This is a genomic window from Citrobacter freundii complex sp. CFNIH4 (assembly GCF_002934505.1).
Lineage (GTDB): Bacteria > Pseudomonadota > Gammaproteobacteria > Enterobacterales > Enterobacteriaceae > Citrobacter > Citrobacter freundii.
This window is the reverse complement of sequence record NZ_CP026231.1, coordinates 4,233,895-4,348,193: the sequence shown is the minus strand read 5'-3', so window position 1 is coordinate 4,348,193 and position 114,299 is coordinate 4,233,895. Positions and strand designations below refer to the sequence as shown.

Here is a 114,299-nt window from a genome sequence, read left to right as displayed (position 1 = left end):
CGCGGAGTACAGCGCCGGTATCGCGCAGGATATGGCGGATACCTGCCAGCAGTTTCTTCCCGAGTTTTCTCTCTCCTTCTCTTTCCAGCGCGGCTGGGAGAAAGAGACAGATTACGCCGAAGTGCTGGAACGTAGTTTTGAACGCGATCGCATGTTGACCTACACCGCGCACGGTCCGCATAAGGCGGATTTCCGCATTCGCGCCGACGGTGCGCCGGTGGAAGATACGTTGTCGCGTGGGCAGCTCAAGCTGCTGATGTGCGCCTTACGTCTGGCGCAAGGGGAGTTCCTGACCCGCGAAAGCGGACGGCGCTGCCTGTACCTGATAGATGATTTTGCCTCTGAACTGGATGATGCGCGTCGCGGGCTGCTGGCCAGCCGCTTAAAAGCCACGCAATCTCAGGTCTTTGTCAGCGCAATTAGCGCTGAACACGTTATAGACATGTCCGATGAAAATTCGAAGATGTTTACCGTGGAAAAGGGTAAAATAACGGATTAACCCAAGATAAAATGAGCGAGAAACGTTGATGTCGAATTCTTATGACTCCTCCAGTATCAAAGTCCTGAAAGGACTGGATGCGGTGCGTAAGCGCCCGGGTATGTATATCGGCGACACGGATGACGGCACCGGTCTGCACCACATGGTATTCGAGGTGGTAGATAACGCTATCGACGAAGCGCTCGCGGGTCACTGTAAAGATATCGTGGTAACGATTCACGCTGACAACTCCGTGTCCGTTACCGATGATGGCCGTGGTATCCCAACCGGTATTCACCCGGAAGAGGGCGTTTCGGCAGCGGAAGTTATCATGACCGTTTTGCACGCAGGCGGTAAATTCGATGATAACTCCTATAAAGTTTCCGGCGGTCTGCACGGTGTGGGTGTTTCCGTCGTTAACGCCCTGTCACAGAAGCTGGAACTGGTGATTCGTCGTGAAGGCAAAGTGCATCAGCAAACTTACGTGCACGGTGTGCCGCAGGCGCCGCTGGCAGTAACTGGCGAAACAGAAATGACGGGGACTCAGGTCCGTTTCTGGCCAAGCCACGAAACCTTTACCAACGTCGTTGAGTTCGAATACGACATTCTGGCGAAGCGTCTGCGTGAGCTGTCATTCCTGAACTCCGGCGTCTCTATTCGTCTGCGCGATAAGCGCGACGGCAAAGAAGACCATTTCCACTACGAAGGTGGCATCAAGGCGTTTGTTGAATACCTCAACAAAAACAAAACGCCGATCCACCCGAATATCTTCTACTTCTCCACCGAAAAAGACGGTATCGGCGTTGAAGTTGCGCTGCAGTGGAACGATGGTTTCCAGGAAAACATCTACTGCTTCACCAACAACATTCCGCAGCGTGACGGCGGTACTCACCTTGCAGGTTTCCGTGCGGCGATGACCCGTACCCTGAACGCCTACATGGACAAAGAAGGCTACAGCAAAAAAGCCAAAGTCAGTGCCACCGGTGACGATGCCCGTGAAGGCCTGATTGCCGTTGTTTCCGTGAAGGTACCGGATCCGAAGTTCTCCTCACAGACCAAAGACAAGCTGGTCTCCTCTGAGGTGAAATCGGCGGTAGAACAGCAGATGAACGAACTGCTGAGCGAATACCTGCTGGAAAACCCGTCTGACGCGAAAATCGTTGTCGGCAAAATTATTGATGCTGCGCGTGCCCGTGAAGCTGCACGTCGCGCGCGTGAAATGACCCGTCGTAAAGGCGCGCTGGACTTAGCGGGTCTGCCGGGCAAACTGGCGGACTGTCAGGAACGCGACCCGGCTCACTCTGAACTGTACCTGGTGGAAGGGGACTCAGCGGGCGGCTCTGCGAAGCAGGGTCGTAACCGTAAGAACCAGGCGATTCTGCCGCTCAAGGGTAAAATTCTTAACGTTGAGAAGGCGCGTTTCGACAAGATGCTCTCTTCTCAGGAAGTGGCGACGCTGATCACCGCGCTGGGCTGCGGCATCGGTCGCGACGAGTACAACCCGGACAAACTGCGTTATCACAGCATCATCATCATGACCGATGCGGACGTCGACGGCTCGCACATCCGTACGCTGCTGTTGACCTTCTTCTATCGTCAGATGCCGGAAATCGTTGAGCGCGGCCACGTTTACATTGCACAGCCGCCGCTGTACAAAGTGAAGAAAGGCAAGCAGGAACAGTACATCAAAGACGATGAAGCGATGGATCAGTACCAGATCTCTATCGCCCTTGATGGCGCCACGCTGCACACCAACGCCAGCGCACCAGCCCTGGCGGGTGAAGCGTTAGAAAAACTGGTTTCTGAATACAACGCGACGCAGAAAATGATTGGCCGTATGGAACGTCGTTTCCCGAAAGCGCTGCTGAAAGAACTGGTTTATCAGCCGACGCTGGCTGAAGCCGATCTGGCTGATGAAGCGAAAGTCACTGCCTGGGTGTCCCAGCTGGTTAACGTACTGAATGAAAACGAAGTTCACGGCAGCACCTGGAACAGCTTTGTGCGTAAAGACGCTGAACTGAACCTGTTCGAGCCGGTGATCCGCGTGCGTACCCACGGCGTTGATACCGATTATCCGCTGGAGCATGAATTTGTGACCGGTGGCGAATATCGTCGTATTTGTACGCTCGGCGAGAAGCTGCGTGGACTGATCGAGGACGATGCGTTTATCGAACGTGGCGAACGTCGCCAGCCGGTTGCCAGCTTCGAGCAGGCGCTGGAATGGCTGCAGAAAGAGTCACGTCGCGGCCTCGCTATCCAGCGTTATAAAGGTCTGGGCGAGATGAACCCGGAACAGCTGTGGGAAACCACCATGGATCCGGAAAGCCGTCGTATGCTGCGCGTTACCGTGAAGGATGCGATTGCTGCCGACCAGCTGTTCACCACGCTGATGGGTGATGCCGTTGAACCGCGTCGCGCGTTTATCGAAGAGAACGCCCTGAAAGCGGCGAACATCGATATCTAACATGTATCTCAGGCCTGCTCCTGTAGGCCTGATAAGCGAAGCGTCATCAGGCAGTTCGTTTACGTTTGCCGGCTCAGGCCTTATCCGGCCTACCATCGATTGTCAAAAGGGGAATCTCGATTCCCCTTTCTATCCCCCTTTTCGTAGCTGTTTTTTGAGCGGAATCGCGTTAGCATGAGGACGGACTCATTTAATCCGGGGAACTCATGGCTATCAAACTTATTGCTATCGACATGGATGGCACACTTCTGCTGCCCGATCACACCATTTCACCTGCGGTCAAAACGGCGATTGCCGCAGCGCGCGCGCGTGGCGTGAATGTGGTGCTGACCACGGGACGCCCGTATGCCGGCGTTCACAGCTATCTGAAAGAACTACATATGGAACAGCCCGGTGACTACTGCATTACCTACAACGGTGCGCTGGTGCAGAAAGCTGGAGATGGCAGTACCGTAGCGCAAACTGCGTTAAGCTATGATGATTATCGCTATCTGGAGCAGCTTTCCCGGGAAGTTGGCTCACATTTCCACGCCCTCGATCGCAACACGTTGTATACCGCGAACCGTGATATCAGCTACTACACGGTGCACGAATCGTTTGTCGCGACCATCCCGCTGGTGTTCTGTGAAGCCGAGAAAATGGATCCAGAAACCCAGTTCCTGAAAGTGATGATGATTGATGAACCGGAGATCCTCGATAAAGCCATCTCGCGCATCCCAGCAGAAGTAAAAGAGAAGTACACCGTATTGAAAAGTGCGCCGTATTTCCTCGAAATCCTCGATAAACGCGTCAATAAAGGCACTGGCGTAAAATCGCTGGCCGATGCGTTAGGTATTAAAGCCGAAGAGGTGATGGCGATAGGCGATCAGGAAAACGACATCGCGATGATTGAATACGCAGGCGTGGGTGTTGCCATGGACAACGCTATTCCATCAGTCAAAGAAATAGCCAACTTCGTGACCAAATCCAACCTCGAAGATGGCGTCGCGTATGCCATTGAGAAATTTGCGCTGAATTAAGAAATTATGGGCAAGTGCCTTGTTTCATTTGCCCTGTTTCAGCCATGATTTGTGGTGCTGAATGGTCTCCCTGGGGAATATGCGCCACGCCGCTGCGCATAATCCATTTACGGGAAAATGCCGACGTCAGGGCTCGGCTTTTCAGGATTTTGCCATACAGTTTGAGACGTAACCTGTGGGTGGCTTTACGGTAAGCGTGATTCATATCTGGCGTATCCCGCAGCAGTACTGATTTGAGGATCTCCGCGCTGTCCAGCGCATAGCTAATCCCTTCCAGCGAGCTGGCGCTGATAAAACCGGCCGCTTCGCCAATCAAAAACGCATTGTCTTCACCGCAGACGAAATCCTTCCAGCGTGAGGGGAACAGCACCGTACATTTTTCACTTTTCACCGGTTTGCCGAACTGGAAATGGAACGCTTTCAGCTTCTCCTTCAGCGCGTCAAAGCGTGCCTGTCCGTCCTTCATGGGGTAGGCGCCACCAAAGATAAAATAGCCATCTTTGCTGATACTCCATGAATAACAGTCAGTTGCATCGTTATCAAAAATACAGGAATAGAACGGCACAGGATGTTTCTCCGCAAACCATTGTTGAATAGCGACATATTTACGGATTTGGTGCTGGGGATAGAGATGACGGCGCACCAGTGAATTCGCACCGTCTGCCCCCACCAGATAACGCGCGGTGATCTGCTGCTCCCAACCGTCGGCGCGGAAGATAACATGCCATTTATCGCCCTCGCGCCAGATTTTCCGACACAGGCTGTCGTGGTACACCTGCACATCATCAGGGATGAGAGATTTAAGCCATAAATCAAAAGCATGGCGGTTGATATTAATGTAGCTGCGCTGGTAGTTACGCGTCAAAGAAGCGGCAACATCAATAGTTTTAACGCTAAAAATCTGCGGGTTGGCGATGACATCAACGGGTAAGGTTATACCATCGCGGATAAACGAACGCTGGGCGTCCGGGGCCAGCAGACCGCCGCAGGGTTTAGTGAAACCTTCGTTGCCGCACTGGCGTTTTTTATCCAACGCAATCACGCGCATTTTTCCGCTCAACTGCCGCGCCAGCGCTGCGCCTGCCGGACCTAATCCGATAATCGCCACGTCAAAATGTTCCATCTTTCTGTCCGCAAAAATGAAGATGGCGATACGCTAAAGCCTGAAAGTGAAGTGCTTGTGAAGTATGATTGCTTTAATCGTCTTGTATCAGGGCATCCCATGAAGCAAATCACCTTTACGCCGCGTAATCATCAGCTTACCAATATTAACACCTGGACACCGGACAGCCAGTGGCTGGTCTTTGATGTGCGTCCTTCTGGCGCCTCCTTTACCGGTGAAACAATTGAGCGCGTCAATATCCATACTGGCGAACTGGAGGTGATTTACCGGGCTACTCAGGGAGCGCACGTTGGCGTGGTGACCGTTCATCCAAAGTCGGAAAAATATGTATTCATTCATGGGCCTGAAAATCCTGATGAAACATGGCATTACGACTTCCATCATCGTCGTGGGGTGATTGTTACGCAGGCTGGGGTGGAGAATCTGGATGCGATGGATATTACCGCGCCGTACACGCCAGGCGCGCTGCGTGGCGGGAGTCATGTGCATGTCTTTAGCCCAAACGGTGAGTTTGTCAGTTTCACCTATAACGACCATGTTTTGCATGAGCGCTCGGCGGCGCTGGATTTACGCAACGTCGGCGTGGCTGCACCGTATGGGCCGGTGAAGGTCTTCGCGCAGCATCCGCGTGAATACAGTGGCAGCCATTGGTGCGTGCTGGTGAGCCAGACGACACCAACGCCAAAACCGGGTAGCGATGAGATTAACCGTGCCTATGAAGAGGGCTGGGTAGGAGAAAACAGGCTGGCGTTTATCGGCGATACGTTGTCAGTGAATGGCGAAAAAGTACCGGAATTGTTTATTGTCGATTTGCCACTGGATGAAAACGACTGGAAACAGCCGGGGGACGCGCCTCTGGAGGGGACTGACATGACCATGCCTGCGCCGCCATCCGGTATTTGTCAACGTCGCCTGACGTTTACCCATGAGCGCGTCTTCCCGGGGCTAGTGAATCAACCTCGCCATTGGGTACGCAGTAATCCAAAGGCGTCTGAGATTGCGTTTTTAATGCGTGATGACAGCGGTATTGTGCAGTTATGGCTGATTTCCCCACAGGGGGGAGCACCGCGTCAGCTTACCCAATGCACTACGAATATTCAGTCAGCCTTAAACTGGCACCCATCGGGGAAATGGCTGGGATTTGTACTGGAGAACAGAATTGCTTGTTGTGATGTTCAAACGGGCAAGATTGATTTTTTAACGGAACGGCATGGTAACCCGCCGTCGGCCGATGCGATCGTCTTCTCCCCTGATGGTCGACAGGTTGCGTGGATGGAAGACGTCGAGGGTTTCCGCCAGCTGTGGGTGACTGAAACCGGGCGTTAACTTATGGAGCGGACATTTCTGCCGGGGGAATAACGGCGTTCGTGGCCTGGGTTCTCTCCTCGCTCTTTTCTACGCGGGATCTCACCGAGTTGTCTTTGCGAAAGAGATCCCACGGTAGCAATACCGTATCGAGCACCGCGGTGAAAGGCATATCCAGAATCGCCAGTGACTTGGTTCCCCAGTTCGTATCACTTTCGCTAATCATTGTGGCACTGGCTCGCGTGCCAGGATATGTCCCTTCTTTGCCACCGGTATGCGACATGATGCTGGAACAGCCGCTTACAAACGCCATCCCACTACACATCGTCAGTGTTACCAACATTTTTTTAATCATCATTTATTCATCTGTATTTATCGTGTTTGCATGGTGAGTTAAAGCGATCCGTTGCGAAAATAACATCACCATTTCGTCGCACTGTGGCGGCCATCGCGATTTAACGAGAACAACTGCTCCCCCCAGTGTATGCAATAGACAACAAACTGCAAAAAAAGTCAGATGAATACGCTTGAAAAGTTTGTATTAAGACCCATTTTTAGAGTGTAGACAAATGAAGGGCATGCCTGATGGGTGTCCTGGCTACCTGACCTGTCCATGATGGAAGGTCAATTATTCTCGCTGATTTCAGGAGCTATTAATTATGCGTAACTTTGATTTATCCCCGCTGTACCGTTCTGCTATTGGTTTTGACCGTCTGTTTAACCTGCTGGAAAACAATCAGGGCCAAAGCAATGGCGGCTACCCTCCGTACAACGTTGAGCTGGTAGACGAAAACCATTACCGCATTGCAATTGCCGTTGCCGGTTTTGCCGAAAGCGAACTGGAAATTACTGCCCAGGATAATCTGCTGGTGGTGAAAGGCGCCCATGCGGACGATCAAAAAGAACGTACTTACCTGTATCAGGGTATTGCCGAGCGCAACTTCGAACGTAAGTTCCAGTTAGCGGAGAACATTCATGTTCGCGGCGCAAACCTGGTAAATGGTCTGCTGTATATCGATCTTGAGCGCGTGATTCCTGAAGCGAATAAGCCGCGCCGCATCGAAATCAACTAATTCTATAGGCCGCTTCAGGCGGCCTTGCTAAGTCATCGGCTTGCCGTCAGGGAGCCGAAAGGTACCTACTCGCTTCTTAGAAGGAGATTATTATGCGTAACTACGATTTATCCCCACTGCTGCGTCAATGGATCGGTTTTGACAAACTGGCCAATGCTTTGCAAAACACCGGTGAAAGCCAGAGCTTCCCGCCTTATAACATCGAAAAGAGCGATGATAACCACTACCGCATTACCCTTGCGTTAGCCGGTTTCCGCCAGGAAGATTTGGATATTCAACTGGAAGGTACGCGCCTGACCGTGAAAGGTACGCCGCAGCAGCCGGAAAAAGAGACCAAATGGTTGCACCAGGGGCTGGTCATTCAGCCGTTCAGCCTGAGCTTTACGCTGGCTGAAAATATGGAGGTCTCCGGCGCAAGCTTCACTAACGGCTTGCTGCATATCGATTTGACCCGGAATGAACCTGAAGCCATTGCTCCACAACGTATCGCTATCAGCGAACGTCCCGCATTAAATAGTTAAATAGCTCCTTGCCTTTGCCCCGCCAGAAATGACGGGGCTTTTTTGTGCTTTACCACCCATACATTGCGACTGTACTCTGCGAGAATCCATTTACTTAATGATGTTATTCACAGGGAACAGGATAATGAGTGATATAGCATTGACGGTCAGCGTTCTGGCATTAGTGGCGGTTGTCGGATTATGGATCGGCAACGTAAAAATACGTGGTGTGGGTTTTGGCATCGGAGGTGTACTGTTCGGCGGTATTATTGTCGGGCATTTTGTCGATCAGGCAGGGATGACCCTGAGCGGCGATATGCTGCATTTTATTCAGGAATTTGGCCTGATCCTGTTCGTCTACACCATCGGTATCCAGGTCGGACCGGGCTTTTTTGCGTCATTGCGCGTTTCGGGCCTGCGGCTGAATCTGTTTGCCGTGCTGATTGTCATCATGGGTGGCCTGGTCACCGCGATTCTGCATAAGCTTTTTGCCATTCCTCTTCCCGTGGTACTGGGTATATTCTCCGGGGCGGTCACCAATACCCCAGCGTTGGGTGCCGGGCAGCAAATTCTGCGCGATCTGGGTACCCCTGGCGATGTGGTAGACCAGATGGGGATGAGCTATGCCATGGCTTATCCTTTCGGCATTTGCGGAATTTTACTCACCATGTGGCTGATGCGCCTTATTTTCCGCGTTAACGTCGATGCTGAAGCCCAGCAGCATGAATCCACGCTAACCAACGGGCACGCACTGATTCAGACGATGAACATCCGTGTGGAAAACCCAAACATCAACAATATGGCAATTCAGGATGTCCCGATTCTGAACAGCGACAAAATCATCTGCTCGCGTCTGAAACGGGACGAGACATTGATGGTGCCGTCGCCAGGGACAGTTATCCAGATGGGCGACCTGCTACACCTGGTCGGGCAGCCAGCCGATCTGCACAACGCGCAGGTGGTGATTGGTCAGGAGGTGGACACATCGTTGTCGACGCGCGGGACTGATTTACGCGTTGAGCGCGTGGTGGTGACCAACGAACAAGTGCTGGGTAAACGTATCCGCGATCTGCACTTTAAAGAACGTTACGACGTGGTGATCTCCCGCCTGAACCGTGCGGGGGTTGAACTGGTAGCCAGCAGCGACGCTAGCCTGCAATTCGGGGACATCCTCAATCTGGTTGGGCGCCCTTCGTCGATTGACGCCGTTGCTAATGTTGTCGGTAACGCGCAGCAAAAACTGCAGCAGGTGCAGATGCTGCCGGTATTTATCGGTATCGGACTGGGTGTTCTGCTGGGGTCAATCCCGCTGTTTATCCCGGGTTTCCCGGTGGCGTTGAAGCTGGGGCTGGCCGGTGGGCCGCTGATTATGGCTTTGATTCTTGGACGTATTGGCAGCATCGGTAAGCTGTACTGGTTTATGCCTCCCAGCGCTAACCTGGCGCTGCGAGAGTTGGGTATCGTACTGTTTCTCGCGGTGGTTGGTCTGAAGTCAGGCGGTGATTTTGTTCATACCCTGACGCAAGGCGATGGCTTGAGCTGGGTGGGCTACGGTATTTTCATTACCGCGATTCCGCTCATTACCGTGGGCTTGCTGGCACGGATCTTCGCCAAAATGAACTATCTGACGCTGTGCGGCATGCTGGCCGGCTCAATGACCGATCCTCCTGCGCTGGCGTTTGCTAACAACCTGCATGCCACCAGCGGGGCGGCTGCGCTCTCCTACGCCACCGTTTATCCGCTGGTCATGTTCCTGAGGATTATCACCCCGCAATTGCTGGCGGTGCTCTTCTGGGGATTAGGTTAAAACTGACTTATCCGGCCTGCATCTCCTGTAGGCCGGATAAAACGCAACTCGCCATCCGGCATTACAAACACCCTCTCTCTTTTCCATTGTCTCATCACCAGACTCGCCCTTTCGTTTGAGAATCAGGTTCATACTCCTTAACTGTTCCGGTATAACGATCAGATAACAATATTTAAGGAGCTGTCATGAAGATTTCTCGCCTTGGGGAAGCACCGGACTATCGCTTCTCGTTGGCAAATGAACGTACCTTTCTGGCGTGGATCCGCACCGCGCTCGGATTTCTGGCGGCGGGGGTTGGCCTTGATCAACTTGCCCCGGATTTTGCCACGCCGGTCATCCGTGAGGCGCTTGCCTTGTTGCTGTGTCTGTTTGCCGGCGGTCTGGCGATCTACGGCTACCTGCGCTGGCTACGTAACGAAAAGGCAATGCGACTGAAAGAGGACTTGCCCTACACCCACAGCCTGCTGATTATCAGCGTTATGCTGACTATTGTGGCAGTGATTGTCATGACGCTGGTGCTGTATGCCGGATAGCCGCAAATCGCGACGTATCGCCGACCCGGGGTTACAACCGGAGCGAACATCGCTGGCCTGGTTTCGTACCCTGCTGGGTTATGGTGCGTTAATGGCGCTGGCGCTGAAGCACAACTGGCATCAGGCGGGCTTCCTGTTTTGGGTTTCAATTGTGGTGCTGGCGATGGTGGGAATCGTACTTTGGCGCTATACCCGCAGCCGTAATCTGATGGATGTTACACATAGCGATTTTTCTGAATCTCGTGCGGTGCGTGACAAATTTATGATCTCCCTCGCGGTGTTATCCCTCGCAATACTGTTTGCTGTAACGCATGTTCGCCAACTTATCGTATTTATCGGGAATTTTGCATGACAGGATGTGAGAACATGGATGTTAGTGATGATGTTTTAAACGTGGTGATTGACCACCAGAAGTGTTTACAACCAGTTGAAGTGTACCGTGGTTTGCAACAAGGAAATGTTCGCCTGGTACAGTTTATTCCGCTGGTTAAGCACGATGGCTCAGGTCATCTGACAGACGAATCGGTTACGTCTGAGGCGTGGGGCCGATTTTTAATTACGATATTTGATATCTGGGTACGTGAAGATATTAATCAGATATCTATCCAGCTTTTCGACAAAACGCTCCGCCAGTGGTGTGGTCTGGCAGCACAGATTGAACGACAGACCATGTCATCAATAAATACGCGTTGCCAGACATGCTCATTGTTTCAATATTACCATGGTGATTGTCCTGCGTACTGCGAGGAAAATGGAAAGGGCGTGCTGTGTGCAGGATATCAGGCTTTCTTCAATCATACCGCACCGCATATGCGCGTGATGCGTGACCTGCTTAAGCAGCATCGCTCACCGATAGAGCTGATGGCGATGCTGCGTTAAGCTCAGCGGTATTTAACGTCCTTTGGCCAGATACTGCGCCATTTCAGCTTCCGGCACCATGCCGCCGCCGGTCGCCCACACCAGGTGCGTGGCGTTATTGAGCTGATCCGCGCTGAAGCCATGCATCTGCTGGTAAGCCTTGGAGGCGCAAACGTGCTGAGGGCCAGCCATGCCTGCCAGCGCCGATGGCTCAAGACGAATGCTTTCTTCCTGCGCCAGCCAGCCCAGCATATCGTACATTGTCTGATCGTCCAGGGTGTACAGACCGTCGAGCAGACGTTCCATCGCCCGGCCAACAAAGCCCGATGCGCGACCCACCGCCAATCCATCCGCCGCCGTCAGGTTATCGATGCCGATATCTTGTACGGAAATGGTATCGTGCAGCCCGGTGTAAATCCCCAGCAGCATACACGGTGAATGAGTCGGTTCAGCGAAGAAGCAGTGCACGTTATCGCCGAATGCCAGCTTCAGGCCAAATGCCACGCCGCCAGGGCCGCCACCGACACCGCACGGTAGGTAGACAAACAGAGGATGATCGGCATCCACCACGCGCCCCTGCTGCGCAAACTGCGCTTTCAGACGCTGACCAGCCACCGCATAGCCTAAGAACAGCGTGCGGGAATTTTCATCATCGATAAAGAAGCAGTTCGGATCGGACTCTGCCGCTTTGCGACCCTGTTCAACCGCCACGCCGTAATCTTCTTCGTACTCCACCACCGTTACGCCGTGGCTGCGCAGTTTGGCTTTTTTCCACGCGCGGGCATCAGCAGACATATGGACCGTAACGTTGAAGCCGATACGGGCGCTCATGATGCCAATCGACATCCCCAGGTTGCCGGTGGAGCCAACCGCGATGCTGTACTGGCTGAAGAACTGTTTGAACTCCGGCGAAAGCAGAACACGGTAATCGTCTTTGGTGGTCAGCAGACCGGCTTCCAGCGCCAGTTTTTCCGCATGGGTCAGTACTTCATAAATGCCGCCACGCGCTTTAATCGAGCCTGAAATCGGCAAATGACTGTCTTTCTTCAGCAGGACTTCGCCGTTAATGTGTTGCCCGAACTCTTTTTCCAACCGTTTTTGCATGGCAGGGATTGCGGCCAGCTCAGATTCGATAATGCCCCCGGTGGCGGCGGTTTCCGGGAAGGCCTGCGCCAGATACGGTGCGAAGCGCGTCAGACGCGTGTGGGCGTCCTCAACGTCGTGTGCTGTCAGGCCAACATACGGTAAACCTTCCGCAAGAGAGGTGGTGCCAGGGTTAAACCAGGTTGTCTCTTTCAGAGCCACCAGATCTTCCACTAAAGGATGCTGGGCGATAAGTGTTTGAATGTTTTCCATAGTCAGTCTCTTCGCGCTTAGATAATAAAGGAAAGCAGGAATGTGCAAGCCAGTGCAATAACGGACGCGATAAATGTCGCGGTCGTATAGTATTTGAACGTTTCATTCAGGGTGGCGCCGCAATACTGCTTCACCAGCCAGAACAGGGAATCGGTGACGATCGTGCAGCCAATAGCGCCGGAACCGATGGCAATGGCGATGATCTCCGGGCTTACGTTAGGGTAGAGTGGCAGCATCGGTGCCACGATTGCCGTTGCGCCCATCATCGCCACCGTGGCAGAGCCTACCGCCGCATGCAGAATCAGAGCGACCAGCCACGCCAGTAGAATCGGGTGCATATGCATGTTTGAGAGGATCAGCGCCAGAGTATCCGCCAGCCCGCTGCTCTTGAGAATAGCGTTGAATGCGCCGCCTGCGCCGATAATCAGCAAAATGTTAGCAATCGAGCCAAAACCGTTTTCGGTGTGGGTCAGCAGCGCACCCATACCGATGTGCTGACGCAGACCGAGAATGTAATAGGCTACGAAAACGGCGATAAACATCGCGGTGATCGGGTTACCAATAAACTCCAACAGCGTATACAGCGTACTGCCTTTCGCCATGTTCAGCTCAGCGACGGTTTTGACCAGCATCAGGCCAATCGGCAGCAGTACGGTAAACAGCGTCGCGCCCAGCGATGGCAGCGTGCTTTCATCACGCACTTTCAGGTCGGAAAACTCAGCCGGTACTGGTTTAAATGGCAGACGGTTACCGAGGAATTTCAGGTACAGCGGCCCACCGACAAGCGAAGCCATTAAACCCACCAGTAAGCCGTAGACAATCACGGTGCCAATGTCTGCGCCCAGCTTATTCGCCACGAACAGAGCGGCCGGATGCGGAGGTACGACGCAGTGTACCGCCATCAGCGCCGTACACAGCGGAATCGCCAGCTTCAGTAATGAGGTATTGGTTTTTTTAGCAATCGAAAAGGCCAGTGGAATCAACAGCACCACGCCGACCTCAACGAACAGCGTGATCCCGCAAATTAGCCCGACCAGCACCATAATGACGTCGGCGGAAAGCCAGCGGCAGCGCTGCAGCGTCAGACCGATGCGTTCGGCCGCGCCGGACACTTCCATCATTTTGCCCAGAATGGTCCCAAGGCCGATAACCGCCGCGAGGAAGCCCAGCGTACCACCGATGCCGCTCTCAATGGCATTGACCATATCCAGCGGCCCCATCCCCATCATCGTACCCACGAAGAAACTGGCTAACAGCAGCGCCAGAAACGGGTGGAGTTTGAACTTCACGATGGTCAAAACGATTAACACGATGCTTATCAGCAGCGTGCTCACAACCCAGATTTGAGAGTGCATAGCTCACCTTGCCCTGTGATTAATATAAGGTTATTGGACAAAAATAAGGCACCGTCTGACAAACGATATAAATCTCCTTTCACATGAGCTAGATTGCATCAAGTGAGTGATTTATGTCTAATTACGCTATGTTTATGCGATATGGTTCACCTTGATTCATCTTTATGCTGATTTTTGCAGCGAAGTTTTTTACACTCCGGCGAATGAATCAGGAGGACAGGAGGTGAGTTTGGATCCCCTACGCGAGGTCAGAAACCGGCTGCTCAATGGCTGGCAGCTGTCAAAGCTGTATACTTTTGAAGTGGCGGCCCGGCATCAGTCGTTTGCGCTGGCGGCAGATGAGCTGTCGTTAAGCCCCAGCGCCGTCAGCCATCGCATTAATCAACTGGAAGATGAACTGGGCATTCAGCTGTTTGTCCGTTCGCACCGTAAAGTGGAACTCACCCACGAGGGTAAGCGGGTATTCTGGGCGCTGAAATCGTCGCTGGATACGCTGAATCAGGAAATCCTCGATATTAAAAATCAGGAGTTGTCCGGGACGCTCACCGTTTACTCTCGACCTTCTATCGCCCAGTGCTGGCTGGTTCCGGCGCTCGGTGACTTTACCCGTCGCTACCCGTCAATTTCACTGACCATCCTGACCGGAAACGACAACGTCAATCTGCAGCGTGCCGGGGTCGATCTGGCTATCTATTTTGACGATGCGCCCTCCGCGCAGCTTACGCACCACTTCCTGATGGATGAAGAGATCCTGCCGGTATGCAGCCCGGACTACGCTCGCCGCCATGACCTTACCGGTTCGTTAGTTAATTTGCCGCACTGCACCTTGCTGCACGACAGACAGGCATGGAGTAACGACTCAGGAACCGATGAATGGCACAGCTGGGCGCAGCATTTTTCGGCGAATTTGCCGACATCATCGGGGATTGGTTTCGATCGTTCTGATTTAGCGGTAATTGCCGCCATGAACCATATCGGCGTGGCGATGGGCCGAAAGCGTCTGGTGCAAAAACGTCTCGACAGCGGAGAACTGGTCGCGCCTTTTGGCGATATGGCGCTGAAATGCCATCAGCATTACTACATCACCACGCTGCCCGGCAGGCAGTGGCCGAAAATCGAGGCGTTTATTAGCTGGCTTCAGGAACAGGTAAAATAAGCGGACCGCGAATATTTTTTACGCTTTCTCTCTACACGGAAAGTGAAAAAGCGTGCTAAATACGTGATATCACTCCTGATGATTTGCGTAAGGACGACCGTGTTAAAGCCGATTATTTCCCTTTTACTGTTGGCCAGCGCCACCGTGTGTGCCGCGCAACCTGCGCTGACGGCGGCGCAGTATGCGCAGCAGCTTGGCGTTGGGATGGACGTAGATTGGGCGCGCACCGATCGGGGTATCCGTGAATTCGATCAGCTGGTAGTGCGGGACTACAAGGCGAAAGGGTTGGCCCACGTACGCATTCGCGTAGCGGGAGAGCCTACGGAGGCGCGGCTGATTCATCTGCGCAAGCTGGTGGAAGCCTGTGAGCAGTATGGCGTGATCCCGATCATTGCCTATCAGGCAGACGAATATAAAAAAGACCCCAGCGCCGGGAACGAAAAAGAGGTGGTTAACTGGTGGGTGGCGGTGGCGCATTACTTTGGTCAACGCTCGCCGTTGCTGGGTTTTGACCTGATCTACGACCCCTCTGATAAGCTCAACCATAATCAGGCGTCGCTCAATCGCGTGTATGACAAAACCATTCGAACTATCCATGCCATCGATCCACAGCGAATGATTTTTATCGCGCCGAAACTGCATGCCGCTCCGGAAGATTTGGCCAACCTAAAGCTGCCGCCGCAAAGTCAGAATACGGTGCTGGCCCAATGGCATATTTTTCCGTGGGGACCGCTGAAAAATAACGGCAAATATCCGTGGACCTCAGGGACTGCGGCAGAAAAGGCCGCCATTCGCGCCCGTATCAATACCGCCATTCATTGGCAGCAGAAAACCGGGCATGTCAGTTGGGTAGGGGGCTGGTCGCCGGGAGAAACCGTCAAAAACGCGCCTTCTGCCTCGCAAATGGCGTTTGCCCGCTTTATGGCGTGCGAGCTGAAAAAAGCGAAAATTCCCTATGCTATCAATGCGGATACGCAGTTCTATGATGGTGAGGAGGGGGCCTGGCGTCCGGCGCTGGAGCCGTTACTGACGACGATTATCGCGCCAGAATGCGAAAAGCCCGGCGATAAGCCGGGCCATCATACGCTTAAACCGCCTGTCCCTGATGCGACACGCGTGACGCCAGCGGAAGCCAGCAAACAAAAATCAACAGCCCCATAAGGGTCATCAGCAGGCCCAGACTGGCTTGCCCGGTCTGCGGCAGCATGGCAGAGAACCACGCCAGCACGCCGGAACCAATGTTCTGTAATCCCCCAACCAGCGCGCCAGCAGTGCCTGCCAGGAACGGGAAAGGCTCCATTGCACCGCTGGTTGCCAGCGGAAACAACATTCCGGCGCCGAAGAAAAATAGTGCGGCAGGAACCAGCAGCGTCCAGACGTTCATCACGTCAAACAGCCCTGGGATCCACATCATTAAACCCGCTACCAGACAGCAGGTCACCGACTGCCACATTAGCGTCGAGAAACGTTTATTCGGGCGACCGGCGAACCATGCGCCGAAAAACGCCGCCGGGATGGGCAGGATAAACAGGATACTGACCACCATGCTGCTTAGACCGAGACGTGCGCCCAATAATACTCCGGAGCAGGCCTCAAAGACCGCAACACCCGCCAGACCACCGATCAACATCAGCACGTAACAGGTGAAAGCGCTATTACCAAACAGGGTTTTGTAGCTGGCGATCAGCTGTGGACGCGGCGCACCTGCAGGGCGCGTTTCCGGCATCCAGCGTGCCATGCTAAACGTCACGCCCGCACACAGAATCAACAGAAAAATATAGCAGGCGCGCCAGTTCCACACTGTATCCAGCACACCGCCAATCAGCGGAGCTAACAGCGGACTGACCAGAATCCCCATGTTTAACAGACTATTGGCGTGGCGCAGTTGCGTGCCTTCGTACAGATCGCGCGGTAACGTTCGCGCCATCACTCCGCCGACGCCCGTTCCCATCCCCTGGATGGCACTGGCGATAATCAGTACCGTCAGGCTATGCGTGGTAATCGCGACCAGCGTGGCCAGCATAAAAATAGACATCCCGGCGAGGATAACCGGGCGGCGGCCAACGCGGTCTGAAAGGGGACCGTAAACCAGTTGTGATAGACCATAGGTCAACAGATAGGCGGCCATTACGCTTTGCACCGCCCCTTCGCGAACGTTCAGTTCACGCGCCATATCAGCAATCGCGGGGATATAAATGGTTTGCGCCATCTGACCTACCGCCACCAGTAATACCAACATCAACAACAAATTGACGCTTCTATGCCTTTTCATTTCGCTGATTACTTTTAAAAAAGAGAAAAAAGAAGAATAAGGTGCTGCACTTTCCCGTAAATGCGCGTGGAATCTACCACAACAGAAAAAGAAGGCCAGATAGTGGGCTGGAATGTCTATGTGATGGACGGCAGGAAATGTAAACAAAAAGCGGCAACAAATGTTGCCGGATTGCATCGGGTTTACAACGCGATCATGATAAGCGTAGTAAAACTGCGCCTACGGCAATACCTGCTGCCGCGACAAGACGTATTCCGGCAACCTTCTCTTTCAGTAGCAGCCACGCGAGCAGCGCGCCAAACAGGATAGAGGTTTCACGCAGCGCCGCGACTACCGCCAACGGAGCCTGGGTCATGGCCCACAGCGCCAGGCCGTAAGAACCCATTGTGCCAATGCCACCAAGAATACCTTTCTTCCACTGCTGTACCAGATAGCGCGACGCTTCCCGGCGTCTGGCGATCATCGCCCAGCCCAGCAGGCAGGAACCGTTCAGAAAGAAGGTCCACAGCGTATAACCCAGCGCGGTTTCTGATAAACGTACGCCGGTGCCATCAACCAGCGTATAACCGGCGATAAAGCAGGCGTTAATGAGCGCCAGGATAATCCCGCGTTGCGAACCGCTGCGTCCGTTAAATGCCATCCCGAGAATAGCCAGACAGATGGTGGCAATCCCCACCCAGGCGAGTAGCGAAAGGCTATCGCCAAGAAACAGGACGCTGATAATCGCGACCAGCAGTGGCGCTGTGCCGCGCATCAGAGGATAGGTCTGGCTCATATCCGAAACCTGATAGGTTTTGGCGACCAGGACGGTATAGACCACCTGTAATGCGGTTGAGACAGCTAAAAACGGCAGGCTGGAGGCAGAGGGGTGCGGCGCAAAGGGTAAACAAATCAGCGCCATAATTGCAGCGGTTCCGCTGACGCTGATCGCCGAGTACAGCTTGTCGTTTCCCGCTTTTACGATGGCATTCCAGCTGGCATGCAGCAGTGCGGCGAACAGCAAAATGCAGAAAACAGAAAGCGTCATGGCGGAATTCTTCCCTGAGGATGTCATAAAAACGTAACATATTGACGCGATACAAGCACCAGGGAGAAGGTGAAAGGGGAGCGGAGTGTTATCCGCCCCCCTTAGGTGCGACTTGAATCTGAATTACTTAATGTATTTCAGAACGGCATCAAGGAGTTGCAGTGCTGCAACAATGAGTTTGAGGATAAGAATAGCGATATCCACGAGGCTCATACGCTCTCCTTTTGGTACAAGGAGCACGGTGCTGACGTACCTCGCCGCTGCCTGTTGCCAGCACCTTTGTTGACATAACACAGTGTGCTCACGCGGGGGTTAAGGCGCTGACGGCACCACCCGTTTCAGCCAGGACTTTGATGCGCCGGTTTACGATGCGGCCCCCGCATAACACATTGCGTACCGAGACATTATAGATAAACACTGTATAAATTAACAGTATTTTATGGACGTTACACTATTCATGTTCCATACTCAAAAACATCAAAATTCGTGCCGAAATTGCGTGTTCTTCGTAGAACGCGTATACTTTTTTCGTTGACATAACACAGTGTGTTCGGCGGCTACCAACCGCACAACGCTGAAAAAACCTCGCTCCGGCGGGGTTTTTTGTTTTTGCACGACATACAATGAAATGTGATCGTTGAAGCATTTTTGTGCAGATGAAAATTTTTCCATTGTCACGCTGAAAAACCTGTGTTTGTATAAATCCAGTTAATCAACAAACAGACAGGTCCCTAATGAACCCTTCCATGCTGACTGCGACCCTACTAAAAACTGCGCCATCTCGCGCAGCGGTCGTCGTGCGTGTGGTGGTGGTCGTCGGCAATGCGCCGTAGGGTCCGAATCAACACACGATTCCAAAACCCCGCCGGCGCAAACCGGGCGGGGTTTTTCGTTTCAGAGACCTGCCCGGAGCAAAGGCCCAGAATAAAAGGACTGGAGCATGGCAAGTTCGGGCATAACATCCAAGCGTACGCGTTTTACGGGCGCAGAATTCATCGTTCATTTCCTGGAACGTCAGGGGATCCAGGTCGTCACCGGTATTCCAGGCGGCTCGATTCTTCCCGTCTATGACGCTTTAAGCCAAAGCACACAAATCCGTCATATCCTGGCGCGCCACGAGCAGGGCGCGGGGTTTATCGCGCAGGGAATGGCGAGAACCGATGGCAAACCCGCTGTCTGTATGGCCTGTAGCGGACCGGGCGCAACCAACCTGGTAACCGCCATTGCCGATGCGCGTCTGGATTCCATCCCGCTGGTGTGTATCACCGGGCAGGTTCCGGCCTCAATGATCGGCACCGACGCTTTCCAGGAAGTCGACACCTACGGCATCTCTATCCCCATCACTAAGCATAACTATCTGGTCCGCCATATCAGTGAATTACCGCAGGTCATGAGCGATGCGTTCCGCATTGCGCAGTCCGGACGTCCAGGCCCGGTGTGGATAGACATTCCTAAGGATATTCAAACCGCCGTTTTTGAAATTGAAGAGATGCCGGAACCCGCGCAGAAAATGGCGGCACCAGCGTTCGGCCAGGACAGCATTCGCGATGCTGCAGCTATGATTAACGCCGCCAAACGCCCGGTGCTGTATCTCGGCGGCGGCGTAATTAACGCGCCGGAACGTGTTCGTGAGCTGGCCGAAAAAGCAAAACTGCCGACCACTATGACCTTGATGGCGCTCGGCATGCTGCCAAAAGCGCATCCGCTGTCGTTAGGCATGCTGGGCATGCACGGCGCGCGCAGCACCAACTTTATTCTGCAAGAAGCGGATTTACTGATTGTTCTGGGCGCACGTTTTGATGACCGGGCGATTGGTAAAACCGAACAGTTCTGCCCGAATGCCAAAATCATCCACGTGGATATTGACCGCGCGGAGCTGGGTAAAATCAAACAGCCGCACGTGGCGATCCAGGCAGATGTCGATGAGGTTCTGGCACAATTGATCCCGCAGATTGAAGCGCAGCCGCGTGAAGAGTGGCATCAACTGGTGTCTGACCTGCAGCAAGAATTTCCGTGCACGATCCCCCAGGAAAAAAATCCGCTCAGCCACTATGGATTGATCAACGCCGTGGCTGCCCGCGTAGACGACAGCGCCATTATCACTACCGACGTAGGCCAGCATCAGATGTGGGCGGCACAGGCTTACCCGCTGAACCGTCCGCGCCAGTGGCTGACCTCCGGCGGTCTGGGAACCATGGGCTTTGGCCTGCCTGCGGCGATTGGTGCGGCCCTGGCCAACCCAGACAAAAAAGTGCTGTGCTTCTCCGGCGATGGCAGCCTGATGATGAATATTCAGGAAATGGCGACCGCCAGCGAAAATCAGCTGGATATTAAAATCATTCTGATGAATAACGAAGCGTTAGGTCTTGTATATCAGCAGCAGAGTCTGTTTTATAAGCAGGGCGTTTTTGCCGCGACCTATCCGGGGATGATTAACTTTATGCAGATAGCTGCCGGGTTTGGTCTCGAAACCTGCGATCTGAATAACGAAGCGGACCCACAGGCAGCGTTGCAGGAGATTATTAATCGCCCTGGACCTGCGCTAATCCACGTGCGCATCGATGCCGAAGAAAAAGTGTACCCGATGGTGCCGCCGGGTGCGGCAAACACAGAAATGGTGGGGGAATAAGCCATGCAACAGCAGACTCATGACAACGTAATCCTGGAACTCACCGTACGCAACCATCCGGGCGTAATGACTCACGTTTGCGGCCTGTTCGCCCGTCGTGCGTTCAACGTAGAAGGCATCCTCTGTCTACCGATTCAGGACAGCGATAAGAGCCGCATCTGGCTACTGGTCAACGACGATCAACGTCTTGAGCAGATGATAAGCCAGATCGACAAGCTTGAAGATGTAGTGAAAGTGGCCCGCAATCAGTCCGATCCGTCGATGTTTAACAAAATCACCGTGTTCTTTGAGTGAGTTAGTCGCCGTCTGAATCCGGGGTGATCACTTTGACAGAGCCGTTCCGGCAGTGGGTTGCGTAATCTGCTGGTAACGGACGGTCGCTTATCAGTACGTCAAAGGTCGAGAGTGGACCAATGCTGGCGGGGGCGACCTCATCGAACAGGGCGCGGCGCGTCAGCAGAATTTTGCGTAATCCGCGTTCCATCGCTTTGCGTTTTGTGGCTAGATCGTCCGGATTGAACCAGCTAACGCCGAAATGCTCATGGACGCCGCTGGCGGAGATGAATACTTTTCGTGGGTTGAGCGCATCCAGCGGAGAGGGGGTGCTGGTATCGTAAAAGGCGTCACTTTTCGCCCGATAGGTGCCTCCGCAAAGAATCACCGTGGCGTTGGGTTTTTCATTTAGCGCCACGAATACCCGGTGCGAGTAGCAAATCCCGGTAAAGGAAATATCGTCCGGGATCATGCTGACCACCAACGGCATTTCCGCACCATTATCAAAAAAGACCAGATCATTTTCACTTACCAGTCCCGCGGCCAGAATAGCAACCGGTAAGTCGTCGCGATGATACTGTTTTTGCGCGGGGAGTGGTGCGTTAACGATGGCGGCGGGCTTGTTCACCATCACAATGTAACCACCGAGCAGCGTAAGCGGTAACGGCTCGTCATCCTGACTGAGATCCCGACGAATAGTCATCACGGAAACTTCCAGCATTCGTGCCGCCTCTTTCAGATGGATTCGGTCGGTCTTCTTCAACAATTCCATCAAACGTCGAATACGTTCTTTTTGCTTAGTTTCCATGTGCTTCTCCACGAATCATGTTCCCATGTTCCTTCAGTAACATTTTTGTGTTTCTGAGAACATGGCATTGCCGCATTACTATACGTCTGACTATTCGGAAATAAAAGCGTGTTTTTTCACGTTTTATTGATTATATCCAGTTAACTTTCAGTCAATTGTAAGCAACTTCATTATTTGTAGTGTGATGGAGTCGCAACATTTAGCGTAATAAACAAACAATAAAATGATCTTCCAATCGCGATCCTAGTCACAAATGATACGAAAGTAACATGATAATGTTATTTTAATATCATTGTGGTGTGATTGTTTCTGAGAGGTAGTAAAATGGATATCGCGGTTATTGGCTCCAACATGGTGGATCTCATCACCTACATCAACCAGATGCCCAAAGAAGGGGAAACGCTGGAAGCGCCGGCGTTCAAAATTGGTTGTGGCGGTAAAGGGGCAAATCAGGCCGTTGCAGCCGCTAAGCTCAATTCCAAAGTACTGATGCTGACAAAAGTCGGTGATGATATTTTTGCGGATAACACTATTCGCAATCTCGAATCCTGGGGGATTAATACCACCTATGTCGAAAAGGTACCCTGCACCAGCAGCGGTGTCGCACCGATCTTTGTTAATGCGAACTCTAGCAACAGTATTCTGATTATTAAAGGAGCGAACAAATTTCTCTCCCCGGAAGATATCGATCGTGCGGCGGAAGATCTGAAAAAATGTCAGCTTATTGTCCTGCAACTGGAAGTGCAGCTGGAAACTGTTTATCACGCGATTGAATTTGGCAAAAAACACGGTATTGAAGTGTTACTAAATCCCGCTCCTGCATTACGGGAATTAGATATGTCTTATGCCTGTAAATGTGATTTTTTTGTGCCGAATGAAACCGAGCTGGAAATATTAACCGGTATGCCAGTGGATACTTATGACCATATTCGCGCAGCGGCACGTTCTCTGGTTGATAAAGGTTTGAACAATATTATCGTTACCATGGGTGAGAAAGGTGCGTTGTGGATGACGCGTGACCAGGAAGTCCATGTTCCGGCGTTTAAAGTGAACGCTGTCGATACCAGTGGTGCAGGCGACGCTTTCATCGGTTGTTTTGCCCATTATTACGTTCAAAGCGGTGATGTCGAAGCCGCCATGAAAAAAGCCGTTCTCTTCGCTGCATTTAGCGTTACCGGGAAAGGCACTCAATCATCTTATCCAAGCATCGAACAATTTAATGAGTTTCTTACCTTAAACGAATAATACTCCTGCATTGTAAAAGGTAGCACTATGAACGATAAAAACATCATTCAGATGCCCGACGGCTATCTGAATAAGACGCCTCTGTTCCAGTTTATTTTGTTATCCTGTTTATTCCCATTATGGGGATGCGCAGCCGCATTAAATGATATTCTGATTACGCAATTCAAAAGCGTATTTTCACTCAGCAACTTTGCCTCGGCATTAGTGCAGAGTGCCTTTTATGGCGGATATTTTTTAATTGCGATTCCTGCATCTTTGGTGATTAAAAAGACCAGCTATAAAATTGCCATCTTAATGGGGCTGACGCTATATATTGTTGGCTGTACGCTCTTTTTCCCGGCATCGCACATGGCCACCTACACCATGTTCCTCGCGGCAATTTTTGCGATTGCGATTGGCCTGAGCTTCCTGGAAACGGCAGCTAATACCTACAGCTCCATGATCGGCCCAAAAGCGTATGCCACTTTACGCCTGAACATCAGCCAGACCTTTTACCCCATTGGCGCCGCCGCCGGTATTCTGCTGGGCAAATATCTGGTCTTCTCTGAAGGTGAGAGTCTGGAAAAACAGATGGCTGGGATGAACGCGGAACAGATCCACAACTTTAAAGTGTTGATGCTGGAAAATACCCTTGAGCCTTACAAGTACATGATTATGGTACTGGTTGTGGTGATGGTGTTGTTCCTGCTGACCCGCTTCCCGACCTGCAAAGTCGCGCAAACGGCGAGTCATAAGCGTCCGTCAGCGATGGATACGCTGCGTTATCTGGCCAGCAATGCCCGTTTCCGCCGTGGGATTGTTGCGCAGTTCCTGTATGTGGGGATGCAGGTTGCGGTGTGGTCATTCACTATCCGTCTGGCACTGGAATTGGGTGATATCAACGAGCGTGATGCCTCAACCTTCATGGTCTATAGCTTTGCCTGCTTCTTTATCGGGAAGTTTATCGCCAACATATTGATGACGCGCTTCAATCCGGAAAAAGTGCTGATCCTATACTCCATCATTGGCGCGCTGTTCCTCGTCTATGTTGCGCTGGCGCCAAGCTTCAGCGCCGTGTACGTCGCCGTGCTGGTGAGCGTCCTGTTTGGACCCTGCTGGGCGACAATCTACGCCGGTACGCTGGATACCGTGGATAACGAGCATACTGAAATGGCGGGAGCTGTCATTGTCATGGCGATTGTCGGTGCGGCGGTGGTTCCGGCAATTCAGGGCTATGTGGCTGATATGTTCCACTCGCTGCAACTTTCGTTCCTGGTTTCTATGTTGTGCTTCGTGTACGTCGGAATCTACTTCTGGCGTGAGAGCAAAGTACGCAACAATCTGGCTGAAGCGACGGTTTCCTGAGGAGAACGATCATGACAACACGTATCACGCTGTGGCGGGAACTCTTTGCAGAGCATCCGCGAATCTTACTGAAAAATAGCGATTTCACGGTTACCGCGTTTCGTTACGCCAGCGGAGTGGAAGGGCTGAAGATAGAAAACAGTCGTGGACATCTGGTTATTCTGCCCTGGATGGGGCAGATGATCTGGGATGCGCAGTTTGACGGGCATGATCTGACCATGCGCAACATGTTCAGTCAGCCAAAACCGGCTGCAGAAGTGGTCGCGACCTACGGCTGCTTTGCTTTCCACTCGGGGCTATTGGCTAATGGCTGCCCGTCGCCGGAGGATTCTCACCCGCTGCATGGTGAAATGGCCTGTGCTGCGATGGATGAGGCCTGGCTGGAGTTGGAAGGCGAGAATTTACGCGTGAGCGGATGCTACGAGTATGTGATGGGGTTCGGTCATCATTATCAGGCGTATCCTGCGGTGGTTATGCGTAAGGCGAGCGCGCTGTTTGATATTCAGATGGCGGTCACTAACCTCGCCTCAGTGGCAATGCCTTTGCAGTACATGTGCCATATGAACTATGCCTACGTCCCGGAAGCGACCTTCAGCCAGAATATCCCGGATGAAGCCATAACGCTGCGTGAATCGGTACCCGTACATGTTAAGCCTACCGAGCAGTGGCTGGCGTTTAATCAGCGGATTATTCAGGGTGAGGCTTCGCTGGCGCGCCTTAATGAACCCGATTTTTACGATCCGGAAATCGTTTTCTTTGCTGACCAACTGGAAAGATACACAGATAAGCCTGAATTTAGCATGATCGCACCTGATGGCACCACGTTCGTGACGCGTTTCTCCAGCGCGGAGCTGAATTATGTCACCCGTTGGATCCTCTATAACGGCGATCAGCAGGTGGCAGCCTTCGCCCTACCCGCGACTTGTCGACCTGAAGGCTTCCTGGCGGCGGAACGAAACGGGACGTTGATTCAGATAGAACCGAAACACACCCGCACATTTACCGTCACAACGGGCATAGCCTGATCGCTCAAGGCTTGAACAGCAAAGCACTTATCGTTAAGGTAAGCGCTTTTGCCGGATGTCGGTATTAATGCCTTATCCGGCCTACAACGGCACCTGCCCGTAGGCCTGATAAGCGCAGCGCCATCAGGCATGTCTTAGCGCCAGGATGAACCCATGATTACCGTTGCCCTTATTGACGACCACCTTATAGTCCGCTCCGGCTTTGCCCAACTGCTGGGGCTGGAACCTGATTTGCAGGTGGTGGCTGAGTTTGGCTCAGGCAGTGAGGCGCTGGCGGGATTACCGGGACGCGGCGTGCAGGTCTGTATCTGTGATATCTCGATGCCAGATATCTCCGGTCTTGAACTGTTAAGCCAGTTACCAAAAGGAATGGCGATTATCATGCTCTCCGTCCACGACAGCCCGGCGCTGGTGGAGCAGGCGCTCAACGCGGGCGCGCGTGGTTTCCTTTCTAAACGCTGTAGCCCGGATGAGCTGATCGCAGCGGTGCATACCGTTGCGACCGGCGGCTGTTACCTGACGCCGGACATCGCCGTCAAACTGGCGGCTGGTCGTCAGGATCCGCTCACCAAACGCGAACGTCAGGTAGCGGAAAAACTGGCACAAGGTATGGCGGTCAAAGAGATTGCTGCTGAACTGGGTCTGTCGCCGAAAACGGTGCACGTGCATCGCGCCAACCTGATGGAAAAGCTGGGCGTCAGTAACGACGTCGAACTGGCCCGCCGGATGTTTGACGGCTGGCAATGAACACGCTCTGTTCCCGGTTAATCACCGTTGTTGCCTGCTTCTTTATCTTCTCTGCCGCGTGGTTTTGCCTGTGGAGCATCAGCCTGCATCTGGTTGAGCGCCCGGAGCTGGCGGTACTGTTGTTTCCGTTTGGCCTGCGTCTGGGGCTGATGCTGCAATGTCCACGTGACTACTGGCCGGTGCTGTTGGGCGCGGAATGGCTGCTTCTTTTCTGGTTGGCACAGGAAGTGGTGCTGGCCCATTTGCCACTTTTGATGATCGGCAGCTTCCTCACGTTACTCCCGGTGATGCTGATATCGCGATACCGCCACCAGCGTGACTGGCGTACGCTGCTGTTGCAGGGCGCGGCGCTTACGGCGGCGGCATTGCTGCAATCGCTGCCCTGGCTTGGGCAGGGTGAAGAGGCATGGAACGCGCTGCTGCTGACGCTCACCGGCGGATTAACGCTGGCGCCGATCTGCCTGGTGTTCTGGCACTATCTGACCAGCACCACCTGGCTGCCGCTGGGCCCTGCGGTGGTGTCGCAGCCGGTGAACTGGCGCGGGCGGCATCTGGTCTGGTACCTGCTGCTGTTTAGCGTCAGCCTGTGGCTACAGCTCGGTTTACCCGCCGAGCTTTCGCGCTTCACGCCGTTTTGCCTCGCGTTGCCGATCATTGCGCTGGCCTGGCACTACGGCTGGCAGGGGGCGCTGATTGCGACGCTGATGAACGCCATCGCGCTGATTGCCAGCCAGACCTGGCACGATCATCCCGTCGACCTGTTGCTCTCGCTGCTGGTGCAAAGCCTGACCGGGCTGCTGCTCGGCGCGGGTATTCAGCGTCTGCGTGAGCTTAACCAGTCGCTGCAAAACGAATTAGCGCGCAACCATCGTCTGGCTGAACGCCTGCTGGAGACCGAAGAGAGCGTGCGCCGGGACGTGGCGCGCGAACTGCATGATGATATCGGCCAAACCATCACCGCCATTCGTACCCAGGCGGGTATTGTCCAGCGCCTGGCGCCGGAAAACGCAGGGGTGAAGCGTAGCGGGGCACACATCGAACAACTTTCTCTCGGCGTGTACGATTCGGTGCGTCGCCTGTTAGGCCGCCTGCGACCACGCCAGTTGGACGATCTCACGCTGGAGCAGGCCATCCGCTCATTGATGCGCGAAATGGAGCTGGAAAGCCGCGGCATCGTCAGCCATCTGGACTGGCGAATTGACGAATCTGCACTCAGCGAAAGCCAGCGGGTGACGTTGTTTCGCGTCTGTCAGGAAGGACTGAACAACATCGTTAAGCACGCCAACGCCAGCGCGGTGACGCTTCAGGGCTGGCAACAGGATGAACGGCTGATGCTGGTGATTGAGGACGACGGCAGCGGCCTGCCGCCAGGGTCGAATCAGCATGGATTTGGCCTCACCGGGATGCGTGAACGGATTAGCGCCCTCGGAGGATCGCTGTCGATTTCCTGTACGCACGGCACGCGGGTCAGCGTGTCACTGCCTCAACGTTATGTGTAAGGAGCGGCCATGTTTGCGTTTTTAAAAGCCCCGGCCAATGCGCCGCTCATCACTGACAAGCAGGAAGTGGATGCCCGCTATCGCTATTGGCGGCGGCATATTCTGACCACTATCTGGCTCGGCTATGCACTGTTCTATTTCACACGCAAAAGCTTCAATGCCGCCGTACCGGATATTCTCACCAGCGGTGTGCTGACTCGCAGCGATATTGGGCTATTGGCGACGCTGTTTTACATCACCTACGGCCTGTCGAAGTTTGTTTCCGGTATCGTCAGCGACCGCTCCAACGCACGCTATTTTATGGGCATCGGGCTGATCGCCACCGGCGTGGTGAACATTCTGTTTGGATTCTCTACCTCACTGTGGGCCTTTGCGGTGCTGTGGGCGCTGAACGCCTTTTTCCAGGGCTGGGGGTCGCCGGTCTGCGCGCGTTTATTGACCGCGTGGTATTCGCGTACCGAGCGCGGCGGCTGGTGGGCGCTGTGGAATACCGCGCACAACGTCGGCGGAGCGCTGATCCCTATCGTGATGGCGGCGACAGCGCTGCACTACGGTTGGCGCGCCGGGATGATGATTGCCGGGTTGCTGGCGATTGTGGTGGGGGTTTTCCTCTGCTGGCGGCTGCGCGACAGACCGCAGGCGATTGGCCTGCCGCCGATTGGCGACTGGCGGCATGATGAGCTAGAAATTGCTCAGCAGCAGGAAGGTGCAGGGCTGAGCCGCAAAGAGATCCTCACCCGCTATGTGCTGCTGAATCCTTATATCTGGCTGCTGTCACTGTGTTATGTGCTGGTATACGTGGTCCGTGCAGCGATTAATGACTGGGGCAATCTGTACATGTCTGAGACGCTCGGTGTGGATCTGGTGACTGCCAATACCGCCGTGACCATGTTCGAACTGGGTGGATTTGTCGGTGCGCTGGTGGCGGGGTGGGGCTCGGACAAGCTGTTTAACGGCAACCGCGGTCCAATGAACCTGATTTTTGCCGCCGGAATTTTGCTCTCCGTTGGTTCGCTGTGGCTGATGCCGTTCGCCAGCTACGTGATGCAGGCAGCGTGCTTTTTCACCACCGGATTCTTCGTCTTCGGCCCGCAGATGCTGATCGGCATGGCGGCAGCGGAGTGTTCGCACAAAGAGGCAGCAGGTGCAGCAACCGGTTTTGTTGGGCTGTTTGCCTATCTGGGGGCATCGCTCTCCGGCTGGCCCCTGGCGAAGGTGATGGAGGTCTGGCACTGGACCGGGTTTTTTGTGGTGATCGCCATTGCGGCGGGGATTTCCGCGCTGCTGCTGCTGCCGTTTTTAAACGCCCAGGCTCCGCGCGATCTCAACGAAGCGTGATGCACCTCACCTTTTTGCCCTGAGTGGGGCAAAACTAAGAAATTTTCCCGGTTTCACCTGGACGCTGTCTCAGGCACGTCTCCCGGCTGATTTTTACAATGCCTGCTATTCGCAGGTATAAAAATTAGCTCGGGAGTGTCAAATGCTGGCCTTTCTCAACCAGGTGCGCAAGCCGACCCTGGATCTGCCGCTCGATGTGCGGCGCAAAATGTGGTTCAAACCGTTCATGCAGTCCTATCTGGTGGTCTTTATCGGCTACCTGACCATGTACCTGATCCGCAAAAACTTCAACATCGCGCAGAACGACATGATCTCCACCTACGGGCTGAGCATGACGCAACTGGGGATGATTGGCCTGGGCTTCTCCATCACCTACGGCGTGGGAAAAACGCTGGTTTCCTACTACGCGGACGGCAAAAACACCAAGCAGTTCCTGCCGTTTATGCTGATCCTCTCTGCCATCTGTATGCTCGGCTTCAGCGCCAGCATGGGTGCGGGTTCAACCAGCCTGTTCCTGATGATTGCCTTCTATGCGCTGAGTGGTTTCTTCCAGAGTACCGGCGGCTCGTGTAGCTATTCCACCATCACCAAATGGACGCCGCGTCGCAAGCGGGGTTCTTACCTCGGTATGTGGAACATCTCCCACAACCTCGGCGGTGCGGGTGCGGCAGGCGTGGCGCTGTTTGGCGCTAACTATCTGTTCGACGGTCACGTCATCGGGATGTTTATCTTCCCGTCGATTATCGCGCTGATTGTTGGTTTTATCGGCCTGCGCTACGGCAGTGACTCCCCGGAATCTTATGGTCTTGGTAAAGCTGAAGAGTTGTTCGGCGAGGAGATCAGCGAAGAAGACAAAGAGACCGAAGAAAACGAGATGACGAAATGGCAGATCTTTGTTGAGTACGTGCTGAAAAACAAAGTGATCTGGTTGTTATGTTTCTCGAACATCTTCCTGTACGTAGTGCGTATCGGTATTGACCAGTGGTCCACCGTCTACGCTTTCCAGGAGCTAAAGCTCTCCAAAGAAGTGGCGATTCAGGGCTTTACCCTGTTTGAAGTGGGCGCGCTGGTCGGCACGCTGCTGTGGGGCTGGCTCTCTGACCTGGCGAATGGCCGCCGTGCGCTGGTGGCCTGCGTGGCGCTGGCGTTGATTATCGCCACCCTGGGCGTTTATCAGCACGCCAGCAACCAGTACGTTTATCTGGCTTCGCTGTTTGCGCTGGGCTTCCTGGTGTTTGGTCCGCAGCTGTTAATCGGCGTTGCGGCAGTCGGATTTGTACCGAAAAAAGCGATCGGCGCAGCCGATGGGATTAAAGGCACCTTTGCTTATCTGATTGGTGACAGCTTCGCCAAGCTTGGTCTGGGGATGATTGCCGACGGCACGCCGATTTTCGGCCTCACCGGCTGGGCAGGAACCTTCGCCGCGCTGGACACCGCCGCCATCGGTTGTATCTGTCTGATGGCCATCGTGGCCGTGTTTGAAGAACGTAAAATTCGCCGCGAGAAAAAGATTCAACAATTGAAAGTCGCTTAAGTTAAGTGTGCATTGGTAACTTTTGCCCGCCTTAATGGCGGGCTTTTTTATGCCGTGGCGTTCATCCATCGACAGCGATAAATTTGCCGCTATGATGGGCATCCTGTCTGGTAATGGATGTGCGCATGATTTGGATAATGTTGGCCACCCTGGTGGTTGTTTTTGTGGTGGGATTTCGGGTGCTGACGTCCGGTTCACGGCGGGCAATTCGCCGTCTGAGCGAGCGACTGAACATTGATGTCGTGCCAGTAGAATCGATGATCGATCAGATGGGAAAAGTACAGGGTGAGGCTTTTTTACAGTACCTCCACCGCCCTGATGAATCACATCTGCAAAATGCGGCCCAGGTGCTGTTGATCTGGCAAATCGTGATTGTCGACGGCAGTGAGCCGAATCTGCTGCAGTGGCACCGTTGGCTGCAAAAAGCTCGGCTGGCCGCGCCGATTACCGACGCGCAGGTGCGTCTGGCGCTCGGTTTTTTGCGCGAAATGGAGCCGGACATGCAGGAGTTTAATGCGTTTCAAATGCGCTATAACGCCTTTTTCCAGCCCGAAGATGGCGTGCATTGGTTGCATTGATAGTCATGCCTGATGGCGTTACGGTTCTCAGGTCGACAAAACGTGTCGCTATCTGGCAGTGGCTAATTACATCAGAACGTCCAGGCCATGTTTTTGCACGATGCTGAGTAGTTTTAATGACATCCCACCAGGTCGTTTAGCTCCGCTCTCCCATTTTTGCACTGTCGATACGCTGGTGTTCAGATAACGGGCAAAAACGGGTTGGCTTACATTTAGCTTTTCACGCAATGCTTTAATCTCAGTCGGTTGAAGATCTTCCACGTGACTAAGACTGGCTTTGTCAAAATCGCGCATCGTTTCCTGTGGAATTGCACCAACGCTAAATAATCCAGAAGCTGCGCTATGGATGGCTTCAAAGGCAGGGCTTTTGAATTTATTCTTTGCTGTCATGACAGACCTCTACCAGTTCTTTACTCTGAATCAGTGCTGCTATTTTCATATCACCGAGGCTTGCATAATGCTTCGCCAGTTCACGAAAGCCGCTTAACTCGCTACTGTTAATATTTGCTATGTTCTGCTTGGCGTACAAGAACGTATAAAACCAATGCTCTCCGCCTTTCGCAAGGATGATGGCGCGATCGCGATTTTGATTAAGCCGCTTTTTATAAACTCCTCCGCCGAGATTGTCTGCTCTTCCCTGAAGAGTGGCGGCTATTGCTTCACATAATTCATTGTCATTAATCGCATGAGATTTCGCTTCCCTGGTAAACCATTTGGTTTTGAACACTCGCATCGGGTTGACATCCTGTAACCATAAATATAGCACCTGGTGATATACTATGCATTTAGTTAGCTGTAAAAAGGGGAAAAATCAGCCACGTTCGGAATGTGCGAGCCTCTACGCAAGTGACAATGCAAAACGGTAGAGTTGCTGAAACGTTAAATACGTCACAAATTTAATGTTACACTGCGTAACTTTTCTACAATAACCCCACGCAGGTAACAAAATGAGTGAAGCTGTTGAACAAAAATCCCGCGCTGAGGCAAATTCCCGACCTAACTGGTCGGCGGTATTTGCCGTGGCGTTCTGTGTTGCCTGCCTGATAACCGTTGAGTTTCTGCCCGTTAGCCTGTTAACGCCGATGGCGCAGGATCTGGGGATTTCTGAAGGTGTGGCGGGGCAATCGGTGACCGTGACGGCATTTGTCGCCATGTTCGCCAGCCTGTTTGTGACGCAAATTATTCAGGCGACCGATCGTCGCTATGTGGTGATCCTGTTTTCGGTGCTGCTGACGCTTTCCTGTCTGCTGGTTTCCTTTGCCAATTCTTTTTCGCTGCTGCTCGTTGGCCGCGCCTGTCTCGGTCTGGCGCTTGGTGGCTTCTGGGCGATGTCGGCGTCGCTGACCATGCGTCTGGTTCCCGCACGTACGGTACCGAAAGCGCTGTCGGTTATTTTTGGCGCAGTTTCCATCGCGCTGGTGATTGCCGCGCCGCTGGGGAGCTTTTTAGGCGGCATTATCGGCTGGCGTAATGTATTTAATGCGGCGGCGGTGATGGGCGTGCTGTGCACAATTTGGGTGGTGAGAGCGTTGCCTTCGCTGCCTGGCGAGCCTTCGCATCAGAAACAAAACATGTTCAGCCTGTTGCAGAGACCGGGGGTGATGGCCGGGATGATTGCCATCTTCATGTCCTTTGCCGGGCAGTTCGCCTTCTTTACCTATATTCGCCCGATCTATATGAATCTGGCGGGCTTTGACGTTGATGGCCTGACGCTGGTGCTGCTGAGCTTCGGTATTGCCAGTTTTGTTGGTACGTCGCTTTCGTCGATGATTTTGAAGCGTTCGGTCAAACTGGCGTTAGCCGGTGCGCCACTGGTGCTGGCGCTCAGTGCACTGGTCTTGATTCTGTGGGGCAGTGACAAAGTGGTGGCGGCGGGTATTGCGATTATCTGGGGACTGTTGTTTGCGCTGGTACCGGTCGGCTGGTCGACGTGGATCACGCGCTCGCTTGCCGATCAGGCAGAAAAAGCCGGATCGGTGCAGGTCGCCGTGATCCAGCTTGCCAATACCTGTGGGGCTGCGGTGGGAGGCTATGCGCTCGATACTCTCGGACTGCTGTCGCCCCTGATGCTTTCCGGCAGCCTGATGCTGCTGACGGCGCTTCTGGTGGCAGCAAAAGTTCGCATAAAGGGTATGCAATAAACTAAAGCTCGGTATGCCGGATCGCTATCCGGCATCCTGGTTATTTTTTTAATTAAAACCATTGTTTTCGGCAGTATGGGCAAACCATTCGCCGCTCTTTTTCACCGTACGTTTTTGCGTGTCTAAATCTAACTGGACAAAACCGTAGCGGTTTTTATATCCGTTGAGCCAGGACCAGTTATCAATAAAAGTCCACATATGGTAGCCAAGACAATTACAACCTTCGCTGATGCCTTTATGTAGCCATTTAAGATGCTCAGAAACAAATTCAATGCGGTAGCTGTCGTTGATCTGGTCATGCTCAACGAAACGCTGCTCATTTTCCACACCCATACCGTTTTCAGAAATAAAGCAGCGTGGGTTGCCGTAATTATCACGAAGATTAGTAATAATATCGTAAATACCAGGCTCATAAATTTCCCAGCCACGGTAAGGGTTCATTTTACGCCCCGGCATTTCGTAATAATCAAACAGCCACTCCGGCATAAACGGCGCGTTTGGATTGACCGCAGTATCACGACATTTCACGCGACGCGGCTGATAATAATTGATACCGAGCAGGTCGATTTTCCCCTCGGCGATGAGCTGACTGTCGCCTGGCTGACAGGTTGGTAGCTGATCGTACTCTTTCAGCAATTCGACCAGATCCGCCGGATATTCCCCTTTTAGTACCGGGTCAAGGAAGCTGCGGTTAAACAGCAGATCCGCATGGTGCGCGGCTTTCACATCCGCCGGGTGCTGAGAGCGTGGATAAGAGGGCGTCAGATTTAGGATCACACCGATCTCACCGCCGTAGTTTCCGGCGCGATACGCCCGCACCGCCGTGGAATGCGCCAGTACAGTGTGATACGCCACGGTGGCCGCGCGTTTGAAATCCACCACGTTCGGGTAATGGAAGTCATACAGATAGCCGCCTTCCACCGGGACAATAGGCTCGTTAAAGGTGAACCAGTGCTTCACCCGGTTGCCGAACAATGTAAAACACGTCTGCGCGTAGCGGCCAAACGCCTCAACCACCTCACGGTTTTCCCAGCCGCCTTTCTCCTGCATCACCATTGGCATATCGAAGTGGAACAGGGTGATAAAGGGCGTGATATCCTGGGCCAGCAGCTCGTCGATGACGTTGTTATAGAATTCGACGGCTTCCGGATTAACATCGCCGGTACCGTCCGGGATCAGGCGTGACCAGCTCAGAGACGTACGGAAGCTGTTGTGCTTCAGCTGCTTGAGCAGTGCGATGTCCTGTTTCCAGTGCTGATAAAAGGTTGAGGTGTTTGCCGGACCAACCCCCTGGTGGAAACGACCTGGCTGACGGTCGAACCACACGTCCCACGTGGTCTGGCTTTTGCCGCCGTTCAGGCTATCCCCTTCGGTTTGCAGTGCCGAGCAGGCACTGCCCCACCAGAAGTTTTCTGGAAAACGGTATCGCATTGTTATTGCTCCATTGCTATTTATACGTTCTGGCAACAATACGTGTTTTTGCGACACAGAAACCGGTTACAGTGCTCATTTTACAACAAGATGCTTATAAATCCGGGCATTCAACTTTGCCAAGTGCTTCCCAGTAGTTGTTCTGGTTATTTCTTTGTATTGCCAGAATAGCCTCGCGGATATGCTGCTGATTACGTGTATCAGACATAATCGTTTTTTCCCACACGTCATCGGATGGCGACCCCTGTGGGGTGCAAATCTTGCGTAAGTCCTTCAATACAGTATTTTTTTCATGAACGGACTGTAGAGAGCCGTAAGCCGAATCGGCCTGCGCTAAACCCGGCAGCGTGAAAAGAATGGCAATAAGCGGTAAAGCGGCTCGTTTCATGATAATAATCCTTGTTGTCGATGCGCATCATCTCAAGAGTAAGTGTAGACGGCATGCGTCTCACTCATCAGCCTGTGTTAATTTCTAAACAAATAATCAGCCAGAAGTTTTAGTTTTTCAGGAGGATAGGATGCAAATACAGATTACAGATACCATTACCGAAGACGATCAAAATGCCCTGCTTGCCGGATTGCGCGCCTACAACCGCCAGTTCCTGCGAACCAACAACTTTGGCGACCTGGCGGTGTACTGGCGCGATGAAAGCAATGAAATTCTGGGCGGGCTGATTGGCAAAATCAAAGGCGAATGGCTGTGCATTGATTTCCTGTGGATGCATGATTCGCTGCGCAAAGGCGGTTACGGCACAAAATTGATGCAGGCTGCCGAGCAGACAGCGCGTGAGAGAGGGTGCCTGCATGCGCTGGTGGATACCATGAGTTTCCAGGCGCTGCCGTTTTATCAGAAAAACGGCTATCAGCTGCAAATGACCCTCGATAACTTTCCGGAAACCGGCTCCGCGCGGCATTATTTGTCGAAAACGTTTTGATGACCGGAAGGTCTGGACGCCGCCTCACTTTCTTGCGCAGCAGAATAGTGTATGTTCTGAACAATCATTTATTTCTTAAGCGGTAAAGAGATGAGACGGATTGAGATAATACTGGGGGAGCTGGAACGGCTGACGCGTGGACTGAATCTTGCCCATCTGGCTCAGGAAACGGCGTTCACAGCAGAAGCTATCGGCTTTAACCTCGGACTGGCGCGCAACTCGGTCAGTAAAGATCTCAATCAGCTCTGGAACGACGGCCTGGCGATTAAAAGCCGCGGACGCCCGGTATTCTTTCTGCATCGTCAGGCGATTGAAACGCTGCTGGGACGCAAACTGGATGAGTCCGAGCGCGAAGTGCAAACCGTTGCCGACCTGTTACCTGTTCAGGAAAACCAGGCGACAGACGATCCCTTTTCTGGCCTGATTGGTTACGATCGCAGCCTGCGCGACGCGGTGGAAAAAGGCCGCGCGGCGGTGCTGTATCCCCACGGGCTGCACGTTCTGCTGACCGGTCCCTCCGGCGTCGGCAAAACCTTTTTTGCCGAACTGATGCACCGTTTTGCCTGCGAACGCGCAGTGGGAGCGTCGCCGCCGCTGGTTTACTTTAACTGCGCGGAATACGCCCATAACCCGGAGCTGCTTTCTTCGCACCTGTTTGGTCATCGACAGGGGGCATTTACCGGCGCAAATGAAAATAAACCCGGTCTGGTCGAGCAAGCCGACGGTGGCTATCTGCTGCTCGACGAAGTGCATCGTCTGCCGTATGAAGGTCAGGAAAAGCTATTTTCTATTCTCGACAAAGGCGAATACCGGCCGCTGGGTTCCAGCGCCGTGGCGCGGCCAATCTCGGTTCGTCTGATATGTGCGACCACCGAACCGGTAAGTTCGGCGTTGCTGCGCACTTTCCAGCGACGTATTCAGGTATGTATCGATCTCCCCGGCATCCGCCAGCGTTCGGTGGAAGAGCAGGTTGAACTGATCGTTGGCTTCTTACAGCGTGAGAGCCGCAAAATCGAGCGTACGATAAGCATCGACCGTACCTTGCTGCTCTGGCTGTTGAACAAGCCGCTGGAAGGCAACATTGGTCAGCTTAAGAGCGACATTCAGTTTCTCTGCGCCCAGGCCTGGGCCTCAGGGATGACCGAGCACAGCGACACGCTACAGCTGGATAAACGTCTGACCGAGATCCCCTTTAACGCCACGCCGGAACAACGTCTGTTGGTTGGAGCGCTGTTCGAAGGCAAAGAACACCTGAGCATCGATGCCCGCACGCTGCCTGCGCTGAAAAATTCGCTGGCCACCGGAGCCGAAATTGAAGAGAGCGATCTCTTCTACAGCTTCCTGACCCGCGAATATATCAACCTGCGTAACAGCAACGTGCCGCCAGCCGAAACGCTGGCAATCCTCAAAAACAAGCTCAGTTCGATATTTGAATATGGTCTCTACAGCCGCGACAGCGTGGCGCATCCTCCGCGCTATGGCGATCAGATTGAAGAGCGAGTCACGCTGTTGATCGGCTGTGTTGAGCAGGTGCTTGGTTTTACGCTGCCGGAAAATCTGGTTAACCCGCTGCGCAAACACTTCCTGGCGCTGATTGGCTATGTGCAGCGCGGCCTTATTCCGCAACTTTATTCTTCCAGCCTGATCCTCGATCGCTGCAAAGATGAATACGAAAACGCTACGCTGTTATGCCGAAAAATCAATGAACTGCTGCATATTCAGTGTCCGGCGACGGAGGTGGTCTGGCTGTGCCTGTTCCTCAAAGAGTGTCGCCATTACCGCCAACGGATTGACGCCAGTCCTGACTGCGGGGTGATTTTGATTGCCCACGGTGCGACGACCGCCACAAGTCAGGCGCAGTACGTGAATCGCGTGCTGGAGCGCGAGGTGTTCAGCGCTATCGATATGCCTTTCGAGCAGTCGGTGCATGACACGCTGGAAGCCCTGACGCAGATGATCCAGACCCGGCAATATCGCCGATTGATCCTGATGGTGGATATTGGCTCGCTGGTCCATTTTGGCAGCACGATCAGTAAGTTATTCCAGATAGACGTACTGCTAATGCCCAATATCACGCTCACCAGCCTGCTGGAGATTGGGCTGGATTTAAGCTACGAAACCAGCGACTTGCCGCAGCTGGCGGCGTTGATGCAGAGCAAAAATATTCCCTGTCAGCTGTGTACTCCGCAGCAGGAAAACAGCGGTAAAGTGCTGGTTATCTCCTGCATCACCGGGATGGGAACGGCAGAAAAAATCAAAAAGGTGCTGGAAGAGAGCTTCGGTGAGTTAATGTCGCAGGATACGCGGATGGTTATCCTCGATTACAACGAAGTTCGCAGCCTGGAGCGTGTTCAGCAGGGGATTAACGCCAGTGAACGCCTGGCGGGAATAGTGGGCACTTTCCAGCCAGGACTGCCGGATATTCCGTTTATCTCGCTCGAGGAGCTGTTCTCTGAGCAAGGCCCCGAGCTGGTACTCAGCCTGCTGACGCCAGATCTCTCCAGCAGCGAACGCCGTCTGGAGATGGAGCGCAGCGCGATGCGCTTTATCAGCGCGTTGACTATGGAGAGCATCATTAACCATATTTCGGTGCTCAACCCGCAGCGTATTCTCAAAGAGATGGAAGGCGTGCTGAATCATCTGACCACTGCGCTTTCGCTCAAACCGAGCCGTCAGGTGACACTGCGCTTCCTGATCCACTGCTGCTGTATGGTCGAGCGTATCGTGATTAACCGCAAACCGTTACAGATGGCGCTGGAGAACAAGCCGGATCTGGATAATCGCGCGTTTAGTGTCATTAAATCCGCTTTCCTGCCGATCGAAGAGGCCTATGCCATTCGCTTATCGGACGCGGAATATTTTTATATCTACGAACTGCTGTATAGCTAATCCCTTTACTGGCGCGGCTTTCTGCCTCGCCAGCGCTCCTCTCTTCCCCGCGTGACACAAATTCTGGCACAGCCTTTGCTCTTACTTTGATGAGTTTGCCGGATGGCGGCATAAAACGCCTTATCCGGCCTACAAAGCACTTGCCGTAGGCCTGATAAGCGAAGCGCCATCAGGCATTGCAAGTCTCATGTAATCGAGCCAGGAGGCCATTTTGACTACCACTGAATCCTTGCCCCAGATCCTGCTGCTGACCCATGGCGGCTGGGGGCAACAGCTTTGCAACAGCCTGCGCATGGTGATGGGTGAAATCAAAGGCGTGACGGAAATTGCGCTGATGCCCGTTGATACGCTCGGCGAGTTTTATCAGCGCGTTGAAGCCGTAGTGAAAACCATGCCGGAAGGCTCACTGATCCTGACTGATTTTATTGGCGGCACCACCTCCAACGTGGCGGCGCGGCTGAGCGCCGATTACCCGGTGGCTGTTATTTCCGGGCTCAACGCCTCTTTGCTGCTGGAGGCGCTCGACAAACGCGAGCATGGCCAGTTGACCACCTGCGTGGCTGAACTGGTCGACGCCGGGCGTAGCAGTTGCCTGGACGTTGTCGCCCACGTGCGTCAATTACAACAATCACAATAAGGAATAAACATCATGGCAAACATCGTCTTATGTCGTATCGATAGCCGTCTGATTCATGGACAAGTGGTGACCAAATGGGTTGGGCAATCTCAGGCCAACCGGATTGCGGTGGTTAGCGATGAGCTGGATGCCGATCCGTTTATGAAAAACATCTACCTGATGGCCGCGCCGCCAAACATCAAAGTGGATTGTTTCGGTAACCAAAGTTTTGCGGCCGCCTGGAAAGAAAACCAGCTTGGTGACGGCAAAGTGCTGGTGCTGTTCCCTTCTCTGGCGGCGGTTCAGGAAGCGGTCCAGTTGGGGTTTGACGTCACTACCATTCAGGTCGGTGGGCTGGGCGGTGGGCCAAACCGCAAAGCGGTATTCCAGAACATTACGCTGGATGAAAAAGACGTCGGCATTCTGAGCGACCTGAAAAATCGTGGGATTCAGGTGTTCTTCCAGACTATCCCGGAAGATAAGCCTCAGTCGCTGGACGATATCCTGAAAAAATTCTAATTCTTTGATAACAGGGTACTTAACTATGGATACTTTAGTCTTTGCAAGCCTGATGGGGTTGTATTACTGGTTTGCCCGATTACGCCTTGGCTACACCTTCTCCGCTATGCTGCTGCAACCGGTAGTGATTGCCGTATTCGTTGGCTTGCTGTTAGGCAACATGGAAACGGCGATGATCATCGGTGCCGGTATGCAGCTGGTTTATCTCGGCGTGACCTCTACGCCAGGCGGTAACGTCCCGTCGGATCCTGCGCTGGCCGCCTGTATTTCAATTCCTATCGCTGTGAAGGCCGGAATGGACCCGAACCTGGCTATCGCGCTGGCGATCCCGTTTGGCGTCATCGGCGTGTTCCTCGACCAGTTGCGCCGCACGTTAAACGCAGCGTGGGTGCATATGGCCGACAAGCATGCGGAAACGGCCAATATGGCGGGCATTATGCGCTGTGCATTCCTCTACCCGGCGTTGCTTGGCCTTGTACTGCGTTTCCCGGTGGTTTTCGCCGCCAACTATTTTGGTCAGGACGTGGTGGAAAGCTTCCTCAAGCTGATGCCGCACTGGCTGACGCACTCCTTTGAAATTATGGGCGGCATTCTGCCAGCGTTGGGCTTCGCCATTACCATTATGGTGATCGGTAAAAAGAGCCTTCTGCCGTGGTTTATCGGCGGTTTCTTTGCGGTGCTGTACCTGAAGGTAGACATCATGGCGATGGCAATCTTTGGTACCTGCGTGGCTTTCCTGATTAAAGGTCTGGCGAAAAATGAAGGAGCAGCATGATGAGCAGCGACGTAATGCAACATGAACTGGTGGAGCGTGCGCGTGAAAGCGGCACGCTGACCAAAGCCGATATCACCAAAGCCTGGTTTATCTACTGGCTGGGTGCAGAAGTTTCCAGCTCCTATGAGCGTTTGCAGAGCCTGATTTTCTGCGCCTCGATGACGCCGATCATCAAAAAGCTCTACCCGCAAAAAGAGGAACAGGTAGAAGCGCTGAAACGCCATCTGAACTTCTTCAACTCAGAGCAGACGTTCGGGGCGGTGATTCAGGGGATCTCCATTGCGATGGAGGAACAGAAAACCCGCGGCGAGCCGATCAGCGATGCCTCTATTACCGGGATTAAAACCGGGCTAATGGGACCGCTGGCTGGGATGGGGGACTCCATCATCTGGGCAGCCGTGATGCCGCTGTTAATTGCTATTTTTATCCCGTTCGCCGCCAATGGCAGCGCGATGGGCGGAATTGTACCGTTAATCCTCTACCCGGCCATTACGTTGGCAATCAGCTACGGTATGGTGCACAAAGGCTATACGCTGGGACGTGACTCGATTATCGGTCTGCTGCAGGGAGGGCGAATTAAGGAACTGATCTACGGCGCGAACGTGCTGGGCCTGATCATGATGGGCGCGCTTTCTGCGAGCTACGTCAAGATCACCACGCCGTTAAAACTCAGCGCCCTGAAAGGCTCTGAAGTGGTGGTTCAGCAAATCCTCGACTCTATTGCCCCCGGTCTGTTGCCGCTGGCGGCGGTGTTCGCCATTTATTTCTATCTGGTGAAGAAAGGGCCGCGTTACACCACGATTTTGCTGTCGATTGTCGCACTCAGCGTGGTCTGCTCACTGCTGGGAGTGCTGTAAGCCATGACACAGAATATCTACCAACAATTGGGGCTAAAACAGGTGATTAACGCCTGCGGCAAGATGACGATTCTGGGCGTTTCCAGCGTCGCGCCGGAGGTGATGCAAGCCACCACGCGGGCAGCTTCGGCCTTTGTTGAAATTGACCGGCTGGTGGACCGTACCGGTGAATTGGTTTCCCGCTACACCGGCGCGGAGGACAGCTATGTTACTTCGTGCGCCTCGGCGGGTATTGCGATTGCCGTTGCCGCCGCCATTACCCGCGGTGACCAGGCTAGTGTCACGCTGATGCCGGACAGCGCGGGTATGGCCAATGAAGTGGTCATGCTGCGCGGGCATAACGTTGACTACGGGGCGCCCATCACCAGCGCGATCCGCTTAGGGGGAGGACGGGTGGTGGAGGTTGGCTCAAGTAATCTGGCGGCCCGCTGGCAGTTGGAGAGCGCGATTACCGATAACACCGCCGCGCTGCTGTACGTGAAATCGCACCACTGCGTGCAGAAAGGCATGTTGAGCATTGCAGACTTCGTACAGGTTGCGCAGGTTCATAACCTGCCGCTGATTGTCGATGCCGCTGCCGAGGAAGACTTACACGCCTGGGTGGCGAGCGGGGCGGATATGGTGGTCTACAGCGGAGCAAAAGCCTTTAACGCGCCGACCTCCGGGTTTATCACCGGGAAGAAACAGTGGATTGCCGCGTGTAAAGCGCAGCACCACGGAATTGCCCGGGCGATGAAGATCGGCAAAGAGAATATGGTCGGGCTGGTGTATGCCCTGGAAAACTATCATCAGGGGCAAACCGTGGTCACCGCCGAAGAGCTTCGCCCCGTGGCGCAGGCGATTTCAGCGATTCGCGGACTGGATGCGGATATTGAGCAGGACGAAGCCGGGCGCGCCATCTGGCGGATTCGTATTCGGGTGAATGCACAAGAGCTGGGGATGGATGCTTACGCCGTAGAAGCGCAGCTGCGAGAGGGTGATATCGCGATTTACGCTCGCCGTTACAACCTTCATCAGGGCGTCTTTAGTCTTGACCCGCGTACGGTTGCAGAAGGGGAAATGGCACTGATCGTGGCCCGACTAAAGGAGATTGCAGACCATGCAGCACATTAATTTTTATCGCAATAAAGTGGCTATTAACGTGCTGGCGAAGGATATCGCCAACGCCCGGGAAATCTATGACGCTGCCGAAGGTCACGCGGTGATCGGCATTCTTTCGGCGCAGTTCTCCTCGGTTGAGGAAGGGGTTAAGGAAGTGAAACGCTGGATGGTCGACGTGCCGTCGATTTCCGTGGGGCTGGGGGCGGGCGACCCGGCGCAGTATTACAAAGCGGCGATGATTGCCTCACAGGTCCATCCGGCACACGTCAACCAGACCTTTACCGGTTGTGGTTTTGCGGCAGGCGCGCTGGCGGCAACAGGCGGTGAACAGACCCATATCAACGCGTTAGTCAGTCCCACGGGCACGCCGGGGGAAGTGTTGATCTCCACTGGCGTCAGCAGCAGCCAGGGCACGCCAGCCCGCGTTTCCTGTGATGCAGCGGTACGTATGATGCTGGACTCTGGCGCGCATGCGGCGAAGTTTTTCCCAATGGGCGGTGAGCAGTCCCTGCCTGAGTTGTACGCACTGGCGACGACAGCGGCGCGCAACGGCATGACGTTGATTGAGCCGACCGGCGGTATCGATCTCGATAACTTCGGCATTATCCTGCAATCCTGTCTGGAAGCAGGAGTACCGCGCGTCATGCCGCATGTTTACAGCTCGATTATCGACCCTCAGACCGGTAATACCCGACCTGAAGATGTCGCCAGGTTAATGGAGATAGCCAAAGCCCTGGTGTGATGCCGCCATCGTTGGAGAGCGAAAAGAGAATGCCCGGAGGTGCTCACGCCTACCGGGCATTTTTGCGAACATCATTCATGGAAAATGAATGCATTGCAGCAGCATCTATTTATCCTCGAAAACGCCTCGCAAAGGGGTAATTTCCCTGATGTCGTCTGTAGCATTGGCGAGTAATGTCCCGTCATCTTGTTCTTCCGGTGACGGACCGCCATGCAAAAACCAACAACATCTACACCGCATGATGCGGTGTTTAAAAAATTCTTAGGTCATCCAGATACGGCGCGGGATTTTCTTGATACCTATCTTCCTGCGTCATTACATGAGCTTTGCGATCTGGATACACTGAAACTGGAACCCGGGAGTTTTATTGAGGAGGATCTGCGTGCCAGTTATTCCGATGTTCTGTGGTCGCTAAAAACTAGAACCGGTAAAGGCTATATCTACGCGTTGATTGAACACCAGAGTTCATCGGATGTTCATATGGTATTTCGGATGATGCGTTACGCCATTGCCGCGATGCAAAATCACCTTTATGCAGGACACAAAACGCTGCCGCTGGTGGTGCCGATACTTTTTTATCATGGCGTTGACAGCCCGTATCCATACTCGCTGTGTTGGCTGGATGAATTTGATGATCCACAAACTGCGCGGCAGCTTTATGGTTCTGCCTTCCCGCTGGTAGACATCACGGTGGTGTCTGATGATGAGATTATGCAGCATCGGCGGATGGCGCTACTTGAACTTGTCCAGAAGCATATACGTGAACGTGACCTGATGGTGCTGGTGGATAACCTGGTTGCTCTGCTGGTTAAGGGATACGCTAATGACAGCCAGGTAGAAACGCTATTTAATTATCTGATGCAGTCTGGCAGCGCACCGCGTTTCGAGGCGTTTATTCGCGAGGTGGCTTTACGCGTTCCCCAACACAAGGAGAGATTAATGACTATTGCAGAATGTTTACGTGAATCAGGGCGAAGAACGGGTCATTACAGTGGCTTACAAGAGGGATTACAAAAGGGCAAGATTGAAGGCAAACAAGACGAAGCGTTGCGGATAGCCCATGCCATGCTGGAGAAGGGGATCGATCGTGAACTGGTGCTAATTATCACCGGGCTTTCAAGTGATGAACTAACGGCATCTTCCGACTAATGTATCTTTTTCCCGTTATGCCTTTTTCTTCTTGCTGATGCTTTTTCGTTTTTTAAACCGCAGCGACCTTGCCGCTATAGTCATTTCATTACTCATCAGGCGGTTATTGCAAAAGGATAGAACGTGAAGCTGAAGATACCTTTTTTTGGGGCCGGGGCGGCGGTATTACTGGCGGGGTTATTGCTGGCAGGATGCGATCAACAGAGCAGTGATGCAAAGCATATCAAAGTGGGTGTGATTAACGGTGCCGAGCAGGATGTGGCGGAGGTCGCGAAGAAAGTGGCCAAAGAGAAGTACGGCCTCGATGTTGAACTGGTGGGTTTTAGCGGTTCTCTGCTGCCCAACGATGCCACTAATCATGGTGAGCTGGATGCCAACGTCTTCCAGCATCGTCCGTTCCTCGAACAAGATAATAAAGCACACGACTATAAGCTGGTTGCGGTGGGCAATACCTTTGTGTTCCCGATGGCAGGGTATTCGAAGAAAATCAAAACCGTCGCTGAACTAAAAGACGGTGCAACGATTGCGATACCTAACGATCCAACCAACCTCGGGCGGGCGCTGTTGCTGCTGCAAAAAGAGAAGTTAATTACGCTGAAAGCGGATACCGGCCTGCTGCCAACAGCGTTGGATATCACTGATAACCCGCGGCATCTGATAATTATGGAACTGGAAGGCGCGCAGTTGCCGCGCGTATTGGACGATCAGAAAGTGGATGTAGCGATTATCAGTACCACCTACATCCAGCAAACCGGGCTTTCCCCGGTACATGACAGCGTATTTATCGAAGACAAAAACTCACCGTACGTGAACATCCTGGTGGCGCGAGAAGACAACAAAGATGCCGAGAATGTGAAAGAATTCCTGCAATCTTATCAGTCACCGGAAGTGGCAAAGGCGGCAGAAACTATCTTTAACGGCGGCGCGGTTCCGGGTTGGTAATCATGACCCGTTGCCGCGCCGGTTGGGGTTAAACCGCTCTGGCGCGGCGACGTGAGTCCATTGAGATCAGCACTACCGATGAGAGGATTAAAAGCGTGCCCAGCCAGTCTGGCAGGGTAAAGGTAATACCTAACAACAGTAGTGACAGCAACGCGCTGCTCAACGGTTCTGCGCAGCTTAAAATGCTCGCTTTCGGTCCGCCAATCATCTGCGCGCCTTTCAGGTACAGGCTAAACGTCAGCGACGTGCCGATGACCACCAGATAGAAAAACGCCAGAATCAAACTGCCATTCACCACGAAATTAGTGCCCTGTCCGGCATAAAACGGCAGCAGGATCATGCCGCCGATTAACATACTCCAGCCGACGACCGGCAGCGTGCCGTAGCGCGCGATAAGCGTTGAGGGGTAGGTGGTGTAGAACGCGGCGGCAAACGCCGAGGCAATTCCCCAGAACAGCGCGGCAGGTGAGATAGACAGCGACGTTGGGTTACCGTGGGTGACCAGTAAGAAGGTGCCGATGAGCGAGGTGAAGATTGCGGTCAGCACTAAAATCCCCGGTCGAGCTTTGCGCACCACGGAAAACCACGCCACGATAATGGTCGGTGACAAAAATTGCAGCACCGTCGCGGTAGCGGCGTTGGATTTTTCAATGGTCAGCAGAAAGGTGAGCTGTACGGTGAGCGCTCCAACTACGGAAAAAATCAGCAGGCTGATGGCGTCTTTGCGGTTTTTGAAGATGGAAAACACTTTGTCGCCGTGAACGAAAGAGAGCATCAGCAGAATCAGCCCGGCGAAAATCAGACGTGTCATGGTCAGAAACTGCGACGACATCTGACTTTGCTCCATGATGTACTGCGCGCAAACGCCTGAACTTCCCCACAATACGGCGGCAATCAGGACGTTCATCATCCCTCTTCTGGTGGAACTCATCTTTCCCTCGGCATGTTGTTTTGTTTTATTTGTGTGCAGGCATCATAGCAGAGATAGCGAAGCGAGTGAGACATGACTGGTGTAGCCCCCCACGCGGCAGGGGGCTTCGGTAGTTATTTTATGGCGCAATCGGCGTCAGATAATCCAGCCGTAGCGGTTCGGCTAGCAGATCGTTCATTTGTAGAATGAACGCCTGGAAATGTGGCAGAGCGATATGCTCGTCCAGACCGGCCTGACCGTGCCAGGATTCGCGCACGTAAAACACATCCGGCGTGTCGCGTAACTGGAACAGGGCATATTCAATATTGCCCGGCTCCCGGCGAGTAGGCAGTAACAGAGCCTGCAGTGCCTGTTTCAGTGCATCGATTTTCCCTGGTTTGGCTTTCAGTACCGCAATAATTGAAATCACTTCTGAATCTGACATGTTAAAACCCCTCCAGCACAATCTTGCCGACCGAACGACCGGTTTCAATTTGCGCGTGGGCTTTTTGCAGATTTGCCGCGGTGATCGCGCCAAAATGTTCGCCCAGCGTGGTGCGGATGGTGTTGCTGTCGATCAGCTGTGCCACGCGGGTCAGTAACTGATGCTGCGCAATGATGTCGTGGGTGGTAAACATCGAACGGGTAAACATAAACTCCCAGTGCAGCGAAATGCTTTTGGCCTTCAGCGGACGCGCATCGAGAGTGTGCGGATCGTCAATCAACGCCAGTTTTCCCTGCGGTGCCAGGGCGGCAATAATTTGCGAATAGTGCTGCTCGGTATTGTTCAGGCTGGCAACGTGCGTCACCTCTTTAATGCCTATCCGTGCCAGCTCTTCCGTCAACGGCTTGCTGTGGTCAATCACATGATGAGCGCCCGCTTCACGAACCCATTTCTGGCTCTGCGGACGTGATGCCGTACCGATGACGGTCATTTTGGTCAGCTTACTGGCCAGTTGCGTCAGAATAGAACCGACGCCGCCAGCCGCGCCAACGATCAATAACACATCATCTTCATTGCTATTTTCCTCAACGCCCAGACGGTCGAACAGCATTTCCCAGGCGGTGATGGCGGTCAGCGGCAGCGCCGCAGCAGAAGCATTATCCAGTGTTTTTGGCTTCAGCGCGGTAATACGTTCATCAACCAGCTGAAATTCACTGTTACTGCCAGTGCGGCCCAGCGCTCCGGCATACCAGACTTCATCGCCAGGTGTGAACAGGGTGACGGCTTCACCCACGGACTTCACCACGCCAACGGCGTCCCAGCCCAGAACGCGCGGCACATCGGCGTTAAAACCTTCGCGAACCTTGGTATCAACGGGATTGACGGAAATGGCTTTCACTTCAACCAGCAGATCGTGCCCGGTAGCGACTGGCATGGGCAGGTCAATCTCTTGTAAAAATTCAATGTTATTGCCGTCGGTCGCGGCGCGGGTAATAGCGATGGCTTTCATGGTCTCTCCGGTCACAGGAATCAGTTGAATAATTCGATGGTAAACCGGTAGCAGAACGGGAAAAATAGCCCTACGGCGACAGGACTTATACTCGGGGAGTGAAAATGTTCCGGCTTGAAGATCTCACGTTGTTTGTCCGCGCCGCGGCGCTGAATAGTTTTAGCGATGCTGCGCGCGAAGTCGGCGTTCAGCCTGCTCAGGTCAGTTCAGCTATCAAGCGGCTGGAGTCTACGTTGGCTATCCGCTTGTTCGCCCGCTCCACGCGCAGCCTACGCCTGACGCCGGAGGGCGAGGTCTGGCTACCCTATGCCCGCCAGATGCTGGACGTGATGCATGCCGGGCTGCAAAAAATTCAGACCCCAGAAGATGAAGTTTCTGGCACGCTGCAAATCGCCGTGCCTTCCGATCTTGGCCGTAACCTGCTGCTGCCGGTCTTTCAGTCGTTTCGACGCCGCTATCCCGCGCTGCGCCTGCGGATTTTTTTCTCCGATCAGGTGACGGATGTCTTTAAAGACCCCGTCGATGTTGCGTTTCGCTATGGCAATACCGAAGACGCGTCTTACATTGCGCTGCCCGTTGCACCGAGTAACCGACGTGTGCTGGTGGCATCACCGGAATGGGTTGCACAAAACGGCGCTCCGCAAACCCCGGATGATTTAACACAGCTCAACGCCATGACCTTCGTATTACGCGGCCGTCTGCACGATCGCTGGACGTTTACGCGCAACGGCGAGGTCAGTAGTGTGCAGGTTAATGGCACCATTCTGAGCGACGATGCGGAAGTGATCCGACGGCTGGCAATTGCCGGGGAAGGTGTGGCGTACAAGTCGTGGCTGGATGTCAGCGAAGATGTGCGTGACGGTCGATTACAACTGCTGATGCCGGATTATCAGGGGGAGAAAGTCCCGCTGAATATGATTTGCCCCCATCGGAAGCAGCTTTCAAGAGCAGTCCGTCTGCTGCACGACGCAGTGAAGGCGCGGTGTGAAATGCTGGCGCAAAGCTAATAAGCGCTTTACGCCAGAATACTATCGCGTCGTTACTCAGTCTTTTTTCGCAGCGTTTGCAAAGAAGATATCAGACTGAATGTCTTTGGTGCGGATGGTAAATAGCTGATTAGTCAGATCTTCCGTCAGCTTCTCGGCGTCGGCCATGATGCGCAGGTTGAAGTCATTCAGCATCTTATCGGCGGCTGGTTTATCAGTTTTCGCCATCTTCAGATACTCTGCTTCAACCTCTTTTTGCTCCTTGGCCACTTTGTCTTCCCATGCTTTGTAGGCTTTTTTGACGATTGGCGCGAGCTTCGGATAATCGGTCATCGTCAGCGTTTGTAATTTACGATATTTCCAGTAGATAGACTGATCGTCCGCTTTATCAGTACCCATCGTATAGTTAGCCGGATACGCTTTCAGGCCGCTGTAGTACGGAACAAAGGCGGTGAGGTCGGCCATGCCCAAACCAATGTAGGTCGTTTCACCGATCTCTTTTGGCAACCACGGACGGACCTGCATAACATGCGCTTCATAGGTGCGGAAGACGCTGACCGGACGCCATGGCTCTTTGCCGTTCAGACCGTTGGTGTAGGGGTCATGGCTGGTGCCTTCATAATGGTTACGCAGTACGGCCTTCACATCGTCCAGTGTCATTTTCTTCTCTGGCGTCATGAAGACCGGGAATTCGCGCCCTTTGGCCATATCCTGGTTTACGGAAGGATTGAACTCTTTCTGGATGGTCCAAACGCGAGGGTCGTTATACGTGCGGTCACGCTCATCATCACGGGTATAGGCTTTGGAGAAGTTGAATTTGCCATCTTTTGCCGGTTCGTACAGACCCTTTTCGGTCGCAAATTGAATCAGGTTTTTTGACGCCATCATGTCCGGGTTTTTCGGATCGTAATCCTGTAAGCGGCCCTGGTTACCGGTGGCAAAATACTGGTTATTTGGCAGACGCTGCGCCATCCACTGATGGCCGCTGCCGGTTTCCAGATACCAGATCTCGTTATCGTCGACGACGGCAACGCCAAAGCCTTCGCCTGCGCCGACGGTCTCAACGATATGGCCCAGTAGCGCCACGGCTTCACGCGCGGTTTTACTCTGCGACAGCAGAATATCCGGAATATCGTCTTCGGTGATCCCTTTATCCTCAACGTACGGGTCGGCGGCCAGCGCTTTTGGTGAGGCAAAAATAGATTCTGTGCCGCTCACGCCAACGCCCAGCTCGTTAAATCCGGTCGCGCCGTGCAGTTGGGTTTTCCAGTTTGGAACAGTGGTATAACGCAGCGAGTTTTTGGGTAGCGGCCAGGTAAAGTCATTCGCACCGTTATGTGCTTTGGTGCTGTATACCCCGGTCTGATTCTGTTTTGCCGGGTGAATGACAAAATGTTGCGCTTTCAGGGCATCGCTGTCAGCGCTACGGGCAACCAGCATCGAGCCGTCCGCTGATGCTTCGTTACCGACCAGCAGGGTCGTACAAGCAAAACCTGATGAAACAACGGCCAAATTTATAGAAAGTGCAATCAGGCACTTTTTAAAAGTAAACATTACGTATCCCTCATATGTACGCCAAAAATACACCGGAAACATACCGTTTCCTGAAATGCGATAACGCCTGAACCTTCAGACATTGCTCGCGAGAGAGATAAACGCCCCTGCCCACGCCTTCTCCAAATATCCATCCGTAGATTGAAGTCTTCTGGACAAAATAAAACGCCCATTTCGCTTAATTATTACGCAATGGATATCGTGATATTCAGGATGTTTCCTGATTCGGGATGAAGAATAGCAATGGGTTATTAGAGGATTCAGTGACCCATGTCGCGTAAGTCGATGATGACAAATATGAATTCCATTGAGGGGGCGCGATTTTTGTTTCCGGATATGACGTTACCTCTTGCGGCAATACAGCGAGGGTACATTGGAGCTGGCAAAGATCCATGTGCCCTTATACTCTTCCATGACCAGACTGAGGGTTCGTCCGCTTTGGCGGTAAAAACCGGGTAAGGTATTGTTAATATCCGTTTCATCGGCGCTGTCTGCGAAGGTTTTGACCACCTGCATCGCCTGTAGCACCCGGGCTTCGTGCTGTCTGGTGTAGTTGAAATAAATGTTCCTGCTGATGTCTGAGGTATTACGTCCGTACAGTTTTCCGGTAATGGTGGCCAAACCTGCATTATCGTACATCCGAAACGCTAACGTACCGGCAAAGCGATTGCTGCCAATATTCCATTCCACGTTGCCGATGCAACTCAGCGGCTTTTCGGCAAAGCGTGAATACCATAGCCACCCGCCTGAACCGAGCAACGTCGCCAGACCGATTACCAGCAGAATAAGGTGATGTATTTTTTTCATTACCCGCGCATCCAGTAATAGTGGGTAGTACAAAACGCGTTAGCATCTATCCGCGCATCTTTATCACAGACAAACGCCACGATCCTCTCCGCTTTGCGGTAGCCGGAAAGGGGCTTTGTTGAATAAATCAGATTTCGGGTAAGTCTCCCCCGTAGCGGGTTGTGTTTTCAGGCAATACGCACGCTTTCAGGCATACCTGCTTTCGTCATTTTGTTCAGCGCTCGTACCAGGGCCATAGCCTCTGCAACCTGACCATCGTAGTCACGCAGTGTCAGTGAACCCCCGAACAGCTGTTTTACCCGGTACATCGCCGTTTCCGCTATCGAGCGACGGTTGTAATCTGTTGTCCATTTCCACCGCGCATTACTCCCGGTCATTCGCTGATTAGCCACTGCACGGTTACGGTCTGCATATTCACCGGGCCAGTAACCCGCACCTTTTCGGGGAGGGATAAGCGCGCTGATTTTCTTACGCCGCAGTTCATCGTGACATAGCCGGGTATCGTAAGCGCCATCGGCGGCGGCTGACCTGATTTTCCGGTGGGTTTGCCGGATTAACCCGGGGAAGGCCTCTGAGTCCGTAACGTTGTTCAGCGACAGGTCAGCGCAGATGATTTCATGTGTTTTACTGTCAACGGCGAGATGCAGCTTACGCCAGATACGGCGGCGTTCCTGGCCATGCTTTTTGACTTTCCACTCGCCTTCACCGAAGACCTTCAGCCCGGTGGAATCAATTACCAGGTGTGCGATTTCACCCCGGGTGGGCGTTTTGAAACTGACATTAACCGACTTTGCCCGCCTGCTGACACAGCTGTAATCCGGGCAGCGTAGCGGAACGTTCATCAGAGAAAAAATGGAATCAATAAAGCCCTGCGCAGCGCGCAGGGTCAGCCTGAATACGCGTTTAATGACCAGCACAGTCGTGATGGCAAGGTCAGAATAGCGCTGAGGTCTGCCTCGTGAAGAAGGTGTTGCTGACTCATACCAGGCCTGAATAGCTTCATCATCCAGCCAGAAAGTTATGGAGCCACGGTTGATGAGGGCTTTATTGTAGGTGGGCCAGTTGGTGATTTTGAACTTTTGCTTTGCCACGGAACGGTCTGCGTTGTCGGGAAGATACGTGATCTGATCCTTCAACTCAGCAAAAGTTCGATTTATTCAACAAAGCCCCGGAAAGGAAGACGTGCTTGTTGTTTTCGCAAAGATAGGGATGCAGTTGCATCAGATTGAAATAATTCTCCTGGTCGTGCTCATTTGGTGAGTAATAAATTTTACAGTTTTGCCGAGAGGGAACTTGCATAGAAACAGACACGAATTTACTAAACGGCATAACAGGACGCGTCTGATACCACACCAGCCAGATAATCAGGGTGGCAATAACGATGCCCGTGCTAAATATAATGTACCACCAGGGTCCCCGCGTCGTTTGTTGAGGCGCGGGAGCAATTATCTTTGGGGGCGCGTAATCCTCTATAACCGGTGGCTGGTAAACTTCACTTTGAGGATGTGTTATCGCCTCAACCTGCGTATTTTCATTTAATGCAAGCCCGCGCCGGGAAATTGTTTTTACCGTATCTCTCGGCAGACCCACATCCGCCAGAGCATTACGTAGCGTCAGAATAGCCTGGTAAAATGTGTTGGTGGTGGTCACATTATTTCTCTCACCCCAGCCCACTTTAATCAACGTGTTCTGAGAAACAATGTCACTTGCGTGAGTAATTAAATAGAGAAAACAGAGCGAGGCTGGTATCTGTAGTTGAATTGCTCGCCCTGTCTGTCGATTGACCAGGCTTTTGTTATCAGGATTAAATTCGACCAACTGATTGATAAGGTACAATTGCCCAGCCCTCAGTAACCTAAACGTATCACCGCATGTGCCAACACTTACCTTAAATTTTACATCCAAATTGATAATATGCCTCACTCTTTGTACGTGATCGCAGATAAGAATTTTACTTAAGATTTAAATGTTCTTTACATACAACGTGTTAGCTGATCAAGTTCTTAGGTAAAATTAACTAATGTTAAATAATGAGAATTCATTACAGGTTTATCTGAATTATCATTATATTTATACACAGCACTTCAAGGGTGATTGAGTTATCAGTATTGTGTAATTAATGAGCATTGTTTACATCGGTTGTTTTTTTAGCAAATAGTGCTTTTTTAAGATTTATCCTAGGATTTTAATTTATGCATAAAATTCCTAATGCCCAGACTGTTATTCTGAGATAAGGCACAAAAAAGCTTAGCGCAATCGTATTAATCACAGTCCATACTTATTAGCACATCAGGAGTTTATTACATTTTATTAGCGCCACTGTTATTAGCTGACAAGGAATGTCGTACGTGTCGGATTGACACATTTATTTACCAATGAAATATTTATGGAAAAATAACAGGAGTCATTTTTGATGAAGAGATCACCATCACAGAGTGTTCGTTGCATAAGCTGTGAATTATCCTGTCAATTATTTCCGGATGCTGCGGTTCGCGCCAGTTACTGTCACCGTGCCGCTTTTGCTATCTGGCCTGAGGGAAATGGCTTTCTGCAAAAAGGAATTATTGAAAAACTTCTGCTTAATAATCAAAACCATTTGTCGCGCGGGTTTATTTTTGTGGACTTCTCTTTCCCGAACCTGCGCCTGTTTGCCGACCCGCAATGGGTTGATCGTCTGGCTTATAGCGGCATGCATATTGTTTTGATAGCGGACCGGAACCTGGCGCCGTTAGCCAACTACTGGCTGTCGAAAAGCAATAAAATACAAGGGATTATATATTCTGATGATGATGATGACGTACAGCATCAGAAAATGAGACGATTATTTACCGGTCATCTCGCTAACAGTAAACGTGGGCGCACACTCAACTATACAGAAATGATATTACTGAAGCGATTTGTCTCAGGAAAAAGTATTCAGCAAATTACCCAAATAGATAATATTGATATTAAGAAAATATATGTCTATAAGCTCCGGCTTGAAGATAAGTTGGGCCATAGTATTCATAAAATACTATCGAATATTTTATAACGCATTTCTGATTTTTATTATTTCACATCCTTGCGATGTGGTGGACGCTCTACGCCTAATAGCAGGAGGCTAATATGCCAAATCCCAAATCTTACTCTCGTATTGCCATCGCGGTTTCAGCCGCATTAACTTCTATGGTATTTTCGGCCCATGCAGCCTGGATTGATGTTGATAGTCTTCCTTCCAGCGGTCTGGTTAGTAGTCTGCCTCCGGAGTTGCAGGCTTTATTTCCTGCACAGGCGAATGCAAGTTTCGCTAAAACCAGCGCTACGCCGAATTATGTTTATCAATGGAGTGCTGGCACCATTCCTGTTTTTGGCAATGGGTTAACGCTCAATGGGCCAGGAGCAGAAGCCTTCGAGCACTCCATTACCGTTATTCAGAATAGCGCGACGGGTAGCCCAGGCGTTATTTTCGGTGATGACCTGACGATCCGCACACAGTCGAAGAATGCTGCCAACAATGGTAAAGATGTTGACGGTATTCGCACGCACGGGGCTAATACGCCGGATAACCCGGTCTTTATCATCACCGGAGATCGCACCAGCATTTATGTGGACGGTCAGGATGGTGACGGTATTAACGCCGGTTACAACTCCTATAGCCAGGGTTGGAAAGGTTCAGCCAACATATACGTCGGCGACGATCTGTATATTCAAACCACCGGTTATCAGGGGCGTGGTATCACTGCAAACGCAATGAAAGACGCTACGCAGGCCAAAAATACGATTGTCGTCGGCGATCGGGCACACATTGTGACGATCGGTGACAGTTCAGAAGGTCTTCGCACCGGGCAGAGCGGCTCCTCGATCCGCCTTGGTGATGACGCCACTATCGAGACGTCGGGCGCGTCCTCGACAGGGATCTATGCCGCCTCATCTTCCAAAACGGAACTGGGCAACAATGCCACGATTACGGTCAACGGCGTCAGCGCCCATGCGGTTTATTCCACCAATGCAACCGTGAATCTCGGCGAAAACGCGACGATCAACGTAAACAATTCGGCGAAAGCGGCGTCTTACAGCAAAGCGCCACGCGGTCTGTATGCGACTTCACGCGGGGCAATAAACCTGGCTGGCGGCGCCGCCATTACTATGGCGGGCAATCACAGCAATGAAAGTTATGCCATCAGCACCGAAACGGGCGGCTCCGTAGACGGCTCCGCTGGCGGGCGCTTCCTTATCGACGGTGATCTTCACGCCGCTGGCGCGACTGCCGCGACCAGCAGCCTGCCGCAGCAAAACAGTACCATTACGCTCAACATGACCGACAACTCGTTGTGGAGTGGGGCGTCATACATCACCAGCGTCTCGGCCGGAACGGGGGTTATCTCGCTGCAAATGAGCGATGCGACCTGGAACATGACCAACAGCTCAACGCTCACCGACCTGACGCTGAACGGCGGGTCAGTGGTGAACTTTGGGCATACTGACGGCGAACCGTGGCAGACGCTTACCATTAATGAAGATTTCACCGGCAACGGCGGCAAACTGGTTTTCAATACCGTCCTGAATGACGACACCTCCGAAACCGACAAGCTGAAAGTGCTCGGCAACACCGCAGGTAATGCGTTTGTGGCGGTGAACAACATTGGCGGAACCGGGGCGCAGACCGTTGAAGGTATTGAGATCATCGAAGTAGCCGGTAATTCTGACGGTACTTTTGAGAAAGCAGGCCGTATTGTTGCCGGTGCGTACGACTATAACGTGGTGCAAAAGGGCAGCAACTGGTATCTGACCAGCTTTATTCCTGCTCCGCCGGATCCGGAAGAACCGGACCCGGTAGATCCCATCGACCCAGACCCCGTTGACCCGGATCCGGTTGACCCTATTGACCCAGGTCCTGTCGATCCAGACCCGGTCGATCCGATAATCCCTGAGCCGGAAATACCTGTCGCACCTCCGGTCACCGAGCAGCAATACCGCCCGGAAGCAGGCAGTTATCTGGCGAACAACTACGCCGCTAACACGCTGTTTATGACCCGACTGCACGATCGTCTGGGTGAAACGCAGTACATCGACATGCTGACGGGCGAGAAAAAAGTCACCAGTATGTGGATGCGTAACGTCGGGGCGCATACCCGCTTTAAAGACGGTAGCGGGCAGTTGAAAACCCAAAGCAACAGCTATGTGTTGCAGCTGGGCGGTGATCTGGCGCAGTGGAGTAGCGACGGCCTCGACCGTTGGCACATCGGCGCAATGGCTGGTTACGCCAACAGCCAGAACCGCACGCAGTCCAGCCTGACCGGCTACCATTCACGTGGTCAGGTTACCGGTTACAGCGTGGGACTGTACGGCACCTGGTATGCCAATGACGCAGACAAGACCGGCACTTACGTAGACACCTGGATGCTGTACAACTGGTTTGATAACAAGGTGATGGGCCAGGAGCAGGCGGCGGAGAAATATAAATCCAGCGGGATCACTGCTTCGGTCGAAGCGGGTTATAGCTTCAAACTGGGTGAGAACGAGCGCAACAGCTACTGGCTGCAACCGAAAGCGCAGGTGGTGTGGATGGATGTGCAGGCCGACAGTCACCGCGAAGCGAATGGTACCCGTGTGAAGGATGATACCGATGGCAACCTGATGACCCGTCTGGGTGTGAAGGCCTTTATCAACGGTCACAACGCCATCGACGACGGTAAATCTCGTGAGTTCCAGCCGTTTGTCGAAGCCAACTGGATCCACAACACGCAGACGACCCGCGTGAAGATGGATGATGTGAGCAACGACATGCGCGGCACGAAGAACATCGGCGACAAAGGCTACAGCGATACCCGCGGTATGCTGGGCGTGAAATACAATTTCTGACGGGATTGTAAGTAACAGAAAAGCCGCTGATTAATAGGTCAGCGGCTTTATTTTTTGGGGAAGCGGTAGGTCGGATAAGCGTTAGCGCCATCCAGTAAATAAGCTGCGTACAGCGCTAGCTATTACTATTTTTGTTACAAGCAAGTTCTTTGCCCAAAGCAATCATGGCCAATTCAGAAGGACTGTATTTTGTTCGTTCTTTAGGATGGGTCTGGAGGTAATTACCAACAATATCAGCTTCCTGTCCAATGGTTATGCTTTCATTACAGATGATATTTTCTTTTGATAGTGTCCCCGCTACACCGGCAACAAAAGACATATACATCACTGCTGTCTGTTCATCCCGAACATTCAAATAATCAAAACCTTTCTCATACAACTGATAACCGTGATAAAGCGAGTTGCCGTCGATATTCAATGTCGATTTTGCCAGTACAGGCGTTGAAAAACAGAGCAATAACAAGACAGGAATGGCAATTTTACTGATCATACGAGCACCAGCCGCCCTTATGGTGTGAGCCAGTACCGCCGTGCGGGTGTTCTCCTTTCGGGCATGCGAAAACAGTAGATGATGCGGTGATAGTGACGAGAGCGATAACCATTGCCATGAATACGTTTTTCATATGTAACCCAATAATCTAATTTATTAGAAACGAGGCTGTCCCTTCCTGATTAAAGAAAAAGGATGCCTGTGTATTTTTAGCGGGATTATAATATGGTGTTTATTGTGCTGTCATGTTTATCGTTTGGCATAGGCCATCAGGATAGTATTTTTATTATGATTTTTAGTGTAGTGATTGAATCATTTCTAATGCGTTTCTGATTCATGAATAATGAGTTGCTGCTTCAAATATCATAATTATTGATTATTGCCCGTAAGTTTATATTGCTTTTTTCATTTATCAGGCTCCATTAATTCATCAAAGAAATTATCGCCGTTAACAATATTATCAGAATGAATATCACATTGTGCACATTGAATCTTGGCTTTCAGTAACTGAATTTTTATTTCTTCGACTTTTTCATCGTCGTCAATCGAAAAGATGGTGTCTGGTTTTTCGTGGTGATTCATTTGTTTGGGTTCCCGTTACACTTTGGCTTCATTTTCCAGGAGAGTAGGCCGGATAAGCGTAAGCGCCATCCGGCACCAAGTGAACCTGTAAGTACTGCTTGCAGGTTCAGCTGTACTTCACTGGAGAGTCGCCAACGTGCTCTCAATTCTTTTTAACTTCTGATTTGCTTCTTGCAGCTCATCCTGCAACCGTTGTTCCTGCTCGCCGTAGACCATCAGGACGATACAGCCGTTCATCACTTTTACGCTAATCTGTTGCCCGGTATCAAACCCCGCTTCGCGTAGCCACTTGCCGGAAAGAATAATTTTGGGTGTGGATTTGTCGAAAACATTCGGGCGATATCCCACAATTACCGAACGCTCGGTTCCAGATTGGTCGGTGTCTGGGGTAGAATGCGAATCAGCCATAATCAACTCCTTGATAGTTGGTGAGGTTAGCTCTCGTCGGGTACTGCGAATACCGGGCGAGGGCGTTTATAAATCAGGTCGTTAGGTGTAAAGGTACGTACCTGATTGGTGATATCTTGCGCTTGTAGGTACGTACATGTCAACGGCTAAACGCGACCCAAATCAGTCCAAATCCGGAAAGGCTCCAACTTTTCAGATTCGTATCACACCTGAGTTAAAGGCGCAGTTCGAGGCTGCTGCAAAAGCAGAAGGGATGAGTTTAGGGAATTGGCTCAAGACCTTGGGGAGAAGAGAACTGGCAAGATTGGGTATTGAGCCGCAGGATAAGTAAAGAATTGATTAATTTTCCTGTCTATTCGGAATATTTATGATTTCCATTTTTAAGGCATTCTCCCCAGAGAAAATCGCAGCTAAACCCTTCCTAATTTTTGACTGATCGTTTTCTATTGCTCCGTGGGCCACAGGAGAATAGATGGCTGTTTGTAATTGCACTCGCTCAAAGTCATAGCCAATATCTTTTGCGATTTCTGACAATAGGTCTAAGAAAAGATTATTACTTGTTTGGTTCCATATGGCACCTAAAATATTATCCTTATCAGGGTAAGATGTATTCAAATGTGCAAAATATAACTTCCATGAGGATAATATATTACCTTCAGAAGCACTTCTTTTGGCTTTTCCTTTTTTAATTTTCCCGTAAAATGCTAAGTCGATCATGTTTAGTGCACGAACATGTTCACTTGACAGCCTGGCGCTCTGAGATCTAGTAGCCATAAGATGTTTGAATATGTCAATTTTTAATGATTTCTTCTGGGAATATCTTTCTATAAATTTTTGTGTCTGAATGGCTAATAATGGGCTAATTACAGTAGCAGCAATAGCCATAATTGTAAGAGCAGTGCTCATATTAGATCCTCGCTATGAAAACATTTGGGCGAGGATCATAAAGGAATTTGTGTGCTGAAAAGATATGGCAAATGACTGGGATAAGGTAAGAATTTTGGCGGAAGATCACAGGAGTCGAACCTGCCCGGGAACGCTGGCGCCCCCAACTGGATTTGAAGTCCAGCCACCTCACCGGAGATGACGATCTTCCGCGCCTCGATTGCTACATGGAGGCGGGGCGCATTATAGCTACTTCCTGGGGTTTCCACACCCCCTCACTCACTTTTTTAACTTCCCTTTTGTCTTGCCATGATCGGTTTCATATAAATCCTCAATAAATCCGGTAGTTACATTTCATCACATTTTTCGACGCAACTCTGATCACAGAAAACAAGAATCGTAATTTGATAACGAGATATCGGAATACCCGCGCTCACAGGGATGGTTTACAAGAACTGTAACCGGTATCAGTGCGTGTGAAAGTGCTAACAAGGATGCGTAATGAAAAGTGAGATTTTGTCCGTTAAAGAGAAGATTGGCTACGGAATGGGCGATGCGGCGAGCCACATTATCTTCGATAACGTCATGTTATATATGATGTTCTTCTATACCGATATTTTTGGTATTCCGGCCGGATTTGTCGGCACCATGTTCCTGCTGGCCCGCGCGCTGGATGCTATCTCAGACCCTTGCATGGGACTGCTCGCCGACCGCACCCGGTCGCGCTGGGGGAAATTTCGCCCGTGGGTACTGTTTGGCGCACTGCCGTTTGGTCTGGTTTGTGTGCTTGCCTACAGCACGCCGGACCTCAGCCTGCACGGCAAAATGATTTATGCCGCAATCACCTACACGCTGCTGACCCTGCTTTATACCGTGGTGAATATTCCCTATTGTGCGCTGGGCGGCGTCATCACCAATGACCCCACGCAGCGCATCTCCCTGCAGTCATGGCGCTTTGTGCTGGCGACGGCGGGCGGCATGCTCTCCACCGTGCTGATGATGCCGCTGGTGAATCTGCTTGGCGGTGAAGATAAGGCGCTGGGTTTCCAGGGTGGGATTGCCGTGCTCTCGGTGGTGGCATTCCTGATGCTGGCATTCTGCTTCTTTACCACCAAAGAACGCGTGGAAGCGCCGCCGAGCAGCACCTCAATGCGTGAAGACCTGCGCGACATCTGGCAGAACGACCAATGGCGCATCGTCGGCCTGCTGACCATCCTCAATATCCTGGCCGTCTGCGTTCGCGGCGGGGCGATGATGTATTACGTCACCTGGATCCTGGGTATGCCAGAATTGTTTGTCGCCTTCCTTACCACCTATTGCGTCGGCAACCTGATCGGCTCTGCGCTGGCAAAACCGCTGACCGACTGGAAATGCAAAGTCAGCGTCTTCTGGTGGACCAACGCCGCGCTGGCGGCCGTCAGTCTGGCGATGTTCTTCGTACCGATGCACGCCAACATTACCATGTTCGTCTTCATCTTCGTGATTGGCGTACTGCATCAGCTCGTGACGCCAATTCAGTGGGTAATGATGTCCGACACCGTGGATTACGGCGAGTGGTGCAACGGAAAACGTCTGACGGGGATCAGCTTTGCGGGCACGTTGTTCGTGCTCAAGCTGGGCCTGGCGCTCGGCGGGGCGCTGATCGGCTGGATGCTGGCAGGTGGGGGCTACGACGCCGCAGCGAAAACCCAGAACAGCGCCACCATTAGCATCATCATCGCGCTGTTCACCATAGTCCCGGCTATTTGCTACCTGCTGAGTGCCGTGATCGCCAAACGCTTCTACACCCTGAAAACCCCGTATCTGACTGAAATCATGAGCCAACTGGCGCAGGGCGCGCGCCGCAATCAGCAAGATTTCACGACGAAAGAATTACAGAACTAAGGAACCGATGATGAAAATTAGCGATGGAAACTGGCTGATTCAGCCCGGTCTGAACGTGATTAACCCGATTCAGGTGTTCGAGGTTGAACAGCAGGGCAATGAGATGATTGTCTACGTTGCGCCGCGCGACGTGCGTGAACGTACCTGGCAACTGGATACCCCATTGTTTATCCTGCGCTTCTTCTCGCCGCAGGAAGGCGTGGTCGGTGTGCGTATGGAGCACTTCCAGGGGGCGCTGGATACCGGTCCGCATTACCCGCTCAATGTGCTGCAGGATGTGAAGGTGGAGATGCGCAACACCGCTGAGATTGCCGAACTGAAGAGCGGTAACCTGAGCGTGCGCGTAACCAAAGGTGAGTTCTGGTCACTGGATTTCCTGCGTAACGGCGAACGTATTACCGGCAGCCAGCTGAAAAATAACGGCTACGTGCAGGACACCAACAGCGGGAAAAACTATATGTTTGAGCGCCTGGATCTCGGCGTTGGTGAAACGGTGTACGGTCTGGGCGAGCGCTTTACCGCGCTGGTGCGTAACGGGCAAACGGTGGAAACCTGGAACCGTGACGGCGGCACCAGCACCGAGCAATCTTACAAGAACATCCCATTCTATATCACCAACCGCGGTTACGGCGTACTGGTGAACCATCCGCAGTGCGTGTCGTTTGAAATCGGCTCTGAGAAAGTGTCGAAAGTGCAGTTCAGCGTGGAAAGCGAGTATCTGGAATATTTCGTCATCGACGGCCCAACGCCGAAGGACGTGTTGAACCGTTATACCCAGTTCACTGGCCGTCCCGCGCTGCCGCCCGCCTGGTCGTTCGGCCTGTGGCTGACCACGTCGTTCACCACCAATTATGACGAAGCGACGGTCAACAGCTTTATCGACGGCATGGCCGAGCGCAATCTGCCGCTACACGTTTTTCACTTTGACTGCTTCTGGATGAAAGCCTTCCAGTGGTGTGACTTTGAGTGGGATCCGCTGACCTTCCCGGACCCGGAAGGCATGATCCGCCGCCTGAAAGAAAAAGGGCTGAAGGTCTGCGTGTGGATTAACCCGTATATTGGCCAGAAATCACCGATTTTCAACGAGCTGAAAGAGAAAGGCTATCTGCTCAAGCGGCCGGATGGTTCCCTGTGGCAATGGGATAAATGGCAGCCGGGCCTGGCGATTTATGACTTCACTAATCCGCAGGCCTGTGAGTGGTATGCCAATAAGCTGAAAGGTCTGGTGGATATTGGCGTTGACTGCTTCAAAACCGACTTTGGCGAACGTATACCCACGGATGTGCAGTGGTTCGACGGTTCTGATCCACAGAAAATGCATAACCATTATGCGTACATCTACAACGAACTGGTGTGGAACGTGCTGAAAGAGACTGTCGGTGAAGAAGAGGCGGTGCTGTTTGCCCGTTCAGCTTCGGTCGGCGCGCAGCAGTTTCCGGTGCATTGGGGCGGCGATTGCTATGCCAACTATGAATCGATGGCCGAAAGCCTGCGCGGCGGGTTGTCCATTGGTCTGTCCGGCTTTGGCTTCTGGAGTCACGATATTGGCGGCTTTGAGAATACCGCCCCGGCGCACGTCTACAAGCGCTGGTGTGCGTTCGGGCTGCTCTCCAGCCATAGTCGTCTGCACGGTAGCAAATCCTACCGTGTACCGTGGGCGTACGATGACGAATCCTGCGATGTGGTGCGCTACTTCACAGAGCAGAAATGCCGCATGATGCCGTATCTGTATCGCGAAGCGGCGCGCGCCAATGAGCTAGGAACGCCGATGATGCGCGCAATGATGCTGGAGTTCCCGGACGATCCGGCATGTGATTATCTCGACCGCCAGTACATGCTGGGCGATAGCGTGATGGTGGCGCCGGTGTTTAGCGAGGCGGGTGATGTGCAGTTTTACCTGCCAGAAGGACGCTGGACGCATCTGTGGCGTAACGACGAGGTGTCTGGTAGCCGCTGGCATAAACAGCAGCACGACTTCCTGAGCCTGCCAGTCTACGTGCGTGAAAACACCCTGCTGGCGCTAGGCAGCAATAACCAGAAGCCGGACTACGCCTGGCATGAAGGAACCGCGTTCCAGCTGTTCCATCTGCAGGAGGGCCGGGAAGCGGTGTGTGAAGTGCCTGCGATGGACGGCTCGGTTATCTTCACGCTGAAGGCGACGCGTGTAGGTAATACCATCACTGTGAAAGGGAACGGTGAGGCACGTAACTGGACGCTGTGCCTGCGAAATATTCAGGAAATTGGCGGCATTAAATGCGGGTCGCATATGGGCAGCGAGCTGGGTGTAGTTATTACTCCACAGGGCAGTGAGCTGACGATTACCTTGTAAGTATGTGTCGACGTGGTGCCGGATGCGTTTTATCCGGCCCACGCTGCGAGCAGCATTCCAGATCTGAAAATCCAAAACATCCTGAATTAAATTTTTATCTCTGCATATTTGCGAGCGGTATCACTCTGATTCCCGCGAAAAATGTGATCTGCGCCGTAAATATCTCACTATTTCCTCTTTTTGTCTTATTTCTGTCCGGATTACTGGACACGATTTAGTATTGTTGACGCATCGTAGTCCTCTTATATTTATCATCACGGATTACACGTGGAGCATAAGCGCTTCTTTAGCTATTTAATCTGGTGTGTGATAAGGGTAAATAATGCAAATGATTACCTCGCGACAAAACAGATTATTAAAGTTTCTTCTGTCTAAGAAGGAATATGTCACGCTGCTGAAAATTGCCGAGTATTTATCTGTTTCAGAGAAAACTGTGCAGCGCGATCTGCGCTTACTGGAACCATGGTTATCAGAATGGAAAATAACCATCGATAAACGTGCTGGTGCTGGGGTGATATTAAGTTCCGATAATATTACCGACCTTTTATATATGGATCAGTTATTAGGATCGGAAGGTGATGATACTGACGGCATGATGAATAATTCACGGCGAGTCAAGATAGCCTCACAGTTATTAAGCGAAACGCCGCATGAAACGTCGATCAGTAAATTATCCGAACGTTATTTCATTAGTAGCGCATCGATTGTTAACGATCTGAAAGTAATTGAATCCTGGATTACCCCACTGGGCCTGTCGTTGATTCGCAGTCAGAGCGGCACGCATATCGAAGGCAGCGAGAGCGGTGTACGCCAGGCGATGGCGTCACTGATTAACGGCGTGATTAACCATAATGAACCTGGTAACGTGGTTTATTCACGCCTTGACCCGGGCAGTTATAAAGCCTTAGTGCATTACTTTGGTGAAGAAGATGTTTTATTTGTCCAGACGTTATTGCAGGAAATGGAGAACGACCTGTGCTGGTCTCTGGGCGAGCCTTATTACGTCAATATCTTTACCCATATTTTGATCATGATGTACCGCATCACGCGGGGCAATGCGCTGCCGAGAAAAGATGAAAATATCACCTCATGTGACGAGAATATTTTTTCCATTGCCAGCCGGATGATTCAGCATATTGAAAAACGCATTGCCCACCCGCTGCCGGAAGACGAAGTCTGGTTTATTTATCAATACATTATCTCTTCCGGCGTGGTAATTGAAGAGCATAACGACGTGAGCGTGATTGGCCATATGCACTCCAGCGACGAAGCGCGTTTGATTACCCATCGGTTGATTGCCTCCTTTGCCGAGATGGTCGACAGCGATCTTAGCCAGGACACGGCGCTTTATGACGGATTGCTGATCCACATTAAGCCGCTGATTAACCGCCTGAACTACCAGATCCGCATTCGCAATCCATTGCTGGAGGATATTAAAGGCGAGTTGCAGGACGTGTGGCGTCTGACCCAGTGCGCGGTGAATCGGGTGTTTAGCAGCTGGGGCGAGCGGGCCGTGTCGGAAGATGAGGTGGGATATTTAACCGTGCATTTTCAAGCCGCAATGGAGCGGCAGATAGCGCGTAAGCGCGTGCTGCTGGTCTGCTCAACCGGTATTGGCACCTCTCACTTACTCAAAAGCCGTATTCTGCGCGCCTTTCCGGACTGGACTATCGTCGGCGTGGTATCGGCAGGCAGCCTGCCCTCCGTACTGACTGACGATATTGAACTGGTGGTATCGACGATAAATTTACCTGCCGTTGCTATGCCGGTCGTGTATGTCACCGCCTTTTTCAATGATGCAGATATTAAGCGGGTAACAGAAACGGTTATTACGGAAAAATTACATCGGGCGACGTCGCTGGTCGTCGAAAATTAATGTCTGAACTCCATGAGGTATGATTGATGGACATCACGAAAATACTCAATACAAATCGCGTTATTTTGGACATGAAGGCCACAAGCAAAACGGAGGCTATTGAGGAACTGACGGATATTCTCCAAAAAGATGGGGCAATTAGCTGTCGGGAAACGTTTATTCAGGATGTCTGGCAGCGTGAATCAGAAGGCTCGACCGGCTTCGAAAATCATATTGCGATCCCGCACGGGAAATCCTCGGCGGTGGTCAATACCACGCTGGCAATTGGGCGTACCCGCCAGGATATTCCCTGGGAAACCCTGGATGGCAGCAACGTGCGCTGCATCATTCTGTTTGCCGTACGTCTTGAAGATCAAAACACTACACATATTCGTCTGCTTTCGCAGGTTGCCGGCGCGTTGGCGGATGACGACATTATTGAACAACTGTTAGTCGAAAGCAGTCCACAGAAAATTATTGAGCTTTTTAGCCAATATGCTGAATCCAATGTCTGCTAAATAAAAAGTGGAGCATGTTATGAATATTGTTTGTGTTGCCGCCTGTACGGCGGGTATTGCGCACACCTATATTGCCCGTGAGAAGCTAATTAAAGGTGCTAAAGCGCTTGGTCATAATATAAGAGTTGAAACCCAGGGAACTATCGGCACGGAGAACGAACTGCTGACAGAGGATATTTCTGCAGCTGATGTCGTAATTCTTGCTGTCGATGTCAAAATAAAAGGGGAGGAACGATTTTCAAATAAACGCATTGTGCGAGTGAAAACCGAAATCGTCATAAAATCGCCCATTCAGTTTCTTGAAAAGGTCGAAAAATCATTAGTTAATAATAACCAGTAGCGATCCTCATTCTGGAGGGATTTCACATGAGTGAAAATAAAATTCCGCTATCTCAGGAAATAAAAAGACATTTATTAACGGGGATTTCGTGGATGATCCCGTTAATTGTCGCCGCCGGGATCTGTATTGCTCTCGGGCAAATACTTGGCGGCACTAACGTGGGTGAAAAAACAGGAACCATACCCTGGATGCTCAACCAGATTGGCGGCTGGGGGATGGGGTTAATCGTACCGCTGATTAGTGCGGCGATTGCGTACTCCATTGCCGATCGTCCCGGATTTGCGCCGGGCCTGATTGTCGGCTTTGTTTGCGGCGAAATTCATACCGGTTTTATCGGCGGGATGCTGGGCGGGTTCCTGGTCGGTTATACCGTACTGCTACTTAAGCGCTATATCCGTTTGCCACAGTCGATGCAGGGGCTGATGCCCATCATGGTGTTGCCGGTACTGAGTACCGTCATTGGCGGCCTGTTGATGATGACGCTGATTGGCAAGCCGATAGCCTGGCTGCAGGACGCGTTGATTCATCTGCTGGAGTCCATGCAGGGCGGATCCCGCTTTCTGATGGGCGCTATCCTCGGTGCGATGGCGACATTCGACTTCGGCGGACCGGTGAATAAAACCATGTCGCTGTTTGCTGACGGCATGCTGGTCAGCGGTGTGTACGGTCCGGAAGCGGTGAAGTTTGTTGGTTCGATGATCCCTCCGTTCGGCATTACGCTCTCTTTCCTGCTGACGCGTCACAAATACACCCGTGCGGAGCGCGAGGCGCTGAAAGCGGCATTCCCGATGGGGATCTGCATGATTACCGAAGGGGTCATTCCGATTGCAGCGCGTGACCTGTTGCGCGTGGTGGGCTCCTGCGTGGTGGCCTCGGCGATTGCGGGCGGCCTGATTATGGTGTGGGGTGTCGAAAGCCCGGTACCGCACGGCGGCATGTTTGTGGTTCCGCTCTTTACGCATCCGCTGCTGTTTTGCCTGGCGCTGGGGATCGGCACAGTGATTTGCGGTGTCATGTTGTCGCTGTGGAAGAAACCGGTGACCGAGCGTGACGAAGAGTTTGATGAACTCAGCGATCAAAAATTGAAAGACGAAGAGATCACCTTCACCCTGGAATAACCGGAGGCCGTATGTTTGCCGATATGAAAAGCATGGTGACGAAAGCCTGGCGTGAGCAGTACGCGCTGCTGGCCATTAACTGCATGAACCTGGAAAGCGCCCGCGCGGCGGTTCGGGTGGCAGAGAAACACCGTGCGCCCATCATCCTGAATCTGTATCAGGGGCATCTGGAGCATTTTCCGGCCCCGATAGCCGCTGCGGTCGTCAAAACGCTGGCAGAGGAAGCCTCAGTACCGGTCGCGATGGCGCTGGATCATGGAAAGGATCCTGTACGCATTCGTCAGGCTTTTCGCGCCGGATTCAGCGGGTTAATGATCGACGCCTCCGCCTTTGCGCTGGAGGAGAACATTCGCCAGACCCGTGCAGTGGTCGAGCTCGCAGCCAGCGTTTCTCTGTGCGTGGAAGGTGAGCTGGGTCATCTGGCCGATGCTCCGCGCTATGACCATGTGACTAACGTGGATTTGATGACTCAGGCCGCCGACGTGGAACCCTTTATCCAACAGACCGGGATCGATTTGCTGGCGGTGTCGGTGGGTACGGCACACGGCATGTACGCGCCGGGTATCACACCTGCTATTGATTTCCTGCGGCTGGAGGAAATAGCCCGGTTATCAACGGTACCTCTGGCACTGCATGGCGGCAGCGGGACGCCGTTTGATCAGCTACAGCGTTGCCCGACGTTTGGTGTCGCCAAGATAAACGTTGGTGCGGCGGTTTTCGAAGCCGGAAAGGCTGCGCTACTGCATACCCTGTGTCGTGACACATCCGGTGAACTCGTTGATGCCCTGGCCCTGATGGAACAGGCCTGCGAGGAAGCCATTATTCCGTACCTGCAGGCCAGCGGCGCTATCGGCAAAGCCTGATTCATTTTCTGTAACGCCTTCTATGCCTCTGCGATGACGCACTGGCAGGGCTTTCTACACCCTGAAACTGGAGAATTAACATGTTAGTTTCGATGAAAGAATTACTACAACCTACTCGTCAGCACGGTTTTGCTATCGGCGCATTCAACGTGGCGGACAGCTGCTTTGTACGTGCAGTAGTGGAGGAAGCGGAAGCGACCAATACCCCGGCGATTATCTCTATTCACCCCAGTGAACATGATTTTGTCGGCGATGCGTTTTTTAGCTATGTCCGCGATATCACTCTGCGCAGCCCGGTTCCCTTTACTCTGCATCTGGACCATGGCGCTTCAGTTGAGCATGTGCTGCGGGCGATTCAGTGTGGGTTTACCTCGGTGATGATTGATGGCTCGCTGCTGCCGTATGAAGAGAACGTGGCGCTGACCCGCGAAGTGGTCAAGCTGGCGCATGCGGTAGGTGTTTCTGTGGAAGGGGAGTTGGGTACGATTGGTCAGACCGGGACGTCAGTGGAAGGCGGCGTGTCGAAGGTTACTTATACCGATCCTGCTCAGGCAGAGGATTTTATCGCCCGAACCGGTGCAGACACGCTGGCGGTGGCGATTGGAACCGCGCACGGGATCTACCCGAAAGGGATGCAGCCAGAGCTGCAAATGAACATCCTGCGCGACATCGCCGGGCGTGTGGATATTCCGCTGGTGCTGCACGGTGGTTCCGCGAACCCGGATGCGGAAATTGCCGAATCCGTGACGCTGGGTGTTGGCAAAATCAACATTTCCAGCGATATGAAATACGCCTACTTCCAGAAAGTCCGCGAAATCCTGGCGAAAGAAACCTGGTGGGACCCGAACGTAATCTACCCAGAAGCCATTAGCGCCGCGCGGGACGTGATCCGCCACAAAATGAAATTGTTCGGTTCAACCGGCAAAGCATCACTTTACTAACGGCATGCAGGCGGGGCGACCCGCCTCTTTCGCAACAAGGAAAAGTGGAATGAAGCGTTCACATATTAATTATGCCGTCGATAAAGCGCATGCCATCGCCGAGACTTTTCGGGTCTGTCTGCCTGATTTTGCGTATTTTACGATCGATGCCTGGCGGCAACAGGATCAAACTCTGTGGCGTGAAGTGCGCGCTCTCCAGTTGGGCTGGGACGTTACTGACTTCGGACGCGGAGATTTTGCGCAAACGGGGCTGACGTTACTGACGTTGCGCAATGGTCTGATGGGGTCAGCGGATTACCCCAAACCGTACGCCGAAAAGATGCTGCAAATTCAGCAGGATCAGCAAACGCCATGGCATTTTCATCGCCATAAAATGGAAGATATCGTGAATCGCGGCGGCGGTGACTTATGTATGCAGCTGGCATGGGCCACGCCTGATGATGGGTATGACGCACGGCGTATTGTTGAAGTTAGCGTCGATGGTCAGCGGCGTACCGTTGACGCTGGCGAGACGCTGGTATTGAAACCGGGACAGGGGGTGTGCCTGCCGCCGCGCTTGTATCATCGCTTTTGGGCGGAGAAGGCGTTCGTGCTGGGCTGGGAAATCTCGATGGTCAATGACGACCAGCATGACAACCACTTTCTGGAACCTGGCGGTCGCTTCCCGGCGATTGAAGAGGATGAGCCGGTGAAGTGGCTGTTGTGCAGTGAATATATTCGTTTATGAGCGTGAGTAGGCCCGGTAAGCGAAGCGCCACCGGGCAATAAATTATTGCGCAGGTGGTGGTGCTGTGACTTCACTCCCTGAAACCACACCCGCCTGCATGGTCTGCGTGACCTGCTGTTTCTCCACGTTCACCGCATGCAGTTGGCCGCTGACCGTTGGCTTGAGCGGCGCATCGGCCTGAATATTGCCGCTGGCGGTAAGCTGAATATTACCATCGCCGGAAAGCGGCAGTGCGGGCCAGCCCCACTGCTGCAGGATCGTCATTGGCACGCCGCGTCCGTTCAGGCTGATCTGAGCCTGACGCTGAGGCAACTGCGAAATGCTGGCGGTGGCCTCCAGCAGCCCTTTTTCCGTATAGGCGCTCAGTTCGCTGATATTGATGGTGCTGTTGTTCGCCGTCAGCGCCAGCGAAGGACGACGTACATCCGTGCGGTTAAAGGTAGCAGCAGCGGCGTTGAGGGTGGCGCTCCCGCTCCAGATCCCCCACTGATTGTTCTGTACCAGCCCGAGGTTAGCGCCGTAACCGTCAAGCGCGGTGAGCTGCCACGGGAAACTCGGGTCGATATCAATTACCAGATTGCGGCTGGCGCTGAATTTCTTCAGCGTCAGGCTGTTTAACCATGTTGGCAGAGGTTTCATCCACTGCTGCTTCCAGTTTTCCGGCAGCGTGTATTCCAGACCGACAATAGCGGCATCATCGAGGACCATCGCTTTGTTGCTGCGTAGCCAGTTTCCGGATGTTCTGACCATACCGCCTTCCCAGCGGGTGGTGAACTGGCGCAGCGCAATGCCCTGTGGTGAGAACTCGGCGTTCAGAATCGGATCGAAGAAGTGCAGAGAGCCGTAGATAAACTCGCTGGCGTTCATCGACAATTTTCCTTCCTGAGTTTGCCAGTCGTCCTTGCTGAAGGTCATGTTGCGCAAGCTCAGATCGAGATCCGTCACCGCCCAGTCAGGGCCTTGCAGACGGGCATCCGTTACTTCCAGACGACCAATTTGCAGGGAAGGAATGGTGCTTAACGGGGCAAAAAAGTCGGCCAGCGATTTGTCGCTTTGCAGCCGGATATCGTTCAGGCGCAGATTCTCCACTACCCAGCTCCCGTCGGCATTGCGTTGCGCTACGCCGGTTAATGCTCCACGCGCCACGTCTGCGCCAATATTGCTAAGCGTCACCCGGTCATGGTCAATGCTGCCTTCAATCAAGACGTTGGTGGTCGGGACATCGTTGAGCGTCAACGAACTGGCGCTGAGCTGAATTTGCGCTTTGCTGCCGAGAATTTTACCTGCTTCAGGGCTCCAGGGAATGACGCCGCCGTTAACGCGCTGGGCGCTGAGGTTCCACTCGCTACCGGGGCTGTTAAGCGCCATATCCTGCAATTGCAGGCGATCGGCCTGAAACGGTAACGGCGCGGTTTGCTGGGAAAGATTCAGCGTGCCGTTTTGCAACAAAATGGTGTCTACGTGCAGCGGGTCGGTGATTTGGCGGCTACTGAGTCCAATATCGACCGTTTTGGCGACCAGCGTGGCGGGCTGACCATCCCGGCCAAAGGTGACGTTTTCCAGCAGAATATGGGAAGGGGAAGAAAACCGGTGATCGATGGCATCAAAGGCCAGATGGTAGCTGCTGTTCTGTGAAACCCAGGCACTGACGTGCTCTGCGCCCCAGCGGGTTTGCAGTAGAAAATAAAGGCCGAGGATCGCCACTGCAAGGGCGATCAGCACGTAAAGAAGCAGCTTTCCAATAAATTTCATGGTCTTCCATCCCGCGAAGTGCACATAGTCAAGTTATGCACGATTTAGACGCAATGCTCAAGGCGGGAATGGTGAAAGAGCGTTACAGCGGCGTTGATTCAGAATCAACGCCGCATTTTGCTTATTGCTTCTCTGGCGGGAACACCAGGTTCAGAACGATAGCGGTAATACCGCCTGCGGCAATGCCGGAAGAGAGCAGGTTTTTCACCCAGTCCGGGGCGAACTGCAGGATCAACGGCTGCTGGGAGACGCCCAGGCCGACGGCCAGCGACAACGCGATAATCAGAATCGCGCGGCGGTTCAGTGGCTCGCGGGACACAATACGCACGCCGGATGCGGCGATAGTACCGAACATTACCAGCGTTGCCCCGCCCAGTACTGGCTCAGGAATATGCTGTACAAAACCGCTAACCGCCGGGAACAGGCCCAGCGCGATCAACATCAACGCCACCACAAAACCGACGTAGCGGCTGGCAACGCCCGTTAACTGAATAACCCCGTTGTTCTGCCCAAAACAGGAGTTCGGGAAGGTGTTGAACACAGCGGAAACAAACGAGTTCAGGCCGTTCGCCAGCACGCCGCCTTTCAGGCGTTTCATATACAGCGGACCAGAAACCGGCTGCTCGGAGACATCAGAGGTGGCCGTAATATCGCCGATGGTTTCCAGTGAGGTGATCATAAAGACCAGCATCAGCGGCAGCAGTAAACTCCAGTCGATACCCAGGCCATAATACAGCGGCGTTGGCACCATTAGCAGGTCCTGACTTACCGGTGCGGTATTTTGCGGCAGCATGTCCATAAACCAGGCCAGCAGATAGCCTGCCGCCATCGCAATCACCAATGACGCAACACGCAGGTAAGGGTTGCGTTGACGGTTAAGAAGGATGATTAGCGCCAGTACCACGCCTGCCAACAGTAAATTCTTCGGTGCACCAAAGGTGTTGTCGCTCATTGCGGCATAGCCACCACCAATCGATGTCAGACCCACCTGAATCAGCGACAGGCCGATAATCATCACTACCACGCCTGAGACCAATGGGGTAATGATCCGCCGCGCCAAATGCAGTACGCGTGAGATAACCATCTCGGTGCAGCTGGCCAGCATCAACGTACCGAACAGCGCCGCCATCATGGTTGGGACATCTGCGCCACCGGTTTTTAGCGCCGTACCGCCCATAATCAGTGGCGCAACAAAGTTAAAGCTGGTGCCCTGAATGGATAGCAGCCCTGAGCCTACCGGCCCCCAGGCTTTGATCTGAATGATAGAAGCTACGCCGGAGGCGAACAGCGACATACTGATAATGTGTTGAGTATCCTGAGCCGGTAAACCAAGCGCCTGGCAAATTAACAGAGCGGGAGTAATTACCGCGACGAACATGGCCAGCAGATGCTGACAGGCGGCAAACAAGGTCTGGGCTAACGGGGGGCGATCTTCAAGACGGTAAATCAGTTCACTGTTGTGAGTCTGCGCAACCGGTTGCGCATTTGTTGACTCTACGGCGTTAACGGACATCAGAGGCAATCCCATGGTGGAAAAGCGGTGATTTTATCTGACCAGGGCAGAAAAGCAAACGTTTGCTAGCAGGTATTCTTAATATTTAAAACGGATAAACAAACATTTTTATATAACTTTTCATCATTTTCTGCTTAAAATCCACCCCGAAAACTCAATAAGAGCTAAAAATCGGTCTGGAATGCATCGTGCGTGATTGTGCTAAACGCACTAATGGAGCTGTAAATGTTTTATCTCGATACGTTATCAACGCTGGTTGCGGCAACCCTTGTGTTGCTGCTGGGACGTAAGCTCGTCCAGTCTGTTTCCTTCCTGAAAAAATACACCATTCCCGAACCCGTAGCGGGCGGCCTGCTGGTGGCGATTGCGCTGCTGGTGCTGAAAAAAAGCATGGGTTGGGAAGTTAACTTCGATATGACCCTGCGCGATCCGTTGATGCTGGCCTTCTTCGCCACTATCGGTCTGAACGCCAATATCGCAAGTTTGCGTGCTGGCGGCCGCGTGGTGGGTATTTTTCTGATTGTGGTTGTTGGCCTGTTGCTGATGCAAAACGCCATCGGTATTGGTATGGCGACCTTGCTGGGTCTGGACCCGCTGATGGGCCTGATTGCTGGCTCGATCACCCTCTCTGGTGGACACGGAACCGGGGCCGCATGGAGCAAGCTGTTTATTGAACGTTACGGCTTCACCAATGCGACTGAAGTGGCGATGGCTTGCGCAACGTTTGGTCTGGTATTGGGTGGGCTGATTGGCGGCCCGGTGGCACGCTATCTGGTCAAACACTCCACCACGCCAGACGGTATGCCGGACGATCAGGCTGTTCCGACCGCATTTGAAAAGCCGGACGTCGGACGCATGATCACCTCACTGGTGCTGATTGAAACCATCGCGCTGATCGCTATCTGTCTGACGGTGGGGAAAATCGTTGCGCAAATGCTGGTTGGAACGGTACTGGAACTGCCGACCTTCGTTTGCGTGCTGTTTGTTGGGGTGATCCTCAGCAATGGTCTGGCGCTACTGGGCTTCTACCGGGTGTTCGAACGTGCGGTTTCTGTGCTGGGTAACGTTAGTCTGTCACTGTTCCTGGCGATGGCGCTGATGAGCCTGAAGCTATGGGAACTGGCTTCTCTGGCCTTGCCGATGCTGGCAATCCTGGTTGTGCAGACCATTTTCATGGCGCTGTATGCGATATTCGTTACCTGGCGCATGATGGGTAAGAACTACGATGCCGCTGTGCTGGCTGCTGGACACTGCGGTTTTGGCCTCGGCGCGACGCCGACGGCGATTGCCAACATGCAGGCGATTACCGAACGCTTTGGGCCATCCCATATGGCGTTTCTGGTGGTGCCGATGGTGGGGGCATTCTTTATCGATATCGTCAACGCGCTGGTGATTAAGCTGTATCTGCTGTTACCGATTTTTGCGCAATAACGGCTGTGCGGCGGGGTAACATCCGCCGCCGCTATGAAATCGACTATGCGTTGGAGTAGCGTTCGGTTTCCGGCATCCAGCGCTCTATTAGCGCCACGGCCTGTTGCGGATAGCGTTCGTGAATATGGCGAGCAATGCGCTGAACTTCCGGGATAATCGCCTGATCACGCAGTAAATCTGCGACCTTGAATTCTGCCGTTCCGGTCTGGCGAGTACCTAACAGCTCGCCGGGGCCGCGAATCTCTAAATCTTTTTGCGCAATCACGAACCCGTCGTTGCTGTCTCGCAGAACCTGCAAGCGTTTCTGCGCGGTTTTAGACAGCGGTGATTTGTACAGCAGGACGCAGTGGGAGGCCACCGCGCCACGACCTACGCGGCCACGTAGCTGATGCAGCTGGGCCAGGCCCAGGCGCTCCGGGTTTTCAATAATCATCAGGCTGGCGTTTGGCACGTCCACGCCCACTTCAATCACTGTGGTGGCAACCAACAGATGCAGTTCACCCTGCTTAAAGGCCGCCATTACTGACTGCTTCTCGGCGGGCTTCATACGGCCGTGTACCAGGCCAATATTGAGTTCTGGCAGCGCAATCTTAAGCTCTTCCCACGTTGCTTCTGCTGCCTGAGCTTCTAACAGATCAGACTCTTCAATCAGCGTACAGACCCAGTATGCCTGGCGCGCTTCGTGGGTACAGGCGTTGCGCACGCGATCAATAATATCGCTGCGGCGGGTATCCGGAATGGCGACCGTGGTGACCGGGGTACGTCCCGGTGGGAGTTCATCAATTACTGAGGTGTCGAGATCGGCATAGGCGGTCATCGCCAGCGTGCGCGGGATTGGCGTGGCAGTCATGATTAGCTGGTGCGGGTGGAAACCCTGCTGCTGACCTTTTTCCCACAGCGCCAGACGCTGATGCACCCCGAAGCGGTGCTGTTCGTCGATGATAACCAGTGCCAGACCGTTGAACTGAACCTGTTCCTGGAAAATTGCATGAGTACCGACAATCATCTGCACCTGACCGCTGGCGATGGCTTCCTGTTGCGCCAGACGCGCTTTGCCTTTCTGCTTGCCCGCCAGCCAGCCCACTTCAACGCCCAGCGGCGCGAACCAGCTGCGGAAGTTATTCGCATGTTGTTCAGCCAATAATTCGGTGGGGGCCATCAGCGCAACCTGCTTACCATGTGCGATAGCGCGCAGCGCGGCTAACGCCGCAACCAGCGTTTTACCGGAGCCGACATCACCCTGTACCAGGCGCATCATTGGGACATCCAGTGCCATATCACGTTCGATCTCCGAGGTAACGCGAGCCTGTGCGCCAGTCGGTTTAAATGGTAGCGCCGCCAACAGCTTATCTTTCAGCGCATTGTTTGCGCTCAGCGGCTGGGCATGAAAACGCTGCGCCCCGGCGCGTAATGCCAGCATGCTGAGATTATGCGCCAGCAGTTCTTCGAGAATCAGACGTCGCTGCGCCGGATGTTGTCCTGTTTCCAGATCGCTGAGTTGCAGCGACGGTGGAGGGCGGTGCAACGTGCGCAGTGCTTCGGGCAGGCTCATCATGCCTTGTAAAAGCTCTGGCGGTAGCAGTTCGGCAATGGCGCAAGTATCGAGCAGATCCAGTGCCTGATCGGTCAGCTTGCGCAGCGTGGCCTGCTTCACGCCTTCGGTAGTCGGATAAACAGGGGTCAGCGTTTCCTGTAATTCCGGCGTGCTGAGATCGCCCTGCACACGGTATTCCGGGTGGATCATCTCTGCGCCGTATTTCCCGCGTTTGGCTTCACCGTAGGCCAGCACCCGGCGACCGGTGGCGAGGCTGTTTTTCATTGCTGCGCTGAAGTTGAAAAAGCGCATGGTGAGAATGCCGGAGCCATCGCTGATCTGACAGGTCATCATCCGGCGGCCACCGAAGGTGATATTGCAGTTCAGCACTTCGCCTTCAACGGTGGCATAGACGCCCGGCAGCAGTTCGCCAATTGGGTACAGATGGGTACGGTCTTCGTAACGCAGGGGGAGGTGTAGCAGGAGGTCCTGTACGGTGTGCAGGCCAATTTTCGCCAGTTTACTGCTTTGCGCTGCGCCAACGCCGGTCAGAGAGTTGAGTGGGATGGCATCCAGTAAACGGCCTTTCATCGCGTTTATCTCGCAGACTGCATAGTGGCCCACCACGTTGCATCGGCTTCAATTTCGCCCTGCGTGTTTACGTGAGGGTAGGGAAGACCTTTGCGCTTAGCGACATTCGCCAGCACCGGATAACCGCCTTCAAACAGTAAGCGCTGCTGCTCGTCTTGTGGCAGCATGCTGTTTTCTCGTCGGTACATCCCAGCGTTTTGCCGCTGGCGTTGTGCTTCGTACAGAATCAGCGCGGAGGCGACCGAAACGTTCAACGACTGCACCATGCCAGTCATGGGAATGATGATGTCCTGATCAGCCAGATCCAACGCTTCCTGAGTGATGCCGGTTTTCTCCTGGCCCATCAGGATGCAGGTGGGGCGTGTGTAATCAATCTCGCGAAAATCCACGGCTTTATCTGACAGATGAGTTGCCAGAACCTGCATGCCGCGGTTTTTTAAATGTGTGACCGCATCGCCAATAGTAAGGTGAGTTTTCACCTGCACCCAACTGTTGCTGCCTGCGGCAGAAGAGGCCATGGTGCGCATACGGCTACCCGGCCAGACGGCGTGGACTTCATGCACGCCGACCGCATCTGCAGTACGAATGATAGCGGAAACGTTATGAGGTTTGTGGACCTCTTCCATGCAGACGGTCAGATCTGGCTGACGACGTGCGAGCATTTCGCGGATACGTGCATAGCGCTGTTCATTCATAAAACGTGTTCTAGTTACGGTTACGGGTGACTTTTATCACGTCCGGCATGACGCGGATTTTGCGCATGATATTTGCCAGGTGCACGCGATCGCGAGCGGTCAAGCGAATAAAGGCGCTATAGACGCGACCATCTTTCTCTTCCGTATTCAGGCTTTGAATATTGGAGGTGGTCGTGTTGATTGCCGCCGTCAGGTTCGCCAAAGCACCCTGGTGGTTAAACATATCCACCTTAATCTCAGTGATGAATTCCTGCTCTGTTTCTTTATCCCATTCCACCGCCATAAATTTCTCTGGCTCTTTCTGGTAGCCACGAATATTACGGCAGGACTCATGGTGAATCACCAGACCTTTACCCGGACTGACATGGGCAATGATGGGATCGCCTGGAATTGGACGGCAGCATTTCGCGAAGGTGATCAGCACGCCGTCTGCACCTTTGATCGGCAGATGACCATGACCAGATTGTGCCGGTACGTTCGCTGTTGCTTCGCCCTGCTGGAGGTTTTTCGCTACCACCACGCTCATGGCATTACCCAGACCGATTTCTGCGAGCAGATCGTCAAGAGTGGCGAGCTTCATACGCTCAAGCTCACGCTGGATGCTCTCTGGCGGGATTTCAGCCAGTTTACGGCTACCGCCCAGGGCATGGTTGAGCAGTCGACGGCCCAGACTGACGGAATCATCGCGCTTGAGGTTTTTCAGCAGTTGGCGAATCTTGGCGCGCGCTTTCGAACTGACGACGAAGTTGAGCCACGCGGCATTCGGGCGCGCACCCGGGGCGGTAATAATCTCAACTGTCTGACCGCTAAAGAGCGGTTGTGAAAGCGGGTAAGGCTGTCTGTCGACGCGCGCGCCGACGCAAGCGTGACCGATATCGGTATGCACGGCGTAGGCGAAGTCGACAGGCGTTGCACCGGCGGGCAGTTCGACAATGCGCCCTTCCGGTGTGAAAACATAAATCTCATCCGGGAAGAGATCAGATTTAACGCTTTCAATAAATTCAAACGAGCTACCGGCGCTCTGCTGCAGTTCCAGCAGGCTTTGCATCCAGCGTTGAGCGCGGATTTGCGCAGTGGTGCTGCTTTCGCCGCCGTGCTCTTTGTAAGCCCAGTGCGCTGCGACACCCATCTCTGCCATCTGGTCCATGTCTTCAGTACGAATCTGTACTTCAACCGGGACGCCATGAGGGCCGATCATTGAGGTGTGCAAAGACTGATATCCGTTCGCTTTTGGGATGGCAATATAGTCTTTCACGCGGCCAGGACGTGGTTTGTACAGGCTGTGCATCTGGCCGAGTACGCGATAGCAGGTATCGGAATCATGAACGATGACGCGAAATGCGTAGATATCCATGATGGAGTGAAAACGCTGCTCTTTGAGCACCATTTTGCAGTAAATAGAGTACAGGTGCTTCTCACGCCCGCTTACGCGACACGGAATACCTGCCTCCTGCAAACGCCCTTCGATTTCCGAGAGGATTTTTTGGATCATCTCTTTGCGGTTGCCGCGAGCGGCTTTAACCACTTCTTTAATCACGCGATAGCGGTTCGGGTACAGCGCTTCAAAACCCAACTCTTCCAGCTCGGTTTTAATGTGATGAATACCTAAGCGGTGTGCCAGCGGACTATAGATTTCGAGGGTTTCACGGGCGATGCGGCGACGCTTGTCCGGGCGTAATGAGCCCAGCGTGCGCATATTGTGGGTACGGTCGGCAAGTTTGATGAGAATGACGCGGATATCCTGCACCATCGCCATAATCATCTTGCGAAAGTTTTCGGCTTGCGCCTCTTTCTTATCGCGAAACTTAAGCTTATCAAGCTTCGATACCCCTTCTACCAGCTCTGCAACGCTTTTACCAAAAAGCTGTTCCATGTCCTGATAGGTGGCTGGGGTATCTTCAATCACGTCATGCAGCAGCGCAGCCATCAGCGTTTCGTAGTCGAGTTTCATCTCGGCCAGAATGCAGGCTACCGCTACCGGGTGCGTGATATAGGGTTCACCGCTTGAACGTGTCTGGCCCTCGTGAGCGTCACGTGCAACGAGATACGCCTGCCGAAGACGCTTAATCTGGTCTTCCGGCAGGTAGTTTTGAATCAGTTGATTCAGGCTTTCAAACAGATACAAGGGCGACCCGCTTTGTGATTAACGACGACCTTCAGCAATAGCGGTAACGGCTTGTAATTCAGCGGCTTCCTGCTCTTGCTGTTCCTGGCGCTCACGCACGTCGAGGATCTGGTTGTTGATCAGACCTTCTTCGATTTCGCGCAGCGCGATAACGGTAGTTTTATCGTTTTCTTCCGGTACGAGCGGATCCTTTCCGCCTACCTGCATCTGACGAGCGCGACGCGCGGCGACCAGTACCAGGTCAAAACGGTTACCAATTTTCTCTACAGCGTCCTGAACAGTTACGCGTGCCATACTTAAAATGCTCCACAGGTGAAGAAATGACTGGGCATGATACTGAATGTGGGTTCAGTCTGCCAACAGTTTGCTGATTAAAGCGTCATGACGCTGCTTTTGGCGGCTCATGCGCAGACGTTCGGCGCGAATGATGGTTTTCAAATCGCCCAGGGCGGTATCGAAATCATCGTTCACAATAAGATAATCATATTCGGCGTAATGGCTCATTTCTGCAACAGCTTGCGCCATACGTTTTGCGATCACGTCTTCGCTATCCTGACCGCGGCCACGCAGACGGCGGTCCAGCTCAATCTTAGATGGCGGCAAAATAAAAATACTGCGCGCATGCGGCATTTTTTCGCGAATTTGCTGCGCACCTTGCCAGTCGATATCTAAAAAGACGTCTACGCCGGATGCTAATACTTGCTCAATGCTTTCACGTGAGGTGCCGTAGTAATTACCGAAAACCTCCGCGTGTTCCAGGAACGCGTCTCTGCCAATCATGGTTCTGAATTCATCATGGTTCACAAAAAAATAGTGTTCACCGTGCACTTCCCCCGGGCGCGGTGCGCGCGTGGTGTGCGAAACAGAAACCTGGGTGTCATACAACGGTTGGGTCTTTAATAAAGCCTGAATCAGGCTGGATTTACCCGCGCCACTGGGGGCAGAAACAATATAAAGCGTGCCTTGAGCCATGAGTATCTTAATGTATGTGATTGTCGAAAGAGAGCCTACATACGGGCTTATTATACACGTAGCCGCTATGTGACGTAGCCCTTGTCACACTTTTTGCGCATGTTTATTGCGTTTTGCGTATCAGTTTCCTGTTTTATCGATGATTTGCAGCAATACGTGCAAATGTCAGGAACGGTGCTCGCAGGATGCTTTTTTGCCGCTCTGTTTCCCTATTATTTCGCGCTATACCTGCCAGGAAATGCAGTGCTCAGCGGAGGTAACATGGGATTATGGAAAGGCATAGGGCTGGTTTTGCTAATGGGGTATCTACCCGCATGGGCGGTATGCCCCGTCTGGTCGCCTGCCAGGGCAAACGAGGAAATTTCACGGCTACAGCAGCAGATAACACAGTGGAATGACAGTTACTGGAAACAGGGTGAAAGTGCCATAGATGACGGCGTTTATGACCAGCTCAATGCGCAACTAATTCAATGGCAGCGCTGTTTTGGCGATGAAGTTCCACCAGATCTGTCTGCGCCACCAATGGGTGGCACAGTATCGCACCCCGTTCCCCACACGGGTGTTCGAAAACTTGCCGATAAGCAAGCGCTACAGCAATGGATGCACGCGCGCAGCGATCTCTGGGTGCAACCGAAGGTGGATGGCGTGGCAGTGACGTTAGTCTATCGCAATGGCAATCTGGTACGGGCGATTAGCCGTGGTAATGGCCTGAAAGGCGAAGACTGGACGCAAAAGGTTCTTCAGATCCCTTCCGTACCACATTCCACCAAGGGGAATCTCGCTAACAGTACGTTGCAAGGTGAGATTTTTTTGCAGCAAGAGGGGCATATTCAGAAGCAGAGAGGGGGAATGAACGCCCGCTCGAAGGTTGCTGGATTAATGATGCGCCAGAGCAATCAGGAATTATTAGGCTCGCTGGCTATTTTTATCTGGGCCTGGCCCGATGGTCCTGCGGTCATGTCTGAAAGACTGGAGCAGCTCACTGCTGCCGGGTTCAGTTTCACGCAACATTTTACCAAGGCCGTGAAGAGTGCGGATGACGTAGAGCAAGTGCGAGCAAATTGGTGGACTTCAGCATTACCTTTTGTCACTGATGGCGTGGTCGTGCGAACAGGAAAAGAGCCGCAGGCGCGATACTGGCTACCCGGACAGGGAGACTGGCTGGCTGCGTGGAAATATCCTCCCGTGGCCAGGGTATCTGAGGTAACGGGCATTCAGTTCTCCGTTGGTAAAAGCGGGAAAATTGCGGTGGTAGCATTGCTGACTCCCGTCATGCTGGATGATAAACGCGTACAGCGCGTCAATATTGGCTCCGTTCGACGCTGGAATGAATGGGATATCGCGCCTGGCGATCAGATTCTGGTGAGCCTGGCCGGACAAGGGATCCCCCGTATAGATGAGGTGGTCTGGCGCAGTACCCAGCGTATTAAGCCAGTGCCACCTGAGGGGCGCTTCAATTCATTAACCTGTTTTTATGCCACAGCGGAGTGCCAGGAACAGTTTGTTGCCAGACTGGTCTGGCTGGGGACCAAAGAGGTGCTGGGGCTGGAGGGCATCGGCGAGGCGGGATGGCGGGAGCTCCACCAGGCGTATCGTTTTGAGCATATCTTTTCCTGGCTCGGGCTAACTCAGGAACAACTACAGTCCACATTTGGTGTAAGCAAAGGGGAGAAGTTATGGCATCAATTCAACCTGTCACGCGATCTTCCGTTCACGCGCTGGGTGATTGCCATGGGAATACCGTTAACACAGGCAACGCTGAATGCCAGCCGGGATGGTTCGTGGCAGCAATTGCAAGAACGCGATGAACAAAGCTGGCAGCAGCTTCCTTTCATGGGGGAGCAGCGGGCACGGCAGGTTATTCAATGGCTGGAGGATCGAGAGGTCACAGCGCTGAGCAACTGGTTAGCTGCTCAGCGGATCGCGGGCTTTATGCCTTAATGGCCTTCATGGCGATAGTAAAATACCGGCAGACCTAACTTCAGGCGCAGCGCCAGTAGTCGGGCAGTAAAGCCGAAGAGCAGGGTAGAGATAACCACCACATCATGACTGGAGACATAATGCTGTAGCACGATGTATAGCACAGCAGCGGCAAATGATACGCCGGCATACAGCTCTTTCTGGAACACTAACGGGATGCGTTTGCAGAACATATCGCGTAATACGCCGCCGAAAACCCCGGTAGTGACCGCAGCGACCACGGCGATAATCGGTCCATGGCCCATATCCAGTGCCACCTGAGCCCCGATAATAGAAAAGACCACCAGGCCCAGCGCATCCAGTACGAGGAATATTTTGCGCAGATAGGGCATCACGGGAGCAATAATAGTGGTCAGTACCGCGGCAGTGGCTACGATAATGACGTATTCAGGGTGCTTTACCCAGCCGAGCGGATAATGGCCGAGAAGAATATCACGTACTGAACCACCGCCAATGGCTGTCGCGGTGGCAATGATAATGACGCCAAATGTATCCATACGACGACGCCCAGCCGCAAGCGCACCGGTCATGGCTTCGGCAGTAATACCAATTAAGTATAAAACGTGTAACAGCATGTATTCCCCCTGATTTGCTGGGGGCTAAGGTTAACGATTTGTGCGCACTGTCACGATTGAGATTTTCTAAGGTGAAGTGATTCTAATAACTACAGCTAATGCGAAATTGTTGTAAACACATTATGGCATGCGCTTTGTGATATGAGTGGTGACAATAAATGATGAGAAAATATAATTCTTGTCGCATAGATGAGAACTGATAGCGTCGGGAAAAGCACGTAGCGCCGCCGTTTATTGACGGGCTACGTGAGATGGTGACTTACTCGATATTCTGAATTTGCTCGCGCATTTGCTCGATCAATACCTTCAGTTCAATTGCGGAGTTAGTCACTTCGGCATTGATAGACTTCGATGCCAGAGTATTCGACTCACGGTTGAATTCCTGCATCATGAAGTCCAGACGACGGCCAACCGCCTCTTTTTTCTTCAGAATGTTGTAGGTTTCTTTGACGTGAGCTTCCAGGCGATCCAGTTCTTCAGCCACGTCGATACGCTGTGCCATCAGCACCAGTTCTTGCTCAAGGCGGTTATTTTCCAGTTGCACCTGAGCATCTTCCAGTTTGGCTACCAGACGCTCGCGCTGCCATTGCAGGATTTCCGGCATATGCGCACGTACCTTCGTCACTTCGGCGCTGACGCCTTCCAGACGCTGCTCGATCAACGCCTTCAGTGCCTGACCTTCGGTTTCACGCGCAACGATAAAGTCATCCAGCGTACCGTCAAGCGCGGCGAGGATTTCGGCGGCAATGGCGTCCAGATCTTGCTCCTGAGCTGCCATTACGCCTGGCCAACGCAGGATATCAACCGGGTTAATTTCACCTTCATCACTCTGCATTTTGACCCAGTTAGCAGCGCTAACGAGCTGTTTAGCGAGTTTTTCATTCAGAATCAGCTCGCCTTGTGCACTGGCATCAGGCTCAAAACGCAGCGTACATTCGACTTTACCGCGCGTCAGACGCGTGCGAATACGTTCGCGAACTACGGGTTCTAGACTACGGAACTGCTCCGGCAGGCGAAAATAAGTTTCCAGATAACGCTGGTTTACCGAGCGCATTTCCCAGGTAGCGCTACCCCATTCACCCTTGATTTCACGCCGGGCGTAGGCGGTCATGCTGCGGATCATAGACGTTCCTGTTTTTAAAGATGAGATGGGAGGATTATAGCCATCCACGTCTTGTCAGGATAGGAATAACAGTCGGAAGTCCGTATAATGCGCAGCCACATTCGTTTCAAGCCGGAGATTTTATCATGCGTCCAGCAGGTCGTAGTGCCAATCAGGTGCGTCCCGTCACCCTGACCCGTAATTATACAAAACACGCTGAAGGCTCCGTGCTGGTCGAATTTGGTGATACCAAAGTGCTATGTACCGCTTCTATTGATGAAGGCGTACCGCGTTTTCTGAAAGGTCAGGGCCAGGGTTGGATCACCGCAGAATACGGCATGCTGCCACGCGCCACACACACCCGTAACGCCCGTGAAGCGGCGAAAGGTAAGCAGGGCGGTCGTACCATGGAAATCCAGCGTCTGATCGCTCGCGCGTTGCGCGCTGCCGTTGACCTGAAGACGCTCGGCGAGTTCACCATTACGCTGGACTGCGATGTTATCCAGGCAGATGGCGGTACGCGCACCGCATCAATTACCGGTGCATGCGTTGCGTTGGCGGATGCGCTTAACAAGCTGGTCGCGAGCGGTAAACTGAAAACTAATCCGATGAAAGGGATGGTCGCCGCGGTTTCCGTGGGCATTGTTAACGGTGAAGCGCTCTGCGACCTCGAGTACGTTGAAGACTCTGCTGCAGAAACCGATATGAACGTAGTGATGACTGAAGACGGTCGCATTATAGAGGTTCAGGGCACGGCGGAAGGTGAGCCATTCAGCCATGAAGAACTTCTCACCCTACTGGCGTTGGCCCGAGGGGGAATCGAATCCATTGTAGCGACGCAGAAGGCGGCGTTAGAAAATTGATTTTAAAGGCGACTGATGAGTCGCCTTTTTTTTGTCTGTAATAAAGTGAGATGAGGAGCGAATCCATGAAACCGTATCAGCGCCAGTTTATTGAGTTTGCGCTTAGCAAGCAGGTACTAAAGTTTGGCGAGTTTACGCTGAAATCCGGGCGTAAAAGCCCCTATTTCTTCAACGCCGGACTGTTTAATACCGGGCGCGACCTGGCTCTGTTAGGCCGTTTTTACGCCGAAGCGCTGGTGGATTCCGGTATTGAGTTCGATTTGCTGTTTGGCCCAGCGTACAAAGGTATTCCGATTGCGACCACAACGGCCGTTGCGCTGGCTGAACACCACGATAAAGATTTGCCGTACTGCTTTAACCGTAAAGAGGCAAAGACCCACGGTGAAGGTGGCAATCTGGTCGGTAGTGCACTTGAGGGGCGCGTGATGCTGGTGGATGATGTTATCACCGCAGGTACGGCGATTCGTGAGTCGATGGAAATTATCCAGGCGAATGGCGCCACTCTGGCGGGGGTACTGATTTCTCTCGATCGTCAGGAACGCGGTCGCGGCGAGATTTCCGCTATTCAGGAAGTGGAACGTGATTACGGTTGCAAAGTGATCTCTATTATCACCCTGAAAGACCTGATTGCGTATCTGGAAGAGAAACCGGAGATGGCGGAGCACCTGGCGGCAGTACGAGCCTATCGCGAAGCATACGGTGTATAAGGACTGCCGGATAGCGCTGCGCTGATCCGGCCCACGCACTTACCGGGCCTACGTTTTACGTAGGCCGGACAAGACGAAACCGCTACTGCAATTGAGCGGCAACCAACGGCCAGCGGGTGTCAAAATCATCCGTTGGGCGGTATTTAAATTCGCTACGTACAAACCGGGATAGCATACCTTCGCAGAAAGCCAGTAACTGGCTGGCCAGAAGCGTTTCATCCACGGTGTAGCCTTCACCTTCACGCATTCTTTTTTCTCGCAGAACCTGGCGCAACTGCGCTTCAATGCGCTCAAAAAGTTGGTTAATGCGACCTTGCAGACGGTCTTGCTCGAACATCAACGCGTGTCCGGTCAGAATTCGCGTCAGGCCCGGATTACGCTCACCAAACCCTAAAATCAGCAGAACGATCAGACGCAGACGCGCGCTGGTGTCCTTTTCATCTTTCAAAATCAGATTGATACGCGTAATCAGACTATCTTCGATAAACTCAATCAGGCTATCGAACATACGGGTCTTGCTGGGGAAATGGCGATACAATGCCGCTTCGGATACGCCAACTGAGGCTGCCAGCTTTGCTGTGGTGATGCGTTGGCTACCATCGCTGGACTCAAGCATCAGTGCCAGAGACTGAAGTATTTCTTCGCGACGATTCCTTTTCGCAGTTTGCTTTTCTACCATGTTACAAAATACCCCTGAAAATAAGCTCTTGCCAGGCAGGCATCCACACAGCGACCGCAAACTGTTGTTTGCGGTGTGTTATTGCGTTATTACGCTATGGGATACTTTTCTGCGGGTTACTTGCGCCCGGAATGGCCGAAGCCACCTTCGCCACGATCGGTGGCTTCAAACTCTTCCACCAGATTAAATTCAGCCTGCACGACCGGTACAAATACCATCTGCGCGATACGTTCGCCCGGCTCAATAGTGAAGCTGTCCTGACCACGGTTCCAGATGGACACCATCAGTTGGCCCTGGTAGTCGGAATCAATCAAACCAACCAGATTGCCCAGCACGATACCGTGCTTATGGCCCAATCCGGAGCGCGGGAGCATCACCGCTGCCAGAGAAGGATCGGCAATGTGGATAGCTAACCCGGTTGGCACCAGCGTTGTTGCGCCCGGTGCCAGTTCTACGGCGTCATCAAGACAAGCACGCAGGTCAAGTCCGGCAGAACCAGAAGTGGCGTACGTCGGGAGCGGAAATTGTTGCCCAACGCGCGGGTCCAGAATCTTAACGTCGATTTTTTTCATCATAACGGGTCACGATCTCGTCGAGTAATAATTGGCCCAGGAGTTCTTTACGCTCAAGCGGTAAGACTTTGTCTCCATCCTGCCAAAAAAGGTGTAATGCGTTGCTATCGCTGTTAAACCCTTGAGTTGACAGCGAAACGTCGTTCGCACAGATCACATCAAGGTTTTTGCGGATGCGTTTTTGCCGGGCATATTCTTCCACATTATTTGTTTCGGCGGCAAACCCAACGACAAAAGGACGGTTAGCATCCAGTGCGGCAACACCGGCGATAATGTCCGGGTTTTTGACCATTTTTACTGTTAATTCATCACCCTGCGTCGCTTGTTTTTTTATTTTTTCGTGGGCGACAGTTTCAGCGCGATAATCAGCGACTGCAGCGCAGCCGATAAAAATATGCTGTTGTTGCACTGCAGACTGCACAGCGGCTTCCATTTCCAACGCGGTCATCACATCAACCCGCTGAACAAATGGTGGTGTGGATAACGAAACCGGACCCGATACCAGTGTGACGTTTGCCCCGCGCTTTGCTGCAGCGGCCGCGATAGCAAATCCCATCTTCCCGGAGCTATGGTTGGAAATATAACGCACGGGATCAAGCGGTTCACGCGTCGGACCCGCCGTAATCATGATGTTGAGATGTTGCAGATCGTTGACAGGCGAAAAATGTTCTGCCGCCATATCCGCAATCGTTAACGGATCCAGCATACGTCCAGGACCGACATCGCCACATGCCTGGCTACCGCTGTCCGGGCCCCAAATGAGCAAACCGCGTGAGGCAAGAATACTCAGATTGTGCTGGGTCGCGGCAGCGCGATACATCTGCTGGTTCATGGCTGGCAGTACAGCAACAGAAGCAGGCGTTGCCAGACAAATCGTTGACACCAGGTCGTTGGCCATACCTGCGGCGACACGAGCAATCAGATCTGCTGTAGCGGGCGCCAGGATGACCAAATCGGCCCATTTTCCCAGCTCAATGTGGCCCATCGCAGCTTCGGCTGCGGGATCAAGCAGGCTGTCGGAAACGGGATAACCTGAAACCGCCTGTAAACTCAGGGGAGTAATAAATGCTTTTGCCGCTTCGGTCATCGCCACGCGGACGTCAGCGCCGCGTTCCCGTAAACGACGCACCAGCTCAGGGGTCTTGTACGCAGCAATCCCGCCACTGACGCCAAGTACGATTTTTTTACCGGCCAGGCTCATCATGATCTTTCCTGTTGGGTTTCACCAGAAGGCAGATATTTTATCACAATCCGCAATTTGTCGTGCTTTTGACCGTCTTCTACTTTGCGAGGCACTACGAAGAAGTGAAAACAGCGCGTCGATTCACCGTCGGTGTTATGCCACTATGCGGACGCGAAAGGAGGGAAAAGTATGGACAATACAGGAAGTATGATGCCCAGGGAAAAGCTGTTGGCACAGGGGGCCAGTTCGCTGACCGATGTTGAGTTACTGGCGCTTTTTTTACGTACCGGCATTCAGGGTAAAGATGTGCTTACGCTGGCGAAAGAGATGCTTCAGCATTTTGAGTCGTTGTATGGCTTGTTGTCTGCTGATTACATGGATTTTAGCTATGTTCCGGGAATCGGTATCGCGAAGTATGCACAGTTGAAGGGTATTGCGGAGCTGGCAAGACGCTACTACAACGTGCGAGTAATAGAGGAGCGTGCTCTACTTAGCCCGGAAATGGCGCGTGAATTTCTGCAAAGCCAGCTCTCGCAAGAGGAACGCGAGATCTTTCTGGTGATCTTTATGGATTCTCAACATCAAGTGATTAAACACAGCAAACTTTTTTCCGGGACACTAAGCCACGTCGAGGTACATCCGCGAGAAATTGTCCGCGAAGCGATAAAAATGAATGCTTCCGCCGTGATCCTTGCGCATAATCACCCTTCGGGGTGTGCAGAGCCGAGTAAAGCAGATAAACTCATCACCGAGCGTGTTGTGAAATGCTGTCAGTTCATGGATATCCGGGTGCTTGATCATCTGGTCATTGGGCGCGGAGAGTACGTTTCTTTTGCGGAACGCGGTTGGATTTAACGCACTTTACGCGATCCATCGGGATCTTTGTCTGTTCGGGACTTGAGCATAACGCCGGGTCAGCGTATACTACGCCACCTTTGAGAATCTCGGGTTTGGCATTTGGGCCTGGCAATCGAGAGTTCACTTAGAACTATGCGATGACCGGGCTGTAAAGCCTGACGAGGCGCCGATACCCCATACGAAGCTCGAGCTAATTTGATTTTTGGAGAATAGACATGTCCCGAGTCTGCCAAGTTACTGGCAAGCGTCCGGTGACCGGTAACAACCGTTCCCACGCACTGAACGCGACTAAACGCCGTTTCCTGCCGAACCTGCACTCTCACCGTTTCTGGGTTGAGAGCGAGAAGCGTTTTGTCACCCTGCGTGTATCTGCTAAAGGTATGCGTGTAATTGATAAGAAAGGCATCGAAACAGTTCTGTCTGAACTGCGTGCCCGTGGCGAAAAGTACTAAGTACTAAGAGGAAATAAATCATGGCTAAAGGTATTCGTGAGAAAATCAAGCTGGTTTCTTCTGCTGGTACTGGTCATTTCTATACCACTACGAAGAACAAACGTACTAAGCCGGAAAAACTGGAACTGAAAAAATTCGATCCAGTTGTACGCCAGCACGTACTGTACAAAGAAGCTAAAATCAAATAATTTTAGTTTCGATGTAGCAAAAAACCTCGCCTCGGCGGGGTTTTTTGTTTTCTGGCCGTCCCCATATTAATGAGACCTGATACACCGCCGGAGATACTATGCCTGAATTACCTGAAGTCGAAACCAGTCGCCGTGGGATTGAGCCGCATCTGGTGGGGGCAACGATTATGCACGCGACTGTGCGTAACGGTCGTTTGCGTTGGCCGGTATCAGAGGAAATCTATCGCCTGAGCGATAAACCTGTCCTGAGCGTACAGCGGCGCGCAAAATACCTGCTTCTGGAGCTGCCGGATGGCTGGGTAATCATTCATCTGGGGATGTCGGGTAGTTTGCGTATCCTTCCTGAAGAGCTTCCGGCAGATAAGCACGACCACGTTGACTTAGTGATGAGTAATGGCAAAGTTCTGCGTTATACCGACCCCCGTCGCTTTGGTGCCTGGCTGTGGACTAAAGAGCTGGATGGACATAATGTCCTCGCCCATCTTGGCCCTGAGCCGCTGAGTGACGATTTCAACGCCGGTTATCTACAGCAGAAATGTGCAAAGAAGAAAACGGCGATTAAACCCTGGCTGATGGATAACAAGCTGGTGGTGGGGGTGGGAAACATCTATGCCAGCGAGTCGCTGTTTGCGGCTGGTATCCATCCTGACCGTCTGGCATCATCACTGTCGAAAGATGAGTGTGAACTGCTGGTACGCGTTATCAAGGCGGTTTTGCTGCGTTCTATCGAGCAGGGCGGGACGACGCTGAAGGACTTTCTGCAAAGTGACGGTAAGCCGGGCTATTTTGCCCAGGAGCTGCAGGTCTATGGGAGAGAAGGTGAACCTTGCCGCGCATGTGGCGCACCGATTGTTGCGACAAAACACGCCCAGCGTACAACGTTCTATTGCCGTCGCTGTCAGAAATAGTTTCATTGCTGGCCGGATGCAGCATCCGGCCAGGCACATTACTTCAACTTACTCATTAACGCCTGATGGACGTTTTCCGGCAGAAAGTGCGTCACATCACCCTGATGGCGGGCGACTTCTTTCACCAGTGACGATGAGATAAATGACCACTCTTTAGACGGCATCAGAAAGACGCTTTCCAGTTGCGGCATTAGGTGGCGGTTCATGTGCGCCAGCTGCATTTCATACTCAAAATCTGCTACCGCGCGTAGGCCTCGGATCAGAATGTTAGCCTGATTATCACGGGCAAAATTTGCCATTAAGTCGCTGAATCCCAGAACTTCCACATTGCCGAGATGCGCCGTTGCCTGTTGCGCCAGCTCGACGCGCTCTTCAAGGGTAAACATCGGTTTTTTACTGGGACTTGCGGCAATCGCCAGGATCACGTGATCGAACATGCTGGTCGCACGCGTCACGATATCAAGATGGCCGTTAGTTATGGGATCAAAGGTTCCTGGATAAATCGCCCGTTTTTGCATGGCTTGCCTCAATGCGTTTTGGGTGGCAGATAAGGTTCCAGCAGCTGCAGCAGACGCTGTAACGCGCCCTGATTTTGATACAGAACTTCAACTGCGTGACGGCCATAAAAATTACGATAATCTGCATCGGTCAGTAAAGAAGATACTTCTTTTACCAGCGTAGGTGCGTCGGTGACGGTGATCAATCCGCTTGCCTGTTCGAGGCGGGCGCAAATATCTTTAAAATTAAACGTATGTGGTCCCATCAGCACTGGAATAGCATGTGCTGCGGCTTCCAGTGGATTGTGCCCACCACGTTCAACCAGTGAACCGCCGACAAAAGCAAGGTCGGCAATGCCATACAGCAACATCAGCTCACCCATGGTATCACCGATCACAACCTGAGTGCCTGAGGACGGAACTTCACCCGAAGAACGAGTGGTATAGCTTAGCCCAGCCTGGCGTACGAGGTTAATTGCATCCGGGAACCGTTCAGGATGTCTGGGAACCAGGATTAGTAAAAGATTCGGGAACTGATTTAATAACGCCTGATGGGCGGCAATGATGATGCTTTCTTCGCCGTCGTGGGTGCTGGTTGCAATCCATACCGGGCGGTGAGGAGCCCATTGACGACGTAATGTCACCGCTTTTGCAGCCAGTTGTGGCGTGACGGATATATCAAACTTAAGGCTGCCAGTAACGGTGACCTGATTGCTTCTGGCGCCAAGCGTAATAAAACGTGCGCCATCTTCTTCGTTTTGTGCGGCAATTAACGTAATTCGACGCAGTAGTCTGCCAACAAATTTACCTAATTTCGCATAGCCAGCGGCTGAACGAGCAGAAAGACGTGCGTTGGCAATGACCAGAGGAATGTGACGCCTATGGAGTGCCGCGATCAGATTTGGCCACAGCTCGGTTTCCATAATTAACACCAGTTTGGGGTCAACTTTATTCAGAAAACGGTTCAGGGCATCCGGTAAATCGTAAGGCAGATAAATATGCTGAACATCAGTGCCAAAAGCAGATTGTACGCGCTCGGAACCGGTTGGCGTCATGGTGGTGACCGTGATCGGCAAGTCGGGATAACGGTGACGCAGAGCGCGAACTAATGGGATTGCAGCCAGCGTTTCGCCCACAGAAACCGAATGAAGCATGATCCCGCCGGGTTTTAGCGGGCGGCGATAAAAGCCGTAGCGTTCGCCCCAGCGTTTACGGTAGGCCGGAGCCTTACGTCCGCGCACCCAAAGCCGTATCCAGATCAAAGGCTGAATAAGGTAGAAAAGGGCGGTGTAAAGCAATTCGAGCATAATGGTAGCTGACTTATGAATGTGCTGGGGATTCTATGTATTTAACTATGGCTTTACCATCATTTTTATCCAGGTTGTATCAAAACGATGGAATTGGTGGGGAACTGATTTCGCTGATGGCTATTTCAAAAATGCACATGGCCGCATTTATATGTCTTAACCTCTTGTGCGGTGTGCGTTTCCTGATGAACTGGTGTCTTATTTATCTGTATGTTTTTAATGGTTTATTTTGTTTTTTGTTTAAAAAATATTCATTTCGGAATGCTTGATAATAAATGATATACTACTGCGCAATTTCAGGTAGCTAGCGGGCAGAAACGTTTCGAAAGCACAGAAAGTCATCTTTGGATGCTTTAGGCAAGGATTACACGATTCTGATGCTTCAAACCTGATATGCCTGGCGACGCGATGCGGATATTAATGCATGAATATTGCTTTTTGTTTGTACAAGTATTTTCCCTATGGTGGGTTACAGCGTGATTTCTTGCGGGTAGCGCTGACGGTTGCTTCTCGTGGTCATCATGTTCAGGTATTTACCCAGTCATGGCAGGGCGAGCGTCCGGAAGGGCTGGAGATTATACTCGTCCCCGTTACATCCAGAACGAATCATGGGAAAAACGAGCAATATTATCAGTGGGTTCAGAATTATTTAACTCAACATCCCGTCGATCGTGTCGTTGGTTTTAATAAAATGCCTGGCCTGGATGTGTATTACGCTGCGGACGTTTGTTATGCGGAAAAGGTTGCCCGCGAGAAAGGCTTTTTCTACAAATTGACGCGCAGGTACCGACACTACTCTGCATTTGAAAAAGCCGTATTTCAGCAGGGTGTCGGCACTACGCTTTTGATGTTAACCGATAAACAAATTGGTGACTTCAAGCATCATTACCAAACTGAGAGCCAGCGCTTTCGTATTCTGCCTCCAGGAATCTACCCTGACAGAAAGTACAGCCAGCAACCTGAAAACAGCCGGCTGATTGTTAGAGAAAAAAATGGTATTGGTCTCGATCAGTTCTTGCTCTTACAGGTAGGTTCCGATTTCAAACGCAAAGGCGTGCCAAGAACATTACAGGCGTTGGCTTCTTTGCCTGATGTCATTCGCCACCGCACACGATTGATGGTTGTTGGTCAGGATAAGGCCGATCGCTATCGCGCTCAGGCTCGTCAATTGGGGGTTGAAGAACAAGTGCAGTTCTTCTCGGGGCGGGACGATGTAGCAGAATTGATGTCTGCTGCTGATTTATTACTTCACCCAGCTGTACAGGAAGCCGCCGGTATTGTCTTGCTAGAAGCTGTAGTTGCCGGGCTGCCGGTATTAACTACCGAAGTTTGCGGCTATGCGGGTTATATCAACGCCGCCCAATGTGGGGTGGTGATTCCTGAACCTTTTGAGCAGGAAAATCTGAATACAGCACTTTTCGATGCGCTGCAAAATAATGAGCAGAGAAGTCGTTGGGCCGGGAACGCACGGCATTTTGCTGATACAAAAGATCTCTACAGCCTGGCAGATAAAGCTGCAGATATCATTTTAGGTCCTAAGAATGATTGAATTAAAAGAACCATTTGCCACGCAGTGGCAAGGAAAAGACCCGTTTACTGAAGTCGCTAAGCTGGACGGTGAGGTTTTTCGCGCCCTGGAAACACGACGTACCCTACGTTTTGAGATGATGGGTAAGGGTTATTTTCTTAAATATCATCATGGAACCACGCTTAAAGAAGTGGTGAAGAATCTTATATCTTTACGTATGCCTGTACTTGGCGCAGACCGTGAGTGGCTGGCGATACATCGCTTGCAAGAACTGAATGTTGACACCATGACCGGCGTGGCATTTGGGCAGAAAGGACTGAATCCGTTAGAGCGCACCTCATTTATCATCACTGAAGATCTCTCTCCTGCTATCAGCCTTGAAGATTTTTGTGCAAGGTGGAAAGTTGAGCCCCCTGATTTTGTATTAAAACGGACCATTATTACCCGCGTGGCAGAAATGGTGGGTAAAATGCATCGGGGGGGAGTAAATCATCGGGATTGCTATATTTGCCATTTTTTACTCCAACAACCGATGCCAGAAAATATTGCGGATATCAAACTCTCCGTAATCGATTTGCATCGTGCACAAATTCGTCAGCATGTGCCACGCCGCTGGCGGGATAAGGATCTGATTGGACTCTATTTCTCTTCACTTGAGATCGGGTTGACGTCCAGAGATATCTACCGTTTTTTACGTGTCTATTTTTCGAAGCCACTACGTGAAATCTTTCGTCAGGAAGTCAGGTTGTTTGAACAGGCTGTCACAAAAGCGCAAAAAATAAGACAAAGAACAATAAGAAAAGCGCTATAAATCACAGATAAAGTTTGAGGCCATTTTACTATGAACATTGATTTCCAAAAGCTAGTTATCCAAAAACACGTCATAGACAGCTCTACGCATGAGAAGAGTAAAAAATTAAGTGTTGCGTATGGTGTCGACCGTAATTTTTTATTTGGCTCTGGTATTTCAATGACCTCAGTATTAGTGAATAACCCTGATATTGATATTCACTTTTATATAGTAACAGACTATATAGATGACGATTATCTGAAGAGTGTAAAACGCCTGACCCAAATGTATAGTACGACTGTGACGGTTCTTGTGTTCGATAACGCGGCGTTTCGTGAACTGCCGAGTACAAAAGCATGGACTTATGCAATGTACTATCGCTATTTCGCATTTGAATATTTAAGCACAGAGTTAAGCTCCGTACTGTATCTTGATGCAGATGTTATTTGCAAAGGCTCTCTTCGCGAGCTTACCGAGATTAATTTCTGTGGAGAATATGCCGCTGTTATCAATGATATTGATGAAGTACGTACTAAGTCCGGCAATAGGCTCGGTATTCCTGAACTGAGTAATGGGTACTTTAACTCCGGAGTGGTGTTTGCGAATCTGGAAGTTTGGCGTGAGCAGCAGTTATTGACGAAGGCTTTTTCTATCTTAGATAAACGCCAAAAGGAACTTCTGTATTTTGACCAAGATGTCCTAAATATATTGTTCGTTGGTAATGTGATTTTCCTGAGACGAGATTTTAACTGCATTTATGGTGTAGATCAGGAACTAAAAAATAAAAACGATAAAATATACCAGGATTATATTACTGAGGATACTGTTTTAATACATTACGTCGGTGTCACTAAACCATGGCATACATGGGCTAAATATCCGGTAGCTAAATACTTCATCGAAGCATATAAAAAATCCGCATGGGCGGAACAAGCCTTGTTAAATGCAAATACGGCAAAGTTGTATAAACGTAAGTCACGGCATGAAAGAGTGCAGCGTAAATATATTCGCTCGGTACTTAGTCATGTAATGTATATAAAAAATAAGTTACACAATTCAAAAGCATATTGAATATAGAAACAGTAACTTATTGATAATCGATTAAATAGGTGTAGCGAATGAACTTTGATTGTCATCAGTCTATAAAAAAGATACTTGAGTTTAATCAAGCGCCGACCGAACAGAAAATACAACTTAACATCGCCTGGGGTGTTGACAGGAATTTTATGTTTGGTGCTGCAATTTCGATGACATCGGTACTATTGAATAATAAAGATTTAAATATCCATTTTCATCTTTTTACTGACTACATTGATGCTGATTACCAGCAGCGGATAGCTAAATTAGCAGAGCAATTTTCCACAAACATCTCAATTTATGTTATGGATGCTAATGGGTTAAAAGTTTTGCCAAGTGGTCACGCCTGGTCACACGCAATGTACTTCAGGTTTATTGCCTTTGAATATCTTGGTGAGAAAATTGATTCACTTTTATACATTGATGCGGATGTAATGTGTAAAGGTTCACTTTTTGAACTCACGCAGATTGATCTTGGAGAATATGTTGCAGCGGTAATTACCGATGTGGATGATAGCCCTGCCAGAGATATTGAGATAAATAAAGATTATTTCAATTCAGGTGTCATATTTGCAAACCTAAAAAAGTGGAAAGAGCAGAATTTTATCAATGCAGCTTTTGATATCTTATTAGACAAAAATAATAAACTTTCATTCCCGGATCAGGATGTCTTGAATATTCTTTTCTTTAAAAAAGTACTTTTTCTGGAGCGAAGGTTCAATGCTATCTATGGAATTAAGCAAGAATTAAAAAGCAGAGATCTTGCGAAATATAAAGAATATATTACACCTGATACTGTTCTAATTCACTATGTTGGCGTGACTAAACCCTGGAATTCATGGGCAAATTATCCTTCAGCACAGTTTTTTGTTGATGCCTGGAAGGCTTCGCCTTGGGCAGATGTTCCATTGTTACCCGCCAGAACGCCAAAACAATATAAAAAGAAATCACGCCATGAAAGATTACAAGGGAAGTATTTCGCCTCGGTAATAAGCTATATTGGTTATTTGCGGGAAAAATTAAAAAGTAAGTAAAAAAACTCCCGTAAGGGAGTTTTTTATTAACGTAATTTAGTCTTAAGGTATTTCAAATACCATTTGATCGAGGCGCAATACTTCCCTTTTTTAGCTTCCTGGCGTGAATAGACCCGATAATCAGTAGGTCTCATACGTGGAGCATAAGAACGCATTTCTGTGTTTCGCCATGGTGTGAAATGATGGTAGAAAAGATAAAGTTGCTGTGAAAGCCCGGTATGCTCTTTATACCAGGGCTTCCTTCCACCAGTGAAGTGGATAATTCTTGGCAGAATATCTTTTTGGTAGAAGAATATCTCTTTTTGTTGATCGGTAAACCAGTTGAACAAAAAATTCCACCGGTTATCAATAAACTTAACGTTACCATCCATTGCGATATTCAGTGCATCCTGGTCAAAGTAAGGCAAGGCTTTACCTTGTTCAAATAACACGGTGTTTGCTTTATTTTCAATATCAAACTTGATCCAGTTTTCAATGTTAATATACAAAAAACCAGCATTGAAATAATGACCAGTACTCAGGCCCAAGCGTTTGGCATTTTTTGTATCATGAATATCGAGAGAATCGTGGCTGACTGCACAAATGACGTTGCTGATATCAATGCTGTTAATGTCATTGAGCTTATCAAAACACAGGGTATCTGCATCCAGGTAGATAAAATGCTCAACTTTATCTTTAAGTAAGCGCGGTACGGCCAGACGCATATAGGTCGAACGGTTCAGATGTTTGATTGCAAAGTCACTGTTATACTTTTCAATCTCTTCTTTATCGATATTGATAACCTGAATTTTATCACTGGTTGAACGCAGTTTATTGATTTCTTCGTCAGTAACGTCATAGACAAAGACAAAAAATGACAGGTCCTGTTCCGGGTTGTTCATTATGACAGACATAATGGACACTGCTACATATTCCAGATAATTAGCATCTGTACAGTAAGCAATATTAATAATGTTATTTTTGTTGTCCATTTATGTTTTCTCATTACCTTTTATATTGTCACTATCATGAAGTACCGTATCGATAGCGTCAATCACGGCTTGCTCCGGTATCCATGTGAGATATTTTTTTGATCTGTCGAGTTCATCCCGAGATGGCATCGGATGATAATCGCCAGCCCAAATCAATAAGGCTTTATCCGACCATGGCTTCCACTGTTGATAATTGGTGGCGCCAAACAGGCAGACCTGTGGTGTCTTTAGCGCCGCTGCCATATGCATAGGAGCAGAATCGACGCCAATGTACAGAACTGCATGATCGATCAATGCAGCCAACTGCAAAAAGGTGGTTTTACCTGCCAGCGTCAGGTCAGGGGAAGATTGACACAGTTCAGCAATGCGCTGAACCTGCTGCTGCTCACCTAGCGTTGGCCCACAGGTAAGATAGACGTGCAGACCTCGTTGATGCAGGTGGTCTATAACATGCGTGAATTTATCATCATCCCAGCATTTAAACTCTTGTCTGGCAGTGGGTTGAATAACGACATATTTTTGTGAAGGCAATGCCGGGAGTTGGGTAACTAAATGTTGATAGTCGTCAGGGCGATAACAAAGAGACATCTCTTTCTTCAGTTCTGTTTCGCTAAACCCGATACCTTTTAGAATAGATAAATTTTGTTCAACAATATGCGTTCCAATGAATGGCGTTACTCGCGTAAAAAGTCGATTCCACAGATCTTTTTCGCGCTCAAAAGCAATTGAAGGGCAACGTAAAGAGGCTATAAGAGCGCCGATCGGCCATTGTTCGGTGAGGTTAACGATCAGGTCGTAGTGATTTTTCTTCAGTTGTTTACGCACTGAAAGGTAATTTTTCACTGTTGACAGCAGGCCTTGCTTTTTCTCAATCAGATAAAAATTATTAATATCTTTATGGGCGGCTAAGATTGCTTTGGTATCTTTATAGAGTAGCAGATCGATCTTAGCTTGCGGATAACGAGCCCGAATGCTGGCAATAACAGGTGTAGTTAGCAGAACATCCCCATAAAACTTCAGCTTGCAAATAAGAACCCGGTCAACTTTTTCAAACATGTTAAAATCCCTTTCGCAAGAATAAGCTTTTACAAGCAGATAGTATCTTATATCTTGTTTCAGAAATAGAACGATCGATATGGGGGTATTTCATCTTCAGAATTATTTTCTTCTTAACGATTTTCGTATCGCAGCATGCAAGTGCATTCTGAATGTCATTTAGCATACTTTCGCTATAACGATAATAGCCTTTTTTCTTGCGTAAAATTTTACGTCCTTCGAGAAAACAATTGATAATCATAAATGTCGCAACAGTACGCTTAGATCTATTTTCATTAATATATTTATACATTTTTCGCATAGCAAAGAAGATGCTGTCAGCGTCACTATCAATAATGTTCTCGGTAATGCTTTTATCATTTACTCGGTAGTAATATAGCTTATTCTCGATTTTTAGAATCTTATGACATTTAAAATACTGGAATGGGCAAAAAATCACGTCTTCGTAGCGATGATGTTCCTCGAACTTATCGCTACCAATGATATTGCGGTGAAAGATTTTTGTCATCAGATGCCATTGCCCAGCCTTGAATGTTGGTAACAGAGGGGCGTAATTGTCATCTGATAATATTATTTCGCGCTGGGCAATGTTGTTTTCCATTTCCGGCGCGTTTTTATACAAATTGTTTATATCTCGAGTTAAGTTAAATTCGATAATGTCATATTTTTCGTCTCTTAACTTAGGCAGGAGAATTGTGAAATAATTCTGGCAGACAATATCATCACTGTCTACAAAACCAATATATTTCCCTGTCGCATGGGCAAGCCCAACGTTACGGGTGATTGCAACGCCCTGATTTTTTTGGCTTATATATTTAACATTATGGCAATCTTTTTCGCGGTAAAACGCATTTATACGCTCTTCGGTTAAATCCGTAGAGCCATCATTAACAATTATTACCTCTACATCATCAGTGATGCTCTGATGTATAGACGCCAACGTCGCTGTGATGAGTTCAGCGTTGTTGTATGTAGGTATAATAATGCTCAGTAAATAACCGGAAGCGTTAACCATGGCATCGTTCTCTTGTTGGATTCGAGCTCAGTACTGCTGCTACACATAACGCCAGTACGCTGCTCAGGGCTTCACCTTTGGCATACAATAATAAATCACTCAAGCCATAGATAGCGATTGCGCCTGAGATAACGAACAACAGAGGACTACGTTGCCAGTAAGCTATTAAAAACATGGCAGTATAGAGCAAGAGTAGCACAACAACACCAGGGATGCCTTTCAGCGAGAAGGTATCAATGACTTCGTTATGCAGGTGGACGTCCACATAGGCGAGAGCCCCTTGCATTGTGACATTTTGTAATGCGAACGCTTTGATTTCTGCATCTCGTTGTTCAAGCGATTGTCCCCAGAGGTGTGCGTTTCCTGCTTCAATACCGACCTGTTGCATCGCAAATCGCGCACCAATTGATGTATTACTGTTATTCTGGCTGTAAGAATGCAAGTCGGCCATCAGATTCTGGTAACGCACCTCAATAACCGATTTTAACGGAATAGTTGCCAAACCGCCGAGTATTACGAAGGCAAGCAATGCTCTTAATAACATTCTGCGATTATGTCGGTAGTGGATGAAAAACAACCCAATACTCAGGATTGGATAGATCAGAATGGCCGCTCGGGTCTGTGTCGTAACCATGACGGCAAGGGAGAGCAAAAAATGCAAAAGATAGAGTGAAACAGTGTGTTTTAGTCGCAGATTAAGGATGGTCTGTGATGCTAACAAAGCGATAAATGTCAGGCCGTAAGCCGCTCCGGTTGGATGTTCAAAGCCCAGCGCAACACGGTAGGTCATAATATCTGGTGCTCCGGCAGCCTCGTAGCCTGCGAAAAGATACAAGCCTATTGCGGTAAGAATCGTCCAGAGACTGGTAATGCGTGTTTTGTTGGCACACGGCTCTCGCGTTGTCAGAGCTGTCATAACCAGTGCGGCAAAAATCATCACTTTGCCACCGTTCTGGTATGAACGATAGGCACCGGTAAAGGCTGAGCCAGATTGTTTAAATACTTCTACCCAAATAATCTGGAGTAAACCAAAGAGCAGCAACATAACAGGCAAAACCAGATTTTGTTTGTTACTGCACACATGCTTTATATTTTTTCCTATAAGCGGCAGAGACAGAGCCGTGGAGAAAATAAATACCTTCAGCGCTTCATCTGGATTTACCAGGACCATCGCAAGAGTTGCCAGGATCCCAGCGTAAAATAAGACGTATATAAAATCGAATGGATTATTTTTTATACTACAAACAAAACGAGAAAACATGTGTTGGCGAAGCATGGGTCGTCTCTTAAAGTTAAAGCAAATTATTATCAATTAGCGATACGTTGACTAAGCTTGCGTCCAGATCCTGCAATTTTCCGGAATGGCTCTGCTGTGTGTATTGATTCTTCCCATATCCACCAATCAATCCCGGGTCTGTCGGGCCATATAACGTAATATTGGGGCGATCCAATGCGGCGGTTAAATGGCTGAGACCTGTATCAACCGACACCACAAATTTTGCTCCCGCCAGGATGCGAGCAACCTCTTCCAGACTCATCCGCGGCAGGACATCGACGTAAGGAAAACCTTCCGCCAGCCTTTTGGCGCGCTCTTCTTCATGAGGGGCGCCCCAGGGGAGTTTAATACGGATGCCCGTATTATTTAACAGCCCAATCAGCTCCCGCCAATTGGCTTCAGGCCAGTGCTTATCATCACGTGTAGTGGCGTGCAGAAATACAGCATAGTGGCCTGTATCAGCATTACATTCATTCACAAAATGCTGAGCGATAGCGTAATCACCCTGCGACTGCGGTTTGGCATATCCCAGACTTTTGGCGAACAATTCACGCGTACGTTCTACCGCATGCTGCTGTTTCGCAATGTGATGTTTGTGATTATAAAACAGGCTAGCCAGCGGCTCGCGGGCCGTACTCCAGTCCATACCATGCTTGACGCCACGTGCCAGACGCGTCACCAACGCCGCACTCTTAACCAGACCCTGCGCATCAATTATCGCGTCATACTGCTGCAAACGTACGGCATCGCGAAACGCTTTACGCTCGGCTTTAATCGGCGCTGAAAACCAGGCTTTACGCCAGCGGCGAATCGCCACTGGGATGACCCGGTCAACGGCTGCATGCCAGGAAGGGATCTGCGCGAATCCTTCTTCCACCACCCAATCAAATTGAATACCCGGAATAGCCTGCTGCGCATCGGTTAATGCGGGCAACGTATGCAGAACATCGCCCATAGAAGACGTTTTAACGATCAGAACCCGCATCCGTCAGGCTTCCTCTTGTAACAACAGGTCGTTGAGTTCTTCCAGTACACGCTGGGGTGTGATGTCAATCAGGCTTTGGTGATAGCCTTCAGCCGCATCGCCCTTGCGCACTTTGTGATAGCCCGTAATCAGACGAATGACCCGCGCTTTGTGCGACAACGGCGGGGTAAAGTCCGGACTACTTGGGCCATACAATGCTACCAGAGGTCGATTCAACGCTGCGGCAACGTGCATTAATCCAGAGTCGTTGGTGACGACCGCTTTGCAGGCGGCGAGCAGAATAACGGCCTGCTCCAGCTGCGTTTCGCCCGCCAGATTACGACACCAGGCCTGCTGCTCAACGCTCAACGTTGCCAGGATTTCATTTCCGGCTTCATGATCTTTTGCCGAGCCAAACAGCACAATCTGATGACCTTCGTCGATCAGCTGTTTTGCCAGTTCAGCATAATGGTAGTGTGGCCAGCGTTTCGCCGGACCAAATTCCGCACCCGGGCAAAAACCGATGATGGGGCGTTCGGCAGAAAGGGAGAACTGGCTACAGGTCAGAGACTTTTCACCTTCGCTGACCTGCAACTGTGGCCACAGCAGAGGTTGCGGCAAATCTTTAGCCGACAGCATCACGCCTTTATCGTAGGCCAGGGCCACATAGCGTTCGACCATCAGCGGCCATGCGTCTTTATCCAGCACGCGCGCATCGTTGAGCAGGCCGTAGCGCATTTCACCACGCCAACCGGTACGATGCGGAATACCTGCAAAAAAGGGCACCAACGCGGATTTAAACGAGTTAGGCAGCACATAAGCGCGGTCATAGCGCTTCTCACGCAGGCTATGACCGAGCTTACGCCGTTCACCAATTTCCAGAGCGCCATGCCCAAGCGGCATCGCGATCGCTTCATTGACTTCCGGCATCCGCGATAACAGCGGACGGCACCATGCAGGTGCCATCACGTCGATTATCGCCTGGGGATAGCGCGCCTTGAGCGTGCGATAGAGACTTTGCGACATCATCATGTCGCCCACCCAAGACGGGCCAACCACCAGAATCCTCATAGATTGCCTGCCTTATGCGTCGCGGTTCAGCCAGGCCATATATTCCGTTACGCCTTCAGCAACGGTCTTAAACGGCTTGTCATAGCCCGCGGCGCGCAGGTTGGTCAGGTCTGCCTGAGTAAACGCCTGGTAGCGGCCTTTCAGTTTTTCCGGGAATGGAATGTACTCAATGCTGCCTTTTTTGTGGTACGCCAGCGTTGCGTCAGCAACGGCCTGGAAAGATTCCGCACGACCAGTACCGAGGTTAAAGATGCCGGATACCCCGTTTTCCAGGAACCACAGGTTCACTGCAGCCACATCGCCAACGTAAACGAAATCACGTTTGAAGTTTTCGCTGCCTTCGAACAGTTTTGGTGTTTCGCCATTGTTAAGCTGAGTATTGAGGTGGAAAGCGACGCTCGCCATGCTGCCTTTATGGCCTTCACGCGGTCCGTAGACGTTGAAATAGCGGAAGCCAACAATCTGAGAGTTGGCTTCCGGCAGGATCTGACGCACGTACTCGTCGAACAGGAATTTTGAGTAGCCATAGACGTTCAGCGGTTTCTCATATTCACGGGATTCGATGAAATCAGAAGTGCGACCGCCATAGGTGGCGGCAGAGGACGCGTACAGGAACGGGATTTCACGCTCCAGGCAGTAGTGCAGCAGCTCTTTAGAGTATTGATAGTTGTTGTCCATCATATACTTGCCGTCCCACTCGGTGGTGGAAGAGCATGCGCCTTCGTGGAAAATAGCTTCGATATCGCCGAAATCTTCCCCGGCCATAATCTGGATCAGGAAGTCTTCCTTGTCCATGTAGTCAGCAATATTCAGATCCACCAGGTTAACGAACTTGGTGCCGTCTTTCAGGTTGTCCACCACCAGGATGTCGGTGATGCCTTTATCATTCAGGGACTTAACGATGTTGCTGCCGATAAAGCCCGCGCCGCCGGTAACGATGATCATAAATGTAACCTTCGAATTATGGAGTCAGAGACAATCTCAGACACGAATACTTTCTATCATATCACTACATGGCTCAGGCTTCAGCCATTCACCGATAAGCCGTGCGGGTACACGTGATTTATGCTTCATTTTGAAGAAGTGATGATGCGTCATCTCGTATCAACGTATAGCTTTGGGTAATATGTGCTGAAATTTGCCCAGTCTGGAGAATTGAAATGCGTGGGGATTTTTACAAACAGTTAACCAACGATCTCGACACCGCACGTGCGGAAGGATTGTTTAAAGAAGAGCGCATTATTACATCTGCCCAGCAGGCGGATATCACCGTGGCGGACGGAAGCCACGTTATTAACTTTTGTGCGAACAACTATCTGGGACTGGCTAATCATCCGGAACTGATTGCAGCAGCAAAAGCGGGTATGGATTCTCACGGATTTGGTATGGCTTCGGTTCGCTTTATTTGCGGTACCCAGGATAGCCATAAGCAACTGGAGCAAAAACTGGCGGCATTCCTCGGTATGGAAGATGCCATCCTTTACTCTTCCTGCTTCGACGCCAATGGCGGCCTGTTTGAAACGCTGCTGGGCGCAGAAGACGCAATTATTTCCGATGCCCTGAACCACGCTTCTATCATAGATGGCGTTCGTCTGTGTAAAGCAAAACGTTTCCGTTACGCCAACAACGATATGGTGGAACTGGAAGCTCGCCTGAAAGAAGCACGTGAAGCGGGCGCTCGTCATATCCTGATCGCCACTGATGGCGTGTTCTCTATGGATGGTGTGATCGCTAACCTGAAAGGCGTTTGCGATCTGGCGGATAAATACGACGCGCTGGTCATGGTTGATGATTCCCATGCCGTCGGTTTTGTCGGCGAAAATGGTCGTGGCTCCCATGAATACTGTGACGTGATGGGTCGCGTGGACATCATCACCGGTACGCTGGGTAAAGCACTCGGCGGCGCATCCGGTGGTTACACCGCAGCGCGTAAAGAAGTTGTTGAGTGGCTGCGTCAGCGTTCCCGTCCTTATCTGTTCTCCAACTCACTGGCGCCAGCGATTGTTGCGGCCTCCATTAAAGTGCTGGAAATGGTTGAAGCAGGCAGCGACCTGCGCGACCGCCTGTGGGCGAACGCACGTCAGTTCCGCGAGCAAATGTCTGCCGCAGGCTTTACTTTAGCCGGTGCCGATCACGCGATTATCCCGGTGATGTTGGGTGATGCAGTGATCGCGCAGGACTTTGCTCGTGAACTGCAAAAAGAGGGGATTTACGTTACCGGATTCTTCTATCCGGTGGTTCCAAAAGGCCAGGCGCGTATCCGTACCCAGATGTCTGCGGCGCATACCCCTGAGCAGATTACGCGTGCTGTTGAGGCGTTCACACGCATTGGTAAACAACTGGGCGTTATTGCCTGAGGATGTGAAATGAAAGCGTTATCCAAACTGAAAGCGGAAGAGGGCATTTGGATGACTGACGTTCCTGAACCGGAAGTCGGTCATAACGATTTGCTGATTAAAATCCGTAAAACAGCCATCTGCGGGACTGACGTTCACATTTATAACTGGGATGAATGGTCGCAAAAAACCATCCCAGTACCGATGGTCGTTGGGCATGAATATGTCGGCGAAGTTGTTGGCATCGGTCAGGAAGTTAAAGGCTTTAAAATCGGCGATCGCGTTTCAGGCGAAGGTCATATCACCTGCGGACATTGCCGTAACTGCCGCGGTGGACGTACTCACCTGTGCCGCAATACGACCGGTGTCGGTGTAAACCGTCCGGGCTGCTTTGCGGAGTACCTGGTGATCCCGGCATTTAACGCATTTAAAATCCCGGACAATATCTCCGACGACCTGGCGTCTATCTTCGATCCGTTCGGTAATGCAGTGCACACGGCGCTGTCGTTCGATCTGGTTGGGGAAGATGTACTGGTGTCCGGTGCGGGTCCAATCGGTATTATGGCGGCGGCGGTCGCGAAGCACGTTGGCGCACGCCACGTGGTGATCACCGACGTTAATGAGTATCGCCTTGAGCTGGCGCGCAAAATGGGTATCACTCGCGCGGTCAACGTATCGAAAGAGAATCTGACCGACGTGATGGCTGAACTGGGTATGACCGAAGGGTTTGATGTGGGCCTGGAGATGTCCGGGGCGCCGCCAGCGTTTCGCGCTATGCTGGACACCATGAATCACGGTGGCCGTATTGCTATGCTGGGTATTCCGCCATCTGATATGTCCATCGACTGGACGAAAGTTATCTTTAAAGGACTGTTTATTAAAGGTATCTACGGTCGTGAGATGTTTGAGACATGGTACAAAATGGCTGCACTGATCCAGTCTGGTCTGGATTTGTCGCCGATCATCACCCACCGATTCTCCATCGATGAATTCCAGCAGGGCTTTGACGCGATGCGTTCAGGCCAGTCAGGGAAAGTGATCCTGAGCTGGGATTAACCGTATCCACCCTGTGGATTCTGTGTGTTGTCCCCGGATGTTGATTATCATTAATCATCCGGGGCGTTTTTTGCCTGCACAATCTCTCCCGCCCGGCGCATTTTCCGCTAAAGAATTAATAATTTTTTCTGAAAATCTACCGCTTAATATGCTAAAAAGTGCCGATTACTCTATTGTCTGGCTGGATTTGATATGACCTATATACCTGGTCTCCTGAGCGTCATTATGCCGCTTTACAACACGGGTGAACCGTTCATTGCGTGTATGGATTCGCTGATTGCGCAAACCTGGAAGAACCTGGAGATCATCATTGTTAATGATGGCTCTACGGATAACTCTGCGGAGCTTGCTCAGTCTTATGCGGATCGTTATCCGCACGTTCATCTGCTGCACCAGCGCAATGGGGGCGTTTCGGCGGCGCGCAATACCGGTATGAAAGTCGCCAGGGGGGAGTACATCGCGTACGTAGACGGCGATGATATTGCCTATCCGGAAATGTATGAAACGCTGATGACTATGGCGCTGAAAGACAACCTGGATGTTGCGCAGTGCAACGCTGATTGGTGTATTGCGGAAACCGGCCACACCTGGGCATCCATTCCTACCGATCGTATTCGTTCTACCGGCGTGATGACCGGGCCAGACTGGTTACGCAAAGCGTTAGCCAGCCGCCGTTGGCGACACGTTGTCTGGATGGGCGTTTATCGTCATCAGACTATCCGCGACGCGGGGCTGACCTTCCTGTCTGGCCTGCATCACCAGGATATTATCTGGACGACGGAGTTTATGTTTAATGCGAAGCGCGCGCGTTACACGGAAATCCCTCTGTATAAATACTTCCTGCACGGCGCATCTGTTAGCCGTCTGCCGCGCACCGGGCTGAAAAATCTCGCTTACCAGCGCCACTACATCAAAATTACCCGTCTGCTGGATAAGATGAATCATGATTACGCCGGGCGCATTCCCATTTACCCGGAGTTCAAACAGCAGGTGATTTACGAAGCGCTACGCGTTTGTCATTGCATACGTAAAGAACCGGACGAGAAAATCCGCCAGCGCATGATTGCTGAAGTATTCGTGTCGGGTATGTTCAAGCGTATGGTAAGCAATATTTGCAGCGTTAAGCTGGGTTATCAGGTGCTGTTGTGGGCCATCCGCTTTAGCCAGTGGCGCGATAAATCACTGACGCCGCGCCGCCTGGCTCATTTAACGCTGGATAGCAAAGACTGATTATTGCCAGCCCTGCCACTGCAGGCGCATATACTGCACCAGCGTGCTTTGGGTAATGCTTTCGCCGAGCACGCTGAAGAAGCGGCTGGCGTACACTGGCTCTAACGGCTGCTTCGGTTTGCATAATTTCACCCCGCGGAAAGGATTACGCGGCGCATCAGGTGTACCGTTCTTCGGTGGCGTGAGGTTTGGTCTGGAGGTATCCACCTGCGGTTCATTGAGCAGGCTGCTTGGGCGAACCAACGTGATGTCGGCTGGCAGGCTATACAGCATCTGCTGCAGGACACGAACCGTAGACGGGTGAGGATGGCCAATGGCGATTGCGGAACCGTTGCGGCGCGCCAGCTCGACGGCACGATTAAACTGACGGCGAATATCGGCTTCGTTTTGCGTGTCATCCAGGAAGACTTTGCGTTTGATGACTTTCACACCGGTCCCTGACGCTGCGCGCATTGCCTGGCTGTTACCAATGGTCATGCTGTCCAAGAAGTAGAGATCGTATCGCTCCAGCGCCTGCATCACCTTCTGCATGCCAAACAGGCTGGAGGTCATCGCGCTGCCCATATGGTTGTTCAGACCGACCGCATTCGGTACTTTGCTTACCGCGTCGCGAATAATTCGCTCAATCTCTTCGCTGCTCATTTCAGGGCGTAATGTATCTTTCTCTAACGGCTGCTTGCTCAGCGGCGCCATTGGCAGATGGATTAAGACTTCATGCCCGCTGTTATGCGCTTTGATTGCCATTTCTCGCGCATGTGGGGCGTTAGGCAGAACGGCAACGGAGATGGTAGAAGGCATCGCCAGTACCTGGTTTTCAGTGTGTGGGCGATAGCCGAAATCATCAATGACGATGGCGAGTTTGCCAGCAAAAACAGGTGTTGCGAAGGCCAGCAGGCTGGCGAGAGAGAGTAGTAGACGACGAAATTGTTGTGGCAAAACTTATCTTCCCAACCACGGCTGTGGATTGACCGCCTGACCCTGGCGACGAATTTCGAAATAGAGTGCCGGCCTGCCCTGACCGCCGCTGCTACCCACTAGTGCTATAGGCTGCCCGGCGCGAACCTGCGTACCGACGCTGACCAGTGCGCTCTGGTTATAACCGTACAGGCTCATATCGCCTTTACCGTGCTCAACGACGACCACCAGGCCATAGCCCTGCAACCAGTCCGCCAGAATGACGCGACCATCGGCAATGGCTTTAACTTCGGTGCCTTCGGATGCACCAATAACCATCCCCTTCCAACGTAGCTCACCCTGCAGTTGTTCGCCATAACGATGTAGGGTTGGACCCCGAACGGGCCAGAATGCCTGGCCGCGTGGCGAACCCAAACCGCCGGTACGTGACATCAGAGATTTTTCACTTTCGGTCGGTTTGTAGGTTGAGCCTTTCCGTGATGCATCCTGTTGCTTATCACGTACGGCCTGCGCCTCGCGCGCTTCACGTTCCGCGCGCGCTTTGGCCGCAGCTTCGGCGCGAGCAATGCTGTTGCGCAGGCGCGATTCGTTGGCGCGCATTTCGCCCAGTTGCTGTTGACCCTGTTGAATCGATGATTCCAGACTCGAAAGCGTTTTCTGGCGTTCGTTACGTGCCTGTTCCAGCTTAGCCTGCTGAGCGCGCTGTTCGTACAGTAGCGTCTGCTGTTCGCTTTGCTTATCTTCCAGCTCGGCTTTTTGCGAGTCGACTTCTTCGCGGGTTTGTTTCAGCTGCGCGATAGTTTCTTGCCTCGCCTGGTTCAGGTAGCCGAAATAGGCTTGCAGGCGCTGTCCGCGCTGGCTTTCTTCGCCGCTAAGGATGAGCTGAATACCGGTGTGTTCACCCTGGCGAAACGCGGCGTCTAACTGGGCTGCCAGACTGCGCTCTTGCGCTGCTCGTTGCTTTTCCAGCTTCGCGAGTGCTGCGTTCATCTCTGCGATTTGCGCGTTCAGTTGTGCCAGTGAGTTCTGCGTTTCGCGTAACTGCCTTGCGGCAACGGCGATGGCTTGTTCCTGAGCTTTAAGCTGAGCGAGGAGAGTGGAACGTTGTTGTTGCTGTTGGCGTACCGCGCGTTCTTTTGCCGCGATATCGGCCTGAATAGATTTGAGCTGGTCGCGTTCGTCCGCGTGGGCGGAAAAGGCGCACAGCAATACGCCAGCGCTAAGCGCGCTGGCGTAGAACAAGGGCCTGACTGAAAACTTACGCGGTTTCACGGCCCGAGTGATGGTATTAATCGCCTTTCCCCTCATGGGGAGGGATTATTCCACGATGAACAGCGGCTTACCAGTCATCTCTTGCGGGATTTCCATACCCATCAGCGTCAGCATCGTTGGGGCGATATCAGAAAGTTTGCCGCCTTCGACTGCTTTGACGTTCTTACCACCGACATAAATCAGCGGAACGGGCAGGTTGGTATGTGCAGTATGTGCCTGACCGGTGGACGGATCGCGCATCTGCTCTGCGTTACCGTGGTCTGCGGTGATCAGCAACTGGCCGCCAACGGACTCAACCGCTTTAGTCACCTGCTCAACGCAGTTATCCAGCGCTTCAACCGCTTTAACCGCTGCTTCCATCACCCCGGTGTGACCAACCATGTCGCCGTTCGGGTAGTTACAAATGATGGTGTCGTATTTACCGCTCTCAATCGCTGCAACCAGCTTCTCGGTCAGTTCAGCAGAGCTCATTTCCGGTTGCAGATCGTAGGTCGCAACTTTCGGAGAGTTGATCAGGATGCGGTCTTCGCCTTTGAACGGCTCTTCTACGCCGCCGTTGAAGAAGAAGGTCACGTGCGCATATTTTTCAGTTTCGGAAATACGCAGCTGCGTTTTTTCGTTCTTCGCCATCCACTCACCAAAGGTGTTGGCCAGAGATGCTGGAGGGTAAGCAACCGCAGTTTTGATGTCTGCCGCGTATTCGGTCAGCATCACAAAGTTGAGGTTAACGACTTTCTTACGGGCGAAGCCGTCGAAATCAGCGTTAACAAACGCACGGGTGATTTCACGCGCACGGTCAGCACGGAAGTTCATGAAAATCAGCGTATCGCCATCTTCCATAGCAGCATCTGCCTGACCTTCGGCACGGATCACGGTCGCTTTGACGAATTCGTCGTTCTCTTCGCGGGCATAAGCAGCCTGCAGACCTTCAACCGCCGTAGCGAACTGGAACTCGCCCTTCGCCAGCGTCATCAGATCGTAAGCCTGTTCTACGCGATCCCAACGGTTGTCGCGGTCCATAGCGTAGTAACGACCGATGATGGACGCTACGCGGCCTTTGCCCAGCGCGGCAAATTTCTCTTCAAATTTCTGCAGTGAATGTTCAGCGCTGCGCGGCGGGGTATCACGACCATCAAGGAAAGCGTGCAGATAGATTTTTTCAGCGCCGCGTTCAGCGGCCATTTCTACCATCGCCATGATGTGATCTTCGTGGCTGTGAACGCCGCCAGCAGAGAGCAGACCCATGATGTGTACCGCTTTCCCGGCATTTTTTGCCTGGTCGACCGCATCGGTCAGCACCGGGTTAGCGAAGAAAGTACGTTCTTTGATTTCAACGTCCAGACGGGTAAGGTCCTGATACACGATACGGCCCGCGCCCAGGTTGACGTGACCCACTTCGGAGTTGCCCATCTGGCGATCGGGCAGGCCGACTTCCAGACCAGACGCATCAATCAGGGTATGCGGACGTTTTGCCCACAGCGCATCCATTACCGGGGTTTTAGCACTAAAAATGGCGTTATCCTGGCTGTCTTCGCGATAGCCGTAGCCATCCAGAATCACCAGTACCATAGGTTTTTTAGAAACCGACATTGCGACAACCTCACACTCAAGAGATAAAAAATAATTGCGTAATTTTACTACAGCTGAATCGATAAAGTAGCCCCCGAAGATCAAATAATGGGGGATCGCGTGCCAGGGGGAACACCGATTTACATTTTTTTTTCCGTAGCGCCCCGCAAAAATGCAATCCAATGCACGCTCTGGCTGTATTTGCGCCAACGCGCAGGTATACTCCTTTCCTGGTTTTTTTAATCACTGAGTCGGGAGTTGTTACCCCCCATGCAAGAAATTATGCAATTTGTTAGTCGCCACCCTGTCTTGAGTATCGCCTGGATTGCGTTACTGGCGGCTGTATTATTTACCACGTTTAAGAGCCTGACCTCAAAAGTGAAGGTGATTACTCGCGGCGAAGCTACACGTCTTATCAACAAAGAAGACGCCGTTGTTGTGGATTTACGCCAGCGCGACGACTTCCGCAAAGGCCATATCGCAGGCTCCACTAACCTGCTGCCGAGCGAAATCAAAGCCAACAATTTTGGCGAACTTGAAAAACACAAAAACAAACCTGTGATTGTGGTTGATGGTTCAGGCATGCAGTGCCAGGATTCAGCAACTGCGCTGATTAAAGCCGGTTTTGAGCAAGTATCCGTACTGAAAGACGGCGTAGCGGGCTGGAGTGGTGAGAATCTGCCACTGGTTCGCGGCAAGTAATTTACCCATCTTCTTTCATGCCGCAGGGTAAAAAGAACACTGGAGATAAGTCATGGCCAATATTGAGATCTACACCAAAGCAACCTGCCCGTTTTGCCATCGCGCAAAAGCGCTGTTGAACAGCAAGGGTGTGAGTTTCCAGGAGCTTCCGATTGACGGCGATGCCGTGAAGCGTGAAGAGATGATCAAGCGCAGTGGCCGTACGACGGTTCCGCAGATTTTTATTGATGCACAGCACATTGGCGGTTGTGACGACTTGTATGCGTTGGATGCGCGTGGTGGACTGGATCCCCTGCTGCGATAAGGCGTACTGAAAGTATTTAAAGGACAACACTAAGGGTTTTCTAAACATGTCAGAACAAAATAACACTGAAATGGCTTTCCAGATCCAACGTATCTATACCAAGGATGTGTCTTTCGAAGCGCCAAATGCACCGCATGTTTTCCAGAAAGATTGGCAGCCAGAGGTTAAACTTGATCTTGATACCGCATCTACCCAACTGGCAGATGACGTGTATGAAGTAGTGCTGCGTGTCACCGTAACGGCTTCCCTGGGTGAAGAAACTGCGTTCCTGTGCGAAGTTCAGCAGGGCGGTATTTTCTCCATCAGTGGTATCGAAGGGACTCAGATGGCGCATTGCCTGGGCGCATACTGCCCGAACATTCTGTTCCCGTATGCCCGCGAATGCATCACTAGCTTGGTTTCACGCGGTACGTTCCCGCAACTGAACCTTGCGCCGGTCAACTTTGATGCGCTGTTCATGAACTATTTACAGCAGCAGGCTGGCGAAGGTACTGAAGAACATCAGGATGCCTGATGAACCAAAGTAATGCTTCAATGACTGTGATTGGTGCCGGCTCGTACGGCACCGCTCTTGCCATCACCCTGGCAAGAAATGGCCATCAGGTTGTCCTGTGGGGCCATGATCCGAAACATATCGCGACCCTTGAGCACGATCGCTGCAACCTCGCGTTCCTTCCTGATGTGCCTTTTCCTGACACACTGCGCCTGGAAAGTGATTTAGCCACTGCGCTGGCCGCCAGTCGTAATATTCTGGTGGTGGTGCCGAGCCACGTCTTTGGCGAAGTGCTGCGAAACATCAAACCATTGATGCGTCCTGACGCACGACTGGTCTGGGCGACAAAAGGTCTGGAGGCGGAAACGGGGCGTCTGCTGCAGGACGTCGCGCGTGAAGCGCTGGGGGACTCAATTCCACTGGCGGTTATTTCCGGCCCGACGTTCGCCAAAGAGCTGGCTGCGGGCATGCCGACGGCGATTTCTCTGGCCTCGACGGACGACGCCTTTGCTGACGATCTCCAGCAGTTGCTGCACTGCGGCAAAAGCTTTCGCGTTTACAGCAACCCGGATTTCATTGGCGTGCAGCTTGGCGGCGCGGTGAAAAACGTCATTGCGATTGGTGCGGGGATGTCTGACGGCATCGGTTTTGGCGCGAATGCGCGTACCGCATTGATCACCCGTGGACTGACCGAAATGTCTCGCCTTGGCGCGGCGCTGGGTGCCGATCCTGCCACCTTTATGGGGATGGCGGGTTTAGGCGATCTGGTGCTGACCTGTACCGACAACCAGTCGCGTAACCGTCGTTTTGGCATGATGCTCGGCCAGGGTATGGACGTGCAGGGCGCGCAGGACAAGATTGGTCAGGTGGTTGAAGGCTATCGCAATACGAAAGAAGTTCGTGAATTGGCGCACCGTTTTGGTGTCGAGATGCCAATAACCGAGGAAATTTATCAAGTATTGTATTGCGGAAAAAACGCGCGCGAGGCAGCATTGACGTTATTAGGTCGTGCGCGCAAGGACGAGCGAAGCAGCCACTAGCCGTAAGGAACCGTTTCAATCTAACGACCCGACCCGCGAAGAACGGGTCGGTCGTTTTGCTACCTTCTGGAGTACGCAATGCCGTGTGAAGAACTGGATATCGTCTGGAAAAACATTAAAGCGGAAGCCCGGGCACTGGCGGAATGTGAGCCAATGTTGGCCAGTTTTTACCACGCAACGC

At 51.9% G+C, this 114,299-nt stretch carries 114 protein-coding genes, 1 tRNA gene, 1 pseudogene and 1 other annotated feature (2 of these 117 only partly in view); of the genes and pseudogenes, 67 read left to right on the top strand and 49 right to left on the bottom strand.

Annotation, left to right across the window (positions count from 1 at the left end; all coding sequences use genetic code 11):
- The 3 genes from recF to yidA all read left to right on the top strand — a co-directional run.
- Positions 1-499, top strand: the final stretch of a protein-coding gene (recF, locus tag C2U41_RS22285; RefSeq protein ID WP_003844434.1) for a DNA replication/repair protein RecF. It extends 575 nt beyond the left edge of the window; 499 of the gene's 1,074 nt are visible here — the last part of the coding sequence; the start codon falls outside the window, past its left edge; its stop codon occupies positions 497-499.
- A gap of 28 nt (positions 500-527) precedes the next feature.
- Positions 528-2,942 carry a DNA topoisomerase (ATP-hydrolyzing) subunit B gene (gene gyrB, locus C2U41_RS22280; RefSeq protein ID WP_003844435.1) on the top strand — a complete coding sequence of 805 codons (2,415 nt, stop codon included), beginning with the start codon at positions 528-530 and terminating at the stop codon, positions 2,940-2,942.
- Between the two features lie 206 nt (positions 2,943-3,148).
- Entirely contained in the window at positions 3,149-3,961 is an 813-nt protein-coding gene (gene yidA / locus C2U41_RS22275; RefSeq protein ID WP_003840602.1) for a sugar-phosphatase, read from the top strand.
- Between the two features lie 4 nt (positions 3,962-3,965).
- On the opposite strand, the gene cbrA is transcribed toward yidA, so the two are convergent.
- Entirely contained in the window at positions 3,966-5,084 is a 1,119-nt protein-coding gene (gene cbrA / locus C2U41_RS22270; RefSeq protein WP_032937118.1) for a colicin M resistance lipid reductase CbrA, read from the bottom strand.
- Positions 5,085-5,183: 99 nt separating this feature from the next.
- Here cbrA and C2U41_RS22265 point away from each other — a divergent pair, with 99 nt between their 5' ends.
- Positions 5,184-6,410, top strand: coding sequence for a DUF3748 domain-containing protein (locus tag C2U41_RS22265; RefSeq protein WP_032937120.1), 1,227 nt, complete (start codon positions 5,184-5,186; stop codon positions 6,408-6,410).
- A 1-nt stretch (position 6,411) separates the two neighbouring features.
- On the opposite strand, the gene C2U41_RS22260 is transcribed toward C2U41_RS22265, so the two are convergent.
- Positions 6,412-6,744 carry a YceK/YidQ family lipoprotein gene (locus C2U41_RS22260; protein ID WP_003023879.1) on the bottom strand — a complete coding sequence of 111 codons (333 nt, stop codon included), beginning with the start codon at positions 6,742-6,744 and terminating at the stop codon, positions 6,412-6,414.
- Between the two features lie 238 nt (positions 6,745-6,982).
- Positions 6,983-7,055 (top strand) — a sequence feature (ROSE (Repression Of Heat Shock gene Expression) occurs in the 5'-region of heat shock genes and acts as an RNA thermometer to modulate expression.).
- On the opposite strand from C2U41_RS22260, the gene ibpA reads away from it, so the two are divergent.
- From ibpA to C2U41_RS22230, 6 genes are all read left to right on the top strand, one after another.
- Positions 7,049-7,462, top strand: a complete 414-nt coding sequence (gene ibpA, locus C2U41_RS22255; protein WP_003023882.1) for a small heat shock chaperone IbpA — start codon at positions 7,049-7,051, stop codon at positions 7,460-7,462. It overlaps the preceding feature by 7 nt.
- 92 nt (positions 7,463-7,554) lie before the next feature.
- Complete coding sequence (ibpB, locus tag C2U41_RS22250; RefSeq protein WP_003840609.1) at positions 7,555-7,983, top strand: small heat shock chaperone IbpB; 429 nt, start codon at positions 7,555-7,557, stop codon at positions 7,981-7,983.
- Positions 7,984-8,107: 124 nt separating this feature from the next.
- Entirely contained in the window at positions 8,108-9,769 is a 1,662-nt protein-coding gene (locus C2U41_RS22245) for a putative transporter (protein WP_032950587.1), read from the top strand.
- A 185-nt stretch (positions 9,770-9,954) separates the two neighbouring features.
- Positions 9,955-10,302 (top strand): YidH family protein, encoded by a 348-nt coding sequence (locus C2U41_RS22240; RefSeq protein WP_003023888.1) that lies wholly within the window; start codon positions 9,955-9,957, stop codon positions 10,300-10,302.
- Positions 10,292-10,654: a DUF202 domain-containing protein gene (locus C2U41_RS22235; protein WP_003023890.1), complete on the top strand. Its 363-nt coding sequence runs from the start codon at positions 10,292-10,294 to the stop codon at positions 10,652-10,654. The genes C2U41_RS22240 and C2U41_RS22235 overlap by 11 nt, the downstream gene beginning before the upstream one ends.
- A gap of 14 nt (positions 10,655-10,668) precedes the next feature.
- The gene (locus C2U41_RS22230; protein WP_103848851.1) at positions 10,669-11,181 is read left to right on the top strand and encodes a radical SAM protein; all 513 of its coding nucleotides are present in this window, start codon (positions 10,669-10,671) and stop codon (positions 11,179-11,181) included.
- 12 nt (positions 11,182-11,193) lie between these two features.
- On the opposite strand, the gene dsdA is transcribed toward C2U41_RS22230, so the two are convergent.
- Both dsdA and dsdX read right to left on the bottom strand, forming a co-directional pair.
- Positions 11,194-12,516 carry a D-serine ammonia-lyase gene (gene dsdA, locus C2U41_RS22225; RefSeq protein WP_103848852.1) on the bottom strand — a complete coding sequence of 441 codons (1,323 nt, stop codon included), beginning with the start codon at positions 12,514-12,516 and terminating at the stop codon, positions 11,194-11,196.
- A gap of 17 nt (positions 12,517-12,533) precedes the next feature.
- On the bottom strand, positions 12,534-13,871 hold the full coding sequence (dsdX, locus tag C2U41_RS22220) for a D-serine transporter DsdX (RefSeq protein WP_103848853.1): 1,338 nt from the start codon (positions 13,869-13,871) through the stop codon (positions 12,534-12,536).
- A gap of 229 nt (positions 13,872-14,100) precedes the next feature.
- Between dsdX and dsdC the strand changes: the two genes are divergently transcribed.
- Positions 14,101-15,027, top strand: a complete 927-nt coding sequence (gene dsdC / locus C2U41_RS22215; RefSeq protein ID WP_003023900.1) for a DNA-binding transcriptional regulator DsdC — start codon at positions 14,101-14,103, stop codon at positions 15,025-15,027.
- Between the two features lie 78 nt (positions 15,028-15,105).
- Positions 15,106-16,188: a cellulase family glycosylhydrolase gene (locus C2U41_RS22210; protein ID WP_103848866.1), complete on the top strand. Its 1,083-nt coding sequence runs from the start codon at positions 15,106-15,108 to the stop codon at positions 16,186-16,188.
- Here C2U41_RS22210 and emrD read toward each other — a convergent pair.
- The 3 genes from emrD to tisB all read right to left on the bottom strand — a co-directional run bounded on the left by emrD (position 16,115) and on the right by tisB (position 18,539).
- Complete coding sequence (emrD, locus tag C2U41_RS22205; RefSeq protein ID WP_044714253.1) at positions 16,115-17,299, bottom strand: multidrug efflux MFS transporter EmrD; 1,185 nt, start codon at positions 17,297-17,299, stop codon at positions 16,115-16,117. The genes C2U41_RS22210 and emrD overlap by 74 nt on opposite strands.
- A gap of 193 nt (positions 17,300-17,492) precedes the next feature.
- Positions 17,493-18,326 (bottom strand): DMT family transporter, encoded by an 834-nt coding sequence (locus C2U41_RS22200; RefSeq protein WP_103848854.1) that lies wholly within the window; start codon positions 18,324-18,326, stop codon positions 17,493-17,495.
- Positions 18,327-18,449: 123 nt separating this feature from the next.
- Positions 18,450-18,539 carry a type I toxin-antitoxin system toxin TisB gene (tisB, locus tag C2U41_RS22195; protein WP_003840643.1) on the bottom strand — a complete coding sequence of 30 codons (90 nt, stop codon included), beginning with the start codon at positions 18,537-18,539 and terminating at the stop codon, positions 18,450-18,452.
- 521 nt (positions 18,540-19,060) lie between these two features.
- On the opposite strand from tisB, the gene ivbL reads away from it, so the two are divergent.
- From ivbL to ilvN, 3 genes are all read left to right on the top strand, one after another.
- Positions 19,061-19,159: an ilvB operon leader peptide IvbL gene (gene ivbL, locus C2U41_RS22185; protein ID WP_003827118.1), complete on the top strand. Its 99-nt coding sequence runs from the start codon at positions 19,061-19,063 to the stop codon at positions 19,157-19,159.
- Between the two features lie 107 nt (positions 19,160-19,266).
- Entirely contained in the window at positions 19,267-20,955 is a 1,689-nt protein-coding gene (ilvB, locus tag C2U41_RS22180) for an acetolactate synthase large subunit (RefSeq protein WP_103848855.1), read from the top strand.
- A gap of 3 nt (positions 20,956-20,958) precedes the next feature.
- Positions 20,959-21,249: an acetolactate synthase small subunit gene (ilvN, locus tag C2U41_RS22175; protein WP_003023914.1), complete on the top strand. Its 291-nt coding sequence runs from the start codon at positions 20,959-20,961 to the stop codon at positions 21,247-21,249.
- Between the two features lies 1 nt (position 21,250).
- Here ilvN and C2U41_RS22170 read toward each other — a convergent pair whose 3' ends face one another.
- Positions 21,251-22,036, bottom strand: coding sequence for a DeoR family transcriptional regulator (locus C2U41_RS22170; RefSeq protein ID WP_103848856.1), 786 nt, complete (start codon positions 22,034-22,036; stop codon positions 21,251-21,253).
- A gap of 324 nt (positions 22,037-22,360) precedes the next feature.
- Here C2U41_RS22170 and rbsK point away from each other — a divergent pair, with 324 nt between their 5' ends.
- From rbsK to C2U41_RS22130, 8 genes are all read left to right on the top strand, one after another.
- A complete protein-coding gene (gene rbsK / locus C2U41_RS22165; protein ID WP_003844463.1) occupies positions 22,361-23,281 on the top strand; it encodes a ribokinase in 921 nt (306 codons plus the stop codon).
- Positions 23,282-23,308: 27 nt separating this feature from the next.
- A complete protein-coding gene (gene fucP / locus C2U41_RS22160; RefSeq protein WP_003023919.1) occupies positions 23,309-24,625 on the top strand; it encodes an L-fucose:H+ symporter permease in 1,317 nt (438 codons plus the stop codon).
- An 11-nt stretch (positions 24,626-24,636) separates the two neighbouring features.
- Positions 24,637-25,650: an aldose 1-epimerase family protein gene (locus tag C2U41_RS22155; protein ID WP_103848857.1), complete on the top strand. Its 1,014-nt coding sequence runs from the start codon at positions 24,637-24,639 to the stop codon at positions 25,648-25,650.
- Positions 25,651-25,803: 153 nt separating this feature from the next.
- Entirely contained in the window at positions 25,804-26,397 is a 594-nt protein-coding gene (gene uhpA / locus C2U41_RS22150) for a transcriptional regulator UhpA (protein ID WP_003023923.1), read from the top strand.
- Positions 26,394-27,896 carry a signal transduction histidine-protein kinase/phosphatase UhpB gene (uhpB, locus tag C2U41_RS22145; RefSeq protein WP_003844466.1) on the top strand — a complete coding sequence of 501 codons (1,503 nt, stop codon included), beginning with the start codon at positions 26,394-26,396 and terminating at the stop codon, positions 27,894-27,896. The genes uhpA and uhpB overlap by 4 nt, the downstream gene beginning before the upstream one ends.
- 9 nt (positions 27,897-27,905) lie before the next feature.
- Positions 27,906-29,234, top strand: coding sequence for an MFS transporter (locus C2U41_RS22140; protein ID WP_003023927.1), 1,329 nt, complete (start codon positions 27,906-27,908; stop codon positions 29,232-29,234).
- A 142-nt stretch (positions 29,235-29,376) separates the two neighbouring features.
- Positions 29,377-30,768 (top strand): hexose-6-phosphate:phosphate antiporter, encoded by a 1,392-nt coding sequence (gene uhpT / locus C2U41_RS22135; protein WP_003023929.1) that lies wholly within the window; start codon positions 29,377-29,379, stop codon positions 30,766-30,768.
- 125 nt (positions 30,769-30,893) lie between these two features.
- Entirely contained in the window at positions 30,894-31,346 is a 453-nt protein-coding gene (locus C2U41_RS22130) for a DUF1198 family protein (RefSeq protein ID WP_103848858.1), read from the top strand.
- 66 nt (positions 31,347-31,412) lie between these two features.
- Here C2U41_RS22130 and C2U41_RS22125 read toward each other — a convergent pair whose 3' ends face one another.
- Together C2U41_RS22125 and C2U41_RS22120 are read right to left on the bottom strand one after the other, a co-directional pair.
- Complete coding sequence (locus tag C2U41_RS22125) at positions 31,413-31,736, bottom strand: helix-turn-helix domain-containing protein (protein WP_003023937.1); 324 nt, start codon at positions 31,734-31,736, stop codon at positions 31,413-31,415.
- Entirely contained in the window at positions 31,720-32,079 is a 360-nt protein-coding gene (locus tag C2U41_RS22120) for a type II toxin-antitoxin system RelE/ParE family toxin (protein WP_032937135.1), read from the bottom strand. Before C2U41_RS22120 ends, C2U41_RS22125 begins: the two co-directional genes overlap by 17 nt.
- Positions 32,080-32,293: 214 nt before the next feature.
- On the opposite strand from C2U41_RS22120, the gene nepI reads away from it, so the two are divergent.
- The gene (gene nepI / locus C2U41_RS22115; protein ID WP_003840662.1) at positions 32,294-33,487 is read left to right on the top strand and encodes a purine ribonucleoside efflux pump NepI; all 1,194 of its coding nucleotides are present in this window, start codon (positions 32,294-32,296) and stop codon (positions 33,485-33,487) included.
- A gap of 48 nt (positions 33,488-33,535) precedes the next feature.
- Here nepI and C2U41_RS22110 read toward each other — a convergent pair whose 3' ends face one another.
- Together C2U41_RS22110 and C2U41_RS22105 are read right to left on the bottom strand one after the other, a co-directional pair.
- On the bottom strand, positions 33,536-34,918 hold the full coding sequence (locus C2U41_RS22110) for a glycoside hydrolase family 1 protein (RefSeq protein WP_103848859.1): 1,383 nt from the start codon (positions 34,916-34,918) through the stop codon (positions 33,536-33,538).
- Between the two features lie 94 nt (positions 34,919-35,012).
- Positions 35,013-35,306: a YicS family protein gene (locus C2U41_RS22105; protein ID WP_003840665.1), complete on the bottom strand. Its 294-nt coding sequence runs from the start codon at positions 35,304-35,306 to the stop codon at positions 35,013-35,015.
- Positions 35,307-35,436: 130 nt separating this feature from the next.
- Here C2U41_RS22105 and C2U41_RS22100 point away from each other — a divergent pair, with 130 nt between their 5' ends.
- From C2U41_RS22100 to nlpA, 10 genes are all read left to right on the top strand, one after another.
- Complete coding sequence (locus C2U41_RS22100; RefSeq protein ID WP_044714235.1) at positions 35,437-35,853, top strand: GNAT family N-acetyltransferase; 417 nt, start codon at positions 35,437-35,439, stop codon at positions 35,851-35,853.
- Positions 35,854-35,943: 90 nt separating this feature from the next.
- Entirely contained in the window at positions 35,944-38,742 is a 2,799-nt protein-coding gene (gene dagR, locus C2U41_RS22095; RefSeq protein WP_103848860.1) for a transcriptional regulator DagR, read from the top strand.
- 211 nt (positions 38,743-38,953) lie between these two features.
- Positions 38,954-39,379, top strand: coding sequence for a PTS sugar transporter subunit IIA (locus C2U41_RS22090; RefSeq protein ID WP_003023957.1), 426 nt, complete (start codon positions 38,954-38,956; stop codon positions 39,377-39,379).
- A gap of 12 nt (positions 39,380-39,391) precedes the next feature.
- Positions 39,392-39,877: a PTS system mannose/fructose/N-acetylgalactosamine-transporter subunit IIB gene (locus tag C2U41_RS22085; protein ID WP_003023959.1), complete on the top strand. Its 486-nt coding sequence runs from the start codon at positions 39,392-39,394 to the stop codon at positions 39,875-39,877.
- A gap of 25 nt (positions 39,878-39,902) precedes the next feature.
- Positions 39,903-40,652 carry a PTS mannose/fructose/sorbose/N-acetylgalactosamine transporter subunit IIC gene (locus tag C2U41_RS22080; RefSeq protein WP_003023960.1) on the top strand — a complete coding sequence of 250 codons (750 nt, stop codon included), beginning with the start codon at positions 39,903-39,905 and terminating at the stop codon, positions 40,650-40,652.
- Positions 40,649-41,509 (top strand): PTS system mannose/fructose/sorbose family transporter subunit IID, encoded by an 861-nt coding sequence (locus C2U41_RS22075; RefSeq protein ID WP_005121522.1) that lies wholly within the window; start codon positions 40,649-40,651, stop codon positions 41,507-41,509. Before C2U41_RS22080 ends, C2U41_RS22075 begins: the two co-directional genes overlap by 4 nt.
- Positions 41,510-41,512: 3 nt before the next feature.
- Entirely contained in the window at positions 41,513-42,622 is a 1,110-nt protein-coding gene (dgaE, locus tag C2U41_RS22070) for a D-glucosaminate-6-phosphate ammonia lyase (protein ID WP_103848861.1), read from the top strand.
- Complete coding sequence (gene dagF / locus C2U41_RS22065) at positions 42,609-43,352, top strand: 2-dehydro-3-deoxy-phosphogluconate aldolase (RefSeq protein ID WP_103848862.1); 744 nt, start codon at positions 42,609-42,611, stop codon at positions 43,350-43,352. Before dgaE ends, dagF begins: the two co-directional genes overlap by 14 nt.
- 210 nt (positions 43,353-43,562) lie before the next feature.
- Positions 43,563-44,501, top strand: coding sequence for an Rpn family recombination-promoting nuclease/putative transposase (locus tag C2U41_RS22060; protein WP_103848863.1), 939 nt, complete (start codon positions 43,563-43,565; stop codon positions 44,499-44,501).
- 123 nt (positions 44,502-44,624) lie between these two features.
- Positions 44,625-45,443: a lipoprotein NlpA gene (gene nlpA, locus C2U41_RS22055; RefSeq protein ID WP_044700476.1), complete on the top strand. Its 819-nt coding sequence runs from the start codon at positions 44,625-44,627 to the stop codon at positions 45,441-45,443.
- Between the two features lie 28 nt (positions 45,444-45,471).
- Here nlpA and C2U41_RS22050 read toward each other — a convergent pair whose 3' ends face one another.
- The 3 genes from C2U41_RS22050 to C2U41_RS22040 form a co-directional block, all read right to left on the bottom strand.
- Positions 45,472-46,374 carry a carboxylate/amino acid/amine transporter gene (locus C2U41_RS22050; RefSeq protein ID WP_103848864.1) on the bottom strand — a complete coding sequence of 301 codons (903 nt, stop codon included), beginning with the start codon at positions 46,372-46,374 and terminating at the stop codon, positions 45,472-45,474.
- Positions 46,375-46,492: 118 nt separating this feature from the next.
- On the bottom strand, positions 46,493-46,798 hold the full coding sequence (locus C2U41_RS22045) for a putative quinol monooxygenase (RefSeq protein WP_003023975.1): 306 nt from the start codon (positions 46,796-46,798) through the stop codon (positions 46,493-46,495).
- 1 nt (position 46,799) lies between these two features.
- Entirely contained in the window at positions 46,800-47,807 is a 1,008-nt protein-coding gene (locus C2U41_RS22040; protein ID WP_003840683.1) for a zinc-binding alcohol dehydrogenase family protein, read from the bottom strand.
- A 104-nt stretch (positions 47,808-47,911) separates the two neighbouring features.
- On the opposite strand from C2U41_RS22040, the gene C2U41_RS22035 reads away from it, so the two are divergent.
- A complete protein-coding gene (locus C2U41_RS22035; protein ID WP_103848865.1) occupies positions 47,912-48,814 on the top strand; it encodes a LysR family transcriptional regulator in 903 nt (300 codons plus the stop codon).
- Between the two features lie 36 nt (positions 48,815-48,850).
- On the opposite strand, the gene C2U41_RS22030 is transcribed toward C2U41_RS22035, so the two are convergent.
- From C2U41_RS22030 to C2U41_RS22005, 5 genes and pseudogenes are all read right to left on the bottom strand, one after another.
- On the bottom strand, positions 48,851-50,347 hold the full coding sequence (locus C2U41_RS22030; protein ID WP_005121531.1) for a C69 family dipeptidase: 1,497 nt from the start codon (positions 50,345-50,347) through the stop codon (positions 48,851-48,853).
- A 342-nt stretch (positions 50,348-50,689) separates the two neighbouring features.
- Positions 50,690-51,154: a hypothetical protein gene (locus C2U41_RS22025; RefSeq protein WP_003840687.1), complete on the bottom strand. Its 465-nt coding sequence runs from the start codon at positions 51,152-51,154 to the stop codon at positions 50,690-50,692.
- A pseudogene (locus C2U41_RS29800) lies at positions 51,154-51,264 on the bottom strand (winged helix-turn-helix domain-containing protein); the annotation flags it as partial. The pseudogene C2U41_RS29800 and the gene C2U41_RS22025, both read right to left, overlap by 1 nt.
- 57 nt (positions 51,265-51,321) lie before the next feature.
- Positions 51,322-52,245 (bottom strand): IS5-like element IS903B family transposase, encoded by a 924-nt coding sequence (locus C2U41_RS22015; protein WP_001118619.1) that lies wholly within the window; start codon positions 52,243-52,245, stop codon positions 51,322-51,324.
- 46 nt (positions 52,246-52,291) lie between these two features.
- The gene (locus C2U41_RS22005) at positions 52,292-52,990 is read right to left on the bottom strand and encodes a winged helix-turn-helix domain-containing protein (protein WP_233901275.1); all 699 of its coding nucleotides are present in this window, start codon (positions 52,988-52,990) and stop codon (positions 52,292-52,294) included.
- Positions 52,991-53,567: 577 nt separating this feature from the next.
- On the opposite strand from C2U41_RS22005, the gene C2U41_RS22000 reads away from it, so the two are divergent.
- Both C2U41_RS22000 and misL read left to right on the top strand, forming a co-directional pair.
- On the top strand, positions 53,568-54,185 hold the full coding sequence (locus C2U41_RS22000; RefSeq protein WP_003023988.1) for a helix-turn-helix transcriptional regulator: 618 nt from the start codon (positions 53,568-53,570) through the stop codon (positions 54,183-54,185).
- Positions 54,186-54,259: 74 nt separating this feature from the next.
- On the top strand, positions 54,260-56,995 hold the full coding sequence (gene misL / locus C2U41_RS21995) for an intestinal colonization autotransporter adhesin MisL (protein WP_103848215.1): 2,736 nt from the start codon (positions 54,260-54,262) through the stop codon (positions 56,993-56,995).
- A gap of 115 nt (positions 56,996-57,110) precedes the next feature.
- Here misL and C2U41_RS21990 read toward each other — a convergent pair whose 3' ends face one another.
- From C2U41_RS21990 to C2U41_RS21980, 3 genes are all read right to left on the bottom strand, one after another.
- Positions 57,111-57,485, bottom strand: coding sequence for a Rap1a/Tai family immunity protein (locus C2U41_RS21990; RefSeq protein ID WP_016151201.1), 375 nt, complete (start codon positions 57,483-57,485; stop codon positions 57,111-57,113).
- Between the two features lie 405 nt (positions 57,486-57,890).
- The gene (locus C2U41_RS21985; RefSeq protein ID WP_044700470.1) at positions 57,891-58,067 is read right to left on the bottom strand and encodes a hypothetical protein; all 177 of its coding nucleotides are present in this window, start codon (positions 58,065-58,067) and stop codon (positions 57,891-57,893) included.
- Positions 58,068-58,184: 117 nt separating this feature from the next.
- Positions 58,185-58,475 carry a SymE family type I addiction module toxin gene (locus C2U41_RS21980; protein ID WP_044700468.1) on the bottom strand — a complete coding sequence of 97 codons (291 nt, stop codon included), beginning with the start codon at positions 58,473-58,475 and terminating at the stop codon, positions 58,185-58,187.
- 136 nt (positions 58,476-58,611) lie between these two features.
- Here C2U41_RS21980 and C2U41_RS21975 point away from each other — a divergent pair, with 136 nt between their 5' ends.
- Complete coding sequence (locus tag C2U41_RS21975) at positions 58,612-58,806, top strand: toxin-antitoxin system HicB family antitoxin (RefSeq protein WP_044700466.1); 195 nt, start codon at positions 58,612-58,614, stop codon at positions 58,804-58,806.
- A gap of 8 nt (positions 58,807-58,814) precedes the next feature.
- Here the strand turns inward: C2U41_RS21975 and C2U41_RS21970 are convergent, their stop codons facing one another.
- Positions 58,815-59,381 carry a DUF6680 family protein gene (locus C2U41_RS21970; RefSeq protein ID WP_044700465.1) on the bottom strand — a complete coding sequence of 189 codons (567 nt, stop codon included), beginning with the start codon at positions 59,379-59,381 and terminating at the stop codon, positions 58,815-58,817.
- A 95-nt stretch (positions 59,382-59,476) separates the two neighbouring features.
- Positions 59,477-59,571, bottom strand: a tRNA-Sec gene (locus C2U41_RS21965).
- Positions 59,572-59,861: 290 nt separating this feature from the next.
- Between C2U41_RS21965 and C2U41_RS21960 the strand changes: the two genes are divergently transcribed.
- From C2U41_RS21960 to C2U41_RS21920, 9 genes are all read left to right on the top strand, one after another.
- The gene (locus C2U41_RS21960; RefSeq protein WP_103848216.1) at positions 59,862-61,244 is read left to right on the top strand and encodes a glycoside-pentoside-hexuronide family transporter; all 1,383 of its coding nucleotides are present in this window, start codon (positions 59,862-59,864) and stop codon (positions 61,242-61,244) included.
- Positions 61,245-61,254: 10 nt separating this feature from the next.
- Positions 61,255-63,573 carry an alpha-xylosidase gene (gene yicI / locus C2U41_RS21955; RefSeq protein WP_103848217.1) on the top strand — a complete coding sequence of 773 codons (2,319 nt, stop codon included), beginning with the start codon at positions 61,255-61,257 and terminating at the stop codon, positions 63,571-63,573.
- Between the two features lie 322 nt (positions 63,574-63,895).
- Positions 63,896-65,449, top strand: coding sequence for a BglG family transcription antiterminator (locus tag C2U41_RS21950; RefSeq protein WP_003844519.1), 1,554 nt, complete (start codon positions 63,896-63,898; stop codon positions 65,447-65,449).
- A gap of 26 nt (positions 65,450-65,475) precedes the next feature.
- Positions 65,476-65,946: a PTS sugar transporter subunit IIA gene (locus C2U41_RS21945; RefSeq protein ID WP_008786490.1), complete on the top strand. Its 471-nt coding sequence runs from the start codon at positions 65,476-65,478 to the stop codon at positions 65,944-65,946.
- Between the two features lie 19 nt (positions 65,947-65,965).
- A complete protein-coding gene (locus tag C2U41_RS21940) occupies positions 65,966-66,286 on the top strand; it encodes a PTS fructose transporter subunit IIB (protein WP_003844521.1) in 321 nt (106 codons plus the stop codon).
- A 26-nt stretch (positions 66,287-66,312) separates the two neighbouring features.
- On the top strand, positions 66,313-67,404 hold the full coding sequence (locus C2U41_RS21935) for a PTS fructose transporter subunit IIC (RefSeq protein ID WP_003837581.1): 1,092 nt from the start codon (positions 66,313-66,315) through the stop codon (positions 67,402-67,404).
- 11 nt (positions 67,405-67,415) lie between these two features.
- Entirely contained in the window at positions 67,416-68,267 is an 852-nt protein-coding gene (locus C2U41_RS21930) for a class II fructose-bisphosphate aldolase (protein WP_103848218.1), read from the top strand.
- A gap of 80 nt (positions 68,268-68,347) precedes the next feature.
- The gene (locus tag C2U41_RS21925; RefSeq protein ID WP_003024018.1) at positions 68,348-69,208 is read left to right on the top strand and encodes a ketose-bisphosphate aldolase; all 861 of its coding nucleotides are present in this window, start codon (positions 68,348-68,350) and stop codon (positions 69,206-69,208) included.
- Positions 69,209-69,257: 49 nt separating this feature from the next.
- A complete protein-coding gene (locus C2U41_RS21920) occupies positions 69,258-69,935 on the top strand; it encodes a D-lyxose/D-mannose family sugar isomerase (protein ID WP_003844523.1) in 678 nt (225 codons plus the stop codon).
- Between the two features lie 42 nt (positions 69,936-69,977).
- Here the strand turns inward: C2U41_RS21920 and C2U41_RS21915 are convergent, their stop codons facing one another.
- Together C2U41_RS21915 and xanP are read right to left on the bottom strand one after the other, a co-directional pair.
- Positions 69,978-71,687 carry an AsmA family protein gene (locus C2U41_RS21915; protein ID WP_048217049.1) on the bottom strand — a complete coding sequence of 570 codons (1,710 nt, stop codon included), beginning with the start codon at positions 71,685-71,687 and terminating at the stop codon, positions 69,978-69,980.
- A 121-nt stretch (positions 71,688-71,808) separates the two neighbouring features.
- Complete coding sequence (xanP, locus tag C2U41_RS21910; RefSeq protein WP_003024026.1) at positions 71,809-73,200, bottom strand: xanthine/proton symporter XanP; 1,392 nt, start codon at positions 73,198-73,200, stop codon at positions 71,809-71,811.
- A 225-nt stretch (positions 73,201-73,425) separates the two neighbouring features.
- Between xanP and gltS the strand changes: the two genes are divergently transcribed.
- Positions 73,426-74,631, top strand: a complete 1,206-nt coding sequence (gene gltS, locus C2U41_RS21905) for a sodium/glutamate symporter (RefSeq protein ID WP_003024029.1) — start codon at positions 73,426-73,428, stop codon at positions 74,629-74,631.
- Between the two features lie 43 nt (positions 74,632-74,674).
- Here the strand turns inward: gltS and recG are convergent, their stop codons facing one another.
- The 5 genes from recG to gmk are packed head-to-tail and all read right to left on the bottom strand — an operon-like array spanning position 74,675 to position 80,548.
- Positions 74,675-76,756 (bottom strand): ATP-dependent DNA helicase RecG, encoded by a 2,082-nt coding sequence (gene recG, locus C2U41_RS21900; RefSeq protein ID WP_103848219.1) that lies wholly within the window; start codon positions 76,754-76,756, stop codon positions 74,675-74,677.
- Positions 76,757-76,761: 5 nt separating this feature from the next.
- Positions 76,762-77,451 (bottom strand): tRNA (guanosine(18)-2'-O)-methyltransferase TrmH, encoded by a 690-nt coding sequence (gene trmH / locus C2U41_RS21895; protein WP_003837594.1) that lies wholly within the window; start codon positions 77,449-77,451, stop codon positions 76,762-76,764.
- Between the two features lie 10 nt (positions 77,452-77,461).
- Positions 77,462-79,576, bottom strand: a complete 2,115-nt coding sequence (gene spoT, locus C2U41_RS21890; RefSeq protein ID WP_003024038.1) for a bifunctional GTP diphosphokinase/guanosine-3',5'-bis pyrophosphate 3'-pyrophosphohydrolase — start codon at positions 79,574-79,576, stop codon at positions 77,462-77,464.
- A gap of 18 nt (positions 79,577-79,594) precedes the next feature.
- The gene (gene rpoZ, locus C2U41_RS21885) at positions 79,595-79,870 is read right to left on the bottom strand and encodes a DNA-directed RNA polymerase subunit omega (protein ID WP_000135058.1); all 276 of its coding nucleotides are present in this window, start codon (positions 79,868-79,870) and stop codon (positions 79,595-79,597) included.
- A 54-nt stretch (positions 79,871-79,924) separates the two neighbouring features.
- The gene (gene gmk / locus C2U41_RS21880) at positions 79,925-80,548 is read right to left on the bottom strand and encodes a guanylate kinase (protein WP_103848220.1); all 624 of its coding nucleotides are present in this window, start codon (positions 80,546-80,548) and stop codon (positions 79,925-79,927) included.
- A 261-nt stretch (positions 80,549-80,809) separates the two neighbouring features.
- Between gmk and ligB the strand changes: the two genes are divergently transcribed.
- Positions 80,810-82,489 (top strand): NAD-dependent DNA ligase LigB, encoded by a 1,680-nt coding sequence (gene ligB, locus C2U41_RS21875; protein ID WP_103848268.1) that lies wholly within the window; start codon positions 80,810-80,812, stop codon positions 82,487-82,489.
- Here the strand turns inward: ligB and C2U41_RS21870 are convergent.
- Together C2U41_RS21870 and C2U41_RS21865 are read right to left on the bottom strand one after the other, a co-directional pair.
- Positions 82,486-83,103, bottom strand: a complete 618-nt coding sequence (locus C2U41_RS21870) for a trimeric intracellular cation channel family protein (RefSeq protein WP_003024049.1) — start codon at positions 83,101-83,103, stop codon at positions 82,486-82,488. The genes ligB and C2U41_RS21870 overlap by 4 nt on opposite strands.
- A 259-nt stretch (positions 83,104-83,362) precedes the next feature.
- On the bottom strand, positions 83,363-84,226 hold the full coding sequence (locus C2U41_RS21865) for a YicC/YloC family endoribonuclease (RefSeq protein ID WP_003024052.1): 864 nt from the start codon (positions 84,224-84,226) through the stop codon (positions 83,363-83,365).
- A gap of 125 nt (positions 84,227-84,351) precedes the next feature.
- Between C2U41_RS21865 and rph the strand changes: the two genes are divergently transcribed.
- Together rph and pyrE are read left to right on the top strand one after the other, a co-directional pair.
- Entirely contained in the window at positions 84,352-85,068 is a 717-nt protein-coding gene (rph, locus tag C2U41_RS21855; RefSeq protein ID WP_003024054.1) for a ribonuclease PH, read from the top strand.
- A 65-nt stretch (positions 85,069-85,133) separates the two neighbouring features.
- Positions 85,134-85,775: an orotate phosphoribosyltransferase gene (gene pyrE / locus C2U41_RS21850; RefSeq protein ID WP_003024058.1), complete on the top strand. Its 642-nt coding sequence runs from the start codon at positions 85,134-85,136 to the stop codon at positions 85,773-85,775.
- Positions 85,776-85,857: 82 nt separating this feature from the next.
- On the opposite strand, the gene slmA is transcribed toward pyrE, so the two are convergent.
- The 3 genes from slmA to coaBC form a co-directional block, all read right to left on the bottom strand.
- Positions 85,858-86,454, bottom strand: a complete 597-nt coding sequence (slmA, locus tag C2U41_RS21845) for a nucleoid occlusion factor SlmA (RefSeq protein WP_003024060.1) — start codon at positions 86,452-86,454, stop codon at positions 85,858-85,860.
- 116 nt (positions 86,455-86,570) lie between these two features.
- Complete coding sequence (dut, locus tag C2U41_RS21835) at positions 86,571-87,029, bottom strand: dUTP diphosphatase (protein ID WP_006687626.1); 459 nt, start codon at positions 87,027-87,029, stop codon at positions 86,571-86,573.
- The gene (gene coaBC / locus C2U41_RS21830) at positions 87,007-88,227 is read right to left on the bottom strand and encodes a bifunctional phosphopantothenoylcysteine decarboxylase/phosphopantothenate--cysteine ligase CoaBC (RefSeq protein ID WP_088169059.1); all 1,221 of its coding nucleotides are present in this window, start codon (positions 88,225-88,227) and stop codon (positions 87,007-87,009) included. The genes dut and coaBC overlap by 23 nt, the downstream gene beginning before the upstream one ends.
- 171 nt (positions 88,228-88,398) lie before the next feature.
- Between coaBC and radC the strand changes: the two genes are divergently transcribed.
- The 4 genes from radC (at position 88,399) to mutM (ending at position 90,615) form a co-directional block, all read left to right on the top strand.
- Positions 88,399-89,064: a RadC family protein gene (gene radC, locus C2U41_RS21825; RefSeq protein WP_003837605.1), complete on the top strand. Its 666-nt coding sequence runs from the start codon at positions 88,399-88,401 to the stop codon at positions 89,062-89,064.
- A gap of 218 nt (positions 89,065-89,282) precedes the next feature.
- Positions 89,283-89,519, top strand: a complete 237-nt coding sequence (gene rpmB / locus C2U41_RS21820) for a 50S ribosomal protein L28 (protein ID WP_003024071.1) — start codon at positions 89,283-89,285, stop codon at positions 89,517-89,519.
- A 20-nt stretch (positions 89,520-89,539) separates the two neighbouring features.
- Positions 89,540-89,707 carry a 50S ribosomal protein L33 gene (gene rpmG / locus C2U41_RS21815; RefSeq protein ID WP_003024094.1) on the top strand — a complete coding sequence of 56 codons (168 nt, stop codon included), beginning with the start codon at positions 89,540-89,542 and terminating at the stop codon, positions 89,705-89,707.
- 98 nt (positions 89,708-89,805) lie between these two features.
- Positions 89,806-90,615 carry a bifunctional DNA-formamidopyrimidine glycosylase/DNA-(apurinic or apyrimidinic site) lyase gene (mutM, locus tag C2U41_RS21810; RefSeq protein WP_003844529.1) on the top strand — a complete coding sequence of 270 codons (810 nt, stop codon included), beginning with the start codon at positions 89,806-89,808 and terminating at the stop codon, positions 90,613-90,615.
- Between the two features lie 38 nt (positions 90,616-90,653).
- Here the strand turns inward: mutM and coaD are convergent, their stop codons facing one another.
- Both coaD and waaA read right to left on the bottom strand, forming a co-directional pair.
- The gene (gene coaD / locus C2U41_RS21805; RefSeq protein WP_003024099.1) at positions 90,654-91,133 is read right to left on the bottom strand and encodes a pantetheine-phosphate adenylyltransferase; all 480 of its coding nucleotides are present in this window, start codon (positions 91,131-91,133) and stop codon (positions 90,654-90,656) included.
- Positions 91,134-91,141: 8 nt separating this feature from the next.
- Positions 91,142-92,419: a lipid IV(A) 3-deoxy-D-manno-octulosonic acid transferase gene (gene waaA / locus C2U41_RS21800; protein WP_048217051.1), complete on the bottom strand. Its 1,278-nt coding sequence runs from the start codon at positions 92,417-92,419 to the stop codon at positions 91,142-91,144.
- 424 nt (positions 92,420-92,843) lie between these two features.
- On the opposite strand from waaA, the gene C2U41_RS21790 reads away from it, so the two are divergent.
- Genes C2U41_RS21790 through C2U41_RS21775 form a run of 4 tightly spaced genes read left to right on the top strand, consistent with a single transcriptional unit; the run spans position 92,844 to position 96,848 of the window.
- Positions 92,844-93,968: a glycosyltransferase family 4 protein gene (locus C2U41_RS21790; protein ID WP_003837612.1), complete on the top strand. Its 1,125-nt coding sequence runs from the start codon at positions 92,844-92,846 to the stop codon at positions 93,966-93,968.
- The gene (rfaP, locus tag C2U41_RS21785) at positions 93,961-94,758 is read left to right on the top strand and encodes a lipopolysaccharide core heptose(I) kinase RfaP (RefSeq protein WP_032937168.1); all 798 of its coding nucleotides are present in this window, start codon (positions 93,961-93,963) and stop codon (positions 94,756-94,758) included. Before C2U41_RS21790 ends, rfaP begins: the two co-directional genes overlap by 8 nt.
- 30 nt (positions 94,759-94,788) lie before the next feature.
- A complete protein-coding gene (locus C2U41_RS21780) occupies positions 94,789-95,808 on the top strand; it encodes a glycosyltransferase family 8 protein (RefSeq protein WP_003837616.1) in 1,020 nt (339 codons plus the stop codon).
- 47 nt (positions 95,809-95,855) lie between these two features.
- A complete protein-coding gene (locus C2U41_RS21775; RefSeq protein ID WP_032937170.1) occupies positions 95,856-96,848 on the top strand; it encodes a glycosyltransferase family 8 protein in 993 nt (330 codons plus the stop codon).
- 26 nt (positions 96,849-96,874) lie between these two features.
- Here the strand turns inward: C2U41_RS21775 and C2U41_RS21770 are convergent, their stop codons facing one another.
- From C2U41_RS21770 to rfaD, 7 genes are read right to left on the bottom strand one after another with little or no spacing between them, the layout of a single operon-like run.
- Positions 96,875-97,819, bottom strand: a complete 945-nt coding sequence (locus C2U41_RS21770; protein WP_032937171.1) for a glycosyltransferase family 8 protein — start codon at positions 97,817-97,819, stop codon at positions 96,875-96,877.
- On the bottom strand, positions 97,820-98,875 hold the full coding sequence (rfaQ, locus tag C2U41_RS21765) for a lipopolysaccharide core heptosyltransferase RfaQ (RefSeq protein ID WP_032937173.1): 1,056 nt from the start codon (positions 98,873-98,875) through the stop codon (positions 97,820-97,822).
- Position 98,876: 1 nt separating this feature from the next.
- The gene (locus C2U41_RS21760) at positions 98,877-99,890 is read right to left on the bottom strand and encodes a glycosyltransferase family 2 protein (protein ID WP_032937175.1); all 1,014 of its coding nucleotides are present in this window, start codon (positions 99,888-99,890) and stop codon (positions 98,877-98,879) included.
- On the bottom strand, positions 99,883-101,166 hold the full coding sequence (locus C2U41_RS21755) for an O-antigen ligase family protein (protein ID WP_224769933.1): 1,284 nt from the start codon (positions 101,164-101,166) through the stop codon (positions 99,883-99,885). Before C2U41_RS21755 ends, C2U41_RS21760 begins: the two co-directional genes overlap by 8 nt.
- Before the next feature lie 16 nt (positions 101,167-101,182).
- Complete coding sequence (gene rfaC, locus C2U41_RS21750; RefSeq protein WP_044700445.1) at positions 101,183-102,151, bottom strand: lipopolysaccharide heptosyltransferase RfaC; 969 nt, start codon at positions 102,149-102,151, stop codon at positions 101,183-101,185.
- Between the two features lie 3 nt (positions 102,152-102,154).
- Complete coding sequence (gene rfaF / locus C2U41_RS21745) at positions 102,155-103,201, bottom strand: ADP-heptose--LPS heptosyltransferase RfaF (RefSeq protein ID WP_003837632.1); 1,047 nt, start codon at positions 103,199-103,201, stop codon at positions 102,155-102,157.
- A 12-nt stretch (positions 103,202-103,213) separates the two neighbouring features.
- The gene (rfaD, locus tag C2U41_RS21740; RefSeq protein ID WP_003827312.1) at positions 103,214-104,146 is read right to left on the bottom strand and encodes an ADP-glyceromanno-heptose 6-epimerase; all 933 of its coding nucleotides are present in this window, start codon (positions 104,144-104,146) and stop codon (positions 103,214-103,216) included.
- 215 nt (positions 104,147-104,361) lie between these two features.
- Between rfaD and kbl the strand changes: the two genes are divergently transcribed.
- The 3 genes from kbl (at position 104,362) to C2U41_RS21725 (ending at position 107,823) form a co-directional block, all read left to right on the top strand.
- Positions 104,362-105,558, top strand: a complete 1,197-nt coding sequence (gene kbl, locus C2U41_RS21735) for a glycine C-acetyltransferase (protein WP_003837635.1) — start codon at positions 104,362-104,364, stop codon at positions 105,556-105,558.
- Positions 105,559-105,567: 9 nt separating this feature from the next.
- Positions 105,568-106,593 (top strand): L-threonine 3-dehydrogenase, encoded by a 1,026-nt coding sequence (gene tdh, locus C2U41_RS21730; RefSeq protein WP_003024132.1) that lies wholly within the window; start codon positions 105,568-105,570, stop codon positions 106,591-106,593.
- A gap of 192 nt (positions 106,594-106,785) precedes the next feature.
- Positions 106,786-107,823 carry a glycosyltransferase gene (locus C2U41_RS21725; protein ID WP_049014549.1) on the top strand — a complete coding sequence of 346 codons (1,038 nt, stop codon included), beginning with the start codon at positions 106,786-106,788 and terminating at the stop codon, positions 107,821-107,823.
- Here C2U41_RS21725 and C2U41_RS21720 read toward each other — a convergent pair whose 3' ends face one another.
- Genes C2U41_RS21720 through gpmM form a run of 3 tightly spaced genes read right to left on the bottom strand, consistent with a single transcriptional unit; the run spans position 107,824 to position 111,600 of the window.
- Positions 107,824-108,759 (bottom strand): divergent polysaccharide deacetylase family protein, encoded by a 936-nt coding sequence (locus tag C2U41_RS21720; protein ID WP_003024138.1) that lies wholly within the window; start codon positions 108,757-108,759, stop codon positions 107,824-107,826. It lies immediately after the preceding gene.
- Between the two features lie 3 nt (positions 108,760-108,762).
- Positions 108,763-110,022: a murein hydrolase activator EnvC gene (envC, locus tag C2U41_RS21715; RefSeq protein WP_229235822.1), complete on the bottom strand. Its 1,260-nt coding sequence runs from the start codon at positions 110,020-110,022 to the stop codon at positions 108,763-108,765.
- Positions 110,023-110,055: 33 nt separating this feature from the next.
- Entirely contained in the window at positions 110,056-111,600 is a 1,545-nt protein-coding gene (gene gpmM / locus C2U41_RS21710) for a 2,3-bisphosphoglycerate-independent phosphoglycerate mutase (RefSeq protein ID WP_044700439.1), read from the bottom strand.
- Positions 111,601-111,849: 249 nt separating this feature from the next.
- On the opposite strand from gpmM, the gene C2U41_RS21705 reads away from it, so the two are divergent.
- The 5 genes from C2U41_RS21705 to cysE all read left to right on the top strand — a co-directional run.
- On the top strand, positions 111,850-112,281 hold the full coding sequence (locus tag C2U41_RS21705; RefSeq protein WP_003024148.1) for a rhodanese-like domain-containing protein: 432 nt from the start codon (positions 111,850-111,852) through the stop codon (positions 112,279-112,281).
- 52 nt (positions 112,282-112,333) lie between these two features.
- Positions 112,334-112,585 (top strand): glutaredoxin 3, encoded by a 252-nt coding sequence (gene grxC, locus C2U41_RS21700; RefSeq protein WP_003024152.1) that lies wholly within the window; start codon positions 112,334-112,336, stop codon positions 112,583-112,585.
- Positions 112,586-112,631: 46 nt separating this feature from the next.
- Positions 112,632-113,099, top strand: coding sequence for a protein-export chaperone SecB (gene secB / locus C2U41_RS21695; protein ID WP_003024155.1), 468 nt, complete (start codon positions 112,632-112,634; stop codon positions 113,097-113,099).
- Complete coding sequence (gpsA, locus tag C2U41_RS21690) at positions 113,099-114,118, top strand: NAD(P)H-dependent glycerol-3-phosphate dehydrogenase (RefSeq protein WP_003837641.1); 1,020 nt, start codon at positions 113,099-113,101, stop codon at positions 114,116-114,118. Before secB ends, gpsA begins: the two co-directional genes overlap by 1 nt.
- Before the next feature lie 78 nt (positions 114,119-114,196).
- Positions 114,197-114,299, top strand: partial view of a serine O-acetyltransferase gene (gene cysE / locus C2U41_RS21685; RefSeq protein ID WP_003024160.1) — the 5' portion only. 719 nt of this gene lie beyond the right edge of the window; only the first 103 of its 822 coding nucleotides appear in the window; the start codon lies at positions 114,197-114,199; its stop codon lies beyond the right edge, outside the window.

Bases quoted from the DNA above. Each gene is read 5' to 3' on its own strand.
- C2U41_RS22120 (WP_032937135.1), bottom strand. From the start codon at position 32,079: ATGCGAGTGTTCAAAACCAAATGGTTTACCAGGGAAGCGAAATCTCAT.
- C2U41_RS21935 (WP_003837581.1), top strand. From the start codon at position 66,313: ATGAGTGAAAATAAAATTCCGCTATCTCAGGAAATAAAAAGACATTTA.
- C2U41_RS21790 (WP_003837612.1), top strand. From the start codon at position 92,844: ATGAATATTGCTTTTTGTTTGTACAAGTATTTTCCCTATGGTGGGTTA.
- C2U41_RS21975 (WP_044700466.1), top strand. From the start codon at position 58,612: ATGTCAACGGCTAAACGCGACCCAAATCAGTCCAAATCCGGAAAGGCT.
- C2U41_RS22030 (WP_005121531.1), bottom strand. From the start codon at position 50,347: ATGTTTACTTTTAAAAAGTGCCTGATTGCACTTTCTATAAATTTGGCC.
- kbl (WP_003837635.1), top strand. From the start codon at position 104,362: ATGCGTGGGGATTTTTACAAACAGTTAACCAACGATCTCGACACCGCA.
- C2U41_RS21930 (WP_103848218.1), top strand. From the start codon at position 67,416: ATGTTTGCCGATATGAAAAGCATGGTGACGAAAGCCTGGCGTGAGCAG.
- tdh (WP_003024132.1), top strand. From the start codon at position 105,568: ATGAAAGCGTTATCCAAACTGAAAGCGGAAGAGGGCATTTGGATGACT.
- gpsA (WP_003837641.1), top strand. From the start codon at position 113,099: ATGAACCAAAGTAATGCTTCAATGACTGTGATTGGTGCCGGCTCGTAC.
- misL (WP_103848215.1), top strand. From the start codon at position 54,260: ATGCCAAATCCCAAATCTTACTCTCGTATTGCCATCGCGGTTTCAGCC.
- C2U41_RS21920 (WP_003844523.1), top strand. From the start codon at position 69,258: ATGAAGCGTTCACATATTAATTATGCCGTCGATAAAGCGCATGCCATC.
- C2U41_RS21760 (WP_032937175.1), bottom strand. From the start codon at position 99,890: ATGGTTAACGCTTCCGGTTATTTACTGAGCATTATTATACCTACATAC.
- uhpA (WP_003023923.1), top strand. From the start codon at position 25,804: ATGATTACCGTTGCCCTTATTGACGACCACCTTATAGTCCGCTCCGGC.
- yicI (WP_103848217.1), top strand. From the start codon at position 61,255: ATGAAAATTAGCGATGGAAACTGGCTGATTCAGCCCGGTCTGAACGTG.
- C2U41_RS21990 (WP_016151201.1), bottom strand. From the start codon at position 57,485: ATGATCAGTAAAATTGCCATTCCTGTCTTGTTATTGCTCTGTTTTTCA.
- secB (WP_003024155.1), top strand. From the start codon at position 112,632: ATGTCAGAACAAAATAACACTGAAATGGCTTTCCAGATCCAACGTATC.
- C2U41_RS22155 (WP_103848857.1), top strand. From the start codon at position 24,637: ATGACAACACGTATCACGCTGTGGCGGGAACTCTTTGCAGAGCATCCG.
- dgaE (WP_103848861.1), top strand. From the start codon at position 41,513: ATGACACAGAATATCTACCAACAATTGGGGCTAAAACAGGTGATTAAC.
- C2U41_RS22040 (WP_003840683.1), bottom strand. From the start codon at position 47,807: ATGAAAGCCATCGCTATTACCCGCGCCGCGACCGACGGCAATAACATT.
- C2U41_RS22170 (WP_103848856.1), bottom strand. From the start codon at position 22,036: ATGGAAACTAAGCAAAAAGAACGTATTCGACGTTTGATGGAATTGTTG.
- C2U41_RS22080 (WP_003023960.1), top strand. From the start codon at position 39,903: ATGGATACTTTAGTCTTTGCAAGCCTGATGGGGTTGTATTACTGGTTT.
- C2U41_RS22240 (WP_003023888.1), top strand. From the start codon at position 9,955: ATGAAGATTTCTCGCCTTGGGGAAGCACCGGACTATCGCTTCTCGTTG.
- C2U41_RS21775 (WP_032937170.1), top strand. From the start codon at position 95,856: ATGAACTTTGATTGTCATCAGTCTATAAAAAAGATACTTGAGTTTAAT.
- rfaD (WP_003827312.1), bottom strand. From the start codon at position 104,146: ATGATCATCGTTACCGGCGGCGCGGGCTTTATCGGCAGCAACATCGTT.
- rpmB (WP_003024071.1), top strand. From the start codon at position 89,283: ATGTCCCGAGTCTGCCAAGTTACTGGCAAGCGTCCGGTGACCGGTAAC.
- C2U41_RS21970 (WP_044700465.1), bottom strand. From the start codon at position 59,381: ATGAGCACTGCTCTTACAATTATGGCTATTGCTGCTACTGTAATTAGC.
- dagR (WP_103848860.1), top strand. From the start codon at position 35,944: ATGAGACGGATTGAGATAATACTGGGGGAGCTGGAACGGCTGACGCGT.
- fucP (WP_003023919.1), top strand. From the start codon at position 23,309: ATGAACGATAAAAACATCATTCAGATGCCCGACGGCTATCTGAATAAG.
- coaBC (WP_088169059.1), bottom strand. From the start codon at position 88,227: ATGAGCCTGGCCGGTAAAAAAATCGTACTTGGCGTCAGTGGCGGGATT.
- C2U41_RS22200 (WP_103848854.1), bottom strand. From the start codon at position 18,326: ATGACGCTTTCTGTTTTCTGCATTTTGCTGTTCGCCGCACTGCTGCAT.
- C2U41_RS22105 (WP_003840665.1), bottom strand. From the start codon at position 35,306: ATGAAACGAGCCGCTTTACCGCTTATTGCCATTCTTTTCACGCTGCCG.
- ligB (WP_103848268.1), top strand. From the start codon at position 80,810: ATGGGATTATGGAAAGGCATAGGGCTGGTTTTGCTAATGGGGTATCTA.
- C2U41_RS21770 (WP_032937171.1), bottom strand. From the start codon at position 97,819: ATGGACAACAAAAATAACATTATTAATATTGCTTACTGTACAGATGCT.
- C2U41_RS22000 (WP_003023988.1), top strand. From the start codon at position 53,568: ATGAAGAGATCACCATCACAGAGTGTTCGTTGCATAAGCTGTGAATTA.
- C2U41_RS21950 (WP_003844519.1), top strand. From the start codon at position 63,896: ATGCAAATGATTACCTCGCGACAAAACAGATTATTAAAGTTTCTTCTG.
- grxC (WP_003024152.1), top strand. From the start codon at position 112,334: ATGGCCAATATTGAGATCTACACCAAAGCAACCTGCCCGTTTTGCCAT.
- C2U41_RS22210 (WP_103848866.1), top strand. From the start codon at position 15,106: ATGATTTGCGTAAGGACGACCGTGTTAAAGCCGATTATTTCCCTTTTA.
- rbsK (WP_003844463.1), top strand. From the start codon at position 22,361: ATGGATATCGCGGTTATTGGCTCCAACATGGTGGATCTCATCACCTAC.
- C2U41_RS22230 (WP_103848851.1), top strand. From the start codon at position 10,669: ATGGATGTTAGTGATGATGTTTTAAACGTGGTGATTGACCACCAGAAG.
- C2U41_RS22260 (WP_003023879.1), bottom strand. From the start codon at position 6,744: ATGATTAAAAAAATGTTGGTAACACTGACGATGTGTAGTGGGATGGCG.
- C2U41_RS22025 (WP_003840687.1), bottom strand. From the start codon at position 51,154: ATGAAAAAAATACATCACCTTATTCTGCTGGTAATCGGTCTGGCGACG.
- radC (WP_003837605.1), top strand. From the start codon at position 88,399: ATGGACAATACAGGAAGTATGATGCCCAGGGAAAAGCTGTTGGCACAG.
- rfaQ (WP_032937173.1), bottom strand. From the start codon at position 98,875: ATGTTTGAAAAAGTTGACCGGGTTCTTATTTGCAAGCTGAAGTTTTAT.
- C2U41_RS22085 (WP_003023959.1), top strand. From the start codon at position 39,392: ATGGCAAACATCGTCTTATGTCGTATCGATAGCCGTCTGATTCATGGA.
- dsdX (WP_103848853.1), bottom strand. From the start codon at position 13,871: ATGCACTCTCAAATCTGGGTTGTGAGCACGCTGCTGATAAGCATCGTG.
- tisB (WP_003840643.1), bottom strand. From the start codon at position 18,539: ATGAGCCTCGTGGATATCGCTATTCTTATCCTCAAACTCATTGTTGCA.
- C2U41_RS21725 (WP_049014549.1), top strand. From the start codon at position 106,786: ATGACCTATATACCTGGTCTCCTGAGCGTCATTATGCCGCTTTACAAC.
- C2U41_RS21755 (WP_224769933.1), bottom strand. From the start codon at position 101,166: ATGCTTCGCCAACACATGTTTTCTCGTTTTGTTTGTAGTATAAAAAAT.
- gpmM (WP_044700439.1), bottom strand. From the start codon at position 111,600: ATGTCGGTTTCTAAAAAACCTATGGTACTGGTGATTCTGGATGGCTAC.
- C2U41_RS22235 (WP_003023890.1), top strand. From the start codon at position 10,292: ATGCCGGATAGCCGCAAATCGCGACGTATCGCCGACCCGGGGTTACAA.
- recG (WP_103848219.1), bottom strand. From the start codon at position 76,756: ATGAAAGGCCGTTTACTGGATGCCATCCCACTCAACTCTCTGACCGGC.
- emrD (WP_044714253.1), bottom strand. From the start codon at position 17,299: ATGAAAAGGCATAGAAGCGTCAATTTGTTGTTGATGTTGGTATTACTG.
- rpoZ (WP_000135058.1), bottom strand. From the start codon at position 79,870: ATGGCACGCGTAACTGTTCAGGACGCTGTAGAGAAAATTGGTAACCGT.
- gltS (WP_003024029.1), top strand. From the start codon at position 73,426: ATGTTTTATCTCGATACGTTATCAACGCTGGTTGCGGCAACCCTTGTG.
- ilvN (WP_003023914.1), top strand. From the start codon at position 20,959: ATGCAACAGCAGACTCATGACAACGTAATCCTGGAACTCACCGTACGC.
- rpmG (WP_003024094.1), top strand. From the start codon at position 89,540: ATGGCTAAAGGTATTCGTGAGAAAATCAAGCTGGTTTCTTCTGCTGGT.
- rfaF (WP_003837632.1), bottom strand. From the start codon at position 103,201: ATGAGGATTCTGGTGGTTGGCCCGTCTTGGGTGGGCGACATGATGATG.
- C2U41_RS21985 (WP_044700470.1), bottom strand. From the start codon at position 58,067: ATGAATCACCACGAAAAACCAGACACCATCTTTTCGATTGACGACGAT.
- C2U41_RS22245 (WP_032950587.1), top strand. From the start codon at position 8,108: ATGAGTGATATAGCATTGACGGTCAGCGTTCTGGCATTAGTGGCGGTT.
- xanP (WP_003024026.1), bottom strand. From the start codon at position 73,200: ATGTCCGTTAACGCCGTAGAGTCAACAAATGCGCAACCGGTTGCGCAG.
- rfaC (WP_044700445.1), bottom strand. From the start codon at position 102,151: ATGCGGGTTCTGATCGTTAAAACGTCTTCTATGGGCGATGTTCTGCAT.
- nepI (WP_003840662.1), top strand. From the start codon at position 32,294: ATGAGTGAAGCTGTTGAACAAAAATCCCGCGCTGAGGCAAATTCCCGA.
- C2U41_RS21780 (WP_003837616.1), top strand. From the start codon at position 94,789: ATGAACATTGATTTCCAAAAGCTAGTTATCCAAAAACACGTCATAGAC.
- ivbL (WP_003827118.1), top strand. From the start codon at position 19,061: ATGAACCCTTCCATGCTGACTGCGACCCTACTAAAAACTGCGCCATCT.
- ibpA (WP_003023882.1), top strand. From the start codon at position 7,049: ATGCGTAACTTTGATTTATCCCCGCTGTACCGTTCTGCTATTGGTTTT.
- ibpB (WP_003840609.1), top strand. From the start codon at position 7,555: ATGCGTAACTACGATTTATCCCCACTGCTGCGTCAATGGATCGGTTTT.
- C2U41_RS21945 (WP_008786490.1), top strand. From the start codon at position 65,476: ATGGACATCACGAAAATACTCAATACAAATCGCGTTATTTTGGACATG.
- C2U41_RS22100 (WP_044714235.1), top strand. From the start codon at position 35,437: ATGCAAATACAGATTACAGATACCATTACCGAAGACGATCAAAATGCC.
- gyrB (WP_003844435.1), top strand. From the start codon at position 528: ATGTCGAATTCTTATGACTCCTCCAGTATCAAAGTCCTGAAAGGACTG.
- gmk (WP_103848220.1), bottom strand. From the start codon at position 80,548: ATGGCTCAAGGCACGCTTTATATTGTTTCTGCCCCCAGTGGCGCGGGT.
- C2U41_RS21870 (WP_003024049.1), bottom strand. From the start codon at position 83,103: ATGCTGTTACACGTTTTATACTTAATTGGTATTACTGCCGAAGCCATG.
- rfaP (WP_032937168.1), top strand. From the start codon at position 93,961: ATGATTGAATTAAAAGAACCATTTGCCACGCAGTGGCAAGGAAAAGAC.
- C2U41_RS21705 (WP_003024148.1), top strand. From the start codon at position 111,850: ATGCAAGAAATTATGCAATTTGTTAGTCGCCACCCTGTCTTGAGTATC.
- C2U41_RS21960 (WP_103848216.1), top strand. From the start codon at position 59,862: ATGAAAAGTGAGATTTTGTCCGTTAAAGAGAAGATTGGCTACGGAATG.
- slmA (WP_003024060.1), bottom strand. From the start codon at position 86,454: ATGGTAGAAAAGCAAACTGCGAAAAGGAATCGTCGCGAAGAAATACTT.
- C2U41_RS22140 (WP_003023927.1), top strand. From the start codon at position 27,906: ATGTTTGCGTTTTTAAAAGCCCCGGCCAATGCGCCGCTCATCACTGAC.
- dut (WP_006687626.1), bottom strand. From the start codon at position 87,029: ATGATGAAAAAAATCGACGTTAAGATTCTGGACCCGCGCGTTGGGCAA.
- rph (WP_003024054.1), top strand. From the start codon at position 84,352: ATGCGTCCAGCAGGTCGTAGTGCCAATCAGGTGCGTCCCGTCACCCTG.
- cbrA (WP_032937118.1), bottom strand. From the start codon at position 5,084: ATGGAACATTTTGACGTGGCGATTATCGGATTAGGTCCGGCAGGCGCA.
- uhpT (WP_003023929.1), top strand. From the start codon at position 29,377: ATGCTGGCCTTTCTCAACCAGGTGCGCAAGCCGACCCTGGATCTGCCG.
- mutM (WP_003844529.1), top strand. From the start codon at position 89,806: ATGCCTGAATTACCTGAAGTCGAAACCAGTCGCCGTGGGATTGAGCCG.
- C2U41_RS21925 (WP_003024018.1), top strand. From the start codon at position 68,348: ATGTTAGTTTCGATGAAAGAATTACTACAACCTACTCGTCAGCACGGT.
- trmH (WP_003837594.1), bottom strand. From the start codon at position 77,451: ATGAATGAACAGCGCTATGCACGTATCCGCGAAATGCTCGCACGTCGT.
- C2U41_RS22060 (WP_103848863.1), top strand. From the start codon at position 43,563: ATGCAAAAACCAACAACATCTACACCGCATGATGCGGTGTTTAAAAAA.
- C2U41_RS21940 (WP_003844521.1), top strand. From the start codon at position 65,966: ATGAATATTGTTTGTGTTGCCGCCTGTACGGCGGGTATTGCGCACACC.
- C2U41_RS21980 (WP_044700468.1), bottom strand. From the start codon at position 58,475: ATGGCTGATTCGCATTCTACCCCAGACACCGACCAATCTGGAACCGAG.
- dagF (WP_103848862.1), top strand. From the start codon at position 42,609: ATGCAGCACATTAATTTTTATCGCAATAAAGTGGCTATTAACGTGCTG.
- waaA (WP_048217051.1), bottom strand. From the start codon at position 92,419: ATGCTCGAATTGCTTTACACCGCCCTTTTCTACCTTATTCAGCCTTTG.
- C2U41_RS21865 (WP_003024052.1), bottom strand. From the start codon at position 84,226: ATGATCCGCAGCATGACCGCCTACGCCCGGCGTGAAATCAAGGGTGAA.
- uhpB (WP_003844466.1), top strand. From the start codon at position 26,394: ATGAACACGCTCTGTTCCCGGTTAATCACCGTTGTTGCCTGCTTCTTT.
- yidA (WP_003840602.1), top strand. From the start codon at position 3,149: ATGGCTATCAAACTTATTGCTATCGACATGGATGGCACACTTCTGCTG.
- C2U41_RS22035 (WP_103848865.1), top strand. From the start codon at position 47,912: ATGTTCCGGCTTGAAGATCTCACGTTGTTTGTCCGCGCCGCGGCGCTG.
- pyrE (WP_003024058.1), top strand. From the start codon at position 85,134: ATGAAACCGTATCAGCGCCAGTTTATTGAGTTTGCGCTTAGCAAGCAG.
- C2U41_RS22075 (WP_005121522.1), top strand. From the start codon at position 40,649: ATGATGAGCAGCGACGTAATGCAACATGAACTGGTGGAGCGTGCGCGT.
- coaD (WP_003024099.1), bottom strand. From the start codon at position 91,133: ATGCAAAAACGGGCGATTTATCCAGGAACCTTTGATCCCATAACTAAC.
- C2U41_RS22110 (WP_103848859.1), bottom strand. From the start codon at position 34,918: ATGCGATACCGTTTTCCAGAAAACTTCTGGTGGGGCAGTGCCTGCTCG.
- C2U41_RS22045 (WP_003023975.1), bottom strand. From the start codon at position 46,798: ATGTCAGATTCAGAAGTGATTTCAATTATTGCGGTACTGAAAGCCAAA.
- dsdA (WP_103848852.1), bottom strand. From the start codon at position 12,516: ATGGAAAACATTCAAACACTTATCGCCCAGCATCCTTTAGTGGAAGAT.
- C2U41_RS22130 (WP_103848858.1), top strand. From the start codon at position 30,894: ATGATTTGGATAATGTTGGCCACCCTGGTGGTTGTTTTTGTGGTGGGA.
- ilvB (WP_103848855.1), top strand. From the start codon at position 19,267: ATGGCAAGTTCGGGCATAACATCCAAGCGTACGCGTTTTACGGGCGCA.
- C2U41_RS21915 (WP_048217049.1), bottom strand. From the start codon at position 71,687: ATGAAATTTATTGGAAAGCTGCTTCTTTACGTGCTGATCGCCCTTGCA.
- C2U41_RS22265 (WP_032937120.1), top strand. From the start codon at position 5,184: ATGAAGCAAATCACCTTTACGCCGCGTAATCATCAGCTTACCAATATT.
- C2U41_RS22050 (WP_103848864.1), bottom strand. From the start codon at position 46,374: ATGAGTTCCACCAGAAGAGGGATGATGAACGTCCTGATTGCCGCCGTA.
- C2U41_RS22125 (WP_003023937.1), bottom strand. From the start codon at position 31,736: ATGACAGCAAAGAATAAATTCAAAAGCCCTGCCTTTGAAGCCATCCAT.